The 110789-nt window shown below is 69.7% G+C and carries 112 protein-coding genes and 2 tRNA genes (2 of these 114 cut by a window edge); 55 read left to right on the top strand and 59 right to left on the bottom strand.

Annotation, left to right across the window (positions count from 1 at the left end):
• Together CRO12_RS00850 and CRO12_RS00845 are read right to left on the bottom strand one after the other, a co-directional pair.
• Positions 1-52 carry the 5' portion of a Na/Pi cotransporter family protein gene (locus CRO12_RS00850; RefSeq protein ID WP_097062154.1) on the bottom strand. It extends 941 nt beyond the left edge of the window, so the window shows 52 of its 993 coding nt (coding positions 1-52); its start codon is at positions 50-52; the stop codon falls past the left edge of the window.
• 26 nt (positions 53-78) lie between these two features.
• A complete protein-coding gene (locus tag CRO12_RS00845) occupies positions 79-816 on the bottom strand; it encodes a DUF6683 family protein (RefSeq protein ID WP_144033483.1) in 738 nt (245 codons plus the stop codon).
• 375 nt (positions 817-1191) lie between these two features.
• On the opposite strand from CRO12_RS00845, the gene CRO12_RS00840 reads away from it, so the two are divergent.
• The 3 genes from CRO12_RS00840 (at position 1192) to CRO12_RS00830 (ending at position 2494) form a co-directional block, all read left to right on the top strand.
• Positions 1192-1265 (top strand) — tRNA-Gly (locus tag CRO12_RS00840).
• 148 nt (positions 1266-1413) lie between these two features.
• Positions 1414-1719, top strand: a complete 306-nt coding sequence (locus CRO12_RS00835; RefSeq protein WP_245858094.1) for a PilZ domain-containing protein — start codon at positions 1414-1416, stop codon at positions 1717-1719.
• A gap of 49 nt (positions 1720-1768) precedes the next feature.
• Positions 1769-2494, top strand: a complete 726-nt coding sequence (locus tag CRO12_RS00830) for a metallophosphoesterase family protein (RefSeq protein WP_097062151.1) — start codon at positions 1769-1771, stop codon at positions 2492-2494.
• A 13-nt stretch (positions 2495-2507) separates the two neighbouring features.
• On the opposite strand, the gene CRO12_RS00825 is transcribed toward CRO12_RS00830, so the two are convergent.
• The 5 genes from CRO12_RS00825 to CRO12_RS00805 form a co-directional block, all read right to left on the bottom strand.
• Complete coding sequence (locus tag CRO12_RS00825) at positions 2508-3917, bottom strand: methyl-accepting chemotaxis protein (protein ID WP_097062150.1); 1410 nt, start codon at positions 3915-3917, stop codon at positions 2508-2510.
• A 73-nt stretch (positions 3918-3990) separates the two neighbouring features.
• Positions 3991-4461: a GreA/GreB family elongation factor gene (locus CRO12_RS00820; RefSeq protein WP_097062149.1), complete on the bottom strand. Its 471-nt coding sequence runs from the start codon at positions 4459-4461 to the stop codon at positions 3991-3993.
• Positions 4462-4535: 74 nt separating this feature from the next.
• Positions 4536-5012, bottom strand: coding sequence for a pyridoxamine 5'-phosphate oxidase family protein (locus CRO12_RS00815; protein WP_097062148.1), 477 nt, complete (start codon positions 5010-5012; stop codon positions 4536-4538).
• 91 nt (positions 5013-5103) lie between these two features.
• Complete coding sequence (locus tag CRO12_RS00810; protein WP_097062147.1) at positions 5104-6279, bottom strand: acetyl-CoA C-acyltransferase; 1176 nt, start codon at positions 6277-6279, stop codon at positions 5104-5106.
• 14 nt (positions 6280-6293) lie between these two features.
• Positions 6294-6749, bottom strand: a complete 456-nt coding sequence (locus CRO12_RS00805; protein WP_425442971.1) for a MaoC family dehydratase — start codon at positions 6747-6749, stop codon at positions 6294-6296.
• 133 nt (positions 6750-6882) lie between these two features.
• Between CRO12_RS00805 and putA the strand changes: the two genes are divergently transcribed.
• Positions 6883-9825 (top strand): bifunctional proline dehydrogenase/L-glutamate gamma-semialdehyde dehydrogenase PutA, encoded by a 2943-nt coding sequence (gene putA, locus CRO12_RS00800; protein WP_425442993.1) that lies wholly within the window; start codon positions 6883-6885, stop codon positions 9823-9825.
• A gap of 76 nt (positions 9826-9901) precedes the next feature.
• Positions 9902-10273 (top strand): hypothetical protein, encoded by a 372-nt coding sequence (locus tag CRO12_RS17550; RefSeq protein ID WP_144033482.1) that lies wholly within the window; start codon positions 9902-9904, stop codon positions 10271-10273.
• 24 nt (positions 10274-10297) lie between these two features.
• Here the strand turns inward: CRO12_RS17550 and CRO12_RS00790 are convergent, their stop codons facing one another.
• Positions 10298-11500 carry a mechanosensitive ion channel family protein gene (locus tag CRO12_RS00790; protein WP_245858092.1) on the bottom strand — a complete coding sequence of 401 codons (1203 nt, stop codon included), beginning with the start codon at positions 11498-11500 and terminating at the stop codon, positions 10298-10300.
• Positions 11501-11627: 127 nt separating this feature from the next.
• The gene (locus CRO12_RS00785) at positions 11628-12635 is read right to left on the bottom strand and encodes a DNA topoisomerase IB (RefSeq protein WP_097062143.1); all 1008 of its coding nucleotides are present in this window, start codon (positions 12633-12635) and stop codon (positions 11628-11630) included.
• 111 nt (positions 12636-12746) lie between these two features.
• Here CRO12_RS00785 and CRO12_RS00780 point away from each other — a divergent pair, with 111 nt between their 5' ends.
• Positions 12747-13292, top strand: coding sequence for a type 1 glutamine amidotransferase domain-containing protein (locus CRO12_RS00780; protein ID WP_097062142.1), 546 nt, complete (start codon positions 12747-12749; stop codon positions 13290-13292).
• A gap of 151 nt (positions 13293-13443) precedes the next feature.
• Here CRO12_RS00780 and CRO12_RS00775 read toward each other — a convergent pair whose 3' ends face one another.
• Complete coding sequence (locus CRO12_RS00775; protein ID WP_097062141.1) at positions 13444-14508, bottom strand: acyltransferase family protein; 1065 nt, start codon at positions 14506-14508, stop codon at positions 13444-13446.
• A gap of 89 nt (positions 14509-14597) precedes the next feature.
• On the opposite strand from CRO12_RS00775, the gene CRO12_RS00770 reads away from it, so the two are divergent.
• Positions 14598-15533, top strand: a complete 936-nt coding sequence (locus CRO12_RS00770) for a right-handed parallel beta-helix repeat-containing protein (protein ID WP_218838836.1) — start codon at positions 14598-14600, stop codon at positions 15531-15533.
• 2 nt (positions 15534-15535) lie between these two features.
• Here CRO12_RS00770 and CRO12_RS00765 read toward each other — a convergent pair whose 3' ends face one another.
• The 3 genes from CRO12_RS00765 to CRO12_RS17825 are packed head-to-tail and all read right to left on the bottom strand — an operon-like array spanning position 15536 to position 18758.
• Entirely contained in the window at positions 15536-17257 is a 1722-nt protein-coding gene (locus tag CRO12_RS00765) for an asparagine synthetase B family protein (protein WP_097062140.1), read from the bottom strand.
• A gap of 3 nt (positions 17258-17260) precedes the next feature.
• Positions 17261-18619, bottom strand: a complete 1359-nt coding sequence (locus CRO12_RS00760; protein ID WP_097062139.1) for a putative O-glycosylation ligase, exosortase A system-associated — start codon at positions 18617-18619, stop codon at positions 17261-17263.
• Positions 18612-18758: a hypothetical protein gene (locus CRO12_RS17825; RefSeq protein WP_179640783.1), complete on the bottom strand. Its 147-nt coding sequence runs from the start codon at positions 18756-18758 to the stop codon at positions 18612-18614. The genes CRO12_RS00760 and CRO12_RS17825 overlap by 8 nt, the downstream gene beginning before the upstream one ends.
• A gap of 173 nt (positions 18759-18931) precedes the next feature.
• Between CRO12_RS17825 and CRO12_RS00755 the strand changes: the two genes are divergently transcribed.
• The gene (locus CRO12_RS00755) at positions 18932-19630 is read left to right on the top strand and encodes an SDR family NAD(P)-dependent oxidoreductase (protein ID WP_097062138.1); all 699 of its coding nucleotides are present in this window, start codon (positions 18932-18934) and stop codon (positions 19628-19630) included.
• On the top strand, positions 19620-20645 hold the full coding sequence (locus CRO12_RS00750; RefSeq protein WP_097062137.1) for a 50S ribosomal protein L11 methyltransferase: 1026 nt from the start codon (positions 19620-19622) through the stop codon (positions 20643-20645). The genes CRO12_RS00755 and CRO12_RS00750 overlap by 11 nt, the downstream gene beginning before the upstream one ends.
• Positions 20646-20660: 15 nt before the next feature.
• Here the strand turns inward: CRO12_RS00750 and phhA are convergent, their stop codons facing one another.
• A complete protein-coding gene (phhA, locus tag CRO12_RS00745; RefSeq protein ID WP_097062136.1) occupies positions 20661-21557 on the bottom strand; it encodes a phenylalanine 4-monooxygenase in 897 nt (298 codons plus the stop codon).
• Positions 21558-21582: 25 nt separating this feature from the next.
• Here phhA and CRO12_RS00740 point away from each other — a divergent pair, with 25 nt between their 5' ends.
• Together CRO12_RS00740 and CRO12_RS00735 are read left to right on the top strand one after the other, a co-directional pair.
• Positions 21583-22224 (top strand): TIGR02117 family protein, encoded by a 642-nt coding sequence (locus CRO12_RS00740; RefSeq protein WP_245858090.1) that lies wholly within the window; start codon positions 21583-21585, stop codon positions 22222-22224.
• Complete coding sequence (locus tag CRO12_RS00735) at positions 22212-22919, top strand: alpha/beta fold hydrolase (RefSeq protein ID WP_245858088.1); 708 nt, start codon at positions 22212-22214, stop codon at positions 22917-22919. Before CRO12_RS00740 ends, CRO12_RS00735 begins: the two co-directional genes overlap by 13 nt.
• Here CRO12_RS00735 and CRO12_RS00730 read toward each other — a convergent pair.
• Together CRO12_RS00730 and CRO12_RS00725 are read right to left on the bottom strand one after the other, a co-directional pair.
• The gene (locus CRO12_RS00730) at positions 22892-23170 is read right to left on the bottom strand and encodes a hypothetical protein (protein ID WP_097062135.1); all 279 of its coding nucleotides are present in this window, start codon (positions 23168-23170) and stop codon (positions 22892-22894) included. The two genes, CRO12_RS00735 and CRO12_RS00730, sit on opposite strands and share 28 nt — an antisense overlap.
• A gap of 11 nt (positions 23171-23181) precedes the next feature.
• Positions 23182-24201 (bottom strand): glycerophosphodiester phosphodiesterase, encoded by a 1020-nt coding sequence (locus tag CRO12_RS00725; RefSeq protein WP_097062134.1) that lies wholly within the window; start codon positions 24199-24201, stop codon positions 23182-23184.
• Between the two features lie 71 nt (positions 24202-24272).
• Between CRO12_RS00725 and CRO12_RS00720 the strand changes: the two genes are divergently transcribed.
• The 5 genes from CRO12_RS00720 to CRO12_RS00700 all read left to right on the top strand — a co-directional run bounded on the left by CRO12_RS00720 (position 24273) and on the right by CRO12_RS00700 (position 29604).
• Positions 24273-24773 carry a 2Fe-2S iron-sulfur cluster-binding protein gene (locus CRO12_RS00720; protein WP_097062133.1) on the top strand — a complete coding sequence of 167 codons (501 nt, stop codon included), beginning with the start codon at positions 24273-24275 and terminating at the stop codon, positions 24771-24773.
• Complete coding sequence (locus CRO12_RS00715) at positions 24770-25753, top strand: FAD binding domain-containing protein (protein ID WP_097062132.1); 984 nt, start codon at positions 24770-24772, stop codon at positions 25751-25753. Before CRO12_RS00720 ends, CRO12_RS00715 begins: the two co-directional genes overlap by 4 nt.
• Positions 25750-27978, top strand: a complete 2229-nt coding sequence (locus CRO12_RS00710; protein ID WP_097062131.1) for a xanthine dehydrogenase family protein molybdopterin-binding subunit — start codon at positions 25750-25752, stop codon at positions 27976-27978. The genes CRO12_RS00715 and CRO12_RS00710 overlap by 4 nt, the downstream gene beginning before the upstream one ends.
• A gap of 98 nt (positions 27979-28076) precedes the next feature.
• Entirely contained in the window at positions 28077-29000 is a 924-nt protein-coding gene (locus CRO12_RS00705; protein ID WP_097062130.1) for an XdhC family protein, read from the top strand.
• On the top strand, positions 28987-29604 hold the full coding sequence (locus CRO12_RS00700; protein ID WP_097062129.1) for a nucleotidyltransferase family protein: 618 nt from the start codon (positions 28987-28989) through the stop codon (positions 29602-29604). The genes CRO12_RS00705 and CRO12_RS00700 overlap by 14 nt, the downstream gene beginning before the upstream one ends.
• Here the strand turns inward: CRO12_RS00700 and CRO12_RS00695 are convergent.
• From CRO12_RS00695 to CRO12_RS00680, 4 genes are read right to left on the bottom strand one after another with little or no spacing between them, the layout of a single operon-like run.
• The gene (locus CRO12_RS00695) at positions 29573-30778 is read right to left on the bottom strand and encodes an ABC transporter permease (RefSeq protein WP_097062128.1); all 1206 of its coding nucleotides are present in this window, start codon (positions 30776-30778) and stop codon (positions 29573-29575) included. The genes CRO12_RS00700 and CRO12_RS00695 overlap by 32 nt on opposite strands.
• 47 nt (positions 30779-30825) lie before the next feature.
• Entirely contained in the window at positions 30826-31482 is a 657-nt protein-coding gene (locus CRO12_RS00690) for an ABC transporter ATP-binding protein (protein WP_097063248.1), read from the bottom strand.
• 55 nt (positions 31483-31537) lie between these two features.
• Entirely contained in the window at positions 31538-32935 is a 1398-nt protein-coding gene (locus CRO12_RS00685; RefSeq protein WP_097062127.1) for an efflux RND transporter periplasmic adaptor subunit, read from the bottom strand.
• Positions 32935-34407, bottom strand: coding sequence for an efflux transporter outer membrane subunit (locus CRO12_RS00680; protein ID WP_097062126.1), 1473 nt, complete (start codon positions 34405-34407; stop codon positions 32935-32937). The genes CRO12_RS00685 and CRO12_RS00680 overlap by 1 nt, the downstream gene beginning before the upstream one ends.
• A gap of 140 nt (positions 34408-34547) precedes the next feature.
• Between CRO12_RS00680 and acs the strand changes: the two genes are divergently transcribed.
• On the top strand, positions 34548-36479 hold the full coding sequence (gene acs / locus CRO12_RS00675; protein ID WP_097062125.1) for an acetate--CoA ligase: 1932 nt from the start codon (positions 34548-34550) through the stop codon (positions 36477-36479).
• A gap of 97 nt (positions 36480-36576) precedes the next feature.
• Here the strand turns inward: acs and CRO12_RS00670 are convergent, their stop codons facing one another.
• Both CRO12_RS00670 and CRO12_RS00665 read right to left on the bottom strand, forming a co-directional pair.
• Positions 36577-37347, bottom strand: a complete 771-nt coding sequence (locus tag CRO12_RS00670) for a MipA/OmpV family protein (RefSeq protein ID WP_097062124.1) — start codon at positions 37345-37347, stop codon at positions 36577-36579.
• A complete protein-coding gene (locus CRO12_RS00665) occupies positions 37344-39140 on the bottom strand; it encodes a peptide MFS transporter (RefSeq protein ID WP_097062123.1) in 1797 nt (598 codons plus the stop codon). The genes CRO12_RS00670 and CRO12_RS00665 overlap by 4 nt, the downstream gene beginning before the upstream one ends.
• 120 nt (positions 39141-39260) lie before the next feature.
• Between CRO12_RS00665 and CRO12_RS00660 the strand changes: the two genes are divergently transcribed.
• The 3 genes from CRO12_RS00660 (at position 39261) to CRO12_RS00650 (ending at position 40731) form a co-directional block, all read left to right on the top strand.
• Complete coding sequence (locus CRO12_RS00660; protein WP_097062122.1) at positions 39261-39839, top strand: nitroreductase family protein; 579 nt, start codon at positions 39261-39263, stop codon at positions 39837-39839.
• 30 nt (positions 39840-39869) lie between these two features.
• Positions 39870-40226: a GntR family transcriptional regulator gene (locus CRO12_RS00655; protein ID WP_097062121.1), complete on the top strand. Its 357-nt coding sequence runs from the start codon at positions 39870-39872 to the stop codon at positions 40224-40226.
• Between the two features lie 91 nt (positions 40227-40317).
• Positions 40318-40731, top strand: coding sequence for a hypothetical protein (locus tag CRO12_RS00650; RefSeq protein WP_144033481.1), 414 nt, complete (start codon positions 40318-40320; stop codon positions 40729-40731).
• 1 nt (position 40732) lies between these two features.
• On the opposite strand, the gene CRO12_RS00645 is transcribed toward CRO12_RS00650, so the two are convergent.
• From CRO12_RS00645 to CRO12_RS00630, 4 genes are all read right to left on the bottom strand, one after another.
• Positions 40733-41152, bottom strand: a complete 420-nt coding sequence (locus CRO12_RS00645; RefSeq protein WP_179640781.1) for a hypothetical protein — start codon at positions 41150-41152, stop codon at positions 40733-40735.
• A 61-nt stretch (positions 41153-41213) separates the two neighbouring features.
• Positions 41214-41657, bottom strand: coding sequence for a hypothetical protein (locus tag CRO12_RS00640; protein ID WP_097062118.1), 444 nt, complete (start codon positions 41655-41657; stop codon positions 41214-41216).
• The gene (locus CRO12_RS00635) at positions 41654-43708 is read right to left on the bottom strand and encodes a S9 family peptidase (protein WP_097062117.1); all 2055 of its coding nucleotides are present in this window, start codon (positions 43706-43708) and stop codon (positions 41654-41656) included. The genes CRO12_RS00640 and CRO12_RS00635 overlap by 4 nt, the downstream gene beginning before the upstream one ends.
• A 256-nt stretch (positions 43709-43964) precedes the next feature.
• Positions 43965-45080 (bottom strand): DUF2171 domain-containing protein, encoded by a 1116-nt coding sequence (locus CRO12_RS00630; protein ID WP_245858086.1) that lies wholly within the window; start codon positions 45078-45080, stop codon positions 43965-43967.
• Positions 45081-45314: 234 nt separating this feature from the next.
• Here CRO12_RS00630 and CRO12_RS00625 point away from each other — a divergent pair.
• The 5 genes from CRO12_RS00625 (at position 45315) to CRO12_RS00605 (ending at position 49136) form a co-directional block, all read left to right on the top strand.
• Positions 45315-45390 (top strand) — tRNA-Ala (locus CRO12_RS00625).
• A 138-nt stretch (positions 45391-45528) separates the two neighbouring features.
• A complete protein-coding gene (locus tag CRO12_RS00620) occupies positions 45529-47238 on the top strand; it encodes a DEAD/DEAH box helicase (RefSeq protein ID WP_097062116.1) in 1710 nt (569 codons plus the stop codon).
• A gap of 2 nt (positions 47239-47240) precedes the next feature.
• A complete protein-coding gene (locus tag CRO12_RS00615) occupies positions 47241-47690 on the top strand; it encodes a YaiI/YqxD family protein (protein ID WP_097063246.1) in 450 nt (149 codons plus the stop codon).
• A complete protein-coding gene (locus CRO12_RS00610; protein ID WP_281253360.1) occupies positions 47683-48414 on the top strand; it encodes an NUDIX hydrolase in 732 nt (243 codons plus the stop codon). Before CRO12_RS00615 ends, CRO12_RS00610 begins: the two co-directional genes overlap by 8 nt.
• Positions 48411-49136: an extensin-like domain-containing protein gene (locus CRO12_RS00605; RefSeq protein WP_097062115.1), complete on the top strand. Its 726-nt coding sequence runs from the start codon at positions 48411-48413 to the stop codon at positions 49134-49136. The genes CRO12_RS00610 and CRO12_RS00605 overlap by 4 nt, the downstream gene beginning before the upstream one ends.
• Before the next feature lie 91 nt (positions 49137-49227).
• On the opposite strand, the gene CRO12_RS00600 is transcribed toward CRO12_RS00605, so the two are convergent.
• Positions 49228-49767 carry a hypothetical protein gene (locus CRO12_RS00600; protein ID WP_425442968.1) on the bottom strand — a complete coding sequence of 180 codons (540 nt, stop codon included), beginning with the start codon at positions 49765-49767 and terminating at the stop codon, positions 49228-49230.
• Between the two features lie 356 nt (positions 49768-50123).
• Between CRO12_RS00600 and CRO12_RS00595 the strand changes: the two genes are divergently transcribed.
• Positions 50124-50681 (top strand): CHAP domain-containing protein, encoded by a 558-nt coding sequence (locus CRO12_RS00595; RefSeq protein ID WP_097062113.1) that lies wholly within the window; start codon positions 50124-50126, stop codon positions 50679-50681.
• Between the two features lie 10 nt (positions 50682-50691).
• Here CRO12_RS00595 and msrB read toward each other — a convergent pair whose 3' ends face one another.
• From msrB to CRO12_RS00570, 5 genes are all read right to left on the bottom strand, one after another.
• Complete coding sequence (gene msrB, locus CRO12_RS00590) at positions 50692-51168, bottom strand: peptide-methionine (R)-S-oxide reductase MsrB (protein ID WP_097062112.1); 477 nt, start codon at positions 51166-51168, stop codon at positions 50692-50694.
• A gap of 106 nt (positions 51169-51274) precedes the next feature.
• Positions 51275-52534 (bottom strand): ABC transporter permease, encoded by a 1260-nt coding sequence (locus CRO12_RS00585; RefSeq protein ID WP_097062111.1) that lies wholly within the window; start codon positions 52532-52534, stop codon positions 51275-51277.
• On the bottom strand, positions 52531-53448 hold the full coding sequence (locus CRO12_RS00580) for an ABC transporter ATP-binding protein (protein ID WP_097062110.1): 918 nt from the start codon (positions 53446-53448) through the stop codon (positions 52531-52533). The genes CRO12_RS00585 and CRO12_RS00580 overlap by 4 nt, the downstream gene beginning before the upstream one ends.
• A gap of 64 nt (positions 53449-53512) precedes the next feature.
• Complete coding sequence (locus tag CRO12_RS00575) at positions 53513-53884, bottom strand: hypothetical protein (protein WP_097062109.1); 372 nt, start codon at positions 53882-53884, stop codon at positions 53513-53515.
• Positions 53881-54558: an EI24 domain-containing protein gene (locus CRO12_RS00570; RefSeq protein ID WP_097062108.1), complete on the bottom strand. Its 678-nt coding sequence runs from the start codon at positions 54556-54558 to the stop codon at positions 53881-53883. The genes CRO12_RS00575 and CRO12_RS00570 overlap by 4 nt, the downstream gene beginning before the upstream one ends.
• Before the next feature lie 331 nt (positions 54559-54889).
• Between CRO12_RS00570 and CRO12_RS00565 the strand changes: the two genes are divergently transcribed.
• The 5 genes from CRO12_RS00565 (at position 54890) to CRO12_RS17820 (ending at position 57594) form a co-directional block, all read left to right on the top strand.
• Entirely contained in the window at positions 54890-55885 is a 996-nt protein-coding gene (locus CRO12_RS00565) for an adenosine kinase (protein WP_245858084.1), read from the top strand.
• Between the two features lie 10 nt (positions 55886-55895).
• Complete coding sequence (maiA, locus tag CRO12_RS00560; RefSeq protein ID WP_097062107.1) at positions 55896-56543, top strand: maleylacetoacetate isomerase; 648 nt, start codon at positions 55896-55898, stop codon at positions 56541-56543.
• Between the two features lie 5 nt (positions 56544-56548).
• Positions 56549-56932: a Rieske (2Fe-2S) protein gene (locus CRO12_RS00555; RefSeq protein WP_218838865.1), complete on the top strand. Its 384-nt coding sequence runs from the start codon at positions 56549-56551 to the stop codon at positions 56930-56932.
• 96 nt (positions 56933-57028) lie between these two features.
• A complete protein-coding gene (locus tag CRO12_RS00550) occupies positions 57029-57451 on the top strand; it encodes a hypothetical protein (RefSeq protein WP_097062105.1) in 423 nt (140 codons plus the stop codon).
• Between the two features lie 5 nt (positions 57452-57456).
• Entirely contained in the window at positions 57457-57594 is a 138-nt protein-coding gene (locus CRO12_RS17820) for a hypothetical protein (protein WP_179640779.1), read from the top strand.
• 63 nt (positions 57595-57657) lie between these two features.
• Here the strand turns inward: CRO12_RS17820 and CRO12_RS00545 are convergent, their stop codons facing one another.
• The 6 genes from CRO12_RS00545 to CRO12_RS00520 all read right to left on the bottom strand — a co-directional run bounded on the left by CRO12_RS00545 (position 57658) and on the right by CRO12_RS00520 (position 64449).
• On the bottom strand, positions 57658-59196 hold the full coding sequence (locus CRO12_RS00545; RefSeq protein ID WP_097062104.1) for a TadA family conjugal transfer-associated ATPase: 1539 nt from the start codon (positions 59194-59196) through the stop codon (positions 57658-57660).
• A 250-nt stretch (positions 59197-59446) separates the two neighbouring features.
• On the bottom strand, positions 59447-59701 hold the full coding sequence (locus CRO12_RS00540) for an ATP synthase F1 subunit epsilon (RefSeq protein ID WP_097062103.1): 255 nt from the start codon (positions 59699-59701) through the stop codon (positions 59447-59449).
• Positions 59702-59831: 130 nt separating this feature from the next.
• Positions 59832-61313: a F0F1 ATP synthase subunit beta gene (atpD, locus tag CRO12_RS00535; RefSeq protein ID WP_097062102.1), complete on the bottom strand. Its 1482-nt coding sequence runs from the start codon at positions 61311-61313 to the stop codon at positions 59832-59834.
• Positions 61314-61337: 24 nt separating this feature from the next.
• Positions 61338-62222, bottom strand: a complete 885-nt coding sequence (locus CRO12_RS00530) for a F0F1 ATP synthase subunit gamma (protein ID WP_097062101.1) — start codon at positions 62220-62222, stop codon at positions 61338-61340.
• 142 nt (positions 62223-62364) lie between these two features.
• Entirely contained in the window at positions 62365-63894 is a 1530-nt protein-coding gene (atpA, locus tag CRO12_RS00525; protein WP_097062100.1) for a F0F1 ATP synthase subunit alpha, read from the bottom strand.
• Between the two features lie 3 nt (positions 63895-63897).
• Positions 63898-64449, bottom strand: coding sequence for a F0F1 ATP synthase subunit delta (locus CRO12_RS00520; RefSeq protein ID WP_097062099.1), 552 nt, complete (start codon positions 64447-64449; stop codon positions 63898-63900).
• A gap of 126 nt (positions 64450-64575) precedes the next feature.
• Between CRO12_RS00520 and CRO12_RS00515 the strand changes: the two genes are divergently transcribed.
• From CRO12_RS00515 to CRO12_RS00505, 3 genes are all read left to right on the top strand, one after another.
• Positions 64576-65004, top strand: a complete 429-nt coding sequence (locus CRO12_RS00515; RefSeq protein WP_097062098.1) for a MarR family winged helix-turn-helix transcriptional regulator — start codon at positions 64576-64578, stop codon at positions 65002-65004.
• A 74-nt stretch (positions 65005-65078) separates the two neighbouring features.
• Positions 65079-65456, top strand: coding sequence for a hypothetical protein (locus CRO12_RS00510; RefSeq protein WP_179640778.1), 378 nt, complete (start codon positions 65079-65081; stop codon positions 65454-65456).
• A 150-nt stretch (positions 65457-65606) separates the two neighbouring features.
• Positions 65607-66473, top strand: a complete 867-nt coding sequence (locus CRO12_RS00505; protein WP_097062097.1) for a hypothetical protein — start codon at positions 65607-65609, stop codon at positions 66471-66473.
• 18 nt (positions 66474-66491) lie between these two features.
• On the opposite strand, the gene CRO12_RS00500 is transcribed toward CRO12_RS00505, so the two are convergent.
• Complete coding sequence (locus tag CRO12_RS00500) at positions 66492-67880, bottom strand: DEAD/DEAH box helicase (protein WP_097062096.1); 1389 nt, start codon at positions 67878-67880, stop codon at positions 66492-66494.
• Between the two features lie 258 nt (positions 67881-68138).
• On the opposite strand from CRO12_RS00500, the gene CRO12_RS00495 reads away from it, so the two are divergent.
• Positions 68139-68411, top strand: a complete 273-nt coding sequence (locus CRO12_RS00495; RefSeq protein WP_097062095.1) for a PilZ domain-containing protein — start codon at positions 68139-68141, stop codon at positions 68409-68411.
• A gap of 184 nt (positions 68412-68595) precedes the next feature.
• On the top strand, positions 68596-69627 hold the full coding sequence (gene ada / locus CRO12_RS00490; RefSeq protein ID WP_097062094.1) for a bifunctional DNA-binding transcriptional regulator/O6-methylguanine-DNA methyltransferase Ada: 1032 nt from the start codon (positions 68596-68598) through the stop codon (positions 69625-69627).
• 88 nt (positions 69628-69715) lie between these two features.
• On the opposite strand, the gene CRO12_RS00485 is transcribed toward ada, so the two are convergent.
• Positions 69716-70738: a ferritin-like domain-containing protein gene (locus CRO12_RS00485; protein ID WP_097062093.1), complete on the bottom strand. Its 1023-nt coding sequence runs from the start codon at positions 70736-70738 to the stop codon at positions 69716-69718.
• An 11-nt stretch (positions 70739-70749) separates the two neighbouring features.
• Positions 70750-71715, bottom strand: a complete 966-nt coding sequence (locus tag CRO12_RS00480) for a ferritin-like domain-containing protein (protein ID WP_097062092.1) — start codon at positions 71713-71715, stop codon at positions 70750-70752.
• A gap of 152 nt (positions 71716-71867) precedes the next feature.
• On the opposite strand from CRO12_RS00480, the gene CRO12_RS00475 reads away from it, so the two are divergent.
• The gene (locus CRO12_RS00475) at positions 71868-72683 is read left to right on the top strand and encodes a Crp/Fnr family transcriptional regulator (protein WP_097062091.1); all 816 of its coding nucleotides are present in this window, start codon (positions 71868-71870) and stop codon (positions 72681-72683) included.
• A 2-nt stretch (positions 72684-72685) separates the two neighbouring features.
• On the opposite strand, the gene CRO12_RS00470 is transcribed toward CRO12_RS00475, so the two are convergent.
• Genes CRO12_RS00470 through CRO12_RS00450 form a run of 5 tightly spaced genes read right to left on the bottom strand, consistent with a single transcriptional unit; the run spans position 72686 to position 79782 of the window.
• Positions 72686-73396, bottom strand: coding sequence for an anti-sigma factor (locus CRO12_RS00470; RefSeq protein WP_097062090.1), 711 nt, complete (start codon positions 73394-73396; stop codon positions 72686-72688).
• Positions 73389-73928, bottom strand: a complete 540-nt coding sequence (locus tag CRO12_RS00465; RefSeq protein ID WP_097062089.1) for a sigma-70 family RNA polymerase sigma factor — start codon at positions 73926-73928, stop codon at positions 73389-73391. The genes CRO12_RS00470 and CRO12_RS00465 overlap by 8 nt, the downstream gene beginning before the upstream one ends.
• Before the next feature lie 13 nt (positions 73929-73941).
• The gene (locus CRO12_RS00460; protein ID WP_245858082.1) at positions 73942-77289 is read right to left on the bottom strand and encodes an amidohydrolase family protein; all 3348 of its coding nucleotides are present in this window, start codon (positions 77287-77289) and stop codon (positions 73942-73944) included.
• Between the two features lie 49 nt (positions 77290-77338).
• Positions 77339-77782 carry a lasso peptide biosynthesis B2 protein gene (locus CRO12_RS00455; protein WP_179640776.1) on the bottom strand — a complete coding sequence of 148 codons (444 nt, stop codon included), beginning with the start codon at positions 77780-77782 and terminating at the stop codon, positions 77339-77341.
• Positions 77779-79782, bottom strand: a complete 2004-nt coding sequence (locus tag CRO12_RS00450) for an asparagine synthetase B family protein (RefSeq protein ID WP_179640775.1) — start codon at positions 79780-79782, stop codon at positions 77779-77781. The genes CRO12_RS00455 and CRO12_RS00450 overlap by 4 nt, the downstream gene beginning before the upstream one ends.
• Between CRO12_RS00450 and CRO12_RS00445 the strand changes: the two genes are divergently transcribed.
• The gene (locus tag CRO12_RS00445; protein ID WP_179640773.1) at positions 79781-81487 is read left to right on the top strand and encodes an ATP-binding cassette domain-containing protein; all 1707 of its coding nucleotides are present in this window, start codon (positions 79781-79783) and stop codon (positions 81485-81487) included. The genes CRO12_RS00450 and CRO12_RS00445 overlap by 2 nt on opposite strands.
• Before the next feature lie 22 nt (positions 81488-81509).
• A complete protein-coding gene (locus CRO12_RS00440; protein ID WP_097062085.1) occupies positions 81510-81956 on the top strand; it encodes a MarR family transcriptional regulator in 447 nt (148 codons plus the stop codon).
• 20 nt (positions 81957-81976) lie between these two features.
• On the opposite strand, the gene CRO12_RS00435 is transcribed toward CRO12_RS00440, so the two are convergent.
• Positions 81977-82654 carry a GcrA family cell cycle regulator gene (locus CRO12_RS00435; protein ID WP_097062084.1) on the bottom strand — a complete coding sequence of 226 codons (678 nt, stop codon included), beginning with the start codon at positions 82652-82654 and terminating at the stop codon, positions 81977-81979.
• 59 nt (positions 82655-82713) lie between these two features.
• On the opposite strand from CRO12_RS00435, the gene CRO12_RS00430 reads away from it, so the two are divergent.
• The 6 genes from CRO12_RS00430 to queE all read left to right on the top strand — a co-directional run bounded on the left by CRO12_RS00430 (position 82714) and on the right by queE (position 88621).
• Entirely contained in the window at positions 82714-83565 is an 852-nt protein-coding gene (locus tag CRO12_RS00430) for an ABC transporter permease (protein ID WP_097062083.1), read from the top strand.
• Between the two features lie 198 nt (positions 83566-83763).
• A complete protein-coding gene (locus tag CRO12_RS00425; RefSeq protein ID WP_097062082.1) occupies positions 83764-84960 on the top strand; it encodes an aspartate aminotransferase family protein in 1197 nt (398 codons plus the stop codon).
• A 191-nt stretch (positions 84961-85151) separates the two neighbouring features.
• Positions 85152-86096, top strand: coding sequence for an ornithine carbamoyltransferase (argF, locus tag CRO12_RS00420; protein ID WP_097062081.1), 945 nt, complete (start codon positions 85152-85154; stop codon positions 86094-86096).
• Positions 86097-86234: 138 nt separating this feature from the next.
• Positions 86235-87155, top strand: a complete 921-nt coding sequence (gene hslO / locus CRO12_RS00415; protein WP_097062080.1) for an Hsp33 family molecular chaperone HslO — start codon at positions 86235-86237, stop codon at positions 87153-87155.
• A gap of 147 nt (positions 87156-87302) precedes the next feature.
• Positions 87303-87992 carry a 7-cyano-7-deazaguanine synthase QueC gene (gene queC, locus CRO12_RS00410; RefSeq protein ID WP_097062079.1) on the top strand — a complete coding sequence of 230 codons (690 nt, stop codon included), beginning with the start codon at positions 87303-87305 and terminating at the stop codon, positions 87990-87992.
• Complete coding sequence (gene queE / locus CRO12_RS00405; RefSeq protein WP_097062078.1) at positions 87989-88621, top strand: 7-carboxy-7-deazaguanine synthase; 633 nt, start codon at positions 87989-87991, stop codon at positions 88619-88621. The genes queC and queE overlap by 4 nt, the downstream gene beginning before the upstream one ends.
• A 22-nt stretch (positions 88622-88643) precedes the next feature.
• Here queE and CRO12_RS00400 read toward each other — a convergent pair whose 3' ends face one another.
• From CRO12_RS00400 to lipB, 3 genes are all read right to left on the bottom strand, one after another.
• Positions 88644-89312 carry a hypothetical protein gene (locus tag CRO12_RS00400; protein WP_097062077.1) on the bottom strand — a complete coding sequence of 223 codons (669 nt, stop codon included), beginning with the start codon at positions 89310-89312 and terminating at the stop codon, positions 88644-88646.
• Between the two features lie 203 nt (positions 89313-89515).
• Entirely contained in the window at positions 89516-89782 is a 267-nt protein-coding gene (locus CRO12_RS00395; protein WP_097062076.1) for a hypothetical protein, read from the bottom strand.
• 116 nt (positions 89783-89898) lie between these two features.
• The gene (lipB, locus tag CRO12_RS00390) at positions 89899-90543 is read right to left on the bottom strand and encodes a lipoyl(octanoyl) transferase LipB (RefSeq protein WP_097063241.1); all 645 of its coding nucleotides are present in this window, start codon (positions 90541-90543) and stop codon (positions 89899-89901) included.
• 97 nt (positions 90544-90640) lie between these two features.
• On the opposite strand from lipB, the gene CRO12_RS00385 reads away from it, so the two are divergent.
• Together CRO12_RS00385 and CRO12_RS00380 are read left to right on the top strand one after the other, a co-directional pair.
• Positions 90641-91468 carry a hypothetical protein gene (locus tag CRO12_RS00385; protein ID WP_097062075.1) on the top strand — a complete coding sequence of 276 codons (828 nt, stop codon included), beginning with the start codon at positions 90641-90643 and terminating at the stop codon, positions 91466-91468.
• Positions 91465-92229 carry a hypothetical protein gene (locus CRO12_RS00380; RefSeq protein ID WP_097062074.1) on the top strand — a complete coding sequence of 255 codons (765 nt, stop codon included), beginning with the start codon at positions 91465-91467 and terminating at the stop codon, positions 92227-92229. The genes CRO12_RS00385 and CRO12_RS00380 overlap by 4 nt, the downstream gene beginning before the upstream one ends.
• Here CRO12_RS00380 and CRO12_RS00375 read toward each other — a convergent pair.
• From CRO12_RS00375 to CRO12_RS00365, 3 genes are all read right to left on the bottom strand, one after another.
• On the bottom strand, positions 92199-92792 hold the full coding sequence (locus CRO12_RS00375) for a GNAT family N-acetyltransferase (RefSeq protein ID WP_097062073.1): 594 nt from the start codon (positions 92790-92792) through the stop codon (positions 92199-92201). The two genes, CRO12_RS00380 and CRO12_RS00375, sit on opposite strands and share 31 nt — an antisense overlap.
• A complete protein-coding gene (gene hemF / locus CRO12_RS00370) occupies positions 92783-93625 on the bottom strand; it encodes an oxygen-dependent coproporphyrinogen oxidase (protein WP_097063240.1) in 843 nt (280 codons plus the stop codon). Before hemF ends, CRO12_RS00375 begins: the two co-directional genes overlap by 10 nt.
• Before the next feature lie 177 nt (positions 93626-93802).
• Positions 93803-94273 carry a tRNA (cytidine(34)-2'-O)-methyltransferase gene (locus CRO12_RS00365; RefSeq protein WP_097062072.1) on the bottom strand — a complete coding sequence of 157 codons (471 nt, stop codon included), beginning with the start codon at positions 94271-94273 and terminating at the stop codon, positions 93803-93805.
• Between the two features lie 176 nt (positions 94274-94449).
• On the opposite strand from CRO12_RS00365, the gene petA reads away from it, so the two are divergent.
• From petA to CRO12_RS17815, 4 genes are all read left to right on the top strand, one after another.
• Positions 94450-95034, top strand: a complete 585-nt coding sequence (gene petA / locus CRO12_RS00360; RefSeq protein ID WP_097062071.1) for a ubiquinol-cytochrome c reductase iron-sulfur subunit — start codon at positions 94450-94452, stop codon at positions 95032-95034.
• Between the two features lie 13 nt (positions 95035-95047).
• Positions 95048-96355 carry a cytochrome b gene (locus tag CRO12_RS00355; RefSeq protein WP_097062070.1) on the top strand — a complete coding sequence of 436 codons (1308 nt, stop codon included), beginning with the start codon at positions 95048-95050 and terminating at the stop codon, positions 96353-96355.
• Between the two features lie 13 nt (positions 96356-96368).
• The gene (locus CRO12_RS00350; protein WP_425442967.1) at positions 96369-97247 is read left to right on the top strand and encodes a cytochrome c1; all 879 of its coding nucleotides are present in this window, start codon (positions 96369-96371) and stop codon (positions 97245-97247) included.
• A gap of 121 nt (positions 97248-97368) precedes the next feature.
• The gene (locus CRO12_RS17815; protein WP_179640771.1) at positions 97369-97902 is read left to right on the top strand and encodes a hypothetical protein; all 534 of its coding nucleotides are present in this window, start codon (positions 97369-97371) and stop codon (positions 97900-97902) included.
• A gap of 286 nt (positions 97903-98188) precedes the next feature.
• Here the strand turns inward: CRO12_RS17815 and CRO12_RS00340 are convergent, their stop codons facing one another.
• Positions 98189-100228 (bottom strand): TonB-dependent receptor, encoded by a 2040-nt coding sequence (locus CRO12_RS00340; protein WP_097063238.1) that lies wholly within the window; start codon positions 100226-100228, stop codon positions 98189-98191.
• Positions 100229-100337: 109 nt separating this feature from the next.
• Here CRO12_RS00340 and CRO12_RS00335 point away from each other — a divergent pair, with 109 nt between their 5' ends.
• Positions 100338-102389 (top strand): polysaccharide lyase 6 family protein, encoded by a 2052-nt coding sequence (locus tag CRO12_RS00335; protein ID WP_179640769.1) that lies wholly within the window; start codon positions 100338-100340, stop codon positions 102387-102389.
• Complete coding sequence (locus CRO12_RS00330; RefSeq protein ID WP_097062069.1) at positions 102386-103933, top strand: sodium:solute symporter; 1548 nt, start codon at positions 102386-102388, stop codon at positions 103931-103933. Before CRO12_RS00335 ends, CRO12_RS00330 begins: the two co-directional genes overlap by 4 nt.
• Here the strand turns inward: CRO12_RS00330 and CRO12_RS17810 are convergent.
• Together CRO12_RS17810 and CRO12_RS00320 are read right to left on the bottom strand one after the other, a co-directional pair.
• Entirely contained in the window at positions 103908-106712 is a 2805-nt protein-coding gene (locus CRO12_RS17810; protein ID WP_101750152.1) for a TonB-dependent receptor, read from the bottom strand. The two genes, CRO12_RS00330 and CRO12_RS17810, sit on opposite strands and share 26 nt — an antisense overlap.
• 96 nt (positions 106713-106808) lie before the next feature.
• The gene (locus tag CRO12_RS00320) at positions 106809-107222 is read right to left on the bottom strand and encodes a winged helix-turn-helix domain-containing protein (RefSeq protein WP_097062068.1); all 414 of its coding nucleotides are present in this window, start codon (positions 107220-107222) and stop codon (positions 106809-106811) included.
• 163 nt (positions 107223-107385) lie between these two features.
• Here CRO12_RS00320 and CRO12_RS00315 point away from each other — a divergent pair, with 163 nt between their 5' ends.
• Positions 107386-108474 carry a sensor histidine kinase gene (locus tag CRO12_RS00315; RefSeq protein ID WP_179640767.1) on the top strand — a complete coding sequence of 363 codons (1089 nt, stop codon included), beginning with the start codon at positions 107386-107388 and terminating at the stop codon, positions 108472-108474.
• Positions 108471-109259 carry a LytR/AlgR family response regulator transcription factor gene (locus tag CRO12_RS00310; protein WP_097062066.1) on the top strand — a complete coding sequence of 263 codons (789 nt, stop codon included), beginning with the start codon at positions 108471-108473 and terminating at the stop codon, positions 109257-109259. Before CRO12_RS00315 ends, CRO12_RS00310 begins: the two co-directional genes overlap by 4 nt.
• 90 nt (positions 109260-109349) lie before the next feature.
• Here CRO12_RS00310 and CRO12_RS00305 read toward each other — a convergent pair whose 3' ends face one another.
• The 3 genes in view from CRO12_RS00305 to CRO12_RS00295 are tightly spaced (at most 60 nt apart) and all read right to left on the bottom strand, a layout consistent with a single transcriptional unit that may run on beyond the window.
• On the bottom strand, positions 109350-109604 hold the full coding sequence (locus CRO12_RS00305; protein WP_097062065.1) for a hypothetical protein: 255 nt from the start codon (positions 109602-109604) through the stop codon (positions 109350-109352).
• A 55-nt stretch (positions 109605-109659) separates the two neighbouring features.
• Positions 109660-110613: a type II secretion system F family protein gene (locus tag CRO12_RS00300; protein WP_097063236.1), complete on the bottom strand. Its 954-nt coding sequence runs from the start codon at positions 110611-110613 to the stop codon at positions 109660-109662.
• A gap of 60 nt (positions 110614-110673) precedes the next feature.
• Positions 110674-110789: the final stretch of a type II secretion system F family protein gene (locus CRO12_RS00295; RefSeq protein ID WP_097062064.1), read on the bottom strand. It continues 862 nt past the right edge of the window; 116 of the gene's 978 nt are visible here — the last part of the coding sequence; its start codon lies off the right edge, out of view — the gene reads right to left on this strand; its stop codon occupies positions 110674-110676.

Below are 110789 nucleotides of genomic sequence, written 5' to 3'. Positions count from 1 at the left end.
GGAACAGCGCGAGGCCGCCGAGAAGGCCCATCGCAAATTCGAGCCAGTCCATGCCGTCCTCTCCCGGGCGGCCGAAGCCTACTCGCCGACCGCCCGAAAGCCCGAACTGGTCAGCCTCATCGCCGCGAAATCCAGTCCCATGCCTTGGCCCGCTTGCGCCATCGCCTGACGCAGCTGCGGCTTCATTGCGGGATCGGTCTCGATCTGCTTGGTCGCGGCACCGATCAGCGCGGCCTGCACCAACAGGCTCTCGGCGAACTCCTGCCTCGCCGCCTCGTCCGCATTTGCGAAGGACGGCGTCGCGGCGACTGCGCGGGCCGCCTGCGCGCGGACGGCGGCCATCTGCGCGCGGGTCTGATCGCTGGTGTCGCCCGCCCAGCCCAGCCAGGCATTCACCCACCACACCGAATAGGCATCGGCCACGTCGTCGATCCGAAGCCCGTAGCGCGCGAGATCGGCGCCGATCGACTCGATGAGGTCCCCCGAGGCAGCCGCCTGCTCCAGCGCCGTTGCCCCTTGCGGATCACCGGCGCGCAGCCTGGCCACGAAGCCAGCGAGGTTCGATCTTCGCCGCGCCAGTGAGGGGGTATAGCGCAGCGGCGGGGCGGTTTCCGCTTCTGAAGGCTGCGCCGCTTCTGCCGCGTCCTGCTCGCCGCGCGTGCCGATCGCCGATTGTGTGATGTTGGTCTGGTTGGTGACGAGGCCGCCCATCGCCATGCCGCCGTAGTAGCCGCCGAGATCCTGTGCTGCACCGGTGCCTGCCGTTCCAACGAAGATAATCGCCGCAACCAACCAGGGGAGGGATCTCGCGCGCATGAGCCAACTCCGTTTAGGCAAAGCAGCCACGGCGCTCTGTAGACGAACATGGGAACGGCGGATACCCGATTGACGCCGCTGTCATTCGGCCGCGGAGCCGTTCAGCCGCGGGGAGCCGGAGGCCAACGGAATGCTTTCTCGCCCTCTGGCGTGAACCGCACGTCCAGCGCGGCGATGTAAGTGTCTCAGCGCGCTTCCGTACGAGCGGCGGTGATGGTGCTGAAAACCAGTCGACTTCGCTCCATGCTAGTTTCAGGTCTGTTCCGTGCAGTGCGTGTTGACCGCACGGCTCATCATGTGGCAATCGGTCGCCCGACGGTAGCGCACCCACATGGGAGCTGCTGAGGGTCCCGATCAGCGCCAAGTCGCTGACGTGCGGGTGTAGCTCAATGGTAGAGCAGAAGCTTCCCAAGCTTACGACGAGGGTTCGATTCCCTTCACCCGCTCCACGCCTTCACCTGATAGTCTGCCGCCTGCTGACGTCCAAGAAGGCGTAAGCTCACCTGGCAGCGCCTGCCGCTAACAACCTGCATCCGTTACTTAATCGCTAAGCATCATTCTTCGGAACCGGGCTTGCGGCCGATCGGTTCGGCGTGGATGACAGGGAACGCCATGCAGCTCGACGGGACCCATCACCAGCGCCGCAGCCCGCGGCTGAAGCTGTTCCTGCCGGGCGAGATGATCGTTCGCGGCGCATCGTCGCGGGTCCACCTGCTCAACCTATCTACCGGCGGCGCGCTGGTGCATGCGCCGACGCCCGTTTCGCCGGGCAGCAGCGTCATCATCCACTTCGCGCGTGAGGCCCGGGCGGCGCGGGTCGCGTGGGTGGACGGGCAGCGGGCCGGGCTGTGCTTCACGACGCCGCTGTCGGACGAGGGCGTGCGGCAGGTGGTCGCCGCCTGACGCTCCACCTGCTTGGGTCCGATCCGCGTGCTCGCGCGTTCGCCCGCCCATGATTCGGCTCTTTCACGTAAGCGACGTCCATTTCGGGCGTGAGGACCGCGCCGCGGTTGCCTGGTTCGACGCGGCCGTTCATGCCGAGCGACCGGACGCGATCGTCATGACCGGCGACCTGACGATGCGCGCGCGCTCGGCCGAGTTCGCCGCCGCCACCGCCTGGCTGGAGGCGCTGAAGCGACCGGTGACGGTGGAGGTCGGCAACCACGACCTGCCCGCCTTTAACCTCTTCGCGCGGCTGTTCCGGCCCTATCGGCGCTTCACCCGGCTGGAGGCAGTGATCGAGAAGGAGCTCGACCTGCCCGGCGTCACCATCGTGCCGATGAAGACCACGGCGCGCTTCCAGCTGCGCAACTGGTCCAAGGGTAGCGTCAGCGACCGATCGCTGCGCAAGGCAGTGTCCGGCGTGGAGGCGGCGGACAAGGGCGGGCTGGTCATCGTCGCCTGCCACCATCCGCTGATCGAGGCGGGAACGCAGGCCACCGCGCGCACCCATAACGGCCGCCCCGCGCTCGCGGCGCTCGCCCAGGCCGGGGCCGATGCGGTGCTGTCCGGCCATGTCCATGACCCGTTCGACCGGGTGGTGGAGGAGGGCGGTCGCCCGGTCCGGATGATCGGTGCCGGCACGCTGTCGTCGCGGGTGCGCGAGAGCCGCCCGTCGTTCAACGAGCTGCGGATCGACGGCCGCGACCTGGAGGTGATCGTCCGCACGATGCCGTGAGCGAACCGGGCGCTCAGTCGATAAAGGCGATCTCGAAATTGCCCCAGCGCCGGCCGGCGAACCACAGCGGCACGAACACGCTCTTGACCGCGCGGTAGCGGCCTTGCCCCAGATCCTGGCGATAGGTGACCAGCATGAAGTCGCCGTCGAACGCGACTGCCCTGGCCGTCGCCTCGTCCATGAAGTTGCGCCGGTTGCGGCAGTTCTCGGCATTCCACGCCGGCTCGCCGGGGCGCTGCGGCAGCGACTTCCAGGACAGGTGGGTGGGCAGATAACCGTTCACGTCGGTGATGGCGCAGCCGAGGATCTGGCGCTCGTCACTACGCGCCAGCTGGTCGAGGAGCGGCCGGATGCGGGCGTCGGCGAAGTCGTTGAAGCGAGTGGTCTGCTGGACCGGATCGGTCCTCGGCATGTCCTTGTAATCGGTGTCGAACACGTCGGCCTCGCCGACCGCGCCGGCCGCGAGTCCCTCCTCCACGATTGCCTGCACCTCTTGCATCCCGGCAACTGCGGCGTTGACGAAGCGCGTGTCGTCGATTGTCGCGCCGGAGTGCGCCAGCCGGTCGAGCATGTCGTTCGAGAGCGCCTCCAGCTTCCGAAGCCGCTCATGCGCGCTGATCGACTGGCGCCCGCCCTCCCGCGCCTGCGCGCCGAACAGCCGCAGCGTCTCGCGCACGCGTACCACACTCTCGGAAGTGACCTCGGTCGAGCGCTCGATCCCGTCGGTGATCCGATCGACGCGGGTAACGATGTCGCCGACCTCGGCCACCGTGTGGCTGATCTGCTCGACACCCTTCTGCGCGAGGACGGACTTGCCGACGCCTTCGTCGATCTCGCGCATGACCGTACCGGCCTCGTGGGCGAAGCTCGCCATGGTGCGATTGATCTCGTCGGTCGCCTGGCGGGTTTCCTGCGCCAGCTTCTTCACCTCCGCCGCGACAACGGTGAAGGTGCGTCCCGCGTCGCCTGCGCGCTGCGCCTCGATCGTGGCGTTGAGAGCGAGCAGATTGGTCTTGCGGGCGATGTCGTCGATCGCGCTCGACACGCGCTGAACCTGCTCCATCGCCGCGGCGAAGTCGGTCATTCGGGTGCCCAGCCGGGTGATGAGGTCGGTCAGTGCGGCGAAGTCACCAATCGAGCCGGCGATCTGGGTCAATTCCCGCGCCAGCGTGTCTCGCGCCTGGTCGGACAGCCGGCGCGCTTCCCCGGTCGCCTGCGCGACGGCGCGCTGGTCGGCGTCGAGCGCTGCGGTAACGCCCTCCAGCTCGGTAAGCGCCGCGAGCTGGTGGCCGATCCGCTCCGACACACCCGCGGCATAGCCCGCCGCATCGCTGCACCCGACCGCCAGTTGACCGCAGTGGCGCGCAGCGGCGCGGATCGCGTCGTTGTTCAGCTCACGGGTGATCGGGACGTGGACGGTCATCGAGCGCAGTCTTCCTCTAAGGAGGCGCTCGATGGCTTATCCGAGGTTGGTTAACGCTGCGCTAACTCGCTGGTCAGTCGCGGCGGTCAGCTTCCGTCGCCACGACCTCCAGCGCATCCTCCGCGCCCGCGAAGTCGCGGCGCTCGCCCGGTTCCGCGCCGAGCAGCGCGCGGGCGAGCGGGGCGGAGAAGGCGATCCGCTCGCTAGCCGCATCAGCCTCGTCTCCGCCGACGATCGTCACCACGCGTTCCTCACCGTTGTGGCAGAAGGTCACGCGTGATCCAATCGCGACCATGCGCCCTTCGGGAGCCGGCACGAGCTGGGCCGTCGACTGCCGGGTGCTCCAGTAGCGATGGGCGCGGCGCAGCGCCTTGCGCTCGGCATCGTCGGCCGCCGCGGCCAGCGCGCGCTCCAGTTCGGCAACGCGTGCCTCGATCAAGCGCAATCCGCGCGCCGTCACGAAGTTCGGCCCGCGCGCAATCGGCAGCTCGAACGTCGGCTCCAGATGCTCGTCGTCGCTCTCGCGGCGAAAGGCTACGCTCACGTCACTGTCTCTCCGGAAACGGGGCGCGGCGGGCCGGATGACCCGCTGCGGTAGAATCGCTGATTCAGGTTATCTTACAGCGCTACTTCGGCGTGGCTACCCGCTTCCTGCGGTTTGATCGTCTGACCGGTCAGCATCTTGAACTTGCCGCTAAGCGACGTGTCCGCTTCCCAGATCTCGGCGGTGCCGAGTTCGAAGCGCATCATCTTGAGCGCCGGATCGTTGCGGCCGCCGTCGAACCAAGCCTCCACCTGCTTGTTCCAGTAGCGGTCGATCACCGCGGGGTCGGTCTCCTCGACCAGCGTGCCCGCGATGCAGGCGTAGAGGCGATGTCCCTTGGAAACGAACTGCGCCATCGCCTTGCCGCCTGGGGCGATCCGGTTGTCCTTCTTCGTGTAGAACCAGAACTCGCCGTGCGCGTCGGGATCGAGCTGCGCCATCATCGGCTCGCTATGCTGGCCGTCGCCCTCCAGCCCGACCATCACGTACGGACTGTCGGCCATCGCCGTCCACATGTCCTGCTTGATATCGTCGTCGCTCTTGTTGCCCATCGCGGCACCTCCTGATCTGTGGCTCGGAGGCGTAACGAGACGATGCCGGGATGGTTGCGCGGGACCGCAGTGAGGGGTCCCGCGCGCGGGGTCAGAGGACCTCGAACAGCCCGGCCGCGCCCATGCCGCCGCCGACACACATGGTGACGACCACGTACTTGGCACCGCGGCGCTTGCCCTCGATCAGCGCGTGGCCGGTGCAGCGCGCGCCGGTCATGCCGTACGGGTGACCGATCGAGATCGAGCCGCCGTTGACGTTGAGCAACTCGTACGGAATGCCGAGCTTGTCCGCGCAGTAGAGCACCTGCACCGCGAACGCCTCGTTCAGCTCCCACAGGCCGATGTCGTCCATCTTGAGATTGAAGCGCTCCAGCAGCTTGGGCACGGCGAAGACCGGGCCGATCCCCATCTCGTCAGGCTTGGTGCCGGCGACCGCCATGCCGACGTAGCGGCCGAGCGGGGTGAGGCCGCGCTGCTCCGCCAGCTTCTCCTCCATCAGCACCGAGGCGCTGGCACCGTCCGAGAGCTGGCTCGCGTTGCCCGCGGTGATCGTGCCGTTCGGCAGCACCGGCTGGAGCGCCTCCAGCCCGGCAAGCGTCGTGTCGGCGCGATTGCCCTCGTCCCTGGCGAGGGTGACTTCCTTGGTGGAGACTTCCTTCGTTTCCTTGTTCACGACGTTCATGGTCGCGGTGACGGGCACGATCTCGTCGTCGAACTTGCCCGCGGCCTGCGCGGCGGCGGTGCGCTGCTGAGACTCAAGCGAGTAGGCGTCGGTGCGGTCGCGTCCGATGCCGTATCGCTTGCCGACGACCTCCGCGGTCTGGAGCATCGGCATGTAGATGTCGTCGTGCATCGCCAGCAACTCGGGATCGGGGGCGACGCGCATCTGCGGTGTCTGCACCAGGCTGATGCTCTCGACACCGCCACCGATCACCACGTCCATCTGATCCACCATGATCTGCTTGGCGGCGGTGGCGATCGCCATCAGCCCGGACGCGCACTGGCGATCAAGCGACATGCCCGCGACTGTCGTCGGCAGGCCGGAGCGGAGTGCCACGTTGCGCGCGATGTTGCCGGCCTGCACGCCCTGCTGCAGCGCCGCGCCGAACACCACGTCGTCAACCTGCGCCCCGTCGATCCCGGCGCGCTCCACCGCCGCCTTCACGGCGTGGCTGGCGAGGGTAGGCGAGGGCAGGTTGTTGAACGCACCGCGATACGCCCGGCCGATCGGCGTGCGGGCAGTGGAGACGATAACGGCTGAACGCATGGGATTGGCTCCTCTCAAAGGTAGATCTGGCTGATCCATTCGGAGACGATCGCGGGCTTGTCCTCACCCTCGATCTCGACGGTGAAGTCGGTGACCTGCTGCCACTGGCCGGGACGTTTCTCGACAAGCTCCCGAAGCGCGAAGCGGCCGCGGACGCGTGCGCCCGCACGCACCGGTTGCACGAAGCGCAGGCGGTTGCACCCGGCGTTCACGACCATCCTGATGCCTGCGATCACCGGCTGCGGCGCACGCTGGATGAGCTGCGGCATCAGCGACAGCGTGAGGAAACCGTGCGCGATCGTGCCGCCGAACGGCGTGGCGGCGGCGCGGACCGGATCGACGTGGATGAACTGGTGGTCGCCCGTTACGTCGGCGAAGCGGTCGACCATCTCCTGAGTGACGGCAACCCAGTCGGACACGGTCTCCGTGCCGATCTGGCGACTGCGTTCCTCCATGGTGATCGGCGTCACGGCATTCCCCTCGCCCCCGCTTTGTCGCATAGGGCGGCATTCCTTTGACGGGCGAACGGCGCGCAAGCAAGCCTGCCCCGAACCGAGAACACGAAAACCAATGACTGACGCTACGACTTCCGCCCGTGCCGAAATGAAGCGGCTGCACCGCGCGAGCGAACCGGATGTTCTAAAATCGCTGATTGAGCGGGCGCGGCTCACCCCCGAGTCGCGCGGGCGGGTGGTTGGGCACGCCGCCGGGCTGATCGCCGACCTGCGCGCTGCGCAGACCAAGGGCTGGGTCAACCAGTTCCTGCAGGAATACCGTCTCAACTCCAGCGAGGGCGTCGCGCTGCTAAGCCTGGCGGAGGCGTTCCTGCGCGTGCCGGACCCGGAAACGGCCGACCTGCTGATCGCCGACAAGCTGGGTGACGCCGACTGGAAGAGCCACGCCGGCCGTTCCAACTCGCTGCTGGTCAACTCCGCCACCTGGGGCCTGGTGGTCGGCCGCGCGCTGGTGGGGGACGGCGGCGGCGCGCTGAAGCGGCTGATGAGCCGCGCGGGCGAGCCGTTCGTGCGCCAGGCGGTGGGCGCCGCCATGAAGATGATGGGCGAGGTCTTCGTCATGGGCCGCACCATCGAGGAAGCGTCCCGGCGCATGGAGCGATCGGAGAACCGTGGCTTCACCGCGAGCTTTGACATGCTGGGAGAGGCGGCGCGCACCACTACCGACGCGCGCCGCTACTTCGATGCCTATGCAGGGGCGATCCGGGCGATCGGCGCGAACGCGGCCGCCGGCCACTCGATCTCCGTCAAGCTCTCCGCCCTCCATCCACGCTACGAGGTGACACAGTACGACACGTGCGTGCCCGAGCTGACCGCGATGACGCTGGAGCTCGCGCGGATGGCGGCGGCGGCCGGGATCCCCTTCACCGTCGATGCGGAGGAGAGCGAGCGGCTGGAGATGAGCCTGGACATCATCGGCGCGGTCGCCGCCGATTCCTCGCTCGCCGGCTGGGACGGCTTCGGCATGGCGGTGCAGGCGTACGGCAAGCGCGCGCGACCGGTGATCGCCTGGGCGAACGACCGCGGGCGGCTGATGAACGTCCGGCTGGTCAAGGGCGCCTATTGGGACAGCGAGATCAAACGGACGCAGGTCGAGGGGCTGCCCGACTATCCGCTGTTCACCCGCAAGTCGGCGACGGACGTGTCATACCTGGCGTGCGCCCGCGACATGCTGGACGCGCGGAACATTCGCCCGGCGTTCGCCAGCCACAACGCGCTGACGGTCGCGACCATCCTCGACTGGGCCGGTGCGTCCCGCGACTTCGAGTTCCAGCGCCTGCACGGCATGGGCGAGGGGTTGTACGAGCGGCTGGTGCGGGAGGAAGGCTATCACACCCGCATCTACGCGCCGGTCGGCGGCCACCGCGACCTGCTGGCGTACCTGGTGCGTCGACTACTGGAGAACGGCGCCAACTCCTCCTTCGTCCACCAGCTCGCCGATGAGGGGCTGACCGACGAGGAGCTGCTCGCCGATCCGGTCGAGAAGGTCACCGCGGTCGGTGGCGCGCGGCATCCCTCCATCCCACGCCCACGCGATCTGTTCGGCGCCTGGGCGAACAGCGCCGGCATCGACCTGCAGGACAAGGATACGCTCGCCAGCACGGTGCAGGCGGTGAACGCATCGCCGGTGCCGCTGACCGGGCGCGGGACGCTGGCGCTTGGTGAAAGCGACGTCGCGCCGCTCATCGCGCGCGCGGAGGCGGCGTTCGGCGATTGGAGCCGGACCGACGTCGAGCATCGCGCGCAGGTGCTGGAACGACTCGCCGACCTGCTGGAGGAGCACCGCATCGAGCTGATGGCCTATGCGGTCAAGGAGGCGCACAAGTCCTTCGCCGATGCGGTCGGCGAGGTGCGCGAGGCCGCCGATTTCTGCCGCTACTACGCTCAGCGCGCACGCATCGACCTGCAGACGATAACGCTGCCGGGTCCGACGGGCGAGCGCAACGAGATGCGGCTGACCGGGCGCGGCACATGGGTGACGATCGCGCCGTGGAACTTCCCGCTCGCGATCTTCCTCGGCCAGTGCGCCGCCGCACTGGTGACCGGCAACACGGTGGTCGCGAAGCCCGCGCCGCAGACGCCCGGCATCGCCGCGCGCGCGGTCGGGCTGGGGCATGCGGCGGGCGTTCCGGCCGACGCGCTGATCCTGGCGCCCGGCGGTCCGGAGGTCGGTGCGGCCCTGACCGCCGACACGCGGATCGCGGGCGTCGCGTTCACCGGATCGACCGGCACCGCCAAGCGGATCGCGCGCACCCTGCTGGCGGACGACATGCGGCCGATCGTGCCGCTGATCGCGGAAACCGGCGGGATCAACGCGATGATCGTCGATTCGACCGCGCTGCCGGAGCAGGTCGTCGCCGACGTGCTGACCAGCGCCTATCGCTCGGCCGGGCAGCGCTGCTCGGCGCTGCGTCTGCTGCTGCTGCAGGAGGAGATCGCGGACGGCTTGATCGAGATGCTGGGCGGCGCGATGGACCTGCTGCGCGTCGGCGACGTGCGCGATCCGCGCACCGACGTCGGTCCGGTGATCGACGATGCGGCTTACGAGCGGCTGATGGGCTACCGCGCGAGCGTCGAGGCGCAGTGGATCAAGACGGTCGCGGTGCCGGCGGAGGGTCGGTTCGTGCCGCCGACGCTGATCCGCCTGCGTCACTTGGACGACCTGCGCCAGGAGTGGTTCGGGCCGGTCCTCCACGTCGCGACGTGGCGGGCGGGCGAACTCGCCGAGACGATCGCGCGGGTGAACGCCAAGGGCTTCGGGCTGACCATGGGGCTGCACAGCCGCATCGCGCGCGCCGCCGATGTGGCGGAGGCGGAGGCCGCCGTCGGCAACCTCTACATCAACCGATCGATGATCGGTGCGGTGGTCGGATCGCAGCCGTTCGGCGGCGAGGGGCTGTCGGGCACGGGGCCGAAGGCGGGCGGTCCGCACTACCTGCCGCGCTTCTGCGCCGAGCGGGCGGTGTCGGTGGACACGACCAGCGCCGGCGGCAACGCAACGCTGCTGAGTTTGGACGAAGGGGGTGTTTAGTTAAGCGGCTGAACGTCCGCTTTCGCGCAATAGCAGACCTTCGGTTCCTGTTGTAAGCGGGCTTATGGGAGCCTCATTGAACGTGATCGCGGTTTCGACGGCGTTGCTGTTGGGCTGTGCCCCAAAAACCGAACTTCCCGTTCAAACAAGAGAAGTCGCCATCCCCGGATCGCCGAAAGAAGTAATTTGCCGAATGCAAGTAGCGGCTCGTCGGACGGGAATGAACTTTCACTTCGGTCACAATCAAGCGAACGACGTCATCGCATTTCGGCTGATTAGCGGGAAGTTTGAGGTTGAGGCGATCAACTGGACGGGCAAGGCGAACTATGAGTTTCGCCTGTACGTGGCGTCTAAGAATGGCTCGACCGTCGTGGCGGGCGAAAGGATGCTCACACGCTTGACGGAAGCCCTTTCCGCCGCAGCCCCTACCTGCCGCAATGTCCGCTAACCACCAAAAGCGGACATTGTACTGCTAGCTGTCCTGTAATTTCGCGTCGCCAAGGCCCGCCTGCCGCGCCACCTCATGCACCGGCTGCACCTCCGCGTATGGCATGACGAGGTGCCCGTCGGGCGCAGCCGTGTAGGTGGTCTGCGTGGGATACGGGATCACGATCCCCTCTGCCGCGAAGCGCTCGACAATGCCGATCATGATCGCGTCGCGCGCCTTGTGCGCAGCGGGCCAGTCATCGCCGGGGACGTCGAACCACAGGAAGAAGTCGATCGAGCTCGCCCCGAAGCTCTCGAAGCTCGCGCGCGCGACCGTGGCACCAGCCACCTCGACGATGCCGGTCAGCATGTCCGGCATGGCGCGCAGCTTGTCGGGCGGGGTCTCGTACGCCACGCCGATCACCAGCTTGATGCGGGTGTGTTCCTTGTCGGAGGTGTTCTGGATTTCCTTGTCGAGCAGGTTCTTGTTGGCGATGATCCGCTTCTCGCCGTCGAACGAGCGGATGCGGGTCGACTTCAGCCCGATCTCTTCGATGACGCCGCTCGTCTGGTCGTAGCTGATCTTGTCGCCCTTGCGGAACGGCCGGTCGAAGATGATCGCGAGGGCGGCGAACAGGTCGGCGAAGATACCCTGCGCCGCCAGGCCGATCGCGATGCCGCCGACGCCCAGACCCGCGACTAGGCCGGTCACGTTGACACCCAGATTGTCGAGCACGACGATGAACGCGATCGCGAACAGCGCAAAGGTGACGAGCAGGCGGATGAGCCCGAACGCGCTGCCGAGTGCGGCGTGCTCCGATCCGGCGGTGCGATGCTCAACGAACCCGAGGATCAGCTCGCGCGCCCAGATCGCCGCCTGGAAGACGGCGGCGACCGTGAACAGGAAGACGATGGTGGTCGCGACCGCGGGCGGCGGGACGGCGTAACCGGACACGAGCCGCGCCGCGACCATGACGATGAAGAAACTGTGCGTCCGCGCCGCCGCACGGCCGACGATCCGCCCCCAGCCGCCCAGGAATTGCGGGCGGTCGCACAGCTTCTCCGCGTAGCGCCGCAGCGTCATCAGCCCGATGACGATCACCGCGGCGATGCCGGCCGCGATCAGGATCTGGAGCCAGTGCGCCTGGAGCCACGACACGCTGTCGCGGGTGAGCGCGGTCACATGCGCCGCAATGTCGTCACCGGTGATCAGGCGGGCGGGGGCGGCGGTGTTGGTGGTGTTGCTCAAACAGACTTCCAAACGGCTTTACTCTTGCGTCACCCCGGACTTGATCCGGAGTTCCGCTTCTTTCCAAGACTGGCAGAAAGCGGGACCCCGGCTCAAGGCCGGGGTGACGAAGGGGGGCCGGAAGCGGCTAGGCCGCCAGCGCCTGTGCCCCGCTGCCGCCGTCGAGCCAGGCGAGCAGCCCGCGCTCGTAGCGGGTGAGGTAGGGCAGGCTGCGAGGCAGCTTGACGGCGCGCAGCTGCGCTTGGTCGCCCGTCTTCACCAGCTCGATCAGGCTCGGGTGGACATAGCTCTTGCGCGCGATCGCGGGCGTGTTGCCGAGCGCCGCGACGACCGGCTCGAGCAGCGTCTTGAGCCCGATGTCGTGTTCGGCGCACACGATCGTCTCGAACGCGATCACGCTCGCGCCCCAAGTGCGGAAATGCTTGGCGGTGTAATCGTCCTTCATCGCCGCCTTGATGTACTCGTTGACGTCGCTGGAGGTGACCGGGTGCGTCTCACCCGCCTTGTCGACCCAGCGGAACAGGTGCTGGCCGGGCAGGTCGTTGACGCGTTTGACGAAGCGGCTGAGCGACTTGTCGGTGATGGTCAGCTGGCGCAGCTTGCCCGACTTGGCCTTGAATTGGAGCCGGAGCGTCGATCCCTTCAGCTCGGCGTGGCGCTTTCTGAGCGTGGTCGCGCCGAAGCTCTTGTTGGCCTGGGCGTAGGCCTCGTTGCCGACGCGGACACGCGCGATGTCGAGCAGGCGGACGACAGCGGCGACGGCGCGCGCCCTGCTGAGCCCGGGATGGCGCAGGTCCTTTTCCACCTGCTTGCGCAGGAGCGGCAGCTTGGCGCCGAAGCCGGAGCAGCCCTCGTATTTCGCGGCCTCCTGCGCGGCGCGGAACTCGGTGTGGTAGCGGTACTGCTTGCGCCCCTTCTCGTCCCAGCCGACCGCCTGAATGTGGCCGTTCGGGTCGGGGCAGAACCAGGCGTCGCGGTAGGCAGGAGGCAGGCCGATCGCGTTCAGCCGATCGATCTCGTCGCGTTCGGTAATGCGTTCGCCGGCCGCGTCGAAGTACCCCCATTTGTCCCGGATCTTGCGTCGGGTGATCCCGGGTTCGCTGCCATCCGAATAGACTATGTTCGCCACCGCGATCCTCTCGTCGTCATACCGCTAGCAATGCTCCGCTTATCGATCCGTTCCGGAACGCCCCGCCGACCCCGGGGGTTGTGACCGGCGAACCCCTCACCTTTCGGAGTACCGGCCATGCCCGACCTCAAGGATACGCACGTCCTGATCCTCGCCACCGACGGCTTTGAACAGTCGGAGCTGTTCCAGCCGCGCCAAGCGCTGATTGATGCGGGCGCGCAGGTGACGCTCGCCAGCCTCAAGACCGATCCGATCCAGGGCATGGAAAAGGACGAGAAGGGCGACACGATCACGCCCGACCTGACCGTCGATGAGGTGGCGAGCGCCGACTACGACGCGCTGCTGCTGCCGGGCGGGGTCGCCAACCCCGACACGCTGCGCACCAACGACCGCGCGGTCGAGATCGCGGGCGAGTTCATGGACGACGGGAAGATCGTCGCCGCTATCTGCCACGGGCCGTGGCTGCTGGCGGAGGCGGACGTGGTTGACGGCCGCACGCTGACATCGTGGCCATCGATCCGCACCGACCTTGCCAACGCCGGGGCCGAGGTGGTCGATGAGGAGGTTGTGGTCGACGGCAACCTGATCACCAGCCGCAAGCCCGACGACATCCCCGCCTTCAACCGCGCGATCATCGAGGCGCTGGCAAGCGTCGACGCCTGAGGTCGGCCGTGCTCCCGCCGGCGCGGGAGCACGGCTCTCTCCCGTCCGTCCTGAGTAGCGACTGAGCGTAGGCGAAGGCGCGTATCGAAGGGCTGTCGCGGGCTACAAGCGCGCTTCGATACGAGCCTTCGATACGCTGCTCCGCAGCTACTCAGTCTCTACTCAGCGCGAACGGTTTAAGTGGACGTAGGCGCCACCCGTTCACCAACCGCTGCGCCGGCCGCTCGACCAGATGGTACAGCGCCACCGAGCTCGCCAGCACCGCTAGCAAATAGCTCGCTATCACAGCCGCCGGCACAGCGCGCGGGTTTGTGACGAACGCCAGCTTCCACGCGAACCACAGGAGGTAGTGGGAGAGGTAGGTCGCGTAACTGACCTCCCCGAGATAATGGAGCGGCCGCCACCCGAGCGGGTTGCGGGCATCGCCGGCGAGCGCCAGCCCGAGCAGGAGGGCGGCAAGGGCGGGGGGCACGCGGAGTGGCTCCGGGAGCGGGCTGGTCAGCAGTGCGGCCGCGATGACGGCCATGCCGATCGCCAGCCCGGGCCGATCACGCCATCGCCACCACAGCGCACCAATCGCCCCGCCCGCGCTGAACTCCACCAGGCACCGCACCAGGCCGAGTCTCGGTACATCGGCGCCAAGGCTGGTCGCGCCGGCCGCCGCGAACACGCTGGCGAGCAGCAGGAACAGCGCCCCCACCGCCGCCACGATCACCGCGCTCGGCAGCGTGCGCCAGTCGATCGCGTGCACCAGCAGCGGGAACAGCAGGTAGGCCGCCCACTCCACGCTGATCGACCAGGCCGGGTGATTCCAGCTGAGCGCCGCCGTCCATCCCCAGTTCTGCAGCAGCAGCAGGTGCAAGGGAAACTCTTCGACCGGGAAGGCACGGGGATCGTGCCGGCCGGTCATCGCGAGCCCGGCGACCAGCGCGGCGGCACCCGCCAGGATCACCGCGTGGAGCGGCCAGATGCGCGCGATCCGCTTCTGGAGAAAGGCCGGGACCGCCGCCCAGCCGCCCTCTCGCAATCGCCCGTCCCAGGCGAGCCAGATCACGAAGCCGGACAGCAGAAAGAAGAAGTCGACCGCGAGGTAGCCGTGCGCGATCACCGCTTTCGCCCGGTGTGGCAGCTCGGGCAACGCCAGGCGGATGTGGAACAGCACGACCAACCACGCGGCCACGCCGCGCGCGCCGGTGAGCGAACGGAGCTCCGCCACCTGTCTCACTTCGGGCCGACCTTCGCGGGTGCGGGGGCGGGTCGCGCTCTGATATGAGAAGGGTGCCTCACCTCACAGGATGCCCGCGCATGTACCGCCTCGCCGCCGCCTCGCTTGCCCTGCTCGCCATTGCCAGCCCGGCGAACCCGCAGCGCCGCGCGCCACCGTTCACGGTGGTGGAGACGGGACAGGCGTACGGCCGGCTCGACCAGGCGGTGGCGGCGATCGGCAGCGGGCGGGGGACGATCCGGATCGCGCCCGGGCGGTATCGCGACTGCGCAGTGCAGGAGGCCGGGCGCATCACCTTCGTCGCGGCGGAGGCCGGCACCGCGATCTTCGACCGTGCGGTGTGCGAGGACAAGGCGACGCTGGTGCTGCGCGGTGCCGGCGCGCGGGTCGACGGCCTCGTCTTCATGAACAATCTGGTGAGCGACGGGAATGGTGCTGGCATCCGGATCGAGAAGGGCAATCTGGAGGTCGCGAACGCCATGTTCCTCGACAACCAGTGTGGCATCCTCTCCGCCAGCGATCCGAACGGCGTCATCACCGTCGATCGCTCGACCTTTGCCGGGCTCGGCAAGGACCCGACCGGCGAGGGCGCGCACGGCATCTACATCGGCGACTATGGCACGCTGAAGGTCACCCGCTCGCGCTTCGAGCGCGGCACCGGCGGGCACTACCTCAAGAGCCGCGCACCCCGCGTCGAGATCATCGACAACAGCTTCGACGACAGCCAGGGCAGCCACACCAACTACATGATCGACCTGTCGAACGGTGCAAGCGGCCGGATCGCCGGCAACAGCTTCGTGCAGGGGCCGAACAAGGACAATTACTCGACCATGATCAGCGTCGCGCCGGAGGGGCAGGACAACTCGTCCGCCGGCCTGGTAGTGGAGAACAATCGCGCGTGGCTGGCGCCCGCGTTCAAGCACAGCACCACCTTGGTCGGGAACTGGTCGCACGACCGCGTGACGGTGCGCAACAACCAGCTGCCGCCCCGCATCACGCCGCTCGCCGCGCGCTGAGATCACGCGGCGAGCCTCCCCCCGAGCTGCGCGGCGAGGTACTCCAGGCAGGCGATCCGGCGCAGCAGCCCGGCATCGGTGATGCGATCGACATGGAAGAAGCGGCGCATCGCCGGAAAGTCTAGGTCGATGACGCGGCCGAGGTAGTCGGGTGTCAGCTCGCCGCCGTGCTCGTCGCCCATCGGCCCGAGCCGCCGCTGAATCGCGTAGCTGCGCTGGCGCAGCGCCAGCGGGCGGGCGCGCGACTGCCACTCGCCAAGACGGCGGCGAAGCGTCGGTGCTTGCGCGAAGTGGTGACCATAGGCGGACGGCTGGCGCGCGAGCGCGGGATCGAGCGCGTCGATCAGCATCGCCTCGAACCGGCCGGCGCGCTTCAGCGCCATCGGCAGCGTCAGCGCATCGGCAACGAGGCGGTGGTCGAGGAACGGGACCAGATAGGCGCCCGCCGCTCCCTCCAGCGCGATTTCGCGCCCGAACAGCGCCCGGCAGCGGACGCGCGGGTAGATCTGCTCGATCTCCGTGCGGGTGAGCGGCGTCACATCGCCGGGTCGGTCCAGCGCCGCAGCGATCTTGCCGGCGATCGCGGCGATGAACCGATGCGGCTCGAACAACCCGGTCGCATCGCCGGTCGTGAAGCGCGCAAAGAAGGTGCGCGCGACCGCATCGGCGGTCAGCGGGCGATCGAGCAGGTAGAAGAAGTCGCGGTAGATCTCGCCCGCGCCGCCCGACACCGCCAGCGCCCCGCCCGCGTGGCGGCGATGGTAGGCCGCCAGGTGCCCACCATTGTCGAAGATGTTGCCGAACGTCGGATAGCCGTCGAAGCGGCGGAAGTTCTCCGCGACCTGCGCGGCGAACGCGTCGGGCGCGATCGGCGCCGCTTCCTTGTTGATCCACTCAACGGCGAAGCCGAGTGCCTCGCCCGCCGCACGGGCGATCCGCACATCGTCCAGCCCGGGCGGTCCGTAGACGTACACCTGCGGTCGGCGGCCACTCGCGCGCAGGGCAGCGAGGACCAGCCGGGAATCGAGCCCGCCCGAGAGCGGGCAGTGGATCCGATCATCGAACGCATCGGCGACGCCGCCCACCACGCGCAGCAGCAGGTCGCGCTGGCGTGCCACGCGGTCGGCCAGCGGCTCCTCGCTCGGTCCGGTAGGGAGCGGCCGCGGCTGTCGGTCGACGCTCGCGCCATCGGCTCCCAGCGTGACGATCGAGCCGGGTGAGAGCGTCTTCACCTCGGAGAAGAGCGTGTCGTCGCCGATCGGAACGACGTTGAAGGCAAACTCGTACACCGCCTGCGCGTCGAAGGTGACACGCGGCTGCGCCTCCATCGTTGCGAGCAGCGAGGTCGAGAAGCAGCGTCCGTCCCGGTCATGGTGGAGCGGAAAGGTCGCGAGATAATCGGTGAACAGCGTCGTCCGCCCGGCCCGGTGGACGACGGCGGCGAATTGCCCACCGATCCGGTCCCACTCAAGTGCCGCCATGTCGAGTAGCGCGGCGAGCGCGGGCACGCCGATCCGGTCGTCGACGGTGAGCGTGCCCGCGACCGCCACCCAGTCGGCGCCGCGCCGCAGCAGCGTGTCCGGCCCGCCGTGAACGGGCGCAACATGGAGCAGGCGCCAGCCCGGCACCGCCAGCTCGGTCGGCGCGGCAAATCCCTGCGCGGCGAACCGCGCGCGCGCGGCCGTCACGTCGGTATCCGCGCGGGTGAGGAAGAGGCCGGCCACGCGTCAGGCGGGGAGCGGGCGGGGCGGCGCGCGGAACGGCTTCGCCCCGGCCCGCGCGCGCTGACCCGCTAGGTAGGTGTCGAGCCCGATCTGCGCCCCGACGATCAGGTAGATGAAGGGGTTGAGCGCGATCCCGACGAAGGCGGCACCGAGCAGGTAGATCAGGTGCCCGTGCTGCAGCGCGCTGGCGAGCGGGGCGATCCACGCCTGGTCGCCGTCGGCCTTGCGGTAGCGGCGGCGCAGCACCTCCATCCGGAACAGCCCGCCGAGATGGACGCCGAGCCACAGCAGGAACCCGGGCCAGCCCTGCTCGCCCAGCATCTCGAAATAAGCGCTGTGATAGGCGCGCGCCTTGTCGACCTCCAGTTCGCGGGCGACGGTCGCCTGGCCGTCGGCGCCCTTCTCCACCTTCACCTTGTCGTAGCGAATGTTGTTCTGGAGATAGGCGTCGAACCCGCCGCCGAGCGGATGGTCCTTCACATAGTCCCACGTCCACTGCCACACGGCGAGCCGGGTCGAGGCGGACGCATCGGCCTGGTAAGTCTTGATGGTGCTCATGCGGTCGGTGAAGGTCGACGGCAGGAACGGCACCGCGATCACCGCCAGCAGGGCCGCACCGCCCAGATAGAGGAATCGCCGCCTGGCATCGCGCAGCAGCAGGACGAACAACAGGGCGATGCAGAGCAGCCCCGTCCGCGCCGACGTGCCCACGGGGATCAGCAGGCAGGCGAACAGCAGCGCGTAGCCGAACAGCCGCACCCGCCAGTCGGGCGGGAAGACGGTGCCATGCTTCATCAACCACAGGATCACCGGGATCAGCGCGATCGCCGCCATGGAGATGGTCGAGCCCTCGTACAGCCCGCTGTTGTTGGCGACCATCAGGTTGAGCTGGCCGTAGCCGCCGCCCCCGGTTGCCAGCGTCTTGATCCCGCCGACGATGATGATGGAGGCGGTCGCCAGCACGACGAACAGCAGCAGCGCCTCTATGCGGAGCCGCGTGCGGAGCGTCAGCGGCAGGAAGATCGCGAAGGCGAGCGATTTCCACACCCACTCCCACTTGAACGCGGCCTCGACCGGGAAGTCGGCATTGAGCGTCGTGTACCAGCAGTAGCCGAGCAGCAGGAACAGCAGCCCCTGGCGCGGCGCGATCCGCAGGTCACGCTTGTCGTCGGCGGCAAGCCAGCCGAGGATCGCGAGGCCCGAGGCGATCATGGAGATCGGCACCGCGTTCAGCAGGTAGTAGGTCAGTCGCTGGGGCGAGACGAGGTCGATGTAGACGTACGCCAGCACGAACAGGAACGGGCGCCGGAAGCCGAGCGCGAAGAATAGCCCGAGATAGGCGACGAAGACGAGATCACGCATCGCGCCGCCCCCACTTGCCCCGGCGCGACGCGCCCGCGTCGGGCGCGTCCTCCCGGTCGAGATCGGGGCGGCGCAGCAGCCGCCACGCGGCGAGCAGCATCAGCCCGTGGGTCAGCGCGAGCGAGAAATTGTCGATCATCGGAGACGGGGCTCGGCCATGCTGCCGGTGGCTTAGCGCGCGAGCGTTGAGGCGGCGTTAAGCCTCGCCTAGCGCTTCAGGTCCGTCACCCCAGCGAAAGCTGGGGTCGCTTGCGGTGCGCTCTTCATCTCCCCTCCCTTTCAGGAAGGGGAGCTTTCGCCTATCGCCCATCCATGACCAAGATCCTCGTCACCGGCGCCAGCCGCGGCATCGGTGCCGCCATCATGACCGCGCTGGGATCTGCCGACGTCATGGCGCTCGGCCAGTCCACGCGCGGCGCGCTTGCGGCCGACTTCGCCGATCCGGCGGCCCCGCGCGACCTGTGGGCGCAAGCGCTCGACGTGTTCGACGGCCGGGTCGACGTGCTCGTCAACAACGCGGGCGTGTTCGAGGCGACGCCGCTCGACCTGGACGACGACGCCTGGGTCGCCGGGTGGGAGCGGACGATGCGGGTCAACCTGACCGCGTCCGCCGAGCTCTGCCGCCTGGCCGTGCGCCACTGGCAGGAACGGTGCTCGGGCGGGCGGATCGTCAACGTCGCGAGCCGCGCCGCCTACCGCGGCGATTCGCCCGCGCACTGGCACTACGCCGCGTCCAAGGCGGGGATGGTCGCGATGACCAAGACGATCGCGCGCGGCTATGCGGCGGAGGGTATCCTCGCGTTCGCGGTGTGCCCCGGCTTCACCATGACCGGCATGGCCGAGGAGTATCTGGCGAGCCGCGGCGGCGACAAGCTGCTCGCCGACATCCCGCTCGGCCGGGTCGCGATGCCGGCGGAGGTGGGCGAGATGGTGCGCTGGCTCGCGCTCGACGCGCCTGCGTCGATGACCGGCGCGGTGCTCGACGTGAACGGGGCAAGCTATGTCCGATAGCGATCGTAAGATCGCTGTTAGATTGGCCGGCGAGGCTGCGTTCGCAGCGTCGGCCGACGGCCCGGCGACGGCCGGGTCGGCGGTCGACTCGTGGAAGACCACGTTTCCCTGCACGCGCGCGGAGGCGGAGGCGATCGACGCGGCGAGCGATCTGGCGATCGACGCGGTGCTGATGACGACCGAGCTGGTCGAGGACGACCGCGAGGCGTGGCGGCTCGATGCGTACAGCGAGCACGAGCCCGACGCGGCGATGCTCGCCGCCCTGCGCGCGCTGGTACCGAGTGCCGGCGACGTCGCACCAGTGGTGGAGCCGCTGACGGCCGAGGACTGGGTGACGCTCAGCCAGGAGGGGCTCGAGCCGATCCGCGAAGGGCGCTTCGTGGTCCACACCAGCGCGCACCCGATCGACCCGCCGGCGGGTGGCCGGGCGTTCCTGATCGACGCGGGGCGCGCGTTCGGGACCGGGCATCATGCGACCACCAGCGGGTGTCTCGCAATGATCGACGGCCTGAGCGAGCGCGACTTCGCCAACGTCATCGATCTGGGGACGGGGACCGGGCTGCTCGCCTTTGCCGCGCGCGCGATCTGGCCGACGGCGCGGGTCGCCGCGACCGACATCGACCCGGCGGCGATCGAGGTCACGCGGGAGAACTCGGCGCGGAACGGGATCGCCGGGCTGGACCTGATCGTCGCCGATGGGGCGCTCCACGACGCGATCACCGCGGGAGCGCCCTACGACCTCGTCATTGCCAACATCCTCGCCGGCCCGCTGGTGTCGATGGCACCGGAAGTCGCGTCGATCGCCGCACCGGACGCAACGATCGTGCTCGCGGGCTTGCTGGATACGCAGCGCGGCGAGGTCGTGGCGGCCTTCGAGCGCTGCGGGTGCCGGCTGGAGAAGGTGGACCGGCGCGGCGACTGGACGATCCTGCGGCTCAGCGCCGGGGCGGAGCGGTATGTGCCGACGTCTCCGCCCGATCCGAAGGGGCGGGACGGGTGGGCGCTGGATCTATAGCGCCGTCATCCCCGCCTACGCGGGAATGACGTTCGTGAGTGAACCCGCCGCCTTCCCTCGCGCGTACGCCTGCGTGCCGCGCGTGATCACCCGGTCCTCCGGCAGCAGTGTCTCGACCGGGATCGCCGGCTCCCCGACGATCTCCGCGTAGAGCGGCGCGAAGTCGGTCTCCACCGTCTGGCGGAGCAGGTCGTCGAAGCTGTCGATCACGAAATAGGTCTGCTGGAAATCGTCGATCCGGTAATCGGTCTGCATGACCCGCTTCATGTCCAGCGCAATGCGATTGGGGCTGGGATCGTCGAGCGCGAAGCTGGTCTCCGAAAAGGAGGAGACGATCCCCGCGCCGTAGATGCGCAGCCCCTCCGGCTCGGCCACCAGCCCGAACTCGACCGTGTACCAGTAGAGCCGCGCCAGCTGCTTCAAGGCACCGAGCTCCAGTGCCCGCAGGCCCCCGCGGCCATAGGCGGCGAGATAGTCGGCGAAGACGGGGTCGGCGAGCATCGGCACGTGCCCGAACACGTCGTGAAAGACGTCCGGCTCCTGGAGGTAGTCGAGCTGATCCGGCCTGCGGATGAAGTTGCCGGCGACGAAGCGGCGATTGGCCATGTGGTCGAAGAAGACATCGTCGGGCACCAGTCCCGGCACCGCCACCACGCTCCAGCCGGTCAGGTCGGTGAGGCGGGCGGACAGCTCGGCGAAGTCGGGGATGCCAAGCTTGGACAGCTTCAGCACGTCGAGCCCGCGCAGGAACGCCTCCGACGCGCGGCCGGGGAGCAGTTTCGCCTGGCGCGCGAACAGGGTATCCCAGGTCGCATGCTCCTCGGGCGTGTAGCGTGACCAGTCCTGCGGGATCGTCCAGTCGGCGTTGGCGCCGGCGGGGGGAGCGTCGAGCACGTGGGAGTCGTCGGCCATGCGCCCAAGGTAGCGATCGTTGCCGGTGATACCATCCCCCCTGTGGCGCTGGGCGGTCGCGGCACCGATCGGCGCGCTGTACCTTTACGGCGCGGCGGGGCTGATCGGCGGTGCGATCCCGCGCAACGGCGCCTGGCAGCCGCCCGAACGCGGCGTGCGCGTCTACGTCGAGGACAACGGCATCCACACCGGCATCATCGTGCCTGCCGCCGGGTGGGAGGACCTGATCCGTCCGGCGGACTTCGGCGATCCGCGCTACGCCCGTCACGGCTGGCGCAGCATCGGCTGGGGCGACCGCGACTTCTACATCGGCACGCCGACCTGGTGGGACCTGAACCCGGTGGTTGTGCTGAAGGGCGCGGTGGGAAGCGGCGGCAGCGTGATGCACGTCGATGCGGTGCCCGAGCCGGTGGCGGGCCCTGGCGTGCGCGCGATCACGCTGCGGCCCGACGAATATGCGCGACTGACCGTCTTCATCCGCGCGAGCTTCGCGCCGGGTCCGCCGATCAAGGGCTATGGCAGCTGGGACGCCTTCTACCCCGCAACCGGCCGCTATAGCGCGCTGCGGACTTGCAACGCGTGGACCGGGGAGGCGCTCACGGCGGCGCGAGTGAAGATGGGCGCGTGGACGCCGTTTTCCGCCACCGTCATGTGGTGGCTGCCGTGAAGCCGCCGCCGCTCTCCCTGCTGCTAACCGAGTGGCCGCGCGCGGCGGGCACGGTGGCGCGGCTCGCGCGCGACTGGCGCGGCCTCGCCGACCAGCCGCGTGGCGACGGGCACCGGGTCATGGTGCTGCCCGGCCTGTTCAACTCGGACCGCTCGAATGTGGTACTTCGGCGGCACCTCGACCGGCTCGGCTATCGTGCGTTGGGGTGGGGGCTCGGGCGGAACCTGGGCGCGCGGACGATCGGCGCCGACGCGCGCCGGCTGATCGCGCGGATCGAGGCGGCGGCGGTCGATGGCCCCGTCACGCTGATCGGGGTCAGCCTCGGCGGGATCATGGCGCGGCTGGTCGCGCACCGCCGCCCCGAGCTGGTCCGCGGCGTGATCACGATCAGCTCGCCCTTTGCCGCCTCTCCACGCGCGACCCACGTTTGGCGCGCGTTCGAGTGGGTGACGGGCGAGCGGGTCGACGATCCGGTGATCGCCGCTCGGCTGGCCGAGGTAATGGCGCCGCTGCCGATGCCGGCGACCGCGATCTGGGGTCGCCATGACGGGCTGGTCGCGTCAACCGCCTGCCGCACGGACGCCTGCGACGCGCTGGAGGTGCCAAGCGGGCACCTGGGCGTGCAGCTTCACCCCGCTGTGCTGCGCGGGGTGGGGGAGATCCTCGCTCAGCGGCTCTCGTCGGAAGCGCGATAGCCGTCGTACTCGCCGCAGCCCTCCGGATCGCGACGGCAGCGCTTCTCCCAAGCGCGGCGCTCCTTGCCCTCGCGCGCCTCCGCCTTCCGCATCTTGCGGCCGTAGTTGCGGTCCGCCTCCTCCTGGCTGGTGGTCGCCCAGTCGGCCGCCTGGCCGACCGCGCGGACCGGCAGCGTGACCACGTCGACCGCCGCTTTCGCGAGACAGCCGCCGAGCAGGAAGGGAAGCGGCAGGAGGAGCAGGATACGCATCGAACAGGTCCTCAGCGCGGGCGAAACCGGTCGCGCGCGCGTGCCCCCTCTAACGGAAAGTCGGTGAAGAAGCCATCGACGCCGAGCGCCAGGTGGCGCGCGATCTCCTCCTCGACCCGCCCGTGCCTGCCCGGCTCGGATCCGGTGCGAAGCGAGGGCGGCTGGAACACGTTCTCCGCGCGGAACGTCCAGGGATGCACCTTCAACCCGGCGGCATGGGCGTCGGCGACGAGGGTGGAGGGCGCCGCATCGCCGTCGCGGATCATCGCCTTGGCCGGGCCGATCCCCCAGGCGTAGCGTGCGATCTCCTTCAGCCCCGCAGTTGTCGCCATTGCAGCGTAGCTCGGCGCGGCCCCATCGGCGGGCGCGCCGCCTGCGTCCAGCAGCTGGATCAGGCGGACCTTCGTCATGCCCTTGAGCGCCTGGAGGTTCTTTACCTCGAACGACTGGAGGAAGACCGGCGCGTCGGCCCGGTCCCAGCCCGCCTGCTTGAGCGCGGCGACCAGCGGCGCGTCGGTGCCGAGCCCGATCGCGGCGAAGTAGGTCGGGTGCTTGGTTTCCGGGTAGATGCCGACCCGGCGGCGCTTCGCGAGCGCGATCACCTCCGCGAAGGTCGGGATCTCGTAGCGGCCGTCGTACCTGGTGTTGGAGGAACGGAGTTGCGGCAGGCGCTCCTTCGCGCGCAGCGTCTTCAGCTCGGCGAGCGTGAAGTCCTCGGTGAACCAGCCGGTCACCTCCCGGCCGTCGATCGTCTTGGTGGTGCGCCGCGCGGCGAACTCCGCGTGCTTGGCGACGTCGGTCGTCTCGCCGATCTCGTTCTCGTGGCGCGCGACCAGCGCCCCGTCCTTGGTCGGCACCAGATCGGGCTCGATTACGTCGGCACCCTGATCGATCGCGAGCTCATAGGCCGCGAGCGTATGCTCGGGGCGATAGCCGCTGGCGCCGCGGTGCGCGATGACGATGGGGCGGTCCATCGCCGCTGCTTGCCCGGTCGCAGCTTGGAGCGCCAGGGCCAGGGCGAGCAGAATCATCGGTACGTTCCTAATAAGGATATAGAAGCGCGTCCGCGCGTTAGCCGCCCTGAACAGATGGGGCCAGTACCATGCACTTCCAGATCAACGGACAACACCACGAGGCTGACCCCGACATCCGCACCACCCTACTCGACCTGCTGCGCGAGCACCTGGGCCTGACGGGCAGCAAGAAGGGCTGCGACCACGGCCAGTGCGGCGCCTGCACGGTGCTGGTCAACGGCCGCCGGATCAACAGCTGCCTGGCGCTTGCGGTCATGCACCAGGACGACGAGATCACGACGATCGAGGGGCTGGGCACGCCCGATGAGCTCCACCCGCTCCAGGCCGCGTTCGTCCGCCACGACGGCTACCAGTGCGGTTACTGCACGCCCGGCCAGATCTGCTCGGCCAAGGGCATGATGGACGAGGTGGAGAAGGGCTGGCCGAGCTACGTCACGGCCGAGCTGGACGAGACGGGCGAACTGACCCGGGACGAGGTCAGCGAGCGGATGAGCGGCAACATCTGCCGCTGCGCCGCCTATCCGAACATCGTCGATGCGATCCAGGAAGTCTGGGAGGCACGGGCATGAAGAGCTTCGCCTTTGCGCAGGCCGACACGCCCGAGACCGCGGTCGCGGAGGGCGTCGCCGCCGGGCGTTTCATTGCGGGCGGCACCAACCTGATCGACCTGATGAAGCTGCAGGTCGAGACTCCCGCCAAGCTGGTCGACATCAGCCGGCTCGACCTGTCCGACATCGAGGAGAGCGAGGACGGCGGGCTGCTGATCGGGGCGCTCGTCCCCAACAGCGACCTGGCCGCCGACCCGCGGGTCCGGGAGCGCTATCCGGTGCTGTCGCGCGCACTGCTGGCGGGCGCCTCTGGGCAGCTTCGCAACAAGGCGACGACCGGCGGCAACCTGCTCCAGCGGACCCGCTGCTATTATTTCTACGATGTGGACGCGCGCTGCAACAAGCGGGTGCCCGGCTCGGGCTGCGACGGGCGCGAGGGCTTCAATCGCATCCTGGCGGTGCTCGGCACCTCGGAGGCATGCATCGCGACCCATCCGAGCGACATGGCGGTCGCGATGCGGGCGCTCGATGCGGTGGTGGTGACCCTGGGGCACGACGGCGACCGCCGCCGCATCCCGCTTTCCGACTTCTACCGCCTGCCCGGCGACACTCCGCATCTCGAGACGGTGCTGCGGCCGGGCGAGCTGATCACCCATGTCGCGCTGCCCGCACCGCCGGCGGGTCGGTCGACCTACCGCAAGGTGCGCGATCGCGCCTCCTACGCGTTCGCGCTCGTCTCCGTCGCCGCGACCGTCGCGATCGAGGACGGCCGGATCAGCGCGGCGCAGCTGGCGTTCGGCGGATTGGGCTCGCAGCCGTGGCGCGACCCGGCAGTCGAGGCGGCGCTGGTCGGCCATGCGCCCGGTGACGCCGCCTTCAACGCCGCGGCCGATGCGCTGCTCGCCGAGGCGAAGGGCTTCGGCCACAACGATTTCAAGATCCCGCTCGCCCGCCGCACGCTGATCGCGGTGCTGCGCGAGCTGACGGAGACCGAGGCATGAGCGAGGACACCAACACGCTGACGATGGACAAGCCGGTCGAGCAGAGCCTGCTCGACACGTCCGTCCAGGAACTCATCGGCAAGCCGCTCGACCGGATCGACGGTCCGGCGAAGGTTGCCGGCCGAGCGACCTATGCCGCCGAGTACGGCTTCGACAATCTCGCCTACGGCTTCCTGGTCCGGGCACCGTTCGGCTTCGGCGACGTGGACGGGCTCGACACGGAGGCGGCGCTCGCGCTGCCGGACGTCATCGATGTGGTGAGCGACGTCGAGACCTTTCTGCGCAACTCGCAGCAGGGCGGCGAGACCAAGGCGCCGACGCAGGGCGTCAGCCGCGTCGACTATTTCGGCCAGCCGCTCGCGCTGGTCGTGGCCGAGAGCTACGAGGCAGCACGCGACGCCGCGGCCGCGGTTCGCGTCCGCCACTCGGCAGGCGTCGGGGAGTGGGACTTCGACGGGCGGCTGGACGAGGCGACGACGCCGCCGCCGTCGCAGATCAAGCCCAAGACCGAGCAGGGCGATGTTGAGCAGGGGCTGACCGACGCGGCCTTCACGATCGACGCAACCTACGCGACGCCGAGTCAGAACAGCGCGGCGATGGAGCTGCACGGATCGATCGCGACATGGGACGCGGAGGGCAAGCTAACGCTCTACGGCGCGTTGCAAATGCCGGCGTCCGATCGGCTCCAGCTCGCCGATGCCTTGGGGTTGAAGGCCGATCAGGTGCGGATCGTCGCCAAGTACGTCGGCGGCGGGTTCGGCTCCAAGCTCGGTATCGCGCCGGAGTCCGTCGCCGCGGCGGTCGCGTCCAAGAAGCTTGGCCGTCCGGTCAAGGTGGTCATGACCCGCCATCAGGTGTTCGAGGCGACCGTGCGCCGGTCCAACACGCGCCAGCGCGTCCGGCTGGGCGCGGACGCCAACGGGCGCCTGACCACCGTCTCGCACGAGAACCACGTCAGCAACCTGCCCGATGAGGATTATTTCGAGCCGGTCGGGGTCAGCACCCACTTCCTCTACCCGGGCGAGAACCGCCGGGTGACCCACGAGCAGGTCGTGATGAACTGGACGCTCGCCGGGTCGATGCGGGCGCCGGGCGAGGCGGTCGGCATGTTCGCGATCGAGGGCGCTATGGACGAGCTTGCCGAGCAGATCGGCATCGATCCGGTCGAGCTGCGGCTGCGCAACGAGCCGGAGCAGGACCCGGAGAAGAAGGTCCCCTATTCATCACGCCATCTCAGCCAGTGCCTGCGCGAGGGCGCGGAGCGGTTCGGCTGGTCCGAGCGGTCCGCGACCCCGGCGACACGGCGCGAGGGCGAGTGGTTCGTCGGCATGGGAGTGGCGACCGCGACGCGCACCAACATGCTCCAGAAGTCGTCGGCGCGGATCACGTTGACGCCGAGCGGCACCGCGCTGGTCGAGACGGACATGACCGACATCGGCACCGGCACCTACACGATCCTGGCGCAGATCGCGGGCGAGCTGCTCGGGCTGCCGCTCGACAAGGTGGAGGTGCGGCTCGGCGACACCGATGCGCCGCCGGGCGCTGGGTCCGGTGGATCGTGGGGTGCCGGCTCCAGCGGCACCTCCGTCTACCTCGCCGCCGAGCAGCTCCGCACGCAGCTCGCCAAGGCGATGGACTGCGACGCGGAGGAGCTGACCCTCAAGGATGGTCAGGCGATCGCCCGCAACCACAGCCGGCCGCTCTCGGAGCTGGTCGGGACGGGAATGAGCGCGGTCGGCACGGTCAGGCCAGGCAAGGCCGAGAAGCAGAGCAACCAGGCGTCCTACGGCGCGCACTTCTGCGAGGTCAGGGTGAACGCGACCACCGGAGAGGTCCGCGTATCGCGCTGGCTGTCGACAGTCGCGGCCGGGCGCATCCTGAACGAGAAGACCGCGCGGTCGCAGGTAATCGGCGGCGTCACCTTCGGGATCGGCGCGGCACTGACGGAGGAGCTGGTCCACGACCCGCGCGACGGCCGCATCGTCAACAACGACCTGGCCGAATACCATGTGCCGGTAAACGCCGACATCCCGCCGCTGGAGGTCGTGTTTCTGCCCGAACGCGATCACTGGGCCAACCCGCTCCATGCCAAGGGGCTCGGCGAGCTCGGCATCTCGGGCGCGGGTGCGGCGGTTGCTGCGGCGATCTACAACGCGTGCGGGGTGCGCGTGCGCGACTTCCCGATCACGCTCGACAAGCTGCTGCCGGGGTTGCCGCCGGTGTGACCATATACGTCATCCCGGACCTGTTCCGGGATGACGATCGTATCGGGCGGGCAGCGCAGTCCTTCACGCCGCCACCCGCGCTACCTAGGTTAGCGCCCATGGCTGACAATGACAGCGTGCTCGCCGCGGCGCGGGCCTGGGCAGGGGAGCCGCTCGCGCTCGCGACCGTGGTCTCGACCTGGGGCTCGGCGCCGCGGCCCAAGGGCAGCCACATGCTGGTCCACGCCGATGGGCGGTTCGAGGGATCGGTGTCCGGCGGCTGCGTCGAAACCGACCTCCTCGAGACCGCGGCGCAGGTGATCGCGGGCGCGCCGTTCCAGGTGAAGCGCTACGGCGTCGCGGATGCCGCGGCGTGGGAGGTCGGGCTGCCGTGCGGGGGCGAGATCGCCGTCATGGTGCAGCCGGTGTCCGCCGACGGCTTCGATCCCGAGCTGTTCGATCGCATCGCCGAGGCGCGCGGCGAGGGAAGGGCGCTGACCGTCACCACCGATCTCGCGACCGGGCACAGCGACCTGCGTCCCGCAGAGACGGGCGAGCTGTTCCTCAACCGCTACGACCCGCCGCGCCGCCTGCTGATCGTGGGCGCGGTGCAGATCGCGCAGTCGCTCGCCGGGCTGGCCCGCACGATCGGCATCGAGACGGTCGTGATCGATCCGCGCGCGCGGTTCCTGACCGCCGAGCGCTTCCCCGGCACGGTGCTGGACGATCGCTGGCCGGACGAGGCGATCGCCGCTTATCGCCCCGGTCCGGCGACGGCGGTGGTGACGCTCAGCCACGATACCAAGATCGACGATCCGGCGCTGATCGCGGCGCTCGGCAGCGACGCCGCCTATGTCGGCGCGCTGGGCAGCCGGCGCAGCCACGCCGCACGCCTGGAGCGGCTGGCGGCGGCGGGACTCACGCCGGAGCAGCTGGCCAGGATCGACGGGCCGGTCGGGATCGACATCGGCGCGATCGGCCCGGCGGAGATCGCGCTGTCGATCGCGGCGGCGATGGTGGGAGCGTTTAATGATCTACGCTGAAGATGCGGTGCTGGTGCTGCTCGCGGCCGGGCTCTCCAGCCGCTTTCCGAGCGGCAACAAGCTGGAGGCGGAGTTCCTGGGCAAGCCGGTCGGCCTCCACGTCGCGACTGCGCTTGCGAGCGTGCCGTTCAAGGAGCGGCTGGTCGTGACCGACGGCTGCAAGCTGGTGTTCGACGGATACGACGTGGTCCACAACGACGTGCCGGCGGAAGGAATGGGGCGATCCGTTCGGTTGGGCGTCGCGCGCGCGAAGGAGCTGGGCGCGCGCGCGGTGGTGATCGCGCTCGCCGACATGCCGCGGGTGACCGCGGCGCACGTCTATCGCCTGCTCGACGCGGCGGTCGGCGACGATGCGGTGGTCGCGTCGAGCGACGGAGCGCAGCCCCGCCCGCCCGCCGTTTTCGGCGCGGCCCGCTTCGATTTCCTACTGACGCTCGAGGGGGAGGCGGGTGCGCGCGACCTGGTCCGCGCCGGCAAGCACGTCGTGACCGCGCCCGCCGAGCTGATCGACATCGATACGCCGGAGGATCTCGACCGGCTGATGGAGCTGGTGCGCGACCCCGCGCGCACCATCACTCGTGCCGAAGCGCGTCGATCGGATTGAGCGAGGCCGCGCGCCGCGCGGGGAAGTAGCCGAACACCACCCCGATCAGCCCGGAGATCGCAAAGGCGATGAGGTTGATCTGCGGATCGAACAGATAATCGACCTTGAGCGCGGGCGAGAGGCCGACCACCACCAATTGGGCGATCAGCAGCCCGATTAGCCCGCCGAGCATCGACAGCACGATCGCCTCCACCAGGAATTGCATCAGCACCTCGCGCGCGACTGCCCCGATCGCCAGGCGGATGCCGATCTCACGCGTCCGCTCCGTCACGCTCACCAGCATAATGTTCATGATGCCGATCCCGCCGACCACGAGGCTGATCGCGGCGACCGCCGTGACGACGCCGGTCAGCGCAGTGGTGATCCCGGTCAGCGTGTCGCTGATCTGCTTGGTGTCGAAGATGTTGAAGTCGTCGCTCTTGCCGCCGGTGATGTTGCGGCGCTCACGCAGCAGGTCCTCGATGCTCGCCTGCACGGTGGAGGTCGCGTACGCGCTGTCGACACCGACCAGCATCAGGCGGATGTCGCGGTTGCCGGAGAAGCGGCGCTGGACCGCCTTGATCGGCATGATGACCGTATCGTCCTGGTCGCCGAAGCCGCCTTGCCCGCGGGCGGTGAGCACGCCGATCACGTCGCAGGAGATGCCCGCGATCCGCATCCGCGTGCCGACCGCCTCGCCGCCGCGATAGAGGTTCTGGTAGACGGTGTTGCCGAGGATGCAGACGAGCTTGCCCGCGGCCTCCTCCGTCGGGGTGAAGTAGCGCCCGGACTGGAGCGGCCACGGCTGGACGTCGAGGAAAGAAAGCGTCGTGCCGTTGATCGTCGTCGACCAGTTCGACCCCTCGTAGATCGCGGTGCCGGTTGCCTGCGCCTGCGGGGCGACCGCCTTCACGCCCGCGACCTGGCGCGCGACCGCGTCGACGTCCGACTGCTTGAAGTCGGGCGGGCGCGGACCCCCACCGCCGCGGCCGAAGCCCTGGCCGGGGCGGATCTGGAGCACGTTGGTGCCGAGCGAGGCGACGCTCTGCTGCACGCTGACCGTGGTCGCCTTGCCGAGCGTGACCATAGCAACGACGGCCGCCACACCGATCACGATGCCGAGCGTGGTGAGGAACGAGCGCAGGAGGTGGCGCCGGATCGAGCGGATCGCGAGGATGAAGGTGGTGCCGAGCATCTAGCGGGCTTTCGCCTGCGCGCGCGCGCGGAGTGAGTCGGGCACCATCATGCCTCCACCTTCGCGCCCGACCGGTGCCCCTGATCGATCCGCTCAACCAGCCCGTCCTTGAAGTGGACGATCGTGCGGGCGAACGCCGCCATGTCGGGCTCGTGCGTCACCATTAGCACCGTGATATTCGAGTTGCGGTTGAGATCGGTCAGCAGCTCCATGATCTCCACCGAGCGTTCGGAATCGAGGTTGCCGGTCGGCTCGTCGGCCAGCAGCACGTCGGGATTGGTGACGATCGCGCGGGCGATCGCAACCCGCTGCTGCTGCCCGCCCGACAGTTCGGCGGGTGTGTGGTCCCACCAGTTGGCGAGGCCGACCTTGTCGAGTGCGGCCATGCCGAGGTCGCGGCGCGCCTTGCGGTCCTCACCCCGGTAGAGCAGCGGCAGCTCGACATTCTCGAGCGCGGTGGTGCGCGCGAGCAGGTTGAAGCCCTGGAACACGAAGCCGAGATAACGCCGCCGGACCAGCGCGCGCTGGTCGCGCGAGAGCAGCTCGATATGCTGCCCGCGGAAGGTGAAGCTGCCGCCCGAGGGCACGTCGAGGCAGCCGAGGATGTTCATCGTGGTCGACTTGCCCGATCCCGACGGGCCCATCACCGCGACGAAATCGCCCTCCGCGATGTCGAGGTCGACGCCCTTCAGCGCCTGGAACATCGTCGCGCCCGCGCCGTACACCTTGGTGACGCCGCGGAGCGAGATGATGGGCGGCCTACCGGCCACGCTGGCCGCCACCGCTGCCACCGCCACCGCCCTTGCGCTGGCCGCCGGCCGCGCCGCCACCGCCCGCGCCGTCGCTGGAGAGCTGACCGGTGATCACCTGCATGTTGGGTTTCAGGTCGCCGCCGGTCACCTCCGTCATGCTGCCGTCGCTGTTGCCGGTGACCACGGTGATCGCCCGCGGCGTGCCGTCGGCGTTCTTGACGTAGACGGTCTGGCGCGCGCCGCGGCCGGCGGTCACCTGCCGCTCGGTGTTGCCGCCGCGCCGCCGGGGCGGGCCGAACTGGAGCGGGCCGCCGGTGCCCTGCTGCGCGTTCGCCGCCTGCGGGCGGAAGCGGAGCGCGGCGTTGGGTACCATCAGCACATTCTTTCGCTCCGACGTGACGATGTCGGCTGTGGCGGTCATGCCGGGGCGCAGCTGGAGCGTCGGGTTGGCAACCGACAGGTCGGCGGCGTAGCTGACCACCTGCGCCGTGGTGGTCGCGCTCGTGCTCGTCGAGCTGGCGCTCGCCGACGCGACCGTCTGGTTGGAGCCGAGGTCGACGCGGGTGATCGCGGCGGGGAAGGTGCGCCCCGGAAAGGCGTCGACGGTGAAGGTCGCGCGCTGGCCGACCTTAACCTCTCCGACGTCCGCCTCGTCGATCGAAACCTCCAGCTTCATCTGGCTGAGGTCCTCCGCGATCACGAACAGTGTCGGCGTGTTGAAGGAGGCGGCGACGGTCTGGCCGGGATCGACCTGCCGCGCGAGCACCACGCCCGCCACCGGCGAGACGATGATCGCCCGCGCGCGCTGGGTCTGCGACTGGGCGAGCTGCGCGCGCGCGGCGGCGACGTTCGCCTGCGCCGCGCGCAGCGTCGCGGTCGCGCGCTGGGCATTGGCGCGCCCGGTCTGGAGCTCGGTATCGGACGGTACGCGCCCGCCCGACAGGCGCCGCACCTCCTCCAGCCGGCGGAGCTGCGCCTGCGCTTCGGCGACGGTCGCCTGCGCCTGCGCGACCTGCGCGTTCTGTGCGTTCACCTGCGCTTGGTTGGCGCGGATCTGGTCGTCGATCTGCTCCGGATCGATCAGCGCCAGCGGCTGGCCGGCGGTGACGCGGTCGTTGACGTCGACCACAACGCGAGTGACCAGGCCCGACAGCTGCGAACCGACCGTGACCTGGTTGGTCGGCGCGAGCTTGCCCGTCGCGGACACCGTCACGGTCAGGTCGCCGCGGCGCACCGGCGCGGTCGAATACTCGGGCGCCGCCTCGCCGGCGAAGCAGCTGCGCAACAGCAGCGCGAGCAGCACTACGCCGACGAGGACCGCCGCCCACTTGCCCCATCGCCGCCAGCGCGAGCGCGGCTTCGCACCTAAAAACTCGTCCAGTTCGGCAGGGGGTTTGGCGGCCATCATCGATCCTGCGACGTGGAGGAAGGGGAAGGAGCGGTCGGGACGGTGCTGCTGTCCCATCCGCCGCCGAGCGCGAGATAGAGTTGGACCAGCGCGGTCGACTGGTCGGCCTGCGCCTGGACCAGCCCGTTGCGGGCCGAGAGCAGCCCCGCCTCCGCCTGGGTCAGCGTCGTGAAGTCGGTGAGCCCCGTGCGGTACTGGCTGCGCGACAGGAGCGCGGTCGTTTCCGCCGCCTGGAGCGCGACCGCGAACTCGCGCGCGCGATCCTGCGCGGTGCGGTACGCGACCAGCGCGTTCTCCACATCCTCCAGCGCGAGGAGCACGGTGCCCTTGTAGGCGGCGAACGCGGCGTCGGTGGCGGCGCGGGCTGAGCGCACCTGCGAGCGCGCCCGCCCGCCGTCGAAGATCAGCTGCGTCAGTCCGGCAAAGACGCCGCCGATGATCGTGTCGAACAGGTCCGAGATCGCGGTCGCGTTCGCGCCGACATTGCCGCTGATCGCGAGCGCGGGATAGAGCTGCGCCTGCGCGATGCCGATCTGCGCGGTCGCGGCCGCCAGGCTCCGCTCGGCGGCGAGCACGTCCGGCCGCTGGCGCAGCACCTCCGCCGGAATGCCGACGCCGGCGAGCGGCGCGCCGGCGGGGATCGCCTGCGCCGCCGTCATCTCCGCCTTCAGCGCACCCGGTGCCTGACCGGTCAGCACGCCCAGGCGCGACACGGCGGCATTGTAGTTCGCCTCGATCGTCGGGACGGTTGCGGCGGTCTGCGCGCGCTGCAACCGCGCCTGTTCCTGGTCGAGCGAGGAGACCAGCCCGGCCTGGACGCGGAATCCCGCGATCTCCAGATTATCGTCCTGAAGCGCCAGGCTGGCGCGCGCATTGCCGAGCTGCGCCTGGGCGAGGCGGGCGAGCAGGTAGTTGCGCGCGATCTCCCCCTGGCTGGAGAGGATGACGGACGCGAGGTCGTAGCCCGACGCCTCGTACTGCGCGCGGCTTGATTCCACCGTGCGACGGATTTCGCCGAACAGGCCGACCTGGTAGCTGACGTCCGCGCCGATCTGGAAGCTGCTGCTGTTACCGCGCGCGATGTTGGTGACGGTGCCGTCTGGCAGCACGATCGTGCTGGTCCCGCCGATCACGTTGAAGTTGCGCGAGTAGCCGCCGGAGCCGCTGATGTTCGGCAGCAACTGCGCGCGCGACTGCACCAGCCCCTCGCGCGCCTGGCGCAGCCGGGCGACCGCCTGCGCGACGTCGAGGTTGGTATCGGCGGCGCTCGCGACCAGCCGCTGGAGCAGCGGATCGTTGAACCGCGTCCACCACTGCGTCAGGTTCTCGCGCGCCGCCGGGTTCGCCGTGACCGACCAGGCTGCCGGAACGCCCAGCTGCTCGGGCGTGCTCGGGCGATAGTCCGGACCGACCGTGCACCCGGCCAACAGGGACGCGCCGGTGAGCAGCGAGAGGAAGCGACGAGGCATGGCGCGTAGATGTGCCGGGCACATGGCCCCCCGTCCACCCGAAATGTGTCGCTGTGTGTCGCAGTGGCGAGGCGATCGTTCAGACTTGCCTTGCCGCCCGCCGCTACGCCAAAGCCCCCGCACCGTTGTGGGAGAGCAGCATGGCCGACACCTACCCCGTTCCCGCCGTCTGGGCAGAGGGCGCGCGTGTGGATGTCGGCGGGCGGGCGGCGCTTTCCGCGCAGGCCGAGGCCGACCCCACCGGCTTCTGGCTGAAGCAGGCGCGGCGGCTCGACTGGATCGTGCCACCGACGGTCGCGGACGAGAGCTCGTTCGAGGAGGCGGACTTCGACATCCGCTGGTTCGCCGACGGGCAACTGAACGTCGCCGCCAACTGCATCGACCGGCACTTGAGCGACCGGGGCGACGCGGTTGCGCTGATCTGGGAGCCCGATGATCCCGCCGAGGAAGCGCGTCGCTACACTTTCCGCGCGTTGCACCAGGAGGTCAACCGCTTCGCCAACGTGCTGAAGGCGGAAGGGGTGGGGAAGGGCGACCGCGTCACGATCTACCTGCCGATGATCCCGGAGGCGGCGTTCGCGGTGCTCGCCTGCGCGCGGATCGGCGCGATCCACTCGGTGGTGTTCGGCGGCTTCTCCCCCGACGCGCTCGCCGGGCGGATCACCGATTGCGACAGCCGGCTAGTCGTTACCGCCGACGAGGGGCGACGCGGCGGCAAGCGGATCCCGCTCAAGGCCAACGTCGATGCCGCCGCCGAACGTGTGCCGGGCCTCACCCGCGTGATCGTGGTGCGGGCAACCGGCGCCGAGGTGCCGATGGCGGAGCGCGACCGCTGGTACCACGAGCTCGCCGCCGACGTGTCAGCCGACTGCCCGGCCGAGCCGATGGCGGCTGAGGACCCGCTCTTTATCCTCTACACCTCCGGGTCGACCGGCAAGCCGAAGGGCGTGCTCCACACCAGCGGCGGCTATCTGCTGTGGGCGAGCCTGACGCACGAGTGGTGCTTCGACTACCGGCCCGGCGAGGTCTGGTGGTGCGCGGCCGACATCGGCTGGGTGACCGGGCACAGCTACATCCTCTACGGGCCGCTCGCGAACGGGGCCACGACCCTGATGTTCGAAGGGCTGCCGACCTGGCCCGACGCGAGCCGCATCTGGCAGGTGGTCGATCGCCACCAGGTGACGACGCTCTTCACCGCGCCGACCGCCTTGCGCGCGCTGATGAAGGAGGGCGACGCGTTCGTCACCGCAACCGACCGGTCGAGCCTGAAGCTGCTGGGTACCGTCGGCGAGCCGATCAACCCGGAGGCGTGGCGCTGGTACCATGACGTGGTCGGGGCGGGGCGCTGCCCGATCATCGATACCTGGTGGCAGACGGAGACGGGCGGCGCGATGATCGCGCCGATGCCGGGTGCGACCGCGCTCAAGCCGGGCTCGGCCACGCTGCCGCTGCCCGGTGTCGCCCCGGCGCTGGTCGATGAGAAGGGAACGGTGCTGGAAGGCGCGGCGGAGGGGAACCTCCTCATCACCCGGTCCTGGCCCGGGCAGATGCGGACGGTCTGGGGCGACCAAGATCGCTTCTTCCAGACCTATTTCACGACCTATCGGGGCAGCTACTTTACCGGGGACGGCTGCCGCCGTGACGCGGACGGCTATTACTGGATCACCGGCCGGGTCGACGACGTGATCAACGTGTCCGGGCACCGGATGGGCACGGCGGAGGTCGAGTCCGCGCTGGTGCTCCACCCCAAGGTCGCCGAGGCAGCGGTGGTCGGCATGCCGCACGTGGTGAAGGGGCAGGGCATCTACGCCTATGTCACGCTGAACGCCGGCGTGGCGGCTGATGATGCGCTCCGTTCCGAGCTGGTGCAGTGGGTCCGGCGCGAAATCGGGGCGATCGCGGCCCCCGACGCGCTCCAGTTCGCGCCAGGCCTGCCCAAGACCCGATCGGGCAAGATCATGCGCCGCATCCTCCGCAAGATCGCCGAGGGAGACGTTTCGAGCCTGGGCGACACCTCGACGCTCGCCGATCCCGCGGTGGTCGACGATCTGGTGGCGAACCGGGTAGGGTAAGTCGCGGAACCGTTATTCCAGCGAAAGCTGAGATCGCTGTCCGAAAGGACGGAGCTTGCGGCGAGAGACCCCAGCGTTCGCTGGGGTGACGGCCTTTCTACAACCCTCGTCCGAAGGTGTAGCTCAGCCCGACGCCGCCCGACCATTGGCTGCGGCTGCCAAACCGATCCACGACCGGCGAGTCCGCGGCGTCGCCGAGCAGTCGGTCGTACTTGGCGAAGCCGAACACGCCCCACCGCGCCGACAGCTGCCGGCTGGCGCTTCCCGTCGCCCCCGCCATCAGGAACGCGCCGTCCGGGCGGTAGGCGGGCACGCCGGTCGCCGCCGCCTCGCGCGCGTTCACGCCGAAGTAGGTGCGGTGGTACTTGCCGCTGCCGACGGTCAGGCGCGGGCCGACCGAGAACAGCCAGCGATTGCCGTCGCGCGCGATGTAGTCGGCACCGACCATCCCGATCGTCGCGCCGTGCCCATTGACGCCGTGGCGCGCCTCCACGCTCAGGCGGAACTGCTCGGCCACCGTCCAGCGCGCAAATCCGCCGAGTTCGACGGTGAAGCCGACCCGGTCGAGCCCGCCGGCATCGCGCGAGCGCCGCCGTCCCTCGAACCCGAGCGCGGGACCGATCGTCAGCGTGTCCGTACTGATCAGCGCGATGCTGGTGCTCTCGTCCGGCGCCTCGAAACGGTACGGATCGTCGCCGCGCGTGCGGGCGAGATCGAAGTAGGGCCGCACGCTGTAGCTGTCCGCGCCCGGAAACCGCGGCTGGACCTGCGGTCCGATCGTCACCCGCGTGCGCCGCGGCGCCTCTTCCTGCGCGTGGGCGATCGCGGGCGCGCAGAAGGCAGCGGCGAGGAGGACGGTGCGTATCATTGGACTCCGTGCATCCACTTCTTGAGGAGCGGCGAGATCAGGATGAGCACCACGCCGATGCCGGCCGCGATCAGGCCGATCGTCCAGAACACGCCGTTGTAGGTATCCAGGCTGACCTTCAGGTTGGTGACCTGCCCGCCGACCGTCTCCACGCTCGCGACCTGCGCGACGACACCCGCCACGTACTGCGCAACCGAGATCGACAGGAACCAAAGGCCCATCATCAGCCCGACGATGCGCGCGATGGAGAGCTTGGTGATCATCGACAGGCCAACGGGCGAGATGCACAACTCCGCCAAGCTGTGGATCAGGTAGAGCCCGGCAAGCCACCAGATCGCGACCTTGAAGTCCGGTCCCGCGAATTGCCCACCCCAGACGAGGAACAGGAAGCCCAGCCCGACCCCGATCAGCGCGATGCCGAACTTGACCGGAATCGTCGGCTCGCGCCCGCGCTCGGCGAGCTTGGTCCACAGGATCGCCATGATCGGCGCGAAGATCACGATGAACAGGGCGTTAAACACCTGGGTCTGCGCGGCCGGCATCTGGTAGCCGAGGATATTCAGGTCCGTGTTGCGGTCGGCGAACAGCGTAAGGCTCGATCCCGCCTGCTCGAACAGCGTCCAGAACACGGTGTTGAATACGATCAGCACCATGGCGGCGACCATCATCTGGAACTCGCGGCGGTCGCCCGCGACGAACGACCAGATCAGGATCCCGGGCACGGAGAGCAGGAAGGTGCCAAAAAGCAGCTTACCCATGAGCGGCAGCGCGGCGACATAGCCGATGATGCCCGATCCCGCCGCGGCTTCGCTCGCGTTCATCAGGTTGACGAACAGCAGGTAGAACAGCGGAATGCCGATCGTCGCGGCGGCATAGATGCCGAGCGCGCGGTCGCCGCCGGTGCGGACCGGCGGCTCGCCGTACCCGGACAGGCGCCCGCCATCGAACTGGATCAGCGTCCAGGAGAACAGCATGCCGAGCGCCGCGAGCCCGAAGCCCGCCCACCAGCCGACCGCAACCGCGAGCAGCGGACAGAAGAACTGGCTGAGCAGCGAGCCGAGGTTGATGCCCATGTAGAAGATCGTGAAGCCGCTGTCGCGCCGCCGGTCGCCGGTCGCGTACAGCTCCCCCACCATGGTCGATATGTTGGGCTTGAAGAAGCCGTTGCCGACGCTGACCATCGACAGCGCGATCAGCATGACGGTGACGTAGAACGGGCTGCGCTGCCCATCGGAGGCGAAGCCGCCCTTGGCGATCGACCGCTCGACCGCACCATCCGCGCCCAGCAGCGACACCGACCCATCGTCATTGCCCTTGATCGCAAGACGGCTGGTGCCGTCGACCACGTAGCGCGTCTCCGCGCCGCTTGCCGCGTCACGCTCGATCGCGACTTCGTAGCGCTGGCCGTCGATCGTCGCGTACGGCGTCGCGGTCTGACCGCCGAAGCACAGGGTGAAGTAACCGGCGGCCATCAGCACCGCGCCGAACTTCACCGCGCGCTTGGAGCCGAGATACTGGTCGGCCAGGTAGCCGCCAATCAGCGGGGTGAGGTACACCAGCGCCGTGTACCCGCCGTACAGCCCCGCCGCGGCGCGATCGCCGAACAGGAAATGCTGGGTGAGGTACAGCATGAGCAGCGCGCGCATGCCGTAGTAGCCGAACCGCTCCCACATCTCGGTCGAGAACAACCGCGCGAGCTGGCGCGGGTGGCCGAACCAGGTCCGCTCGTCGGCCGGGTTGACGTGGCTGATGTCGCCTTCGATCGGGTTGGCCTCGGCTGGGCTGTCGACCATGGATACTCCCTGAACTGTGGTCGCCCGTCTGCGGCGGGCGCTCAATCGGTCGAACGTAGCGGACAGGGGCGGGCTGTAAAGCGTGGCGCGGCGGGTGGAGCGCGGCTAGACGCGTCACCCATGTTCAATGACACATCCTCAGCGCTCTCGCTGCTCGCCACCCGCCGCTCGGGCAAGCCGCGCGACATGGTGGCGCCGGGTCCGAGCGATCCTGAGCTTCACGCGATGCTTGCGATCGCCGCGCGGGTGCCCGACCATGGCAAGCTCGCGCCATGGCGTTTCGTGATCGTCGGTGCTGACCAGCGTGGGGCCTTGGCGGACATTCTCACCGCGGCCTACCGGACGAGCAAGCCGGACGTGTCCGACCCCGAGCTGGAGACGGTGGTCCAGTTCGCGCACCAGGCGCCGACCCTCGTGGTCGTGCTCTCCAGCCCGCAGGTGCCGAGCAAGATCCCGCTCTGGGAGCAGGAACTATCGGCCGGCGCCGCCTGCCTGCAACTGCTGAACGCCGCGACCGCGCACGGCTATGTCGGCGGGTGGCTCACTGGCTGGGCCAGCTACGACGAGCGGGTCCGCGATGCGTTTGGCACGGCGGCGGAAAAGATCGCCGGATTTGTCTTCATCGGCTCACCTGGAAGACCGCTCGAGGAGCGGCCCCGGCCCGACCTCGCTCAGGTCGTCAGCCGCTGGCAGGTTTGACGCGGCGGCGAAACACTGTATTATGGCAGCATGGCAGCCTATGATCACGACGACAGCCCGGTGTATCTGAAGCTCCGCGCCGGGATCGCCGCGGCCATCCTCCGCGGCGAGTACCGCGCGGGCGATCAACTGCCCTCCGTCCGCGCCTATGCGGCCGAGCAGGGCGCCAACCCGCTGACCGTCGCCAAGGCATACCAGAGCTTCCAGGACGACGGCTATGTCGAGGTCCGTCGCGGTGTGGGCATGTTCGTGCTGCCAGGCGCCGTGGAGGCGCTGCGGGCCTCCGAGCGTGAGCGCTTCCTGACGGGCACCTGGCCGCGCGTGAAGGAGCATATCGCGCTGCTCGGGCTCGACGCCGGCGAACTGCTGGAGCGCGAAACGGCCTGACGATTGTCGATCGCGTGCTTCCGCTTCGGTCTGGAGGGCTATTATCACTATGTCGCTGCGCTGCTTTTTGCCCGCCTGGATCGCGGCATGGGTGACCGCGATCTTCCTGCCTAGCGCACTCATCGCCCTGCTGGGCTTTGCGCCGGCGGCTCTGTCGAACGGGAACTTGCTGGCGCGCGTCTGGCAGGTCGCCGACGATGTCGGTCCGGCCGTCAAGCTGATGATGGGCGCGCTGTTGCTCGGCGGATTCCTGATCCTCGTCAGGTGGGGACAGCCGGTACGCCGCATGCGACATGTCGTGAGCGCCGCCATTGGCATCACCGCCGTGGCGGCGACCGTGACGGTGATCCCGGCGGGCCTGTCACGTGGCTTCGGCATCGCGCTGACCGGCGTGCGGTTCGAGCCGACCTTGACGGCGCTCTATCTGCTGGCGGGCGCGATCGCCGGGCTGACCTTTGCGATTACGCTGGACCGGTGCGCGGCGTCCACGTTTCGCTCTGCCTAGGTCACGGGAGCGGTTGCAGCACCGCGCCGCGATTGTTCGCGTCCCGAACCGCGTCAGCGATGAACCGGCCGATCTGCTGCCGATCAGCTGGAGTGTGCTCGAACGCGTCCGCGAGCTCCTGCAGCTTGCGCCGACGCTCAATCGCGGCATTTTCCACAACAAAGCGCTCAACCAGCGTATCGAGCCGCGCGCGGTCGGGGGTCGACCGGGCCAGTTCCCGCCCGATCTCCAACTCCACGGCGGAGATCTTGTCGAGCTCGTCGTTGCGAGCTCGCTTCAACGATTGGCGGGCCCACAGCTCGGTCCCGGCCGGCGACAGGCCGAGCAGCCGGGATATGCTCCGGGCAGCATCGAGTTGCTGCGACTGCGTCATCTGCGACGCCGCCGGAACGCCGAGCAGAAGCGTCGCGGCGCCCAGCATGTAACAATACCGCATCGGCATGTCCTTCTCTCAATAGTGACGTGGCGCATGCAGGCGGCACTTATCTGGCTCGAGTGCAGCCCTTGCCCGTCTTCGCGCAGAACGCCTTCATGACCTCACCCTTGTAGTCGTAGCCGTCCAGCACCTTGGCGGCACCCACCAACGCCGGCACGTCGGCGGCGCGGCGCGCGCGGGCGGCGGCGCTGTCCTCCCACGCGATGATCGCGCGCATCTGATCCGGGGTGAGTGCGGCGGCGTAGCTCGGGGCGAGCGCCGCGATCAGGCGCGTGCGCGCCGCCGCCATTACCTCGCTGCCGGTAGCGCGCAGCGTCTCCTGCTCGGCGGCGGTGAGGGTCGGATGCTCCTTCGCCAAGTCGCCGACTTCCTTGCCGGCGATCAGCGGCAGTAACTGCGCAAGCGTGCTGCTCTCGGCAACGCGCTGCGCCAGTGCCGCCGTGTCGGGCGCGGGCGCCGCCGCCTGGATCGCCAACGCGAGCAGGATCATTTCGCGACCCCCAGTTGCCACAGCACGAACGCCATCTCTTCCGCCGCTTCCTTCAGGCTCTCCCAACGCCCGGACTTGCCGCCGTGGCCGGCGCCCATGTTGGTCTTGAGCAGCAGCAGGTTATCGTCGGTCTTGGTCGCGCGCAGCTTGGCCGCCCACTTGGCGGGCTCCCAATAGGTCACGCGCGGATCGTTGAGCCCGCCCGAGATGAACAGCGGCGGGTAATCCTGTGACCTGACGTTGTCGTAGGGCGAGTAGCCGCGGATCAGCTCGAACGCCGCCTTGTCCTCGATCGGATTGCCCCACTCCGGCCACTCGCCCGGCGTGAGCGGCAGAGTGGCGTCGAGCATGGTGTTGAGCACGTCGACGAACGGCACGTCGGCGATTACCGCGCCCCACAGGTGCGGGTCCGAGTTGACCACCGCGCCCATCAGCTCGCCACCCGCCGAGCCGCCCGCGATCGCGATGCCGCCCGCGTGGGTGAAGCCGCGCTCGATCAGTCCCTTCGCCACATCGACAAAGTCGTTGAAGGTGTTGGTGCGCTTGGCGAGCTTGCCGTCGTGGTACCATTGCTGGCCCAGGTCGTCGCCACCGCGGATGTGCGCGATCGCGAACGCCATGCCGCGGTCGAGGAAAGACATGCGGCTGGTGGAAAAGCCCGGCGGAATGGCATGGCCGTATGCGCCATAGGCGTAGAGGTAGAGCTTGCCCGAGCCGTCGGTCGGGTAGCCGACGGGGTAGACGATCGAGCAGGGCACCTCCACGCCGTCGCGCGCGGTGATCCTCAGCCGCTCGGTACGGTATTTGGCCGGATCGTAGCCCGACGGGATCGTCTGAACCTTCAGCGTGGTGAGCGCGCCGTCCGCCAGCGCATAGTCGTAGACGGTGCCGGGCGTGACCATCGACTGGTAGCTGAGCCGCAGCGTGTCCACGGCGTACTCGGGATTGTCGCCGAGGTCGGCGACGTAGCTTGCCTCCGGGAAGGAGATGCGGCGCGGTGCGCGGCCATCGTACCAGTGGATCTCGATCTGATCGAGCCCGTCCTCGCGCCCCTCCACCACGAAGAAGTCGGCGAAGGTGGTAACGCCGGTCATGTAGAAGTGCGGGGAGGGCGCGATCCGCTCGGTCCACTCGCCCGGGCGCTCGACCGGCGCGGTGACCAGCCGCCACATCGGGTCGGTGTCGTTGGTGTGGATGAAGAGCGTGCCGTCGTGCTCGTCGACGTCGTACTCGCGGCCCACCTGCCGGGGTACGACCAGGATCGGCTCGGCGAGTGGATCGGCGGCGGGGAGCAGGCGCACCTCGCTGGTCACATGGTCGCCGGTCGCGATCACCAGCCAAGCGCGCGAGCTCGTCTCGCCGACGGCGACGCGGTAGCCCTCGTCCGCCTCGTGGTAGAGCTCTACGTCCGTCGCGGGATCGCTGCCCAGCTTGTGGTAGCGCGCATTGTCGGTGCGCCACTGGTCGTTGGCGAGGCCGTAGAGGAAGCCTGCGTCATCGGCGGTCCAGACGATGTCGGAGAGGATGCCCGGAATAACGTCCGGCAGCAGCGCGCCGCTGTTCAGGTCCTTGACCCGGAGCTCGAACCGCTCGGAGCCATTGTCATCGATCGCGTAGGCAAGGTAGCGGCCATTATTGCTGACGGCGAAGCCACCCAGCCGGAAATACTCTTTGCCAGCGGCGAGCGCAGGTTCGTCGAGGATCAGCTGGGCGGCGCCACCCGCGACCGGCCGCCGCCACCAGCGGCGGTACTCGCCCCCGGTCTCGTGATCGGTCCAGTAGAGCCAGTCGCCGTCCTTCTGCGGCACGGTCGCGTCGTCTTCCTTGATGCGGCCGCGCATCTCCGTGAACAGCGTGTCGGCGAGCGGCTTCAGCGGCGCCATCACCTCCTCGAAATAGGCGTTCTCGGCCTTCAAATAGTCGAGGATCTCGGGATCGGTGACCTTCGGATAGCCGGGGTCGCGCAGCCAGGCGTACGGGTCCTCGAGCGTGATGCCGTGCCAGGTCTGGGTGGAGGCGCGAACAGGAGCGATGGGGGGCGTCGTGGTCATAAGGGTGCTGTAGGGGCGGCGAGGCAAGGGGGGAAGAGTGGTCCAACGACAGGCGGGAGGGACGTCAGCAGGCCCGGCAAACCGCCGTGACCCCGGCGCAGGCCGGGGTCCAGCCCTCCTCGAGAGGGATCGTGTAGAGCTCGGTCGCGCCAGGTCATTCCGGGACCTGGCCAGCGCCGGGGTGACGTAAAGAAAAGCGGCCCGGACGTTCCCGTCCGGGCCGCGCGCATTACCGATTAACCGGTGCGCTCCGGCGTCAGTAGGTGCCCGAGAAGCTGCGGTTGAGGTTGGTCGACCCGCCGTCCTTGTCGTCCGACTTGTCGCCCTCGCCGAACAGCGCGCCCGAGCGCTCCTCGTCGCGCCACTGCTTCTTCGCCTCGTCGGCGGTCTTGCTGATCGTCACCTTGTCATCGACCGACTGGAGCCAGCTCGACGGGATCGAGTGGTGCCGGCCACCGGCGTCGGCGTCGTTCTTGGTCAGGATGATGCGGTCACCCCGCACCTTGTCGACGGTGCCGACGTGCTGCCCGTCGGAACCGACCACTTCCATGTGCTCGTTCACGCTGGAGAGCGACGTCCGCTGCGTCTGGCGGTTGGAGCGCCAGGTGCCGAACTCGTTCTCGAACTTCTTGGCGTTCTCCTGGCGGTACTCGTGATAGTCGCGGTCGAGCTGGTCGATCTGCGTGCGGCGCCACGAGTGGTAGTCCTCGTCGCGGCCGTAGCCGGTTGTATTGCCGCGCTGCGACCCGCCCAGCCGCTCGTCATAGCGCTGATCCATGTCGCGGCGGCGCTCCGCGTCCTCGTCGCCGAACCACGAGCGGACCTCATCGCCCGCACGATCGAAGAAGCCGCGATCCTGGTAGCTGTAGCCCTGCGGCTGGCCGCCGTAGCTGCGCTGCTGGCTGCGGTCGCTGCCCCAGTCGCGGGTGCGGTTCTGGCCGTAGCTGCCGCCATAGCCACCCTGGCCGCCGGCACCGTAGCTCTGGCGATCGTTGCCGTAATTGTTCTGGCCGTAGCCGCCGCGGTCGTCGCCATAGTTGCGGCTGCCGTAGTTGCCCTGGTCACGCTGGCCATAGCTGTTCTGGCCGTAGCCGCCCTGACCGAAACCGCCCTGGCCATAGCCGCCGCGATCATTGTCGCCCTGGCCGCTGCGCCCGCCGTAATAGTCGCGGTTGCCGCCCTGCTGGCTGCGCTCGCCGTAGCCGGTGCCGCCGCCGCGATAGTTGCGGTCGTCACGCCCGCCCATCTGGCCGCTCGCCTGATAGTCGCGCGCGCTGGAATAGGTGTAGTCGCGTCCCGATCCATAGTCGCGGCCGTAGTCGCCGGCGTCACGGCCATAGTCGTTCGAGTAGCTGTCGCGATCGTTTGCCACTGTCATCCTCCTGACATTTACGCGGGGTGCCTGACGGACCTTCACGGCGCCGGCGCCTCAGCGGTTCAAATGCTGACGAAGGTTAAGGTTCCTCGCCCCGATCGCGCGGCTGCGGCGAGCCGAGCGGCACGGGCGACGCGTCAAAAAGCGGCGGCGGGGCGTTGCATCGCCCGAGCAATCTGATAGGGGAGCGGCCCCGGCGCGGTCCTTGCGACCAAGCCGGTTCGGGAGTGCGGGGCTGTAGCTCAGATGGGAGAGCGCTGCAATCGCACTGCAGAGGTCAGGGGTTCGATTCCCCTCAGCTCCACCACCGCCTCCCGCGCATCACTGACCCACCCGACTACCGACATGGGGCGCTGAACACGAAGCCGCTGCGCGCGACGCAAGCCGGCCGTGAGAGGGGAGCGCGCTTGCTCGCTGGCCGGTCACACCCCATTTGCGAGCACACATGCCTTTTTCACACCTGTCTCCCTTGTTCGCCGAGGCGCTCGGCGCGCGCGGCTATACCGCCCTCACCCCCGTCCAGGCAGCCGTCACCACCGACGAGGCCGCCGGCCGCGACCTGATCGTTTCCGCCCAGACCGGCTCCGGCAAGACCGTTGCCTTCGGTCTGGCGATCGGCGGCGACCTGCTGGAGGGCGACCGCCTGCCCGGCGCCGGCGCGCCGCTGGCGCTCGTTATCGCCCCGACCCGCGAGCTGGCGCTGCAGGTCAGCCGCGAGCTCGGCTGGCTCTACGCCGCGGCGGGCGCGCGGATCGCGACCTGTGTCGGCGGGATGGACGCGTCCAAGGAGCGCCGCGCGCTGAACGCCGGCGCCCACATCGTCGTCGGGACGCCGGGCCGCCTGCGCGACCATGAGGAGCGCGGGGCGCTCGATCTCAGCCACGTCCGGGCGGCCGTCCTCGACGAGGCGGACGAGATGCTCGACATGGGCTTCCGCGAGGACCTCGAGGCGCTGCTCGACGCGACGCCGAGCGAGCGCCGCACACTCCTCTTCTCCGCCACCATGCCAAAGCCGATCGTGGCGCTCGCCCGCAAGTACCAGCGCGACGCGCTTCGCATCGAGACCGCCAGCGAAGCGCGCGGGCACGGCGACATCACCTATCAGGCGATGGCGGTCGCACCGTCGGACATCGAGCACGCGGTCATCAACCTGCTTCGCTTCCACGAGGCGGAGACCGCGATCCTGTTCTGCGCTACCCGCGACAACGTGCGTCACCTGCACGCCAGCCTGGTGGAGCGCGGCTTCTCCGCGGTCGCGCTGTCGGGCGAGCACAGCCAGAACGAACGCAACCACGCGCTGCAGGCGCTCCGCGACCGGCGCGCCCGCGTCTGCGTCGCGACCGACGTTGCGGCGCGCGGCATCGACCTGCCGACGCTCTCCCTGGTCGTTCACGTCGAGCTGCCGCGCGACGCGGAGGCACTCCAGCACCGCTCCGGCCGGACGGGGCGTGCGGGCAAGAAGGGAACGGCGGTGCTGATCGTTCCATACCCGCGCCGCCGTCGGACGGAGATGATGCTGCGCGGCGCGCGCATCAACGCCGAGTGGATCGACGTGCCGTCGCCCGAGGACATTCGCGCGCAGGATCGCGAGCGGTTGCTGGGTGCGCTGCTCGCGCCGGTCGAGGTCGACGACGAGGACAAGGCGCTGGCCGAGCGGCTGCTCGCCGAGCGGTCGGCGGAGGAGATCGCGGCGCTGCTGGTCCGCGCGCACCGCGCCGCGTTGCCCGAACCCGAGGAGCTGATCGAGCGCGGCCCGGCGCCCGAGCGGGTCCATCGTCCGGGGTTCGACGACACCGTGTGGTTCCGGATGGAGCTAGGGCGGCGCCAGAATGCCGATCCGCGCTGGATCCTGCCGCTGATCTGCCGCCGCGCGCACATCACCAAGACGGAGGTGGGCGCGATCCGGATCGGGCACAGCGACACCTTCTTCCAGGTGCCGCGCGCGATCGCCGACCGGGTCGCCGATCAGGTGCGCCGGACGATGAGCGAGGACGACGACGCCGTGATCGTGCCGGCGCCGCAGGGCCCACCGCCGCAGGGCGGGCAGGGCGGCGGCCGCGGTGCGCCGCGGGGACCGAACCGGCCGATGCAGCAGCGTGCGCCCGGCGGCTACAAGGCGCGGCCGGCCGGCCCCAGGGCACCGCGCCGGCCGTGAGCCTGCGCATCCTCGTCGACGCGGACGCCTGTCCGGTGAAGGACGAGGTGTACCGCGTGGCGTGGCGGACGGTGGTGCCGGTGACGCTGGTCAGCAATGCGCCGTTTCGCGTGCCCGATCATCCGCTGATCGAGCGGGTGGTCGTGTCCGACGGGTTCGACGCGGCCGACGACTGGATCGCGGAACGCGCGGACGCCGCGAGCATCGTCGTCACCGCCGATATCCTGCTCGCCGATCGCTGCCTGAAGGCGGGCGCTACCGTGCTGGCGCCGACCGGTAAGCCGTTCACGACCGCGTCGATCGGCGGCGCGGTCGCGACGCGCGCGATCATGGCCGACCTGCGCGCGGGTCTCGGCGAGGGGATCGGCGGGCCGAAGCCGTTCGCCAAGGAAGATCGCTCACGCTTCCTCTCCGCGCTCGATGCGGCGATCGTGCGGCTGAAGCGTGTCTGACGAGAGCCCGATCCCCGCCGCCACGGTGATCGTGATGCGCGAGGGGGCGGGCGCGCCCGAACTGCTGATGCTGGAGCGGTCGCGCGCGATGCGGTTCGCGGGCGGCGCGCTGGTGTTCCCGGGCGGGCGGATCGACGCCGGCGACCAGGCACTCGGCGGCCACGACGAGTCAGCGGCGCGGATCGCCGCGACGCGCGAGGCGATCGAGGAAGCGGGGATCGCGCCGGCGGTCGTGCCGGCACCCACCGCGGTTCGGATCGCGGCAATGCGGGAACAACTGCACGGCGGGGCGACGATCGGCGCCGTGCTGAAGGACGAGGGGATCGATCTCGACCAGCTGGTGCCGTTCGCCCGCTGGCTCCCGCTCGGGCTGCACGCCCGCGTGTTCGACACGCGCTTTTATCTCACCCGCTGGGACGACCGCGCGCCGGAGCCGTCGGTCGACGGCACGGAGAACAGCCGGCTGTTCTGGACCACGGCGGCCGAGGTGCTGGCCGACGCGGCGGCGGGGCGCGCGTCGCTGATCTTCCCGACCCGGCGGACGCTTGAGCGGTTGGCACGATATCGCAGCTTCAACGAAGCGGTCGCCGACGCGCGCGCGCACCCGATTCGCACAGTGACGCCGTGGGTCGAGGCGCGGAACGGCGTCGACCACCTCTGCATCCCCGACGATCTCGGCTATCCGGTCACCGCCGAGCCGTTGGCGAGCGTGCGGCGCGCATGAGGGCGATCCGCCGCCTGCTCGGCACGGCGACGCTGGTCGCGGTCCTGCTCGCGATCGCCTTCGCGCTCTATGCCTTTGCCAAGTCGCGACCGCAGGACCTGCCGTGGACTCCGCTTGACCTCGCCGAGCCGCCAGGCATGTTCACGGCCGGCAAGCTCGCCGACCTGGGCGACGATTTCCCCGCCTGCCGCGCGCTGCTCGACAAGGCGGGCATCGCGTACCAGGCGCTGGCCTCCGTCACTGCCGGGCAGTGCGGCTACGACGATGCGGTGCGGCTACCGGCAGAAGGCGCGCGCCGGATCGGCTTCGCGCCGCGCGGCGTCGGGATGGCGTGCCCGGTCGCCGCCGCCCTCGCCATGTGGGAGTGGAACGTGCTCCAGCCCGCCGCCGAGCGTCACTTCGGCAGCCGCGTGCGCACGATCGAGCACTTCGGCAGCTACTCCTGCCGACGCATGTACGGGCGATCGGCGGGCGACTGGAGCGAGCATGCCCGCGCCAATGCGCTGGACGTCGCGGGCTTCGTGCTGGCGAACGGCACGCGCGTGTCGGTGGTGCGCGACTGGTCGGGGGCGGGCGCCAAGCCCGCCTTCCTGCGCGAGGTGCGCGACGGCGCGTGCCACCTGTTCGCGACCGTGCTGTCGCCCGACTACAACGCCGCGCACCGCGACCACTTTCACCTAGACCAGGCGAACCGCGCCGCCGGCTGGCGTGCGTGTCGGTGATGCCACGTCGTCAGACAGTACGACTGCGCCGCCCTGCTGCCCGACGTGGCGAGTCGGCGGTTTGCTCGCGCAAACCGCACGCCGCCCGCTCCTAATTCGGCAGCGCCAGGTCGCTCACCTTCTCCACCCAATAGGGGAAGAAGGCGGGCTTGCGTGACGACCAGCCGCTGGCGGTGGCCGCCGCCTCGCTGATCGACTGGAGCAGCTTGCGGCGCAGGTCCGGGTGCAGCGTCGGCAGCGCCGCCGCCGCGCAGAAGGCGGCGGGCAGCCACGGCCGCACCTCCGCACCGATCAGCCGCTCGTAGAGGAAGCGATAGGCGGAGAAGGTCGGCAGCCGTCCCTGACCCAGGTCGAAGGCGGAGACGGTGATCAGCGGCGCCATGAACGGCTCCACCGTATCGAGCGAGCTGTCGTCCGGCACCGTCGCGCGCAGGTCGGGCAGGCGATCGTACATCCGGGCCTGGGCGCGGATTGAGGCTGCCTCCACCACGTCGCGCGACCAGCGCAGCAGCGCATCCTCGCGGTCCAGCCCGATGTCGAGCGAGCGACGGATGTAGCGCTGCGTCGCCGCGCTGAATGTCGCGAATTCCTTCATCTCGGCCAGCGTCATCGCGCCCTCTGCCGGTTTCATGCGTGAAGCCATGTTCCCACCCCACCCGATGTTGCGACCGGAACATGCGCCCGAATGGTTAACCCACCCCTTAACCGCTCGTCGTCCGGCATTCAGCAAGGGAGCATGGATACCGCTGCACCGCAACAAAGGTTGCGACGAACCGAGTCATGAAAGTGAAACAGCGAGTCGCCGCCACCTTTTGGAAACTTCCCCGATAAGGTGAGTGGCTGGCGCGGCGAGCCGTTTGCGGGTTTGAAACCGTCCACGTTTCACCGGAAAACCGACGCATCTCGCCGCCGCGTGCTTCGCTTTCGCGAGGGACGCGGTAACCACACCTCATCGAGTTTTCAGCGGGACCGGGGGGTCTTCCTCAGATGATGGTACGTGGTTTGGCGGCGCTTGCCGCATTGGCGTCGTGCACCCTGGCGGCAGCGCCGGCGACTGCCCGCTTCTGGCAGTGCGCCCCCTACGCCCGGGAGATCAGCGGCGTGAACATCCACGGCAATGCGCACACCTGGTGGGGCCAGGCGGCCGGCAAGTACGCCCGCGGCTCGGCGCCGAAGAAGGGCGCGGTGATGTCCTTTGCCGCGTCGGGGCGGATGCGGCTCGGTCATGTCGCGATGGTCTCGCGCGTGGTGAGCGAGCGCGAGGTGCTGCTGACCCACGCCAACTGGTCGCGGCGCGGCGGGATCGAGCGCGACGTGCGCGCGGTCGACGTGTCGGACGCCGGCGACTGGAGCCGGGTCAAGGTCTGGTACGCCGGAAACGGCGGGCTCGGCACCTCCACCTACCCGGTGAACGGCTTCATCTACGCCGACGGCGCGCCGGAGCGTGACGTCGCGCCGCTGCCGAACGTTACCATGGCGGCGGTGTCGCCCGCGCCGATCGTCGCGGCGCAGCGCGCGGCGAGCTTCACTCTCGAACTCGAGTAGACGCCAGCGCTCAGCCGAAGCTGCGCGGCGCGAACGTCATCGCCACGCCGTTCATGCAGTAACGCTTGCCGGTCGGCTTCGGCCCGTCGTCGAAGACGTGGCCCAGGTGCCCGCCGCAGCGCCGGCAGTGCACCTCCGTCCGCGCCATCCCGAGCGTCCGGTCGGTCCGGGTCGCGACCGCATTCGGCAGCGGCGCCCAAAAGCTCGGCCAACCCGTTCCGCTCTCGAACTTCGTGCGGGAGGTGAACAGCGGCAGCTTACACCCGGCACAGGCGAACACGCCCGAGCGCTTCTCGCCGTTGAGCGGGCTGGAGTAGGGCCGCTCCGTGTCCTCGTGGCGCAGCACCTGGTACGCCGCCGGCGTTAGCCGCTTGCGCCACTCCGCATCGGGAAGCGTGACCTCGTACCTGGCGTCGGCGGAACGGGGCAGGAGAACACCCGCGGTGCCGAGCACGGCGGAGGCGAGCAGGGTGCGGCGATCGGTCATGTGCGGAATATAGTACGCCTCTCCCGTCATCCCAGTGCAAGCTGGGAGCTCGCGCCGCAGGGGTACGCTTGATAGCGAAATACCCCAGCGTCCGCCGGGGTGACGATCAGGCCGGCAGGTGCGACCCGGCCTCAAGCGTCTTCGCCGTCCGTCCACGCTTCCAAAACGCCGGGCTGCCCGACTGGAGCACGCCGCGCCGGAACAGCCGCGCGCCGAGCCAAATCGTCGCCGCAACCCACAGCGCCTGCCAGCCGAGCGCCAGCAAATGCGGCCAGATCTCCGGCTTGTTGGCTGCACGCGCCGCCATCGCGAAGGGGGAGGAGAAGGGAAAGATCTCGGCGAAACGGGTCAGGCCCGAGTCCGGGTTCGTCGCCGCCGCCTGGCTCAGCCCGAACATCGCGACCTGGAAGATCGTGATTGGAAGCGACAACATCTGGATCTCGCGCGGAGTCGATGCCTGCGCGCCGATCCCTAGGAACACCGAACCGAGCAGCAGATAGGCCATGGTGAAATAACCGAAGAACAGCAGCGCGAATAACGGCCCCACCGCCGGCCCCACTTCCGCGAAGGCGCGTGCGAAGTTGCCCGGGAGCAGCTGGCCGACGTTGACCACGATCGTGCCCCAGAAGGCGACGAACAGGATGGCGACTCCGAACATGCCGAGCAGCTTGCCTAGGAACACGCTCTCCAGCGGCACCGCGGCGGCGAGCACCTCTATCACCTTGTTCGACCGCTCCTCCGCCATGGTGCCGACCGCCTGTCCGGCAAGCATCAGGGTCAGGATAAACAGGCCGAACACCGCGAAAAACGCCGCCTGGTTCGATCCGCGCTGGGACGTGCGCCCGGCCGCGGCGCTATACGCCTGCTTGGTTGCGACCGACAGGCGGGTCTCGCCACCGAGGCGCTGGGACCGCAGCGCCTCCTCGGCGAGCCGCGCGAGATAGTCGGCGTGGCGGACGCTGACGGGCACATGGAGCACGGTCGGACGGCTCAGCGGACCATAGAGCACCGCCGTCGGGTCCGTGTCCTTGGCGTCAAACGCCCGACGCGCCTGTGCCGCCTCGTCGCCGCCCGGCGACTGGATGACGAGCGCCGGCGGCCCTTCGCGGCGGCGGTAGAGCCCGCGCAGATTGCGGTCCGCGGCGATCAGCGCGCGGGCATCGGCGGGGCTCGCGATCGCGACGATCCGCGACTTGTCGGCGGAGCTCGACGCCATGGTCGCCGCCCCGATCCCGCCGACCGCGCCGAACGACAGCATGATGAGTGGCGCGAGCAGGAAGATGAGGAAGGTGGGCGTGAACACGGTTGCGATGAAGTCGCGTCGCGCCACGGTGAGGGTCTGGCGGACCAGCTTGTTGCGGATCATGCCGCCGCCTCCAGCGCGTCACGACCGACGATGCGGACAAAGGCGTCGTGGAGCCGCGCGGGCTCGATCGACAGGCCCGATATGCCGTATCCGGCGTCGATCAGCTTCACCAGCACCCCCTCGATCCCTTCCGGCGGCAGGGTGAATACCCACCCCTGGCCTTCCTCCTGCGCGTCGGCGGGCAGCAGCGCGCGGATGCCCGCGTCCGGATGATGCGGCATGTAGCGTGCGCGGATCGGCAGAGTGGCGCGCGCCTCGTCCACCGTGCCCTCGAACCGCACCTTGCCGCCGGCGATGATGGTCAACCGGTCGCACAGCCGCTCGGCATTCGCCATGACGTGAGTGGAGAAGAGTATGGTCGCGCCGCGCGCGCGCTGCGCCAGGATCATCGCCTCCAGCCGCTCCTGGTTGACGGGATCGAGGCCGGAGAAGGGCTCGTCGAGCACCAGCAGTTCGGGATCGTGGACGACCGAGCCGAGCAGCTGGACGAGCTGCGCCATGCCCTTGGACAGCTTCTTGATCTTGCTGTCGGCGGCGTGGCCCAGGTTCGCGTCCTCCAGCAGCAGCCGCGCGCGCTTGCGCCCCGTGCCCCAGTCCAGCCCGCGCAGCGCGCCCATGAAGGCGATTGCCTCGAACGCCTTCATGCCCGGGTACAGCCCGCGCTCCTCCGGCAGGTAGCCGACCCGGTCGCTCGCCTCGCGCGGATGCGCGGCGTCGAGCAGCGTCCGCTCGCCCTCGTCCGGCTCGATGATGCCGAGCAGCATGCGCAGCGTCGTGGTCTTGCCCGCGCCGTTGGGGCCGAGCACGCCGTAGATGGTGCCGGGCGGCACCGCCACGTCGACGCCGTCGACCACGTTGCGATCACCGAACCGCTTCACCAGCCCGCTGGCCCGGACCGCCCACTCAGAACCCAACGCGTTGCCCCCGTCCTCGTCGCCCCGCCATCGGTCGTAGCGCCCGGCGGCGCGAGCACAAGCGCTACTTGCCGCCCTCCCGCCGGCTGAGCGCCGCGACGCAGCTCGCCCGGTCGATCGCACTGCCGTCGCGCTGGCGAGCGTCGACGTGGGTGACGACGGGTTCGCCGGTGCCGCGGGCGTAGAGATAGGCGTCGAGCACGCAGATGCGGCTGCCGAACTGCAGCTTGCGCGAAGCGCCCTCCGTCACCTCCGCGTCGGCCGCGCCGAACAGCGTCGTCAGCCCCCGCGCGGTCTGGCCCATCACCCGCTCCAGCCCGAGCGTGGAGTAGGTCCGGGGCGGCGGGGGCCCGCGATACGGCGTCGCGGGCGGCGCCTCCGCCGCGACGCAGGCGCCGAGCAGGGCGAGGAGCGGAAGCGCGTAGGGGGCCTTCATGGGGCAAGTCTCCGATGGAACAGGTGGGTCGCCATCGCCGCCGCGACGATCGGCGCGAGCAGGTTGACGATCGGCACGAGGAGCAGCGCGGTGCCGGCCGCGCCGAGCAGCAGCCGCGGCAGGCGGGTCGCGCGGCGGAACGACGGCAAGCCGCGTTGATCGATGTGTCGCGCCGCGATCATGTCGCCGAGATCGCGGCCGAGCAGCAGCGCGTTCACCGCGAAGAAGCCGATCGGCGTGCCGACGCCGGTCGCGAGCAGCAGCACGTAGAGCGGCAGTGCGGCAAGGTTGATCGCGACCGTTCGTCCCGCGGCGCCGAGCCCCATCGCGATCGATCGGCCGAGCGGCACGGGGCGTGCGCGGGCGAGCGCGTCCGGGTAGTGGCGCGCCTCGACGGCGGCGACCACGTCGTCGGCGAACACGCCGACCGCGAAGATCGCGATCGCCCGAAAGATCAGCCAACCGAGCAGCACGCCGCCCAGCAGCGCGGCCACGCCCGCGAGCCCCGACCAGCTCTCCCACCCCGCCCAGCGCGCCGCCTCCACCGCACCCCACCACAGCGCGGCGCCGAACGTCCCGAGCAGCACCAGCGTCAGCACGAGCGACTTGGCGAGCACTGCCAGGGTGCGCCGATCGCCGAGTTGCGCGAGCGAGAGAAGAAAGGCGGGGAGCACGGGGGTGGCTGTAGTGCGCTGGGTAAGAGATGCGAAGGGTCCAAACCCCCCATTCGTCCTGAGTAGCGACTGAGCAATGGCGCGTATCGCAGGACTGTTCCGCGTAAGCCAGGTGCTTCGATAAGCGTCAGGTGGAGGATGCCCCGCACCCTTCAGGATCGTCCGGGTGACGATCCGGCCTGACACTCCCTTAATACGCTGCGTGCCGCAGCTACTCGGTCTCTACTCAGCACGGACGGAGTTCGGTGTGCTGCGTCGGGGTGTGAGCAGTCGCATTGCCCTCCGCGTCGCCACCCCCTACGGCGAGCGCCAGTCAGTTCAGGAGAAGTGCGTGACCACCAGCTACGACGTTGTCGCGATCGGCAACGCCATCGTCGATATCCTCGCCCCCGCCGACGACGCCTTCATCGTCGCCGAGGGCATGAACAAGGGCTCGATGCAGCTGGTGTTCTCGCCGGAGGAGGCCGACGCGCTCTACGCCAAGATGGGGCCGGGGCAGGAGGTGAGCGGCGGATCCGCCGCCAACACCGTCGCCGGGATCGCGGCGCTCGGGGGCACCTGCGGGTTCATCGGCCAGGTCGCCGACGACCAGCTCGGCCAGGTCTTCGCGCACGACATCAAGGCGGCGGGCGTCGACTTCACGACGGCCGCGCGGAGCGGCGATCCGGCGACCGCCCGCTGCCTGATCTTCGTGACGCCCGACGGGCAGCGGACCATGAACACCTTCCTCGGCGCGTCGCAGTTCCTGCCGGCCGCAGCACTCGACCGCGACATGATCCGCGCCTGCAAGATCCTCTATCTCGAGGGTTATCTGTGGGATCCGGAGGAGCCGCGCGCGGCGATGCGCGAGGCGATCGACCTGGCGCGCCAGTCCGGCAAGATCGTCGCCTTCACCCTATCCGACGTGTTCTGCATTGCGCGGCACGGCGACGATTTTCGCCAGCTCCTCGCCGACCGGCTGATCAACATCCTTTTCGCGAACGAGGCGGAGCTGTGCGCGCTCGCCCGGACCGATGATCTGGAGGCCGCGATCGAGCAGGTGGCGCCGCAGGTCAACGTGCTTGTGGTGACGCGCGGCGAGCACGGCGCTTATGCGATCACCGGCAAGGTCCGCTTCGGCGTGCACGCGCAGCCGGTCGCGTCGGTCGTCGACACGACGGGCGCAGGGGACCTGTTCGCCGCCGGCGTGCTCCATGGCATCGCCGCCGGCAAGGCGCTCGATGCCTGCTTGGTGCAGGGCGCGATCTGCGCGGCGGAGGTGATCAGCCACGTCGGCGCGCGGCCGCAGGCAGACCTGAAGGCGCTGGTCGCGGCCAAGCTCGGCTGAGCGGCAGCGCGTGAGCCAGCCCGTCCTTCACGGTTACTGGCGCTCCAGCACCGCCTACCGGGTGCGGATCGCGCTCGCGCTGAAGGGCGTCGCCTACACGCAGGTGTCGCACGACCTGCGCCGGGACGAGCAGGGCGCGGCCGATTACCTGGCGCTCGCGCCGCAGGGGCTGGTGCCCGCGCTGGAGGCGGATGGGCAGGTTCTGACCCAGAGCCCCGCGATCATCGAGTGGGTCGAGGAGCGCTGGCCGGCGCCGCCGCTGCTCCCCGCCGATCGAGCCGCGCGCGCCCGCGTGCGGGCGATGGCGGCGCTGATCGCGTGCGACATCCACCCGCTCAATAACCTGCGGGTGCTTCGCGCGCTGCGCCATGATTTCGCGGCCGATCAGGCGACGGTGGACGCCTGGGCGGCGCGATGGATCGCGCTCGGGTTCGCCGCGCTGGAGCAGCATGTCGCAGCGGTCGGCGGCGCCTTCGCCCACGGCGACGCACCGGGGCTGGTCGACTGCTATCTCGTGCCGCAGGTCTATTCCGCGCGGCGCTTCAACGTCGACCTCGCGCCGTACCCACGCCTGATGGCGGCGCACAATGCAGCGGCGGCGCTGCCGGCGGTCCAGGCGGCGCATCCCGACCGGCAGCCCGACGCCGATCCGGCGTGACCGGGATCGAGCGGCTCTTCGCGACTCCGCCCGGCGTACGGCTCGGTCCGCTCGACCAGATTCCCGACGGCACCGCCCGCAACTACGTCCTGCAGCTGCGCGCCGGTCGCTTCCACGGCTTCGTCGTGCGGCAGGGCGGCGTGGTCACCGGCTACGTCGATCGCTGCCCGCACGCCGGCGTTCCGCTCGCGGCCCGGCTCGACGACTATCTCTCGCCCGACGGCACGCTGATCGTGTGCAGCTGGCACGGCGCGGTGTTCCGGATCGCGGACGGGCTGTGCCTGGGCGGGCCGTGCACGGGCGCGTCGCTGACGCCGTGGCCGGTCACGGTCGCCGAGGGTGAAATCATCACTTGCACAAAAATAACGGCCGGTACAGAAAGCGGTTGACGGTTCGGGGCGCCCTTTCTATACCCATCAGTATAGAAGTGAGCGGCAGCGGTAAGGGACAGCTGGTCCACCGCTTGGCAGAAGGGAGCCGGAACCATGGCCTATCTGAACTTCAGCGAAGCAGCGGCGGGCAGCCCGGCAGGCGACGCGGCCGAGCCGCGCCGGACGACCGGCTTCTCGGCCCTGGAATGGTCGGTGATCATGCTGGCCGAGCGAGACAAGCTGTCGTCGCTGCGCGCGCCCGGTGCCCTCTCGGTCGCGATGGGTGCGGTTTTCGGCGGGCGCAGCCACAATCCGCGCCTCGCCGATCCGCAGCTGGAGGCGCTCCGCCGCATGGCGGTGATCTCCTGGCATTATGGATATGTGGTGCCCGGCGACGCGGTAAAGGCGTTTCTGGACGCGGGCTTCACGCAGGAGCAGTATGAGCTGCTGGTCGACAGCATCGGCGTGCGGCGCCGCGCGGTGACAGAGCGGCGCTTTCGCCGGGGCCTGGCGGCCAAGCTGGCGCGGGCGGCCTGAACGTCGTGCGCTGGGTGAGCGGCGGGTTGCCCGCCTCGGTTGCGCCGCGGCTCTTGTCGGCGATGCGTGATGCCGACCGCGCGCGCAAGGCGGAGCGCCTTACGTCCAAGGACGAAGCGTCGGTCGAGACCGTCGACGCGTGAGCCCAGGATAACGAAAGGTACCGGCTTCGGCTCTGGGCTCCCGCACGCGCGGGAGCACTTAGCTTATAGACACGCCTCCAGCAGCGCCTGGTCGAACCCGAACTGTCGCGCCTTGTCGAGCGTGTACGGACGCAGGCCCATCGAGCGGTACTCGCCGATGATCTTGCCGTCGGCCGACTCGTCCAGATACTCGAACTTGAACAGCTCCTGCGTGACGATCACCGGGCCTTCCATGCCGATGACCTCCGTCACGTTGGTCACGCGGCGGCTGCCATCGCGCAGGCGCTTGACCTGGACGATCAGGTCGACCGAGTCCGCGATCTGACGGCTGATCGCCTCCTTCGGAATCTTGATGTCGCCCATCATGACCATGTTCTCCATACGCCCCAGGCACTCGCGCGGGGAGTTGGAGTGGAGCGTGCACATCGACCCGTCGTGGCCGGTGTTCATGGCCGACAGCAGGTCGAAGCACTCGCTACCGCGGATCTCGCCCAGGATGATCCGGTCGGGGCGCATACGCAGCGCGTTCTTGACCAGGTCGCGAATCGTGATCTCGCCCTGACCCTCCAGATTCGGCGGACGAGTTTCGAGCGGCAGCCAGTGCGGCTGCTGGAGGCGAAGCTCGGCCGCGTCCTCGATCGTCAGCACGCGCTCGCCCGGGTCGATCATCTTCGACAGGGCGTTCAGCATCGTCGTCTTGCCCGAGCCGGTACCGCCCGAGATGACGATGTTGAACCGGCTGGCACCCGCGATCTTGAGCGCGGTCGCCATCTTGGGCGACATAGACCCGAACCCCGCCATCATGTCGAGCGTGATCGGCTTGTCTGAGAATTTGCGGATCGAGATCGCCGTGCCCTTGAGGCTGAGCGGCGGGACGATCACGTTGACGCGGCTGCCGTCCTTCAGGCGCGCGTCGGCGAGCGGGGTGGTCTGGTCGACGCGGCGGCCGACCGAGTTGCAGATGCGCTGCGCGATCTGGAACAGATGCTCCTCGTCGCGGAACTGGATGGCGGCGAGCTCAAGCCGGCCCTTGCGCTCGATAAAGGTCTGCTCGGGGCCGTTGACCATGATGTCGGAGATCGCCGGGTCGGAGAGCAGCTCTTCGAGCGGTCCTAGGCCGAGCAGCTCGTCGACCAGCACCTTTTCCAGCGCGAACTGTTCGCGGCGGTTGAGCGTCAGCTTCAGCTCGGCGAGCACCTCGCCGATGATCGGGCGGAACTCCTCGGCCAGCTCGTCCTTGCTGAGGGTCGCGGCGGCTTCGGGATCGACGCGCTCCAGCAGGCGCGGCAGCACCTGCTCCTTGATGCGGTGGATCGAGCTCTCGAAGCCCTCGACGCGGCTGGAGCCCGACTCGGCGGACGCGGCCTGACGCTCGGCGAGCCGGGTCATCGCGTCGCTGCTGGCGGCGGTCGGCTCGAGCGGCGCTGACGCGTCGCTCTCCGCCATGCCGGGGAGGGCACCGGGATGGAGCGGCGGGAACTGCTCGCCGCCTTCGGGCCCGTCGGCGCGCGCCGGCCCACCCTGCATCGGCCGGGCCACGCCGAATGCCGGCCGTGCGCCGGGCGTGCCGCTCAATCCATTACGTCGACCGAAAGCGCTCATCCCGCCCCTCGCTTGCGCGGGACCGACCCGCACCAAAGTGGCACAGGAACTAGGGGCTAAGGCTTTAGAATTGCCTAACCACGGTGAGTAGGGTTGTGACTAATTCATCCAATTGTCCTGAGTAGCCGCTGAGCTTGTCGAAGCGGCGTATCGAAGGACAGCCAAGTCACGTGCCCTTCGATACGCGCCTTCGCCGGGGCTCAGTAGCTACTCAGGACGAACGGCTGGCGAGTAGATACGCGCGAGCACCTCAGCCCGTGACCGCCTCCGCCAGCACAACCAGCCCGACGCCGTTCACCTCGGCGAAGCCGCCCTCGATGCGGATTGTCTCGGGCGTCGAGCCCTGCGTGCGGTAGATCGCAAGCTCGCCGTCGCGGATCGTCGACATCAGCGGCGCATGATTCTCCAGCACGCCGAAGTCGCCCTCCGTGCCGGGCACCACGACCATGTAGACGTCCTCGGAGCGGACCAGGCGTTCAGGCGTCACGAGTTCGAAATGCAGCATTGGATTACCTTCTCCCTCTCCCCTGTAGGGAGAGGGTCGGGGAGAGGGGCAGTCATTGGGAGGGAGGGACGCTCACGACACGGCCCCTCTCTCAACCCTCTCACCCACAGGAGCGAGGGTTCAAGGTCAGTTACGCTTCTTCGGCCAGCTTCTGCGCCTTGGCGACGGCCTCTTCGATGCCGCCGACCATGTAGAAGGCGCTCTCCGGCAGATGGTCGTACTCGCCGTCGACCACCGCCTTGAACGACTTCACCGTGTCCTCGATCTGGACGAACTTGCCGCTGATGCCGGTGAAGACCTCGGCGACGTGGAACGGCTGGCTGAGGAAGCGCTGGATCTTGCGGGCGCGGGTGACGGTCACCTTGTCCTCTTCGGACAGCTCGTCCATGCCGAGGATGGCGATGATGTCCTGCAGCGCCTTGTACTTCTGCAGCGTCTCCTGAACGCGGCGCGCCGTCTCGTAATGCTCCTGGCCGACGATCGCCGGGGTGAGCACGCGCGAGGTCGAATCGAGCGGATCCACTGCCGGGTAGATGCCCAGCTCCGAGATCGCGCGGTTGAGCACGGTCGTCGCGTCGAGGTGGGCGAACGAGGTCGCCGGCGCCGGGTCGGTCAGATCGTCCGCGGGCACGTACACGGCCTGCACCGAGGTGATCGACCCCTTGTTGGTGGAGGTGATGCGCTCCTGCAGCGCGCCCATGTCGGTCGACAACGTCGGCTGGTAGCCCACGGCCGACGGAATACGGCCGAGCAGCGCCGACACCTCTGCGCCCGCCTGGGTGAAGCGGAAGATGTTGTCGACGAAGAAGAGCACGTCCTGCCCCTCCTGGTCGCGGAAATACTCGGCCATGGTCAGGCCCGACAACGCGACGCGGGCGCGCGCCCCCGGCGGCTCGTTCATCTGGCCGAACACCAGCGCGACCTTCGACCCCTCGCTTGTCGGGTTGCCGTCCGCATCCTTGGCGATGACGTTCGCGTCGAGGAACTCGTGGTAGAGGTCGTTGCCCTCGCGGGTACGCTCGCCCACGCCCGCGAACACCGACGTGCCGCCGTGGCCCTTGGCGATGTTGTTGATCAGCTCCTGGATCAGCACGGTCTTGCCGACGCCGGCGCCGCCGAACAGTCCGATCTTGCCGCCCTTCGCGTACGGCGCGAGCAGGTCAATCACCTTGATGCCGGTGACCAGGATCGCGCTCTCGGTCGACTGGTCGACGAAGGCGGGGGCGGCGGCGTGGATCGGCGCGCTCGCCTCCGCGTCGATCGGACCGCGCTCGTCGATCGGCTCGCCGATCACGTTCATGATGCGGCCGAGCGTCTTGGGACCGACCGGCACGCGGATTTGCGAACCCGTGTCCTTGACGGTCTGGCCGCGGGTCAGGCCGTCGGTCGCGTCCATAGCGATAGTGCGGACGGTGTTCTCGCCCAGGTGCTGCGCGACCTCCAGCACCAGGCGGGTGCCGTTGTTGTCGGTCTCAAGCGCGGACAGGATCGCCGGCAGGTTGCCGTCGAACGCCACGTCGACGACCGCGCCGATGATCTGGCTGATCCGGCCCACGTTGTTGCTGGTGCCCGTGTCCTGCGTCGGGCGAATGTCTTCGGCGAGCGTTGCCATATGTGCTTCCTTGCCTGTCGTAACTTAGAGCGCTTCGGCGCCCGAGATGATCTCCACCAGCTCGGTCGTGATCGCGGCCTGGCGGGTGCGGTTGTATTCGATGGTCAGCCGGTTGATGAGGTCGCCGGCGTTGCGGGTCGCATTGTCCATCGCGGTCATCTTGCTGCCCTGCTCGGACGCGGCATTCTCCCGCATCGCGCGGAACAGCTGGATCGCGATGTTGCGCGGCAGCAGCTCGGCCAGGATCGACTCCTCGTCGGGCTCGTACTCGACCGCGGCCATGCCTGAATCCGCAGACGGCGTTGCCGAGACCTTGACCTGCACCGGGATGATCTGCTGCTCGGTCGGCTCCTGCGCCAGCACCGACTTGAAGGTCGAGAAGAACAGGTGCGCGACGTCGAACTCGCCGTTCAAGTAGCGGCGGATCAGGTCGTCGGCGTAACCGCGCGCGTCGGCAAAGGTCAGCTTGCCGAGGTCGCCGGGCTCGATCCCGTGCGCCATGCGGTCGCGGTAGATGCGGGCGAGCGCCGCGCGCCCCTTGCGACCGATGGTGTAGAACTTGACCGTCTTGCCCTGCGCGATGAGCTCATCGGCGCGGCGGCGGGCCAGGCGGGCGATGTTGGTGTTGAACGCGCCGGCGAGGCCGCGATCGCTGGTCGCGACCACGAACAGGTGGACGTCCTGCTTGCCCGTCCCGGCGAGCAGCGGGGACGAGCCTTCGCCGATCTGGACCTTGCCGGCGAGGCTCGCCACCACGCGCTCCAGCGTCTGCGCATAGGGGCGCCCGGCCTCCGCCGCCTCCTGCGCGCGGCGCAGCTTGGCGGCGGCGACCATCTTCATCGCCTTGGTGATCTTCTGCGTCGACTTCACCGAGCCGATGCGAAGCTTGAGGGCCTTTAAGCTTGCCATCTCGTCTCTTTCTGCCGTCATCCCGGCGGAGGCCGGGATCCAGGGTCACGGGCGGTGCCGCTCCTGGCTCTGGACCCCGGTCTTGGGCCCCGTCAAAGTACTACTTTGACGGGAAAGCCCTGTCGCCGGGGTGACGAGGTGATTACGCAAACGTCTTCGCGAAGCTCTCCAGCGCGGCCTTGAGCTTCGACTTGGTGTCGTCGCCCAGGTCCTTGCTGTCGCGGATCGCGGCCAGCACGCCGCTCTCGTTCGCACGCATGTGGGCGAGCAGCGCCGCCTCGTAGCGGGTCACGTCGGCGGTCGGCACGGTGTCGAGGAAGCCCTGCGTGCCCGCAAAGATCGACACCACCTGCTCCTCGAACGGCAGCGGTGAGAACTGCGGCTGCTTCAGGAGCTCCGTCAGGCGCGCGCCGCGATTGAGCAGCTTCTGGGTGGAAGCATCGAGGTCCGAGCCAAACTGCGCAAACGCCGCCATCTCGCGATACTGCGCGAGCTCAAGCTTGATCGATCCGGCGACCTTCTTCATCGCCTTGGTCTGCGCGGCGGAGCCGACGCGGCTGACCGACAGGCCGACGTTGATCGCCGGGCGGATGCCCGCGAAAAACAGGTCGGTCTCCAGGAAGATCTGGCCGTCGGTGATCGAGATCACGTTGGTCGGAATGTAGGCCGACACGTCGCCCGCCTGAGTCTCGATGATCGGCAGCGCGGTGAGCGATCCGCCACCGTTCGCGTCCGACATCTTGGCGGCGCGCTCCAGCAGGCGGCTGTGGAGATAGAACACGTCGCCCGGATAAGCCTCGCGGCCCGGCGGGCGGCGCAGCAGCAGCGACATCTGGCGGTAGGCGACGGCCTGCTTCGACAGGTCGTCGAATACGATCAGCGCGTGCATGCCGTTGTCGCGGAAATACTCGCCCATCGCGGCACCGGTGTAGGGCGCCAGGAACTGCATCGGCGCGGGCTCGGACGCGGTGGCGGCGACGACGATGGAATACTCCATTGCGCCGTTCTCCTCCAGCGTGCGGACGAGCTGCGCGACCGTGGAGCGCTTCTGGCCGACCGCGACATAGACGCAGTAGAGCTTCTTCTTCTCGTCGGTGCCCGCGTTCGCCGCCTTCTGGTTGATGAAGGTGTCGATCGCGACGGCCGACTTGCCGGTCTGGCGGTCGCCGATGATCAGCTCGCGCTGTCCGCGGCCGACGGGAACGAGCGCGTCGATCGCCTTCAGGCCCGACTGCATCGGCTCCGAGACCGACTGGCGCGGGATGATGCCCGGCGCCTTCACCTCGACGCGGCTGCGCTGGTCGCTGACGATCGGACCCTTGCCGTCGATCGGGTTGCCGAGGCCGTCGACCACGCGGCCGAGCAGGCCCTTGCCGACCGGCACGTCGACGATGGTCCCGGTGCGCTTCACCGTGTCGCCCTCGCGAATCTCGGCGTCCGAGCCGAAGATCACGACGCCGACGTTGTCGGCCTCCAGGTTGAGCGCCATGCCCTGCACGCCGTTGGCGAACTCGACCATCTCGCCCGCCTGGACGTTGTCGAGCCCGTGGATGCGTGCGATGCCGTCACCGACGGAGAGCACCTGGCCGGTCTCGCTGACCTCTGCCTCGGTACCGAAGTTGGCGATCTGATCCCGAATGACGCGGGAGATTTCGGCGGCGCGGATATCCATTCGTCAGCCCTTCATGGCATGTGCGAGAGTGTTGAGGCGGGTGCGGATCGAACTGTCGATCATCTGACTGCCGATCCGGACGACCAGTCCGCCGAGCAGCGAAGGGTCGACCGACAGGTCGACCGCGACCTCGCGACCGACGCGCTGGCGCAGCGCCTGCTTAAGGTTGTCGACCTGATCGTCGGTGAGCGGGTGGGCGGAGGTGACCTCTGCCGTGGTCTCGCCGCGGTGCTGCGCGGCGAGCGTGCGATAGGCGCGGATCACGGCGCCGAGCTCACGCAGGCGGCGGTTCTCGGCGAGCACGCCGAGGAAGCTGGTGGTGGTCGGGTCCAGCCCGAGCGACTGCGCCACCGCGGCGACAGCGCGGGCAGCGTCGGCGCGCGCCAGGACCGGGCTGGCGGTCAGCGCGCGGAACTCGGCCGACTCGGCGAGTGCCTGGCGGACGCGGGCCAGGCTCTGCTCGACCTGGTCGATCGTCTTCGCGTCGCGCGCCAGTTCGAACAACGCGGTGGCGTAGCGGCCGCTGAGGCTTGCCTGAATACCGGCGCTTTCCACGAACGCGTGCTTCCTTGTTCCGGACCAGTGGGTGCGACCCGCAAGAGGAGGAGGCCGCGGGCGGCTCCATCGGGGTCGCCGCGCGCCTAGCAGGGCTCACCGCTGGATGCAACCGATCAGCGCCTAATGGTTGACGTAGCAACCATCCCGGTCTTTGAACAGCCTGTGTTGAACCTGATCGAGCAGTTGCGGGCGATCGTCCGCGTGAGCGACGCGCGTGTTTCCGCCGCAATCGCCGCAGAGCGCGTGAGCGTCGCCGAGTGGCGGCTCCTCTCAGCCCTGCACGCGGCAGGTGCTGTTCCGCCAAGCATGCTCGCCGAGACGCTCGGACTGACCCGCGGCGGCACTACCCGCCTGATCGACCGGTTGCGCGCACGCCGACTGGTGGTTCGCGCGGGCGCTGGGGGCACTGATCGGCGCTACCAGACGATTGCGCTGACGGGTGCAGGGGCGGTGCTGGTCAGGCACCTCGCGGCGGGTGCCGCCGCCGCCGCCGCACTGACCGACAGCGAGCATGCCATCCTCTGTGCCTCGCTCGACTCTAACGCAGGTTAGTCCGATCTAACCGGAGCGATCGGCGGGACCCCTCGTTCTCCGCCGGGCACTCGCCCATTTGGAGGATCAGCAACATGGCCGTGAAGTTTGCCGCAACACTGAACGCGATCAATCGCGGGCTGGACGAGACCAAGCCGGCGAAGGGTGCCGACCTGATCGAGGACTGGGAGGCCGCGCTCGCCGACCTGGATGTCACCGGTGCAAAGGGCATCCTTCGCGACCTTCAGTCGCTCCGCAAGCAGCTCGAGAAGGGCGAGCCCGACGCCGACCGCGTCCACGCGCTGCTCCACCGGCTGGGCGAGGCGACCGTGAAGATCGCCGATCGCGCCGACAAGAACGGCGACAAGGTCAAGTCGCTGGGCGAGGCACTGGTCGAGGCGGGCGACGAGCAGGGCGACGAGGAAGAGGACACGTCAGCTGCCGCCGAGCCGAAGCGCGCCCGCAAGAAGTGATGCTTGCGGCGGCGACCGGGCTCGGGTCCGGTCGCCGCTTGCGCCGTGCGGACGGAGCGGCCACGATCGGTGCCGGAGGCGCGAATGGGTTTGTTCAGCTGGTTGCGCGGACAGCGCACACCTAAGGGTAGGGACCAGCTAGCAGCCGCGTTGCCACCCGCGTCCGCCGTCACCGAGGCACCACCGCTCCGCGTCGTCGAGACGAGGAAGCGCCGCTTTTCGCTCCACTCAGACGACCTGTTCGACCTAACGCGCACCGCGGTCCTCCACGACTTGTTCGCCCTGCCGCCCGAGCGACGCGACGACGACTGGCACCGCCGCTTCTTCGATGCGGCGTGGCATGGCTCGGCCGAGCTGCCCGCGCCGACCGCCTTCACGGGACCGGACGGCTTTCCCTACCTTCGCTTCGACCTGCCGCGCGGCGGCGCGTTCGAGGCGCAGTCGATCGGCAATCTCGCGCGCAGCCTGGTGGATAACGCGACCGGCGCGGCGATCTTCGCCTCGCCCGACGATCCGGCCGACGCGCCGCAGTTCGTGTTCTCGATGGGTCGGCTCGACGCGATGCTGCGCTTCGACGATCCGGCGGGCGACCCGGTCGATGCGGACGCGGGCGCGCGCCCGGTCGATGAGGCGGTCTACGCGGTCGACCAGCGCAACGGCCATCAGGCGCTGACTGTCCGCGCCAGCCATCAGGTCATGATTGGCGCACCGTCGAGCGAATACCTGCCGCCCGCCACCGCGCGCGCGCTGTATCGCCACCTGGTACAGGGGTGGGGGATTGCCGAGCCGCGCGTGGCGGTGATGGTCGATCCGGCGCTCCGGCCGTCGCGCAGCCTGATCGTCAATCGCCGCCGCGACGGCTTCGGTGCCGGGCAGGACCCGGACGGCGCCGCGCGTATGTTGCTATGGTACATGATGCCGACGCAGACGATCATGCTGCTGCCGGACACGATCACCGAGCAGCAGCTGGTGCCGCTCTCCGGCTATCTGGGGGAGGGGGCGCCGGCCAACGACTGAGCCGGACGCCGCCCCCGATCAGCGTCCGCGACCGCCGCCGCCGCCGGCGCGACGCTGGCCGCCGCCACTGCCGCCGCCGCCACCGGCAGGCTTTGCGCTGAAGCGCTTCTTGGCCGGAAAGAACCGCCGCGGCTCGCCGTCGCTGCTGCCGCCGCCACTACGGCCGCCGCGGCCACCGCCACCGCCCTGCATCGCGCGGCCGGCGCGGCCGTTCTGCTCATCGCGGCTGACCGGCACGGGCTTGCGCGCCTTCACCAGCTTGGCCGCTTCCTCCAGGAAGTTGTCGGGCAGGCCGCGCACCGCGATCTTCTGCCGGGTCAGCTTCTCAATGTCGCGGAGGTACGGCCGCTCGTCCTCGGCACAGAAGCTGATCGCGATCCCGTCCGCGCCGGCTCGCGCGGTGCGACCGATGCGGTGGACATACTGCTCCGGCACGTTGGGCAGCTCGAAATTGAAGACGTGGCTCACCCCCGACACGTCGATGCCACGCGCGGCGATGTCGGTCGCGACCAGGATCGGCACCTCGCCCGAGCGGAACGCGGCGAGCGCCCGCTCACGCTGCGGCTGCGACTTGTTGCCGTGGATTGCGTTCGCGGCGACATCGTTGGCGGCGAGCAGCTTCACCACGCGGTCGGCGCCGTGCTTGGTGCGGGTGAACACCAGCGCTCGGTCGATCTTGAGCTGCTGCAGCGCCATGGTGAGCAGCGCCTGCTTCTCCGTCTGGTTGACGTGGATCACCTGCTGCTCGACCCGCTCCGCCGTGGTGGCGACCGGGGTCACCTTCACCTCGACCGGATCCTTGATGAACTGGCTCGACAGCTCGCGGATCGCCGACGGCATGGTGGCCGAGAAGAACAGCGACTGGCGCTGGTGCGGCAGGATCTTCACCACCCGCTTGAGCGCGTGAATGAAGCCCAGGTCCATCATCTGGTCGGCCTCGTCGAGGACGAAGATCTCGACCGCGCTGAGGGACAGGTGCCCCTCGTCGATCAGGTCGAGCAGGCGACCGGGTGTTGCCACCAGGATGTCGCACCCCTTCGACAGATCGACCTTGTTCTTGTGGACGGAGGTGCCGCCGAACACGGTGACGACGGAGAGCTTGGCGAACTTGGAATAGCCGCGCGCATTGTCGGCGATCTGCGCCGCGAGCTCCCGCGTCGGCGCGAGCACGAGCATTCGGCACTGCCGCGGCAGCGCGCGCTTGCCGGAGGCGACCAAGTGGTCGATCGAGGGGAGGGTGAAGGCGGCGGTCTTGCCGGTGCCGGTCTGGGCGATGCCGAGCAGGTCGCGGCCCTCCAGCAGAGCGGGGATCGCCTGCGCTTGGATCGGGGTCGGCGTCTCATAGCCCTTGGCGGCGAGGGCGTCGATGACGGGCTTCGACAGCCCGAGGTCGGTGAACTTGGTCATGTGATGATGGACTCGTGGATGGGAGTCGGCGCGCGCTCAACCCACAGCGGGGGCGCGATACGACGGGGCCAAAGACTGGCGACCCGCGTGACAGGGGAAGCTTGGGTGGAGCAAGGTCCGGGCCGGGGCGGCTGTCGCCGTCCGATCACGCAGCCGTGTTGAGGGCCTTGCTGCGGCGCTACATGCCTGCTGCACTGCGGGAAGTCAAGGCGGCGCGTCGTAACGCCGCCTTTACCAAGGTTGCGGTAACCAGCATGCATGTCCGCCGCCGCCAACCTCCGCCGCGAGTCTCGCCACCCCACCAACCGCAAGGCGAGTGCGCGCATCGCGCTTGGGATCGACCTGCTCGACCTGTCGCTGAACGGCGCGCGGGCGCGGGTGTCGATTCCGCTGCCGACCGGTACGCTGGTCAAGCTTGGGCTCGGCCAGGGCGGTGCCGATCGCCACGCCCGGGTCGTCTGGACAGAGGACGGGGTGACCGGATTCGAGTTCCTGGCCCCGATCGACGCCAAGGAACTGCCCGGTAGCTAAACGCATCCCGTTCGTGCTGAGTAGAGACTGAGCGTAGGCGAAGGCTCGTATCGAAGCACCGGCCCTTCGATACGCCGCTTCGACTTCGATCAGCGGCTACTCAGGGCGAACGGGTGAGTGGTTAAACAGCTTTGAGCGCAAACACCGGGACGCTCGCCGGCCGGGGCGCTAGTATGCGGTCGCCATGACCGAGATCGACGAGACGGCGGCCTGGACCGCCTTTGACCGCCGTGACCGCGCGGCGGATGGCCGCGTGATCGTGGCGGTGACCACCACCGGCATCTACTGCAAGCCGAGCTGCCCTGCGCGGCGCCCGCGACGCGAGCACGTGCGCTTCTTCGCGGACGTGGCGGCCGCGCAGGCCGCCGGGTTTCGGGCGTGCCGACGCTGCCTGCCCGACGAGGTCGGCCGTGAGCGGGTCGCGGTCGCGGCGGCGATCGCTGCGCTGGAGGCGGCGGAGGAGCGCATCCCGCTCGATCAACTCGCGGCGCAGGTCGGCTATGCACCGCATCACTTCCACCGCCTGTTCAAGCGCGCGACCGGGATCACGCCGGCCGCCTATGTCCGCGCGCTCCAGGCACACCGCACGGCGGCGGCGCTGGGGAGCGAGCCCACCGTGACGGCTGCGATCTACGAAGGCGGCTACGGCGCGCCGTCGCGCTTCTACGAGCGCGCGGCCGACCGGCTCGGGATGACGCCCTCGGCCTGGCGGCGCGGCGGCGCGGGCGTGACCATCCGCTGGACGGTCGCTCCGACCAGCCTCGGCCCGCTGCTGGTCGCCGCAACCGACAAGGGACTGTGCCGCGTGTCGTTCGACGAGGATGCGGCGGCACTTGCCGCTCGCTTCCCGCACGCGACGATCGAGGTGGGCGGCGAAGCGCTCGCGGCGCTCGCCGAGCGGGTCGTCGCCGAGGTCGAGCAGCCGGGGCGGCATACCGACCTGCCGCTCGACGTGCAGGGGACCGCTTTTCAGGAGGCGGTCTGGGCGGCGTTGCGCGCGATCCCGCCGGGTGAGACGCGCAGCTACGCGCAACTCGCCGCCGCTGTCGGTCGGCCGGAGGCCGTACGCGCCGCCGGCACCGCTTGCGGCGCGAACCAGGTGGCGGTGGTGATCCCTTGCCACCGTGTTCAGCGCGGCGACGGATCGATGGGCGGCTACGCCTACGGGGTCGAGCGCAAGCGCGCGCTGAGGCGGCTCGAGGGCGTCATCGATTAAGCGCGACTGGCGCGGATCGGGGGCTGAGCAAAACGAAGGGGCGGTCGACCATAGTCAACCGCCCCCTTTCTCATGCCAGTGATGACGATCAGGCGCCGCTGGTGCGGAGCGTGCCGTTGGCGCCGGCCGGGAAGAACCCGCCGGACGTCACCGCCCCGGCATTGAGGTAGACGATGTTGAGCACCTGACCCGGCGTGCGGCGGAAGATGATGCCGCTCGCGTCGGTCGGCACGAGGTTTGCGGTGATCGCCGCTCCCGTGCCGCTGGCGCGGATGCCCTGATCGATGTCCGACGAGCCGTCCAGGCTGTCGCGCGCGTTGGAGATCGCCTCCGTGGCGTCGATCAGCGATCCGGTCGTCAGACCTTTACGGTACAGCACCGTGCGGATCAGCCCGGCGTGATAGGCCTCTGCCGCGTGGATGCCGGCAGCCGCCTCGATCACCGCGGGCGTGTTGATGAACTGGATCGCGCCCTTGTACGCAGTAGGGCCGACATCCTCGAACAGGAAGGCGGCAAGCAGGAAGTTCTCGTCGTTGGCGAACGGGTCGAACGTTGCGCCGGCACCGATCAGCCCGGCCGCACGAGCGGCGTTGGAGAAGGCGCTGGTGGCGGTGACGCCCAGATCGATCGCGGGCTGGGCAACCCGCGCCGCGCCGAGCGCGTTGCGGATGAAGTTGACGTGCTCACGCTCGTCGATCGCGATCTCGCGGGCGATGGCGGCGACCTGCGGGTCGGTGAAATTGACCTGACGGCCGCCGGTCACGGCACCCTGCGTGCCAAGCCCGGTCAACTGGTCGTTCGGGAGGCCGGCGCCGGTCGCCGCGAACGAGTAGAACTGCGCCTCCAGGTATTCGAGGTTGAGCGCGAAGTTGAGCACGTCCGCCTCGCTCGGCCCGGCGGTCGTCGGGCTGGCCGTCGGCGTCGGGGTGGGCGTGGGGGTCGGCGTCGGGGTGGGTGCCGGCGTCACGTCGTCATCGTCGTCGCAGGCGGCGAGCAGGCCCGCACCGGCGACAAGCGCGCTGACGGTTCCTGCGCGACGCAGGAAGGCTCGCCGATGCGTGCGACGTTCGTCGCAGGCGGCGAGGATGGCGGAGATGTTCTCTTGATCCATGGTGGCTCCCCTTACGCCTGAGCGGTGCTGGTGCGGATGGTGCCGTTGACGCCGGCCGGGAAGAACCCGCCGAGCGTGACGGCGGCGCGGTTCAGATACACGATGTTGAGCACCTGACCGGTCGTGCGGCTGAACGCGATGCCGTTGGGATTGAGCGGCGCGATGTTGGCGACGTTGCCGATCGGACGGACGCCCTGATCGAGGTCCGTCGACCCATCGAGGCTGTCGCGCGCATTGCTGATCGCCTCCGTCGCGTCGATCAGCGCCGGGGTCGCGATCCCCTTCTGGTAGAGCGTGCCGCGCACGATCGCCGCGTGGTACGCCTCAACGGCCAAGATGCCGGCCGCTGCCTCCAGAAAGGTCTTGTTGGTGATGAGCGGGGCGGCGCCCTTGTACGCCGTCACGCCAACATCCTCGAAGATATAGGCCCCGAGCAGGAAGTTCTCGTCGGTCGAATATGGGTTGAACGTCGCACCCGCGCCGATCAGCCCGGCCGCCCGCGCGGCGTTGGAGAAGGCGCTGGTCGGCGTCGCGGAAATGTCGATCGCCGGCTGCGCCACCGCTGCCGTGGCCAGCGCACTGCGAAGGAACACGACGTGGGCGAGCTCGTCGTTCGCGATCTCGCGGGCATAGGCGCGCACCGCCGGATCGGTGAACGGGACGGCACCGGCGTTGGTCGCGACCACCGCGCCCTGCGTGCCCGTGCCGGTCAGGTTGGCCGCCGGAAGCCCGGTGCCATAGGAGGCATAATAGTAGAACTGCGCTTCCAGATACTCGAGGTTCAGCGCGAAGTTGAGCACGTCGTTGTCGGTCGGCGCGGTCTGCGCCTCCAGCGCGGTGATGCCACCCCCCATCGCGATCGCCGCACCACCGGCGAACATGGTTGCGGCGCCCACGGTCTTGAAGAAATCACGGCGTTCTTCCCGCCGCTTCACGCGCGCATCCAGCGCGTCGATTACTTGGGTCTCGTCAACCATGGTAGCCGCCTCCCGACATATTGATGGTGATGGCTGAACCCCGGCTGGCAGTCGTATGTTCCTGCTTATAAAATCTGCGTGCGATGCCGGACCGATGCATCCGCGACGGCTTGTCTGTCGGATAATGAAGACGGACAGGCGGTAGTGACGACATGGCTTCGACACAGACAAGTAGTTTTGCAGCGCAGCAGAACCTACTGCTGAACTCGCTTCAACCTGACGACCTGCGGCGGTTGCTGCAGTTCCTCGAACCTGTTGCGGTGCGCAGCGGGGCGCGGATCGGCGCATCCGTCTCCGCGCCGATGCACGTCTACTTCCCGACGACGCTCGTCGCATCGGTCGCGGCGTTGGTGGAAGGCGGCGATCCGGTCGAGGTCGGGCTGGTCGGGCGCGAAGGCATGCTCGGCTGGCCGGTCCTGCTCGGTGGCCACCACGCGCCGCACTGCGGCCTTGCGCAACTGAGCGGGGGCGAGGCGCTCGCCATGCCCGCGGCGACCCTGATCGACCTGTGCGCGGAGCACCGGACGCTCCACACCGCGCTGCTCCGCTTCGTCCAGGCCTTTACCGTCCAGCTCGGGCGGACGGTGGTCGCCAACCTGCGCGACGGGCTGGAGCGGCGATTGTCGCGCTGGCTGCTGATGCTCCACGACCGGATCGACGGCGACACGCTGCCGATCACCCATGTCGAGCTCGCCAACACGCTGCACGTGCGCCGCGCAAGCGTAACCGACACGCTGCACGTGCTGGAGGGCAACGGCGTGCTCCGCTGCACCCGCGGGCAGGTGTACGTGCGTGACCGCGCCCAGCTTCAGGTGGCAGCGGGCGAGAGCTACGGCCCGGCCGAGCGCAGCTACTCCGGCCTGATCGCGCCTTTCGGCAAGAGCGACCGCGCCGACCCGACGATGCAGGGCTGGGGCGGCTCGCGCGGCAGCGTCGACGGGGCGGGCGCCGGCCTCCTGCGCCTCTAGCGCTAGACGATCGTCAGCCGGGCCGTTCCCATCACCGCGCCGGTCGGTGCGGCGTGGGACGGCGCGTCCGGCCGCTCCATCGTCACCGCAATGATCGCGCCGTCGGTCAACGCCGGGCGCAGCGCCTGCGGCAGGCTGTGCTCGCTCGCACCGTTCAGCCGCACCATGCCGAGCGAGCGCGGCGCGGCATCGCCGACGATCACCCACAGCTCGGGCGCGTGCTCGCCGCTCGGCAGGTTGGCGGTCCGGACGCGCAGACGTCCGCTGCTCGCGTCGTAGAGCGCACTCACGATCGGCAGCCCCTCGGCAGTCGGCACCTGCGCCAGCATCGGTGTGGGTGCGGGGACGGTTGCAACCGGGGGAGGTGGTGCAACAGGCTGGTGCCGCGCGACCAGGAGCACAGCCAGCGAGGCTGCGACCGCGGTCGACAGCGCGGTCGCGATCCGCCAGCGCCTGATCGTGGCGGGCGCGGCAGCAGCATCGGGCAGCGAGCGCTCGATCCCGGTCCACAACTGCTCCGGCGCGGCCGCCGGTTCGATCCGGAGCAGCAGCGGCGCCAGGCGCAGCTGCCAGTCCTCGACCGCCCGCGCGAACGCCGGCTCCGCGACGACGCGTCGCAGCGCGGCCGCGCGCTCGTCCCCGCGCAGCACGCCGAGTGCGAGCTCGCCCGCGAGCAGGTCGTCTTCGGAAGGGTCACCGGCGAAATCAGTCACCGTCCAGGCACTTTCTCAAGGCGGCGAGCCCGCGGCGGATGCGACTCTTCATCGTTCCCGCCGGCAACTCCGCGGCGCGCGCAAGTTCATCATAGCTATATCCGTCGTAGAAGGCCGAACGGATGAACTGTCCCTGAGCATCGTCGAGCCGCGCGAGACACTCGTTGAGCGCATACAGCTCCTCGATCTCCGTCGCGGCGGTGTCCGCCTCCGGCAGCGCTGCGGCGGCGGCGATGCCCTGCGCCAGCCGCCCGTCGACGCGCCGGCCATCGATTGCCACGCCGCGCGCGATCAGCGCGAGCCAGGTCATCGCACTCGCGCGGGCCGGATCGAAGCGGTCGGCGCGGCGCCACACCCGCAGAAACGTCTCCTGCAGCGCGTCCTCCGCCGCGTCACGCGACCCGGCAAGGCGCAGGCAGATGCCGAACAGCCGCGCCGAGGTTGCGTCGTAGACGCGGCGCAGCGCCGCACGGTCGCCCTGGCCGACTCGCGCGATTAGTTCGTTCAGATCATCGCGGGCGGCGGCGGTCACGGGGCGGGCTCGCTCATTGCTCCCACCAATACGGCAGGCGCCTGGCGGTTCCCGTATCGACCTCGTTCATGGTCGCGGCATCGTAAAGCCGTCCGCCGAGCATCACGCGTGAAACCTTGTCCGAGTTGCGGATGTCGGCGGTCGGGTCGGCGTCGAGCACGACCAAGTCGGCGAGCTTGCCGACCTCCAGGCTGCCGATGTCGCGCGCCATGCCGAGCGACTGCGCCGCGGCGATCGTACCGGCCCGAAGCGCCTCGACCGGCGTCATCCCGCCGCGCACGAACGACCACAGCTCGAAGTGCGATCCGATTCCGGCCTGCTGCCCGTGCGCGCCGATCGACACCTTCACGCCGCGCTTCGCGAGCTTGTTGGCCTCCCGCGCATTGTCGTCGTCGACGAAATCCTCCTCCGGCGCCTTGGTGACGCGGACCAGCTTGGCCTGGAGCCGGTCGGGCGGCGTGTGGCGGAGCAGCGGGTGCTTCCACACGTCGATCGCCTGGTCCCAGTACGGCTCGCCGGCGAGTCCGCCGTAGCTGACCACCAGCGTTGGCGTGTAGTTGGTCTGGCTCTGGCTGAAGAAGCTCAGGACATCCTCGTAGAAGACGTCGAGGGGCACATTGTGCTCCAGCGTCGAATTGCCGTCGGCGATCAGCGTCATGTCCATCCCGAACAGCGATCCGCCCTCCGCCACCACCTGCATGTTCTCGCGGCGCGAGGCCTCCACCACCTGCTGGCGCTGGTCGCGGCGCGGCTGGTTGTAGTTCTTGACCGAGTGGCCGCCCTGCGCCTTCAGACGGCGGACGTGGGCGAGCGCGTCGTCGATGCTGTCGATCTGCGCGTACACGCCCGCGGCCTTGGCGCCGTAGACGATCTCGCCGGTCGAGAAGATGCGGGGTGCAAGCAGCGTGCCCGCGCGCTGGCGCTCGGCCGCGACGAAGATCTCGCTCGCCTGGGATGACGGGTCGTGGATGGTTGTGGTGCCCATCGCCAGGTTCTGCACCGCCGACCAGTTCTGCTGCGGCACGACCTCGTCGTCACCCTGCGGCCCGTGCGCGTGCGCGTCGATCAGCCCGGGGATGATCGTCTTGCCGCCCATGTCGATCGTGCGGGCGCCGGCCGGGATCGCCGTGGTGCCGCGCGGCCCGACCGCAGCGATGCGGTCGCCGTCGATCACGACGACGCCGTCGTCGATGATCCCGCCCGCGTCGTTCGCCATGGTGACGACGCGCGCGCCGGTCAGCGCTACCGTGCCGCGATGCTTCGCCGCGGTGACCGGCATCGACAGCGACACGCCGCTGGTCGGCGGCACGAACTTGGGCGCGCTCTCGTCTGCTGGCGCGGTCCGGAACAGTGCGGCGCTGTCGGCGGTGTAGAGCGTGGGGCCAAGGCTCCAGTGCAGGCGCTTGCCGTCGTTCGACCAGCCGATGTACTCCGCGCCGCCCGCGCTCGCGCGGGTGACCGGTAGTGCCTTCGCGTCCATGTCGGCCGGCGCCTCCTGCACACCCGGCATCAACGGCGTGACATAGGCGGCGTAGTTCTGGCGAAAGGCGAGGTACTCGCCGTCTGGCGAGACGATGTAGTCGCTGACCAGTTCACCTGCGGCATGGACCCGCTTCTGCCCGCCCGACAGGTCGGTCGAGACGAGCTGGCGCTTGCCGGCTGCGGAGGCGACGGTGAAGATCCGGTCGTTGTCGGCGCCGAACTGCGGGTTGGCGCCGCTGCGTGAGACGAGGCTCGGCGTGCCGCCGGTCACGGCCACACGGTAGATGCCGGGGTTCTCGCTGTACGCCGGCGCGGTCACGCTGCCGCCCTCGCGCTTCTCGAACACGAGGGTGCGTCCGTCGGGCGAGAAGCGGGGACGGGCATAATGGCCGGGCTGCGTCGTGACGTCGCGCGCCGCGCCGCCGCCCGCCGCCACCGTACGGATGCGGCCGAGCTCAGCGTCGGTCCAGCTGACGAAGGCGATGGTGCGGCCGTCGCGCGACCAGGCCGGGAACAGCTCCAGCTCGTCGCCGCTCCCGCCGGTCAGTCGCCGCGCATTGCCGCCGGCGGTCGGCTTAACCCACAGCTTGCCGAGCGTCTCGAACACCACGCGGCTGCCGTCGGGCGACACGCTGGCGAAACGCGGCATCTTTGTCTCGAACGTCGCCGGTGCGACCGCGATCTGCGGGTGCGGCGCGGCTGTGACGCCGCGTGTGTCATTGACGCGGAACGGGATCACCGCCGCGCCCGTGCCGCCCGCGCCCACGCGGCGGATCTTCCCGCCCGCCCAGAACACGACGGAGCGACTGTCGGGGGTCCAGGCCATGTTGGGGTAGACGCCCGTCACCGCCCAGGTCTCCTGCACGTCCTGGTCGAGCGCGTCGTAGATCTTGCGCTCGACGCCGGACGAGAGGTCCTTAACGTACAGCTTGGACCGCGTCCGCTCGCGCCGCACGAAGGCGATCAGCTTGCCGTCTGGCGAGGGGGTCGGCCGCACCGATCCGCCCGCGCCCGACACGATGGTCGTCACCTCACCCGTCGCGATGTCGTAGCGTTCGATGTTGAACAGGTCGGTGTTCGAGTTCTGCGCGTACTCGAAGATCGGGCCGGGCGTGATGTTGCGCGTGTAGTAGATGCCCTTGCCGTCGGGTGCGTAGACCGGCTCGCCAAGCTCCTTCTGCAGCGCCTCGCTCGCGCGCTTGACCAGTTGAACGCCCGCGCCGCCCGATACGTGGTAGAGCCACACCTCGCCGGTGCCGAGCGAGCGGCCGGTGGTGAAGTGCTTCTTGGCGGCGATGAAGCGGCCGTCGGGGCTCCAGGTCGGCTGATTGAGGAGGCGGAAGTTCTCCTTCGTCACCTGACGCTTGTCGTTGCCGTCGGCGTTCATCACCCAGATGTTGTCGCCGCCGCCGCGGTCGGAGGTGAAGGCGAGGCGGCGGCCGTCCGGCGACCAGCGCGGGTGAACCTCCCAGGCGAGCCCCTCGGCGATCCGCGTCGGCGTGCCGCCCGCGATCGGCATGGTGTAGATGTCGCCGAGCAGCGTGAAGGCAAGGATGCGGCCGTCCGGCGACACGTCCAGGTCCATCCAGCTGCCCTCGTCGACATTGATCGGCACCTGGCGGATGACGACGCCCGGCGGCGCGTTGACGTCCCACTTGGCGGGCTTGGGCGTAGGCGTGGCGAGCGGAGTCGGCTGCGCAGCCGGGGTAGCCGTCGCGACCGGCGTCGCGGGCGGAGTGGGGGTGGGCAGCGGATCGATCGCCCGGTCCTCCGGCGCCCTGGTCTGCTCGACCGGGCGGTCGCCGCGGGGCGGGACCTGCGCTGCCGCCGCGCCTAGGATGAACAGGCTGGCAAGGACGCTGGCGACGCTGTGCTTCACGATATAATTCCCCCGTTTCGCGTACCGTAGAACAGGTTGGCGGCGGCCGTCACCTGCCGCGTGCAGGGCCGAGCTGCGCGACCTCATGAAAATCCGCGGCCTGTGCGCCCCCGACCACATCCTCTCCGCGCCAGGTGACCCAGACATGCGCAGCCAGCGCCTCGCCCTCGCGCGCGACGCCGTAGTGGAGGGTCGTGGCGATCCCGCGCCGGCGCAGCATCGCCTGCGCGGCCACGCCCTGCTCGATGCAAACGGCGCGGAACCGTGCCCGCCGGGCGGCCGCTGCGACCGCCCAGCGGACCAGCGCGACCGTGGCGGCCGCATCCCCCTGCTCGTGGGCAGCGGGCCGCCGCTGCGCCACCGCGGCCAAGCGGCGGAACGGTCGGAACCGCACCAGCGCCGACGCCCAGATCAGCGTTGCGAACGCTTCCGCCACCGCCCGCCGCTCCGCGCCGGAGCGGGCCCGCCACCTGTCCAGCACCGATCGCCTCACGCGTTGCCGCCCTCCAGCCGGCGCAGGAAGCGCCCGGCGGCGAGCGCGCGGGTGACGGCGAGTACCTCGGTCGCGCGAGAGTCCTCGGGACCGCGCCAGTCGGCCAGCAGGCGCTCCGCGCGATCGAGGTCGATCCATCCCGGTACCGCCCGGCTGGCGCGCAGCCGCGCGAGCTCCGCCTTCAGCGCCGGCAGCGCCTGATCGACGCCGTGCGCCCAGTCGGCCGCCTGCAGTCCCTTGCGCGTCTCTCCCGCGACATGGGGCGGCAGCAGGTCTGCGGCCACTCCCCGGGCGATCGCGCGCGGCATGCCGCCGTGGCGGAACTCGGCTTCCGGGATGCTGAGGCACAGCTCCAGCAGCCGGCGATCCGCAGTCGGGTCGCGCACCTCCACGCCGTAGAGCCGGCGCGTGCCGCGGGCGAACTCGCCCTGCACGTTCATTCGCCGCACCACCGCGAGCCGCAGCCCGCGGCCATCGCGTGGGTTGAGCGCGCGCAGGTCGCTGTCCCGGTCCAGATCGTCCGCGCTGCGTCCCAGCCGCGCCGCGAACGACGGGTCGATCAGAGAGGCGTCGCCGAACCGCCACCCGCCATGGCCTAGGCGCCATCGCAGCCGGCGGCTGAGGCGCGGCGGCAGCACCGCGTCGGTCAGGGACCCCGCCACCCACCGCCACGAATGGCCCAGCCGGTGCTTCTCGGCCAGCGCATGGCCGACCGCCTGGTCGATCCGCCCGCGCCCGACCGCCTCCGCCGCGGCCAGCGCGCCGTCCCAACTGAAGCTCATGTTGCCCATGCCGCCGGTCAGCAGGACGCCGATCCCGCGGTCGCGCGCCGCGCGGTCGATCGCGCTCACCCAAACACTGTTCGACAGATTGAACAGCGGCACGTCCTGCGCCGCCTCACGCTGCTCGACCACGTCGAACAGGGGTTGGTCGTCGTTGGCGATTCGAACATGGTCGATGTTGGGGTGGAGCGCGGCAACCGCCGCGGCGTGCGGCCACTCGTCGCCGAAGCGGCCGCGCACGTCCGCGACGGCGCGCGCGGGGGCGGCGGTGAAGGCGGTTAGCCGGCGTCCGCCGGCGGCAAGCGCCCGCGCGGCGAGCGCGGTGACCGCACCGCTGTCGAGCCCGCCGGACAGCTGCGATCCGACCGTGCGGTCGGCGGGCAGGCGGCAGCGCACCGCCTCGTCCAGCGCGGTGCGGACCGCCTCCACATAGTCGTCGTGGTGCCGCAGCCGCAGCAGCGGCAGCCGCTCGGGCTGCCACCAGCGCTCCAGCGTCAGCGTACCGTCCGTCCACACCGCGCGCGCGCCGGGCGCGACGCGGTGGATCCCCTTGTAGAAGCTGTGATCGGCCGCGGCGCTGGAATAGGCCAGCCAGTCGAGGACCTTCGCCTCGTCGATCTCGCGCTCGATCGCCGGATCGGCTAGGAGCGCACGGGCGTCAGTCGCGAAGCGGACGGTATCGGCATCGGCGTGCACCGCCAGCGGATGGTAGCCGCCGGGATCGGTCGCCAGCAGCAGCCGGCGGTCCGCGCCGTCCCAGATCGCCAGGCTCCAGTCGCCGACCACGTGCTGGACCAGTTCGACCCCCCAGCGATCATAGGCGGCGAGCAGCAGCGCCGCATCGTCGCGCGGCGCGTCGGTGAGCCCCAAGGCCGCTCGCAGTGAACCGCGTTCGTGGAGCTCGCCCGAGAGCAGCGCGACCCGCCCACCGGGCCCCGTCGCCAGACCGGCGCCGTCCGCCGCCGCCAGCCGGACACCCTCGCCGCTCCAGCGCCGGGCCGCACGCGGATTGCCGATCGTCACGGCGCGCAGCACGCGATCGAGGTCGAGCGGCGCGTGCCGGTCCAGCGAGGCAATGCCGCAGAGGCTCATGGCAGGGGCGGGCACATCGGGAGCGCTTCCATCGCGCAGGTCCGCGGCGGCGTGCAAGCGCGGATCGCACCGGGGCGGTGCGATGACGCTCGACGCCCGCCCGCCGTCCGCTAGGGTCGACGCCATGAAAGACGGCAGCATGACCAGCCTCGCGGCGCTCGCGCGGTTCGCCCGCGCGCTGCTGGCGTCGGCCGGTCCGCGGGCCCGGACGGCGGCGGCGCTGGTCGCTGCCGGGGCGGTGCTGGAGGGGGTGGGGCTCGTCGTCCTGGTCCCGATCCTCGCGCTAATCGTCTCCGGCGGAAACGAGGCGGTGCGCGCAGCCCTCGCGGGGGTCGGGCTGTCCAGCCAGTCGGGGCAGCTCGCCCTGCTGCTAGCCGCCTTCGTGGCGCTGATGGCCCTCCGCTCGCTGGTGCTCCACGCCCGCGACGTCACCCTTGCCGACCTCCAGGCTCGCTTCGTGGAGGATCTGCGCATCCGGGCGATCGACACGCTGGCGGCGGCGCGCTGGAGCGACCTCGCCCGGCTCCAGCACGCCCGGCTCACCAGCCTGCTCGCCGCCGACATGCAGCGGGTGGCGGCGAGCGCGCAGTATCTGGTGCAGGGCACGGTTGCGGCGCTAATGCTGCTGGTCCAGGCGGCGATCGCGCTGTGGCTGGCGCCGGTGCTCGCCGGCGGGGTCCTGCTCCTGATGGCGGCGGCGGGCGTGCTGCTGCTCGCGCGGGCCGGGCGCACCCGGGACTTGGGCGGGCGTCTGGTCGCGGCCAATCTGTCGCTGATGCAGGGCGCCGGCTCGCTGCTCGGCGGGCTGAAGGCGGCGCTGGCGGAAGGAGACACCGATCGCTTTACGCAGAGCTTCGCCGCCGCGCAGCGGGGCATCCGCGATCATCAGGTCGCGTTCGCGCGCGCGAGCAGCGCGTCGCGGACCGGCTTCGCCTTCGCCGCCGCGGCCGCGGCCGCGCTCGTCATCGCGGCGGCGGTGCTGCTCGCCGTTCCCGCCCCGGCGCTGCTGACGCTGGTCGTGGTGCTCGCCCGCATGAACCCGCCGGCGCAGGTGATCCAGGCCTCGCTCCAGAACCTGTTTTTCGGTCTGCCTAGCTTCGAGAGCGTGCGCGCGCTCGGCGACGATCTGCCGACCGCCGAGACCGAAAGCGCCCCGGTCCGCACGCCGCCTGCCGGACCGATCGTGCTCGATCACGTTTCCTTCGCCCATCCGGGATCGGCCGGGCTCCGCGCGCTGTCGGTGACCCTGGCGCCCGGCGCGATCGTCGGGATCGTCGGCGCGTCGGGGGCGGGCAAGACGACGCTCGTCGATCTGATCGCCGGACTGCTGTTGCCGCAGTCGGGCGTCATCACCGTCGGCGGCGTACAACTGACGGGCGGAGCCCGCGCCGGCTGGCGCAGCCAGATCGGCTATGTGCCGCAGGACGGCTATTTGTTCCACGGCACGGTGCGCGACAATCTAGCGGCGGCGGGGTGCCCACCCGACGTGCTCGCCGATGCGCTCGCGACGACGGGCGCGGACGCGGTGGTCGCCGCGCTGCCGGCCGGGCTCGACACCCTCGTCGGCGATCGCGGCAGCCGCCTGTCGGGAGGCGAGCGTCAGCGCCTCGCGATCACGCGCGCGCTGCTGCGCCGACCGCGGCTGCTGATCCTGGACGAGGCGACCAACGCCATTGACGTGGCGGGCGAGGCGGCGGTGCTGGACGCGCTTGCCGCGCTTGTTCCCCGCCCGACCATCCTGATCGTCGCGCACCGCCGCGAGAGCCTTTCGCGCTGCGACCAGATGCTCGCACTAGCGGACGGGAGCGTAACGAGTTACATACCAAGCTAGTGAATCTGCCAGGGAGGGGACGGTGGAGCGAATCACGGCAAAGGAGGTCCGGCCCGAGCTGGAGTTCGTGCGCGAGTGCGTGCTGCTCGGCCGCCGCTGGCGATCGATGGCGGATGAGCGGCTGAAGGCGAAGGGCCTGACGCTCGCCCGCGGCACGGTCCTCTACTGGCTGGCGGAGGCGAACGGCCCCATCACCCAGAGCCGGCTGGCAGAGCTGATCGGGATCGAGGGGCCGACGCTGGTCCGCCTGCTGCACGCGCTTGAGGCGCAGGGCCTCGTCGAGCGCGTCCCCTTCGAAGGGGATCGCCGTGCCAAGGGCTTGCGCCTGACGGAGGCCGCGGCGCCGTTCCTCGACATGATCGACTCGGTCACCGACGCGATGTGCGACGAGTATCTCGGCCGACTGGAGAAGCGGCGCCTGTCGAGCGCGACCCGGCTGGTGCGGGAAGCGCACGACGGGCTACGCTGAGCCGATCGCGCGACTGACCCTTAGCGGACCCGCGGCCCGCCGTAGGGCAGCGGCGGCGGCGGCCGGCGGTCGCGGCGCGGCATCTGCGCCTGATAGGCGTGGCCGCAGTGCGCGACGCAGTAGGGGAAGCCCGGATTGACCTTGTCACCGCAGAAGTGGAAGTCGGGCTCGCCCGGGTGACCGAGCGGCCACTTGCAGATGCGGTCGTTGAGGTCGAGGAGCGAGGTCTTGCCCGCGATCGCCTCGCTTGGCTTGGCCGGCACCAGCCGACGCGGCGGGGCTGGGGTGCTCGGCGGCGCCTGCTCGCCTGGGTTCTGGCGCACGAACCCGCCCGGCCCGACGGACCGCAGGACCGGCTGGGCCGCGAGCGGCGCGGACTGCGGATCGGCCTCGCCGCGCGCCGCAACGGCCGGCTGCGGCGCCGGTGATGTCGCCGCGGGCGCCTCATACTCGTCATCGAACGGCGCTGCCGCCGCCGGGGAAACAGCGGGAACGGAGGCCGGGGTCGGCGTCGCCGCGACCGCGTCGGGCTCGTTCGGCTTCACCGGCGACGGGCGCGCCTGCAGGCCCAGGCGGTGCGCCTTGCCGATCACGGCGTTGCGGCTGACGCCGCCCAGCGCCTCGGCGATCTGGCTGGCGGTCTGGCCCGCTTCCCACATCGTCTTCAGCGTGTCGATCCGCTCGTCGGTCCAGCTCATCTGTTTTGCGTCACTCTCTTGCTTGCGGCCGGGTGCCCGGTCGATTACGCCGCGCGGCGATGCTCGACCAGCCCTCCCACGGCGCCGATACCCGGTTGCCCGCCCCTGGTGTGCCCACCATCCGCAACGTCAACTGGGGCGGCCTGAAGACGCTCTATGTGAAGGAGGTGCGCCGCTTCTTCAAGGTGCAGTTGCAGACGATCTGGGCGCCGGCGATCCAGACGCTGCTGTTCCTGGTCGTGTTCACGGTCGCGATGGGCGGGCGCAGCGCGGTCGCGGTCGGCGGCATAACCGTCGCTTTCGCCGACTTCATTGCGCCCGGGCTGATCGTGATGGGCATGCTCCAGAACGCGTTCGCCAACGCGAGCTTCTCGCTCCTGGTCGGCAAGATCCAGGGCACCATCGTCGACTATCTGATGCCGCCGCTCTCCACCGCGGAGCTGCTGGCGGCGCTGGTCGGCGGCGCGGTGACCCGCGCGGCGTGCGTCGGCGCGGCGGTGTGGCTCGCGATGGCGCTCTGGCCGGGCGTCCATGTGACGCCGCTCCACCCGCTCGCGATCCTGTGGTTCGGGCTGGCGGGCTCCGCCTTCCTCGCCTTCCTGGGCGTGCTCACCTCCGTCTGGGCGGAAAAGTTCGACCATGCCGCCGCGGTAACAAACTTCGTGGTCGGCCCGCTCGCGCTGCTGTCGGGCACCTTCTACTCGGTCGATCGCCTCGCCCCCGCCTTCCAGGCGGTGAGCCACGCCAATCCGTTCTTCTACATCATATCCGGCTTCCGCTACGGCTTCCTGGGCGTGAGCGACGGCTACGTTTCGATCGGCGCGAGCGCCGCGATCATCGGCGCCATCGATGTCGTGATGGGGATCGCCTGCTACGCGCTGCTGCGCTCAGGCTGGAAGCTCAAGAACTGACCTTCGTCATGCCAGCGCAGGCTGGCACCCATGTCTGTGTCGAGGGTGAGCAACCGCCCGGCGATCACCAACAGACATGGAACCCAGCCTGCGCTGGGGTGACGGTGGTGTTGCACGTGACCCTGCACCCTCGTAAAGCAGACCCCGGCGGTCCCCAGCGGCCGCCTTTTTTCGTTTAGTCTCGAAGGAGAAGGTCCGGTGGCGATTACCCCGCTCATGCCCGTCTATCCCCGGTGCGGGGTGCGGCCGGTGCGAGGCGAGGGCTGCTACCTGATCGGCGAGCAGGGCGAGCGCTACCTAGACTTCGCCGCCGGGATCGCGGTCAACGCGCTCGGCCACGGCCACCCGCACCTCGTGCAGGCGATCGCCGATCAGGCGGCGACGCTGATGCACGTCTCCAACCTCTACGGCAGCCCACAGGGTGAGGCGCTGGCGCAGCGGATCATCGGCAATTGCTTTGCCGACACCGTGTTCTTCACCAACTCCGGCGTCGAGGCGATCGAGTGCGCGATCAAGACCGCGCGTCGCTACCACCACGTCAACGGCAATCCCGAGCGCCACAAGCTCATCACCTTTCAGAACGCATTCCACGGCCGCTCGCTGGGCGCGATCAGCGCGACCGACCAGGCGAAGATGCGCGACGGTTTCGAGCCGCTGCTCCCCGGCTTCGCCTATGCTCCGTTCAACGATCTGGATGCCGCGCTCGCGCTGATCGACGGCGAGACCGCGGGCTTCCTGGTCGAGACGGTGCAGGGTGAGGGCGGGATGACCGCGGGCACGCCCGAGTTCATCCGCGGGCTGCGCCAGGCGTGCGACGACCACGGCCTGCTGCTGATCCTCGACGAGATCCAGTGCGGCTACGGCCGGACCGGGCGCTTCTTCGCCTATGAACACTACGGCATCACGCCGGACATCATGACGGTCGCCAAGGGAATCGGGGCGGGCTTTCCGCTTGGCGCGTGCCTCGCGACCGAGGAGGCGGCCAAGGGCATGGTCGCGGGGACCCACGGCTCCACCTATGGCGGCAACCCGCTGGCGATGGCGGCGGGGCAGGCCGTGCTCGACGTGATGCTGGAGGTCGGCTTTTTCGAGCGCGTCGCGCAGAAGGGCGAGCGGCTGCGCAGCGCGTTCGAGCAGCTGATCCCCAACCACGATCACCTGTTCGAGGAGATCCGGGGCAAGGGCCTGATGCTGGGCATCAAGATGAAGGAGCCGGCGGTCAGCCGCGACTTCGTCGCCCACTTGCGCGACAATCACGGGTTGCTGACGGTCGCTGCGGGGGAGAATGTGTTCCGCGTCCTCCCGCCGCTGGTAATCGAGGACGAGCACATCGACGAGTGCATCGAGAAGCTGAGCGCGGGTGCGCGCAGCTTCGCGGTGCCGATGGATGACTAACCAACGCAAAAGCCCGTTCGCCCTGAGTAGGGGTTGAGCAGAGCCGAAGACCCGTATCGAAGGGGCGGTCCTTCGATACAGTGTCAGGTGAAGGATGCGCCCGCATCCTTCAGGACCGTCCGGGGGACGATCCGACCTGACACTCTTCGACAAGCTCAGCGGCTACTCAGGACAAACGGTGGAGTGTCGACATGACCATCCGCCACTTCCTGTCCCTGTCTGATGCGGGCGCCGACGGCGTCGCCGCGATTCTGGCCGACGCGCTCGATCGCAAGCGCGCGCGGGGCACCATGCCGAAGGGTGCGCCCGATCCAGACGCCCCGCTCTCGGGTCATGTGCTCGCGACCGTGTTCGAGAAGTCGTCGACCCGCACCCGCGTGTCGTTCGACATGGCCATGCGCCAGCTCGGCGGGTCGGCGCTGGTGCTCGACAGCGGCACCACCCAGCTCGGCCGCGGTGAGACGGTCGCGGACACCGCGCGCGTGCTGTCCGGCTTCTGCGACGCCATCATGGTCCGCACCGACGATCATGCCAAGGCGGAGGAAATGGCGGCGTACGCGAGCGTGCCCGTCATCAACGGCCTGACCGACGACAGCCATCCCTGCCAGATCGTCGCCGACCTGCTGACGGTGCTGGAGGAAGGGAAGGCGCTGCCCGGCCTCAAGTGGGCGTGGCTCGGCGACGGCAACAACGTGCTGCACTCGATCGTGGAGGCGGCGGGGCTGTTCGGCTTCTCCGTCGCGGTCGGCTGTCCGGAGGGCTATGATCCGGCGGCACGCTGGATCGATGCCGCCAACGCGGCGCTCACCGGCACCAACGCGCGCGTTGCGATCGAGCGCGATCCGGTGCGCGCGGTCGAGGGCGCGGACGTGGTCGTCACCGACACCTGGATTTCGATGGGCCAGGCGCACGCTGAGGCGAAGCTCGCCGCGATGATGCCGTACCAGGTGACGGAGGCGCTGATGGCGCGCGCCGACCGGCAAGCCATCTTCCTCCACTGCCTGCCGGCGCACCGCGAGGAGGAGGTAGTGACGAGTGTCATCGACGGCGCGCGGTCGCGGATCTGGCGCGAGGCGGAGAACCGGCTGCACGCGCAGAAATCGATCCTGCGCTGGTGCTTCGGCCAGATCGGTTGAACGGGGTGCCGCGACCACCCACGTTGCGCACTCACCGAGATACTCCCGTTCGCCCTGAGCCTGTCGAAGGGCGTGTCATGCGCGAGCCCGCCGGGCACGCGCCTCGACCAGCCCAGCGCGAACGGTTTGGAGCCTGACATGAGCGACACGACCGTCCTTCCCGATCTCGACCGCGCGGTTGCGTTCACCATACCGGCGCAGCACGCGCGGGGCCGCATGGCGCGGCTCGGGCCGGTGCTCGACGCGATCCTCGCCGCGCACAACTACCCCGCTGCCATCGAGCGGCTGCTCGCCGAATCGCTGACCCTCACCGCGCTGCTCGGCACGCTGCTGAAGGACGCGGCGGGACAGCTGACGCTGCAGGCGCAGACCCGCGGCGGGATCGTGTCGCTGATGGTCTGCGACTATCAGGATGGCGCGCTGCGCGGCTACGTCCAGTTCGATGCCGAGCGGCTTGGCGAGGTCGGCGATAACCCGTCGCTCTACGCGCTGTTCGGCCAGGGGCACCTCGCCATCACCTTCGACCAGGCGACATCGGGCGAGCGCTACCAGGGGATCGTGCCGCTCGACGGTGACTCGGTCGCCGCCGCCGCCGAGAGCTACTTCCTGCAATCCGAACAGATCCCCAGCCTGATCCGGCTGGCGCTCGGCAAGGGGCCGGACGGCCGGCACGTCGCCGGCGGCTTGTTCCTCCAGCACCTGCCGGAGGGCGAGGAGGGTCGCGAGCGGCTCCACGTCCGCCTGGACCATCCGGAGTGGGAGCGGGTCGCGGCACTCGGGGGCACGATGGGCGGCGACGAGCTCGCCGATCCCATGCTGTCGCTCGAGACGCTGGTATGGCGCCTGTTCAACGAGGAGAGCGAGGTGCGGCTGCTCGCCGAGACGCGCTTGGGGAAGGGCTGCCGCTGCGACGGCACCTATATCGCGCAGGTGCTCGCCAAGTTTCCGCTCGCCGAGCGGCTGGAGATGGCGGACGAGAACGGCGTCATCACCGTCGACTGCGCCTTCTGCTCGACCAAGTTTCCGGTTGTCGCGTCGGAAATCGCCGACGCGGCTTAACCCGCCGGTAACCATCGCGCGTTAGACGGTGAGCGTGCATCTGGCACATTTCTCCCTAGCTGACTGACACTCGGGCCGCTCTTCGCGGGCGGCCCCTTCTTTTATCGCGTTGCAGCAGCGCGCGTGCAGGCGTAGCGGTTCCGGTCCATGAATCCGGAACATACCGCCGCTGTCGTGCTCGTCTCGGGCGGGCTGGACTCGATGGTGTCCGCCGCCCGCGCGAAGGAGGACGGTCATCGCCTCTTCGCGCTCTCGATTGACTACAACCAGCGTCACCGGCTGGAGCTCGCCGCCGCGCGTCGCATCGCCCAGCACTTGGGCGCCGAGCGGCACGTCGTCCTGCCGCTCGACCTTTCCGCCTTCGGCGGGTCGGCGCTAACCGCCGACATCGCGGTGCCCAAGACGGGGGTCGAGCCGGGCATCCCCGTCACCTACGTGCCGGCGCGCAACACCATCTTCCTCAGCCTGGCGCTCGGCTGGGCCGAGGCGGCGGGGGCGCGCGACCTGTACATCGGCGTCAACGCGCTCGATTATTCGGGCTACCCCGACTGCCGCCCGGAGTTCATCGCCGCGTTCGAGGGGCTGGCGGAGCTCGCCACCAAGGCGGGCGTGGAGGGCGCTCCGTTCCGCATCCGCGCGCCGCTCCAGCATTTGACCAAGGCGGAGATCGTGACGGAAGCGGCTCGCCTGGGCCTGGACGCGGGCATGAGCTGGTCTTGCTACGATCCCGCGCCCGGCGGCGTCCACTGCGGCCTGTGCGACAGCTGCCGGCTGCGCGCCAAGGGGTTCGAGGACGCGGGCCTGCCCGATCCGACCGTCTACGCCGTCCGCCCGTGAGCTACGCGGTCAAGGAACTGTTCCTGACGCTGCAGGGCGAGGGGGCGAACGCAGGGCGCCGGGCGGTGTTCGTCCGCTTCGCCGGCTGCAATCTTTGGTCGGGGCGGGAAGCGGACCGCGCCACGGCAGTGTGCCGGTTCTGCGACACCGACTTCGTCGGCACCGACGGCGCGGGCGGCGGCCGGTTCGCCGATGCCTCGGCGCTGGTCGCGGCGGTAGTTGCGGCCTGGGGCGAGGACCGCGAACACCGCTTCGTCGTGCTGACCGGGGGCGAGCCGATGCTGCAGGTTGACGACGCGCTGGTCGACGCACTTCACGCCGCGGGCTTCCGGATCGCGATCGAGAGCAACGGTACGCTGCCGGCGCATCCGGGCATAGACTGGGTGTGCATCAGTCCCAAGGCCGGCAGCACCGTGGTCCAGCGCGCCGGCGACGAACTGAAGCTGATCTGGCCGCAAGCGGGGATCGACCCGGTCGCGCTGGAGGACTGGGCCTTCACCCACCACCTGCTTCAGCCGATGGACGACGTGCGCGGGCAGGCCAACGTCGCGGCGGCGATCGACCTCGTCATGGCACGGCCGCGCTGGACGCTCACGCTCCAGACGCACAAGCTGCTCGGGCTGCGCTAGCGCGTTGCCTCGAGCGTGCGGCTCAGCCCCAGAGCTGCGGGCCGCACTTCTTCGGCTGCCACTCGCCCTTGCGCCAGCAGCGATCGTCGAGCGCGGGGAGCCGTGTGGCGGGCACGTTGACGAACCACGGGAAGCGCTGCTCGCCCGCGAGCACCAGGCTGTTGCGCAGCTCCTGCATCCGCTCGCTCGCGAGCGTGCCGAAGCTGCCGCGCGGTGCGAAGATCGCCAGGTGCGCGATCTCCGACGCCGTCTGGCAGAAGGTCAGCTGCGCACCGACCGTCGAGAAGCTGGAGTAGACGCGCGTGCCATACTGGTCCAGTGCGGTCTGACCGGCCTTCTTGGTCTTGGCGGTGCGCTCGAAATACTTGCCGAGCGTGGCATAGGCGGCGTTCAGCTCGGTGCCGTGATCGCCCAGGATCTTGTTGTAGTTGTAGAGCGACAGCAGCGTCGGCTTGAACTGGCATTGCAGCGCGGCGACGTTCAATCCCGCGCGCAGGTTCCACACCAGCGCGGCGCGAAGCTCCTCGGGCGTCGCGCCGGGCAGCGGCTGCGCGACGATGCCGGGTTCCGCACCCGTCACGGGCGCGCCGGTCAGCTTCGGCGGCTGGAAGAAGAACTGCGCGGCCGCGGGGCGGGGAAGGGCCGCGGCACCGGCCAGGGCGAGAGTGACGAGGGTACGCGACGGCTTCATGGATGACCTCTTTCGCGCGGGGTTGTTAACCATCCGCGTAAGCAGCGGCACGATTACGGTTTTTGCGAGTCCGCCCCAAGCGAAATCTGCCAGCAGCCCGGCATCTGCGCCGAACCGTACGGGCGGCCGCGGAATCGAAAGGGGCCGCCCGACCTGGTGTCGGACGGCCCCCGTCTGGAACCGTGTGCCCGGTTCCGGCGCGATTACATCGCGTTGGTCGCCATGGTGTCGTTCGACATCATCATGTTGGCGTCCATGCTATTCGCCATCATCGCGTCGTTGCCCATCGCGCCGTCAACGGCGGTCATGTTGTCGGTCATCGTGCCGTCCATGGTGGCGTCGGTGACGTTCAGGTCGGTGACGACCGTGTTCTCGGTGGTGTTCTCCGTCGAGCCGCCGCACGCGGACACGAGCAGCGCCGCACCGGCGATCATCGAGGCGGTCAGGCCCTTGGCAAAGATAGAACGCATCTGGAAGCTCCCTAGAATAAGGCGATTGGGGCTTGGCTGGATGCCTTGTTAATACCCAAATCGTGGGGGACATTAGTCGAGACCTGCGGCGCCCTCAAGCCATGAATTGGCGGAGCTTAGCGCAGGTCAGCCAGAAACCGCGGCAGGCAGGCGCGCAGGGCGGCATCAAGACGCGCGGTGTCGGCCGCCTTGCCGAGCGCCGCGGCGCTGGTCACGCCGTAGTCGGCGATCCCGCAGGGCACGATCCCGCCGAAGTGCGACAGGTCGGGCGACAGGTTGACGGAGAAGCCGTGCATGGTGACCCAGCGCTTCACCCGCACCCCGATCGCCCCGATCTTCGCCTCGCCGCGCACCGGATCCTTCGTCCATATGCCGATCCGCCCCTCAGCGCGGAACGCCACGATGTCCAGTTCCGCCAGCGCTGCGATCACCCATCCCTCCAGCGCGTGGACGAAGCACCGCACGTCGCGCCCGCGGGTCGCCAGGTCGAGCACGAGATAGCCGACGCGCTGCCCGGGGCCGTGATAAGTGTAGCGGCCGCCGCGTCCGGTGGCGTGCACAGGTAAGCGCGGCGCGATCAGCTCGGCCGGATCGGCGCTGGTGCCCGCGGTGTAGAGGGGCGGGTGCTCTAGCAGCCAGATCAGCTCGGGCGCAGCCCCGGCCTGCACCGCCGCCAGCCGCGCCTCCATCTCGGCAAGTGCGGCCGGGTAGTCGGTCAGCCCCGGCGATACCCGCCACTCGATCCCGTTGATCAGTTCCACGCCGGCGCAGATGCGGACGCGCGCGAGCGTTGGCAAGGTGAAGCGGCTTCGTCTAACGCGGGGAGCAACGACCACGGGAGCGAAGGGGACGCGGGCGATGGTGAAGATGGGCTATGTGTGGGACCGGACCACCGAGTTCCTGGGCGAGCACGGCGGCACGATCCTGCCGCTCGCGCTGCTGGCGATCTTCGTACCCTCGCTCATCTCGGCCGTCGTGACCCCGCTGCAGGAGGAGGCGACCGGCGTGAACCAGCTGTTGTACGCCTTGATCAGTCTTGGCGCTGCCGTCCTGTCGCTGTGGGGGCAGCTCGCGGTCACAGCGGTGGCGATCGATCCTGCCGCCGCGCGGGCCGCGCCGCGGGTCGCCTCCGCGCGGCTGCTACCGGCGATCGGCGTGTACCTGATCGTGATGCTGATCGCGCTCGCAGGGCTGCTGCCGATCGTGGCGCTGGTCGGCGCGGCGAACATTGACGTTGTGGCGATGCGTGCCGGGCAGATGCCGACGATCACGCCCGCGACCGGCGGCGCGATCGCACTCTACGCCCTCGTGTACCTCGTCGCGCTGCTATTCCTGGTCGCGCGGCTGCTTCCCGTGAGTGCGGTGATCGTCAGCGAGCGACGCGGCATCGGTGCGATCGGGACGGCCTTCCGGCTCACTCGCGGGCTGACCTGGCGACTGTTCGGGACGCTGCTCCTCTACGGCGTGGTCACCCTTGTCGTCACGATGGCGGTCACCGGCGTGTTCGGCGGGCTGCTCGGCGTGTTCCTCGGCAACACCGGGCCGCTCGGCGTCACCAGCCTCGTCACCGCGGTTGCGAGCGCGGTCGTGTCCACCGCACTGACGGTGGTGGCGCTGGTCTTCGCCGCCAAGCTCTACGTCGCGCTCCAGCGCGGGCGGGGCGAGCCGGAGCTGCCGCTGCCGTGAGCATTCACCCCGCCGCGCCGTTCCGCCGCGCGCTGGAGCTGTGGCGCGGCGATCGCGCGCTGCTGCTGCCGGTCGCCGGGCTGTTCATGTTCGTGCCCCAGTGGGCGGTGCTGATGCTGGTGCCCGACATGCCGCGCGCGGTGCCACCCGACGCCGACGACGCGGCCTTGCGAGCGTGGACGGAGGCGGTGGTCACCTGGGCGGGTCAGCACGGCCCCTGGTACCTGCTTGCCCCCGCGCTCGCGCTGGCGGGCTCGCTCGCGATCATGGCGCTGTACCTGGATCCGGCGCGGCCGAGCCTCGGCGGTGCGCTTCGGCGCGCCGCACTGCTGTTCCTGCGCTACCTGCTCGCCTCGATCCTGGTCGCGCTGCCGGCGGGGGCGCTGCTGATGCCCGCGCTCGCCTCGCCGCTGCTGCTGGTGGCGGTGCTCGCGCCCATCTTCTACCTGTTCGGGCGGACGATGCTGGCGGGGCCGGTGATCGTGGCGGAGGCGCCGGTCGGCGCGGTCGCCGCGGTCGCGCGGAGCTGGCGGCTGACGACCGGCCACGGCTGGGTGCTCGCGGCCTGCTACGGCGCGATCATGCTCGGCGCGCAGATGGTCGGCGGGCTGTTCCTTCAGCTGGGGGAGGCGGGCGGTGCCAATCCGGTGATCCGCGCGCTGACCGACGGGCTGGCGGCGGCGGCGACTGCGACCGCCGCGCTGACGCTCGTGCTGGTGGAGGTCGCGCTCTACCGCCGGCTGGCGAGCAGCGGCACGTGAGGCGCGGCGTCCACGCTCAGCGTTCCGGTGAGCCGCGGATCGGGAAAGGTCTCTACCGTCCGCTTGTACGGCACGAAGCCTGACGCACGATAGAAACCGAGCGCGCGCGGGTGATCGAGCGTGCAGGTGTGGACCCAGACGCGCGTGATCCCCGCCGCCCAGAGCTGCTGAAGCGCGAGCGCCATCAGCCAGCGCCCATGCCCTTGCCCTGTCAGCTCGGGCACCAGCCCGAAATAGCCGAGCAGGCCGGTGCCCGGCTGGCGAAAGTCGAGCTCGACCATACCGACCTCGATCCCGCGCGCGTCGACGGCGGCGAACACCTGCACCGCGGGATCGTGGATGATTGCGGCGAGTGCCTGGTCGTCCATCACCAGCCGGGAAAACCACAGCCACGGCTCGCCCACGCGGCGGAACAGCGTCCGGTACGCGGCGAGCGTCGGGGCGGGCCAGCGCTGGAGTCGCAGCGGGGAGGGGGGCAGCGGCCGGTGCGGCGGCGGCTCCGTCATCTCCAGGCTGGTGACGACCGTCGCGACCTCGCCGGCGGCGACCGGGATCAGGCCCATGTCGCGCGCGGCGGCAGGCTCATCAGGATCGCGTCGATGTTCCCGCCGGTCTTGAGGCCGAACAGCGTGCCGCGGTCATGAACCAGGTTGAACTCGGCGTAGCGCCCGCGCCAGGCGAGCATCGCTTCCTCGTCGGCAGGCGTGAACGGCGCGTCCATACGGCGCCTGACGATCGCGGGATAGCTGTCGAGGAACGCGCGGCCGACATCCTGCGTGAAGCGGAGGTTGGTCGCGAAGTCGCCCTCCAGATGGTCGTAGAAGATGCCGCCGACCCCGCGGTGGACACCGCGGTGGGGAATGTAGAAATACTCGTCCGCCCACTTGCTGAAGCGCGGATAGTACGAAGGGTCGTGCGCGTCGCAGGCGCTGCGCAGGCGGGCGTGGAACTCGGCGGTATCCTGCGCGATCGGCAGCGGCGGGTTGAGGTCGGCGCCCCCGCCGAACCAGCGCTTGGTGGTGACCAGGAACCGCGTGTTCATGTGGACGGCTGGCACGTGCGGGTTCGCCATATGCGCAACCAGGCTGATCCCGGTCGCGAAGAAGTGCGGGTTGTCGCCCGCGCCGTGGATTGATTTCGCGAACTCGCCCTCGAACGTGCCGCCGACCGTGGAGACGTTGACCCCCACCTTCTCGAACACGCGACCCTTCAGGACCCCGCGCACGCCCCCGCCGCCGGGCTCGCCGGACGGATCGACCCGGTCCCACGGCGTGTAGGCAAAGACCGCGTCCGATCCCGCCTCGCGCTCGATCGCCTCGAACTCCGCGCAGATCAGGTCGCGAAGCTGCTCGAACCAGGTCCGGGCGGCGAGCTGTTCGGGGTCGAGCGGTGGCATGGCGGCGGCCTTTAGCCGCGGCGGGACGGCCAAGTCGATGGGCAGGTGCAAACCCCTTCGCCATCCCGCACCCGTTCATGCTGAGTAGCGACTGAGCGCAGGCGAAGGCGCGTATCGAAGTACGTTGGATCGCGGAACCTGTCCCGCAATGCATCTTTCCGACGGGTTAGGCGCCACTCAGGACGAACGGTCGAGAGCGGCACTCGGCCACCCGCCCGTCTGTCTGAGCGCCTCCGCCAGCACGATGGCGACCGACACACCGAGGTTGAGCGAGCGCACCGCCGGCGCCATCGGGATAACGACGCGGGCGTCGGCGCGGGCGTGGACGGCGTCCGGCACGCCCGCGCCCTCCTGACCGAACAGCAGCACGTCGCCGTCCGCAAACGCGAACTCATGCAGCGGGGTCGCGCCGCGGGTCGTCAGCAGCACCAGCCGCCCGTTGACCTGTGCGGCGAAGGCGTCCCAGTCACGATGGCGTGCGACGGCGACATGGTCGATATAGTCCATGCCCGCCCGCGCGACGCGCCGGTCGTCCCACCGGAATCCCATCGGCTCGATCAAGTCGACCGCGGTCGCCAGGCACGCGGCGGTGCGCAGCACCGCGCCGACGTTGCCCGCGATCTCCGGCTGGTACAGGGCGATGCGCATCAAGTGCGCCCCTTAGCGGGCGCAAATAGCAGTTGGCAAAGCGCGCGCGCGGCGTTTATCAGGCCGGCCAGCCACCGGCGTCCGCCCGGGGGTTCGCGGCGGCTGTCCGGCGCGAAATGGGTCAGGCGCAGCGTATCCGCGCCGCTGAACTATCGAAGAGTGCAAGGGCTTAGTGCATGGCAACGCTTGATGACGCCGTTCCCCCGGGTGCCGACCCGCAGCCCTATCACGAGCAGGTCGCCGATCCGCGCCGCCGTGATTACCTGCAGATCGGTGCGGTCGCCTTTGCCGGCGTGGGCGCGGGCGTGATCGCGCTGCCCCTGATCAACTCGATGAGCCCGTCGGCCGACGTGCTGGCCGCCTCCACCACCGAGATCGACATTTCCGCGATCCAGCCGGGGCAGGCGATCAAGACCAGCTTCCGCAAGCAGCCGCTGTTCGTCCGCAACCTGACGCCGGCCGAGATCGCGTCGGCGGACGGGGTCGCCGCCTCCTCGCTGCGCGATCCGCAGTCGCTCGACGAGCGGACCAAGCCCGGCAAAAAGAACTGGCTGATCACCTTGGGCGTCTGCACCCACCTCGGCTGCGTGCCGCTCGGCGCCGGCGAGGGCGAGAACAAGGGGCCGTTCGGGGGCTATTTCTGCCCATGCCACGGCTCCGCCTACGACACCGCCGGCCGCATCCGGCAGGGCCCGGCGCCGACCAACCTGGCCGTCCCCGATTACGTCTTCACCTCCGACACCGTCGTCACGGTCGGATAAGGGAAAACCGGTTATGAGCTTCCCCTGGGCCAAGCACTATGAGCCGAAGCACCCGCTGATGAAGTGGGTGGACGATCGGCTGCCGCTCCCGCGCTTCGTCTACAATGCGGTGGGTGCGGGCTATCCGGTCCCGCGCAACCTCAACTATTTCTGGAACTTCGGCGTGCTCGCGGGCGCGTCGCTGATGATCCAGATCGTGACCGGTATCGTGCTGGCAATGCATTATTCGACCGACGCGAACACCGCGTTTCTCTCGGTCGAGGGCATCATGCGCGACGTCAACGCCGGCTGGTTCCTGCGCTATGCGCACGCGAACGGCGCGTCGATGTTCCTCGCGGTGGTCTACATCCACATCGGCCGCGGGCTCTACTACGGATCGTACAAGCCGCCGCGCGAGATGGTGTGGCTGCTGGGCGTCGTCATCTTCCTGCTGATCATGGCGACCGCGTTCATGGGCTACGTGCTCCCGTGGGGGCAGATGAGCTTCTGGGGCGCGCAGGTGATCACCGGCTTCTTCTCGGCATTGCCGCTGGTCGGTGAGTCGATCCGCGTCTGGCTGCTCGGCGGCTATGCGCCGGATGCGGCGGCGCTCAACCGCTTCTTCTCGCTCCACTACCTCATGCCGTTCGTAATCGCGGGCGTGATCATCCTCCACATCTGGGCGCTGCACATTCCGGGCTCGAACAACCCGACCGGCGTTGAGGTGAAGGACGAGCAGGACACGGTGCCGTTCCACCCCTACTACACGGCCAAGGACGGCTTCGGCCTCGGCGTGTTCCTGCTGATCTTCGCGGGCTTCATCTTCTTCCAGCCGAACCTGCTCGGTCACCCGGACAACTACATCCCGGCCAACCCGCTCTCGACGCCCGCGCACATCGTGCCGGAATGGTACTTCCTGCCGTTCTACGCCATCCTCAAGTCGTTCACGATCGACTTCATCATGCCGGCGAAGCTGTGGGGCGTGCTCGCGATGTTCGGGTCGATCCTGCTGCTGTTCTTCCTGCCGTGGCTCGACACCTCGCCGGTGCGCTCGGCCAACTACCGGCCGGTCTACCGCTGGTTCCTGGTCGCGCTGCTCGTCGACGTGCTGGTGCTCGGCTATGTCGGCGGCGCGGAGCCGCGGGCGGGCGTGATCCTGCTCGGCCAGCTCGCCTCGGCCTATTACTTCCTCCACTTCCTCGTGATTTTGCCGATCGTCTCGGCGATGGAGCGGCCGCGCCCGCTGCCGAACTCGATCACGGAGGCGGTGCTCCACAAGGAGGGCGGCACCAGCCCCGCCCAGACCGCGATGCACGGCGGCGCGCTCGCGCCCGCCGAATAAGGGTTACGCAACGATGCTGAGTTTCCTGGGCGTTCGTCCCATTGCGTTCGCGGCGGGCCTGGCCTTCGCGCTCATGGCCCTGATCGGCGGCTTCTCCACCATTGGCGCGATGGTGAGTGAGCCGGAGAAGCCAACCGCGGAGCACGAGTTCCACCTCGCCCCGCGCGAAGCGGACTTCTCGTTCAACGGCGTGACCGGCACCTTTGACGAGCGCCAGATGCAGCGCGGCTTCCAGGTGTTCAAGGAAGTCTGCTCGGCCTGCCACTCGCTGAAGCTCGTCGCGTTCCGCGACCTGCAGGGGATCGGCTACAGCGAGGCCGAGGTGAAGGCGATCGCGAGCCAGTGGGCGATCGAGACCCCGGCGCCGAACCCGGAGACGGGCGAGCTCGCGACGCGCAAGAACTTGCCGTCCGATCGCTTCCCCGCGCCCTTCGCGAACGAGATCGCGGCACGCGCGGCTAACAACAACGCTGTCCCGCCCGACCTGTCGCTGATGGCCAAGGCGCGCCACCACGGGCCTGAGTACATCTACTCGCTGCTGACCGGCTACCGAAACCAGGTCGGCTTCAAGAACAAGGACGGGCAGGAGCTGCTGCGCGAGTTCCCGGAGGCGAAGACGCCGGCGGGGCTGCACTTCAACCCATATTTCCCGACGCTCAATCTCGCCATGACCCCGCCGCTCACCAGCAACGGCCAGGTCCAGTACACCGACGGTACCGCGCCGACGGTGGACAACATGGCAAGGGACGTGGCCGCGTTCCTCACCTGGACTGCCGAGCCCAAGCTCCAGGTCCGCCACCAGGCCGGCTGGGCGGCGGCGATCTTCCTGCTGATCTTCTGCGGGCTCGCCTGGGGCGCGTACCAGAACGTCTGGCGGGGCGTGAAGCACTAGGCGTCCGCGGGCGGGTCAGCCCGCTTCAGTACCGATCATGGCCGAAGGGCGGCGCCGCGGAACACGGCGTCGCTCTTCGTCGTTCAACCGGGCAGTAACCGCGTATCCCGGGAGTATCGCCATGTCGCGTCTTCGCACCCTTGCCCTCACCATCGCCGCCGGGCTCGGCCTCGCCGCCTGCACCGACGGATACGGCTATTCGGGCGTGAACGTCGGCTACGGCGCCGGCTACGGCGGCTACTACGACGACGGGTTCGGCTATGGTGGCGGCTACGCGGCCTACGGATCGCCCTACTGGGGCTGGAACAACGGGTTTTATTATCCGGGCACCGGCTACTATGTGTACGACAGCTACCGCCGGCCCTATCGCTGGAACGACCGCCAACGCGCCTATTGGGAGGGCCGTCGCAACAGCTGGCGTGGTGACCGTCGCGAGCTCCGCGACAACTGGCGCGACTATCGCCAGGATCGGCGACAGGACAACCAGGCGTACAGGCAGGATCGCCGCGTCGATCGTCAGGCGTACCGCTCGGGGCAGGTGACCCGCGACCAGTTCCGCGCCGAGCGCCGCGACGATCGCCGCACTTACAACCGCGAGTATCGCCAGGACCGCCGAGAACTCCGCCGCGACAACCGCCGCGTCCGCCGCAACTGACGGCGGTCGCGTCTCGGTAGTGCCACCCCGGCGCAGGCGGGGGATCAGGCTGGACGGTCGCGGTGTGCACCACCACTCGTTATCGTCTCTGGAGCCCGGCCTTAGCTGGGGTGAAAGGTCACGCGGGTTGAGCGCGCTAAACCTCGCGTCGCACGCTCACTCAAGCGCCTCCGCTACGCCAATTCACCGCCACCCCGGCGCAGGCCGGGGTACAGGTCCGTCGGTGGTAGCGTGCACCGCCAGCCGCCATCGGTCCGCAACTCACTCCTGCCGATGCCCGGACGCCCTACAACCCGTACCGCAGCCCCACCCACAGCGTCCGCGGCGTCGCGCGCTCGATCACGCCGCTGTTGCTCACCCCGGCCTCCACCCGCTCGTCCAAGAGGTTCTCCGCCCGCGCCTCCAGCCCCACGCCGCGCCCGAGCGGGACGGCTAGCACGCCATCCAGCGTCGTCGCGGGTGCGAGAGGGCGCAGGTTCTGGTCGTCCTCATACTGCCGCGCGACGTGGCGCACCGTCGCCGACGCGCCCCAGCCGCCGCGCCGCCACCCGAGCGTCCCCGACAGCTGATCGAGCGGCGTCTGCGCGGGCCGCAGCCCGTCGAGCGCGACGGCCGCGCCGGACGCCTCCACTCGCGGATCGACGTGGCTCCACGACGCGCGCGCATGGACGGGACCGGCACGCCAGGTAGCATCGACCTCGACCCCGGTCGAGCGGATCGCGTCGAGGTTCTGCCGCACCCGGTACGCGCCGCCCGCCGCGACGAAGCCGACGCCGGGAAAGGTGCCGGGTCCGCTACCCGCGGTCACGTTCGCGATCGCACCCGCCAGTCGGTTCCAGAACACCGACGCGGTCAGCGACAGTCGTGCTGTCGGGGTCAGCGTGACGCCGGCGTCGACGCCCGTCAGCCGCTCGGGCGCGAGCGCGGAGTTGGCGGCGGTCGCATCGGTCCCGACCCGGAATGGCCGGTAGAGCTCGTTGAGCGTCGGCAGCCGCCAGCCGCGGTAGGCGGCGGCGCGCAGGACCGCGACGTCGCCGATCCGGTACGCGGCTCCTGCGCGGCCGGTCGCCTCGGTGCCCGATCGGTCGGCGGCACGCTGATCGGTGAGCGGCGCGCCGCCGGCCAGCGCGTACTCGGTCAGCGCGCCATCGGTGATCCGCCAGGCATCGATCCGCCCGCCGAGCGTAAGCGTGAGCGCGCCCGCCGCGACGCTGCCGTCGGCGAACAGGCCCGTCGTCCGGCTCTCGCCGCCGGCCTCGCGCCGCCGCGTCGGCAAGCCGCCGACGTAGGTGAACAGCTCCTGCGTGCGCCCGCTCACCGCGCGGACGTCGGCACCGAGCCGCAGGTCGACGCCCGCACCGAGCGGCGGCACCACCTCGACCCGCGCGCCGACGCCGGTCGCCGGCGTATTGTACTGATCGAGCGTCTGGGTGGCCGTCGCGCGGTTCGCCGCCACGCTCGCGAATTGCGAGGCGAAGCCGCGCGTCTGGAGGTAGGCGAGCGCCGACCAGCCCCAGCGTCCGCGCCCAACCAGCCGCACGCTCGCGTCCGCGCCTTCGCTCCGGATCGCGCTAAAGGGGGTGCCGCGCGCGCGGCTGTCGGTGAAGCCGCTGACGTTCGCCTGCAGCTCGGTCGCGCCGCCGAGGCTGAGAACGCCGCGCACCGCAGCGGACGCGCTCTCATAGGGGGCGGGGCGGTCGGCTGCACCGCGCTGCGCCGCGATCGTCGGCACAAACCCGTCGCCGCGGGCGTAGGCACCCGACAGCGTCGCGAACCCGCCGCTTGCCCTGAGCGTCGCGGACGCACTCGCGTCGACCGCGTCGCGGCTGCCGTACGCCACGCGGCCGAGCAGCGGCGCGAGATCGGCGGGACCGGCACTCTCCAACTCTACCGTCCCCGCGAGCGCGCCCGGGCCAAAATAGCCGCTGCCCCCGCCGCGGGTGACGCGGATCTGCCCCAGCCGATCGGTCGCGTAGGCCGGGAACGGCACCCAGCCGCCGAACGGGTCGGTCTGCGGCACGCCGTCGAGCACCAGCAGCGCGCGGCTCGACGCGTTGCCGCCGATCCCGCGCAGGCTGATCCCCTGGCTGGTCGGGTTGGCACTGCGCGAGTCGGAGCGGCGGAACTGCTGCAGCCCGGCGACGTCGGCGAGCACGTTCTCCAGCCGGTTGGCGGCGTTCTCGGCGATCCGCGCGCGGTCGATCGTGATCACGTCGACGGCGATGTCGCCTGGCCGCTCGTCGAGGCCGCGTCCGGTGACGACGATCTCCTCTTGCGCGGCGGCGGGCGAGGCGACGAGGGCGGCGGTGAGGAGAAGAGGGCGCATGATGCTCCGGCAGGATTGGTCACCAAGCGCGAACGGCGCGGGCAAGTTCCGCGGGTGGCGCAGGAACAACGCTATGGGAAGCGCGGGCGGACTGGCGTACGCCTCGCGGATGACTGCTTCGGTTCGCCTGGCATTGCTTCTGATCGGCATGGGCTCTGCGCTTCCTGCGGCAGCGGAGGTGCTGCGCGTGTCCGATCCCGCGGCGCTCACCGAGACGGCACGGCGCGCCGCGCCCGGCGACACCGTGGTGCTCGCGAGCGGTACGCTGCGCGACGTGCAGATGGTCATCGACGTCCGCGGCACGGCCGAGCGCCCGATCACCATTGCGGCCGAGACGCCTGGCGGCGTGATCGTCAGCGGCCGGTCGAGCCTGCTGATCACGGGCGCGCACCTCGTCGTATCAGGCCTGGTGTTCCGCGACGGCCACGCGCCGGGGCAGGCGGTGATCGAAACCGCGCCGGGGTCGGAGGACGTGCGCCTGCGCGAGATCGTCATCGACGCCTTCAACCCGCCCGACCGGCGCACGCCCAGTGCCTGGGTGTGGCTGCGCGGCCGGAATCATCAGGTCGAGCGGGGCTGGTTCGCGGGCAAGGGCAATGCCGGCCCGACGATCGAGGCCTCTGGGCAGCACCGGATCGAGGCAAGCTACTTCGGTCCGCGCGAGCCGCTCGGCGCGATCGGCGGAGAGGCAATCCGGGTATCGGGCAGCGTCGACATCGCCGGCAACCTGTTCGACCGCCAAGACGCGGGCGTCGCGATCGTCAACCTGGCAGGTGGGGGCAGCTTTCGCGGCAACACCATCCGGCGCAGCGCCGGGCAGGTCGTGCTGCGCGGCCGCTATCGCGCCGAGCGAAATGTCGTCCGCGGCGACGGCAAGGCCGATACCGGCGGGCTACTCGCCACCGGCGCAAACGTCACGATCCGCGACAACTATGTCGATCGGGTCGCCGGCGACGCGATCGCGGTGGCGGGCGACGGCGCGGGCGCGACGATCGAGAACAATTCGGTGATCGACTCCGCGCGCCTCAGCGTGGACGGGGGTAGCGCGACGCTGACGCGCAACCTGCTCCGCAACACCGTCGATCCGATCCGGGTGTCGGGCGGGCGCGCCACCTTCACCGGCAACGTATCGAGCTTCGATCCTCCCGCGGTAGCCGCAGCCGGGATGCGCCGCGACAAGCATGACTTCACCGCTACCCCCGCCGGGTTGCTCCACCTCGCGACCGCGCCCGGCGTCGGCGCGCCGCTGGATCTCGCGCCGGTCGCGGCAAGTGCCGCTGGCCCCGCCTGGTATGCCAAGCCTACGGAGCAGCGGACCTTTGCTTTCGCCGTCGCGGACACGATCGTTCCGGCTGGCGGCCTCACCGCGGCGGTCGCGGCGGCTGCGCCCTCGGCAGTGCTGGTGCTGCGGGGCGGCGACCACCTGCTCGCTGCGCCGCTGGTGATCGATCGCCCGCTGACGATCCGCGGCCGGGACGGCGCCCGCCTGCGCTTCCGTGGCGCAACCGCCTTCCAGCTCGCGCGCGGGGGCAGTCTCCGGCTGGAGAGCGTCGCCGTGTCGGGCAGCGCCGCGCCGCGGCGGGCGGGTAACGCGGTGGTGCGCGCGCCGCTCACGCCGACGACCGCCAACTACACGGTGGTGCTCGACCACGTGACCTTCTCAGAGCTGGACCGCGGCGCGGGCTTCGACGTGATTGCGACCACGCCCGGCACGCTCGCCACCCGCATCGACCTGCGCGGGGTCGCCGCGCGCGACGTCTCGGGCGCGCTCGTCTCGGCGCCCGCAACCGATGGGCGCTACGCCGCGCAGTTCGTCCGGATCACCGACGCGGCGCTCGACGCCGTGCGGACGATCGTCACCGTTGCAGGCGGAGCGCCGGGCAGCGGCCACGGCCCCGTTGTCGAGGTGACCGACACGGCGGTGACCGGCGGCGGCGCGCAGGCGCTTCGACTGACCGATGTTGCCCGCGCGACGATCAGCGGCAACCGCTTCCGCCGCGCGGGCGCGGTCGAGGTGTCGGCGCGCGCACCGTCCGCCATCCGCTGCAACCTCTTGCCCAGCACTGCCGCGCCCCGGGCCGGGGCAAACGTCACGCTTGAACCCGACCCGCAGGCACCACGCTGCATCGCCGAACGACTGGCGCGCGGGGAGGATCGTTGAACCCCGGCTTCGCCGCGCTCGATTGGGTTGTGGTCGGGCTCTACCTCGCGCTGCTGGTCGGCGGCGGCTGGGCCTTCTCGCGCGCGGGATCGCGCGACGCCCACGACTATTTCCTTGCTGGGCGCAGCGTGCCGGCCTGGCTCGCAGCGGTCTCGGTGCTCTCGGCGACGCAGTCGGCTGCGACCTTTCTCGGCGGGCCGGACTATTCCTACCGGCTCGACTTCACCTATCTGGGCGGCGTCGCGAGCGCGATTGCGGCGGCGGTGTTCGTCGCGCGCGTGCTGATCCCGCGCTTCTACGCGGTGCAGGCGACCACCGTCTACGAGCTGCTCGCCCGCCGCTACGACGCGCGCGCGATGCGCTGGGCGGGCGGCATGTTCCTGATCGGCCGCGTGCTTGCGGGCGGCGCGCGCGTCTACCTCGCGGCGATCGCGATCGCGATGGTCATGTTCGAAAGCGTCGATGCGAGCGGCATCATCGTCGCCGCCGGCTTCGTGATGCTGGCCGGGTTCCTCTTCACCTTCATCGGCGGCCTGCGCGCGGTGCTGTGGAACGACCTCATCCAGTTCGTGATCTACGTCGGCGCGGCGGTCGCGGTACTGGTCTATCTGCGCTGGCAGATCCCGGCCGACAACGCAGCGCTGTGGCGGGCGCTCACCGCGCCGCCGACGGGCCCCAGCAAGCTGCGCCTGTTCGACCTGTCCGCCGACCTCACCAACAGCTTCTCGATCCTGGCGGTGTGCACCGGACTGTTCCTGCTGAATGTCGGCAACGCCGGGCTGGACCAGGACACGACGCAACGGCTGCTTGCCTCGCCCGACGCGAAGACCGGCGCGCGCGGGCTGATCCTGTCGCAGGTCGCGAGCGTCCCGCTGATCGCGCTGTTCATGGGCATCGGCGCGCTGCTCTACGTCTTCTACCAGCGCCCCGACGTGATGGGCGTGGCGAACGACGCGCGCGCGAGCTTCGCGGGCGAGAAGGTGTCGATCTTCGTCCACTACATCCTGACGGAGGTGCCGCCGGGCCTGCGCGGACTGGTGACGATCGGAGTCACCGCAGCGGCGGTCGCGACAACCAACTCGGCGCTCAATGCCATGTCCTCGGTGCTGATTACCGACTTCTACCGGCCCTGGCGGGAGCGGCACGGCGCCGCGCCGGAGCGACACTTCGTCATCGCCGGCCGCTGGGGCATGGCGGTCGTCGGCGTGCTGATGTTCGCAATGGCGGTGCTGTCCTTCTACTGGCAGCGCTACACCGACATGCCGCTGCTCGAATTCGCGCTCCAGGTGATGGTCTTCGCTTATGCCGGGCTGCTCGGCGTCTACTTCGTCGCGGTGTTCACGACGCGGGGCACGACCGCTTCGGTGATCGCCGGGCTGCTTGCCGGCTTCGGCGTGGTGCTCGCGCTGCAACCCTTCACCTTCGGTCCCGTGCTCGCCCCCGGCCTTGCCTTTCCGTTTCAGCTCTGTCTTGGCACGCTCGTCGCCGCGCTGGTCTGCGCTGCGCCGAGCGGGCGCGTCAGAACAGCAGCTTCCGGATGCTGAGCGTCACCGTCCGACCGATCGGATCGAGCAGGTCGGGCTGGTAGTTGAGCGGGGTCGCGCCGGTCGGGTCACGCACCTCCAGCCGATCGTTGAACAGGTTGCGCACCGCCAGCGTCACCCGCGTGCCGCGCAGCCACGGGTGGTCGCGCGTCACCTTCATCAGCGGGTTGAAGTCGACGAAACTGCGCAGCGTCACCGTTGTCAGCGGGGAGAAGTTGAGCGTGGTCGGCGCGGCGGTCGTCCCGCCCTGCACGCTCGTACCGACCTGGTAGTTGCCCGAGACGCGCAGGCCGTAGCCGCCCTTGGTCACGCCGGCGTTGAACTCGATCTGGTGTTCCGGCCGGCCGCCGCGCGCGTCGGTTGCGTCGCCGTTCAGCAGGTCGAGCTCGGGCAGGCCCGCGCGGATCAGCACCGTGTCCTCCAGCCGCCAGGTATGGAACACCGACACCTGCAGCCGCGCCGCGCCGAAGCCGCCGCCGCCGCGCCCTCCGCCGAACCCGCCGCGCCCGCCTCCGCCGCCGAAGCCGCCGCGCCCACCGAACCGTCCGCCTTCGCCACGCGGCGCGCCGTCCGGCCGAACCACCGTCGGCGTCGCGCTGCTGTCACCCGGGGCCGGGGCGGCACCGTCCCGCTCGCGCCGCCGCGCCTCGGCCCTCGCCCGGAACTCGGCGATCACCGCCGGCGAGGGGGTAGGGGCGGCGCCGATCTGCTTGGAGAAGTTGAAGCCGGTACGCAGCTGGCGCTGCTCGCTGCGCGCAAAATTGACCGGTCGATTGTCGAACCGGATCAGTCGCCCGCTGGTGTCGCGCTGGAACCGCTCGGGGAAGGCCAGCTGCAACGCGGCGGTCGGCGCGGGAAGGAATGACACCGGATTGTCGATCCGGGTCGCGGTGTACTCGACCGTCGCGTTGAAGGGCGTATCGCGGAATGGCTGGAGGTTGAGCGTGAGCGAGGTCACCTTGCGGTCGCTCGCCAGCAGCGCCGGGTTGCCGCCCTCCACCAGCGTCGCATCCACGCTCTGGCCGGTCACGAAGTCGAAGATGCGGGCGTCGGGCGTGATCACTTGCGGGTTGTTGAGCTGCGCGGCGGTCGGCGCATCCTCCTCTGTTGTCCGCGTCGCCAGGAACGTCACCTGCGTTATCGGCGACCAGTTGAGGCCGTACGTCTTCGTTTCCTGCGCGCCGTAGTCGGACGTCCGGTCGATCGCATAAGCGCCGTTCACCGAAAGATTGCCGAGCCACGGCAGCACGTCGGCGCGGCGGCTGGTCAGCGGCACGTCGATCCGCACCTGGCCGCTGCCGATCCGGCGGTCGGTGTCGCCGGGCGTCATCACCCCGCTGCGAACGGTGCGCGAGGTAATGCTGTTCACCTCGAACCCGGTCCGGACGCTCGCGTTGACGCGGCCCGCGGGCAGGCGGAACAGCGGGCCGTTCACGTTGGTGGAGAAGTTCGCGACGTCGCTCACCGAGCGTGCATAGTCGCGGCGGAACTCGCCGAGAAGCCCGGGGCCGAAGCTCGCGAACGGGTTCACCGACGGGTCTCCCGCGGTGATCGCGCCGGCCAGCCCGGTTAGCTCCAGGGTCTGGTCGGTCAGCGTCCGGGTCCAGGTCCGGTCGTAGTTGCCGATGATTGACCAGCGCCACTCGCCCCAGTCGCCGTTGAAGTTCACTCCGACATGCGCGACGTTCCCGTCGACCGAGCGCCCGCGCGCACCCGCCTCCACCAGGTAGCGGTTGAGCACGACGGGGGTCGTGAAGGGCGAGAAGGGGTTGCCGGCCGGCACCGTCAGCGCGGCGCTGGCGAGCCCGAGCTCGGACGCGCTCGCGGTCGATTCGAAGCTCACGTTGAGCGAAGCAATCACGCCGCCGAGGATCGGCTGGCTGTAGGTTGCGTTGGTAGACAGCGTCCGGCTGGCGGGAGAGAGCGTCCGGTACGCGCCGAAGTCGCTCGCGTTCACCGGCCCCAGGAAGCCGGCAAGCGACGGCCGCCCGGTCACCGCCTCCGGCACCCCGGCGACGGCGAGCGGCCGCGCGGCAAGCGCGCTCAGCGCCGGATCGATCTCGCCCGCGGTACCGAACGGCGTGACGTTCCCCCCGATCGCGAACGGTCGGGTCGGCTGGGTCGGCAGCAGGTCGCGGTCATCCTCGTACACCGGCGTCTGGCCCTGGTACTCCAGGTTGACGCTCAGCCGCCGATCGCGCGCAATGCGGACCAGATTGGCTTCGGCCTGGCCGGTGTAGCGGTCACCGTCGGTCGCCCCGCCGCCCGACAGCTCGGCGGTGATCGCGTTGAAGCGGCGGCGCAGCACGATGTTCACCACCCGCTGGTCGGCGCGGTAGCCGAGCTGCTGCGCGGCCTCCGGCGGCAGGATTTCCGTCCGCTCGATCGCTTCGGTCGGCAGGTCGCGGATCTCGCGAAAGCCGGAAATGCGACGGCCGTTCAGCAGCACCACCGGCTGCCCGCCCTCGCGCCCGCGCCCGCCGCCGGTCTGGGGTGCCAATTCGGTCAAGAGCTCGGCGATCGAGCTGACGCCGTAGGATCGGATATCGGCCGGGCGCAGCACCTGCTCGGGCTGCACGTCGCCGGGCACGGAGCCGCGCTCGCGCTGCCCCACCACCTCGATCACCTCTCCCTCGTCGCCTTCGCCCTCGGCGATGGCACCTGCGGCCGCCTCCTCGGTCTCGGCCGGCACGGGCTGGGCGGGCACCGCATCCTGCGCGCGCGCGGCGGGCATGAGCGGCAGGGCGGTCGAGGCGAGCAGCCACAGGCCGATACGCATAACAGGCAGATCCTTTGGTCGGGCAAACAGGCGTGCGAACGCCGCTACCGGCTATTTGTCGCAAGAGTCTGGCAAGCGGCGGCTGAACCGCCGATGTCAGGCGTTGAGCGTGCTCGCGTCCGCCGAGCCGCCGATCCAGAAGGCGGCACAGCCCTGATGGTCCGCCTCCGTGCGGAACCGCGCGCCGCGACCGCGCAGCGTCTCGATCGGATCGGCGGCGCCGACCGCGGCGAACTTGCGGCGGATGCGGTGGATCAGCACATCGCGGCTCTCCGGGCAGCAGCTGTGCTCGATCAGCAGCGCATCGATTTCGTCCCAGCGCAGCCGACTGCGGCGGACAAGTGCGCACAGCAGCATCGCCTCGATCGGGGAAAGGCCGACCGGCACCCCGTTCCAGTGGACGGCGCAGGGCTGCAGCGTCACCGTCACCGCGCCGCGCTTGATCAGCGGCCGGCGCGCCGGTGCGGGCGGCGGAGTTTTGAAGGTCGACCGGGTCGAACGCTGAAGCATGGCGGCGAGCCTAGCGCCCGCTTATCCGGGGTGCGGGGGCGATGTCGCAAACCGCGCGCGCCGTGCCGCTGGTGCGCTAGGCGTGCCACCAACCGCATGGCCAGGCGGCCGAACGGCGCGCGCGCGCTTGGCAGCGGGCGGGTCCCGGCCCTATCGGTCGGCGGTGGCAATCGGAACGGTGCAGCAGGCGGGGCAGGAGGAGCGGGTCGCGCGCGGGATCGCGGCGGCGACGGTGCTGCTGTTCTGGCTCGCGCAATTCTCGCTGCTCACCACCCAGCGCTTCGTGTTCGGGGCGGGTGACGACTGGAGCTACCTGCCGCCGCGGCTGCTGGTCACCGGTGTCGGCATCGCGCTGTCGTTCGCGATCCTCGCCTTTCACGCCCGCACCGGCGGCTCGCTGACGCGGCGGCTACTGCTCGCGGTCGCCGCGGCGCTCGTCGGGGCGGTGCTCCACAGCCTCGCCAACTTCGCGATCTTTCACCTGTTCCTCCCCGAACAGAACGGCGCGGCGGCGACGCTTTCCGCCTATCTGCTGGCGGTGTTCCAGTGGTTCTGGACCTATTCGGCGATGTCTGGCCTGCTCCTCGCGATCGTCTACTCGGCGGAGGTGCGCGCGTTCGAGCGGCGGGCGGCACAGGCGCAGCGCGACGCGCACGCCGCCCACCTGCGCGCGCTCCGCTACCAGTTGAACCCGCACTTCATGTTCAACACGCTCAATTCGATCGCTTCCCTGATCGCTGCCCGGCGCGTCGAACCGGCGGAGCGCATGGTGGAGAACCTGTCCGACTTCCTTCGCGCCGGACTCGCCACCGACCCGAACGAGGACATCCCGCTCGCCCGCGAAATCGAGTTGCAGTCGCTCTACCTGGCGATCGAGGCGGTGCGCTTCCCCAACCGGCTGGTCGTCGCCATCGACATGCCGGACGCGGTCCGCGGCGCGCTGGTGCCGAGCCTCATCACCCAGCCCTTGGTCGAGAACGCCGTCCGCCACGCGGTTGCGAGTTCGACGGCACCGGTCACGCTCACGATCGCCGCGGCGACGGCGGGCGACCGGCTGCGCCTGACGGTCAGCGACCGCGGCAGCAACGGGCGCGCGCGCGGGCCGGTCGTGCCGGGTACAGGCGTCGGCCTGCGCAACGTGGCGGAGCGGCTGGCTGCCCGCTACGGTGAGGATTGCGGTTTCACCGCAGGCCCGCATGCGGCGGGCGGCTTCGCCGTTTCCTTCGCGATCCCGCTGGAGCGACTGGCATGACCCGCTTCCTGATCTGCGATGACGAGCCGCTGGCGGTCGAGCGGCTCCGGGACCTGGTCGGCCGGGTGACCGGCGCGGAGGTGGTCGGAACCGCGACCGACGGGCGGGCGGCGCTGGAGGCCGTCGCAGCGCTGCGCCCGGACGCCGTCCTGCTCGACATTGAGATGCCGGCGCTGGACGGCTTCGACGTCGTGGAGGCGTTGGCCAAGGAGGCTGCGCATGCGCCGTTGATCGTCTTCGTCACCGCCTATCCGCAGTTTGCCGCGCACGCCTTTGACACCGGCGCCATCGACTTCCTGACTAAGCCCGTGCGGCTCGCCCGGCTCGACACCGCGGTGGAGCGGGTCCGCCGCGCGATCGCCGAGCGGGAGAATGCGGTGCGCCTCGCCGACCTCGCCCGCCAGGTCGAACAGTTGCGGGCCGAGCGGCGCGGCGATGCGCCGCCGTCCGGGGCGGCGCACCTGTGGGTGCAGCGTCGCGGCGAGAACGTCCGCATCGATCTCGGCGAAGTCGACCGGGTTCAGTCGGAGGGCGAGTACGTCCGCATCTATCACGGCGACGCGTCCTACCTGCACCGCGAGCCGATCAGCAGCCTGATCGATCGCTTCGACCCCCAGCGCTTCGTCCGCATCCACCGCTCGCACATCGTCAACCGCGATCGCGTGGCATCGATCCGGCGGCGCCCCGCGGGCGGCTACACGATCGTCACCGGTGCGGGAGAGCTGCTCCCGGTCGGCCGGAACTACCGCGCAGTGGTGAGAACGCTGGTCGGCAAGGACGAGTAGCCGTCATCTCACCGAAAGCTGGGATCTTCAGCCGCAAGCGCAACGCACGACTGGCCACCACCGCCACCCTTCGCCGAGATCACGCCCGCCTCACATCTCCCGCGCCGGCCGCACCCCCGTGACGGCCGGAGCTACCGGCGCCGTGCGCGTCACCCGTTCGCGGTCGACCTCCGCCGCCTTGACCCGCGCCTCCGCGTCACGGCGGTAGGCGGCGTGCTCGGCTTCCAGCTCGCGTAGCCGCGCCCGTTCGCGCGCGCCGCGTCCGCCGCTCGCCCGGCCGAACAGCCAGCCGGCGACGAGGCACAGCGCCAGCACCGCGAATTGGGTCGGAGTGGTGAAGATCATCGCGGCCGTACTCCCTGTTACGGGACATCAACAACCGCGCCGCGTCTGCCGTTCCCTACTTGCCCGACAGCAGCGCGTCGTTGATCGAGCAGGCCGCCGGCCCGAGAATGACGATGAACAGCACCGGGAGGATGAACAGGATCAGCGGCACCGTCATGATCGCAGGCAAGCGCGCGGCCTTCTCCTCGGCGCGCATCATGCGCTCGTTGCGGAACTCGGCCGACAGGACCCGGAGCGCGGAGGCGAGCGGCGTGCCGTACTTCTCCGTCTGAACCATGGTGGTGGTCACGCCCTTGATCGCGTCGAGGTCGGTACGGAACGCCAGATTCTCGAACGCCTGTCGACGGTCGGCGAGGAAGCCCAGCTCGATCGCGGTCAGCGAGAACTCGTCGCCGAGCTCCGGATAGGCACGGCCGAGCTCCTTGGCCACGCGGTGGAACGCGGCATCGACGGTCAGGCCCGCCTCCGCGCAGATGACCAGCAGGTCGAGCGCGTCGGGAAGCCCCTTGCGGATCGCCGCCGAGCGCTTGGCGATCTTGTTCTTTAGGTACAGGTCGGGCGCCTTGTAGCTCATGATGAACGTGCCGGCGACCAAGCCATAGGCCTTTAGCGGGCTCCAGTCCGCGAACTGGTCGGTGCCGTAGACGAGGTACAGCATCGGCCCGCCGAACACGATCGGCATGACGAGCCGGCCGAAGATGACCGCGACCGCCCATTCCTTTGAACGGATGCCGGCCTGGAGCAGCTTCTGCTGCGCGGCCTTGACCTGCGAATCCTGCAACACCTGAAGTGAGGACAGCACCGTGCGGATCCGGTCGGCAGCCTCGTTCTTCTGGACAAGCTTGGCGCGGCGCTTGCTGGTCGACGCGGTGATGCCGGCCTTCAGCTGCTCGCGGCGATCGTTGAGGGCTTTCACCCGCTTGATCATCGGGTCGCGCACCGACGTCGCAGTGTAGATCGCGAACATGACCGCCATCGCCGCGATGCCGGACAGCATCGTCGCGACCATGAGGACGTCGACGCCGAGGAGGGTGGGGCCGTTGGGGGAGGTCACGGGGCCTTGCGCTCCTCAGATCTCGAAGTTTATCATTTGGCGCATGATGAACGCGCCGATGCTGAGCCAGATGATGCCGCCCAGCCCGGCGACGATTAGACGCTGGTCGATGAAGAAGGCGCCGATGTAAT

Source organism: Sphingomonas guangdongensis, assembly GCF_900199185.1.
Taxonomy (GTDB): Bacteria; Pseudomonadota; Alphaproteobacteria; order Sphingomonadales; family Sphingomonadaceae; genus Sphingomonas; species Sphingomonas guangdongensis.
This window is presented reverse-complemented; position numbering and strand designations above follow the sequence as displayed.

Bases quoted from the DNA above. Each gene is read 5' to 3' on its own strand.
- CRO12_RS00720 (WP_097062133.1), top strand. From the start codon at position 24,273: ATGCACTTCCAGATCAACGGACAACACCACGAGGCTGACCCCGACATC.
- ada (WP_097062094.1), top strand. From the start codon at position 68,596: ATGACCGAGATCGACGAGACGGCGGCCTGGACCGCCTTTGACCGCCGT.
- CRO12_RS00725 (WP_097062134.1), bottom strand. From the start codon at position 24,201: ATGATTCTGCTCGCCCTGGCCCTGGCGCTCCAAGCTGCGACCGGGCAA.
- CRO12_RS00845 (WP_144033483.1), bottom strand. From the start codon at position 816: ATGCGCGCGAGATCCCTCCCCTGGTTGGTTGCGGCGATTATCTTCGTT.
- CRO12_RS00530 (WP_097062101.1), bottom strand. From the start codon at position 62,222: ATGGCAAGCTTAAAGGCCCTCAAGCTTCGCATCGGCTCGGTGAAGTCG.
- hslO (WP_097062080.1), top strand. From the start codon at position 86,235: ATGAGCGACACGACCGTCCTTCCCGATCTCGACCGCGCGGTTGCGTTC.
- CRO12_RS00620 (WP_097062116.1), top strand. From the start codon at position 45,529: ATGCCTTTTTCACACCTGTCTCCCTTGTTCGCCGAGGCGCTCGGCGCG.
- CRO12_RS00375 (WP_097062073.1), bottom strand. From the start codon at position 92,792: ATGGGCCTGATCCCGGTCGCCGCCGGCGAGGTCGCGACGGTCGTCACC.
- atpA (WP_097062100.1), bottom strand. From the start codon at position 63,894: ATGGATATCCGCGCCGCCGAAATCTCCCGCGTCATTCGGGATCAGATC.
- CRO12_RS00305 (WP_097062065.1), bottom strand. From the start codon at position 109,604: ATGATCTTCACCACTCCGACCCAATTCGCGGTGCTGGCGCTGTGCCTC.
- CRO12_RS00445 (WP_179640773.1), top strand. From the start codon at position 79,781: ATGAAAGACGGCAGCATGACCAGCCTCGCGGCGCTCGCGCGGTTCGCC.
- CRO12_RS00705 (WP_097062130.1), top strand. From the start codon at position 28,077: ATGGCTGACAATGACAGCGTGCTCGCCGCGGCGCGGGCCTGGGCAGGG.
- CRO12_RS00510 (WP_179640778.1), top strand. From the start codon at position 65,079: ATGGCCGTGAAGTTTGCCGCAACACTGAACGCGATCAATCGCGGGCTG.
- CRO12_RS17810 (WP_101750152.1), bottom strand. From the start codon at position 106,712: ATGCGTATCGGCCTGTGGCTGCTCGCCTCGACCGCCCTGCCGCTCATG.
- CRO12_RS00700 (WP_097062129.1), top strand. From the start codon at position 28,987: ATGATCTACGCTGAAGATGCGGTGCTGGTGCTGCTCGCGGCCGGGCTC.
- CRO12_RS00485 (WP_097062093.1), bottom strand. From the start codon at position 70,738: ATGGATCAAGAGAACATCTCCGCCATCCTCGCCGCCTGCGACGAACGT.
- CRO12_RS17825 (WP_179640783.1), bottom strand. From the start codon at position 18,758: ATGATCGACAATTTCTCGCTCGCGCTGACCCACGGGCTGATGCTGCTC.
- CRO12_RS00670 (WP_097062124.1), bottom strand. From the start codon at position 37,347: ATGATACGCACCGTCCTCCTCGCCGCTGCCTTCTGCGCGCCCGCGATC.
- CRO12_RS00815 (WP_097062148.1), bottom strand. From the start codon at position 5,012: ATGGGCAACAAGAGCGACGACGATATCAAGCAGGACATGTGGACGGCG.
- CRO12_RS00340 (WP_097063238.1), bottom strand. From the start codon at position 100,228: ATGCGCCCTCTTCTCCTCACCGCCGCCCTCGTCGCCTCGCCCGCCGCC.
- CRO12_RS17815 (WP_179640771.1), top strand. From the start codon at position 97,369: ATGTCGCGTCTTCGCACCCTTGCCCTCACCATCGCCGCCGGGCTCGGC.
- acs (WP_097062125.1), top strand. From the start codon at position 34,548: ATGGCCGACACCTACCCCGTTCCCGCCGTCTGGGCAGAGGGCGCGCGT.
- CRO12_RS00395 (WP_097062076.1), bottom strand. From the start codon at position 89,782: ATGCGTTCTATCTTTGCCAAGGGCCTGACCGCCTCGATGATCGCCGGT.
- CRO12_RS00600 (WP_425442968.1), bottom strand. From the start codon at position 49,767: ATGAAACCGGCAGAGGGCGCGATGACGCTGGCCGAGATGAAGGAATTC.
- CRO12_RS00320 (WP_097062068.1), bottom strand. From the start codon at position 107,222: ATGCTTCAGCGTTCGACCCGGTCGACCTTCAAAACTCCGCCGCCCGCA.
- hemF (WP_097063240.1), bottom strand. From the start codon at position 93,625: ATGCCACCGCTCGACCCCGAACAGCTCGCCGCCCGGACCTGGTTCGAG.
- CRO12_RS00400 (WP_097062077.1), bottom strand. From the start codon at position 89,312: ATGAAGCCGTCGCGTACCCTCGTCACTCTCGCCCTGGCCGGTGCCGCG.
- CRO12_RS00825 (WP_097062150.1), bottom strand. From the start codon at position 3,917: ATGACCGTCCACGTCCCGATCACCCGTGAGCTGAACAACGACGCGATC.
- CRO12_RS00730 (WP_097062135.1), bottom strand. From the start codon at position 23,170: ATGCGTATCCTGCTCCTCCTGCCGCTTCCCTTCCTGCTCGGCGGCTGT.
- CRO12_RS00575 (WP_097062109.1), bottom strand. From the start codon at position 53,884: ATGAAGGCCCCCTACGCGCTTCCGCTCCTCGCCCTGCTCGGCGCCTGC.
- CRO12_RS00645 (WP_179640781.1), bottom strand. From the start codon at position 41,152: ATGCTGGGCGCCGCGACGCTTCTGCTCGGCGTTCCGGCGGCGTCGCAG.
- CRO12_RS00715 (WP_097062132.1), top strand. From the start codon at position 24,770: ATGAAGAGCTTCGCCTTTGCGCAGGCCGACACGCCCGAGACCGCGGTC.
- CRO12_RS00710 (WP_097062131.1), top strand. From the start codon at position 25,750: ATGAGCGAGGACACCAACACGCTGACGATGGACAAGCCGGTCGAGCAG.
- CRO12_RS00475 (WP_097062091.1), top strand. From the start codon at position 71,868: ATGGCTTCGACACAGACAAGTAGTTTTGCAGCGCAGCAGAACCTACTG.
- CRO12_RS00540 (WP_097062103.1), bottom strand. From the start codon at position 59,701: ATGCTGCATTTCGAACTCGTGACGCCTGAACGCCTGGTCCGCTCCGAG.
- CRO12_RS00480 (WP_097062092.1), bottom strand. From the start codon at position 71,715: ATGGTTGACGAGACCCAAGTAATCGACGCGCTGGATGCGCGCGTGAAG.
- CRO12_RS00545 (WP_097062104.1), bottom strand. From the start codon at position 59,196: ATGAGCGCTTTCGGTCGACGTAATGGATTGAGCGGCACGCCCGGCGCA.
- atpD (WP_097062102.1), bottom strand. From the start codon at position 61,313: ATGGCAACGCTCGCCGAAGACATTCGCCCGACGCAGGACACGGGCACC.
- CRO12_RS00365 (WP_097062072.1), bottom strand. From the start codon at position 94,273: ATGCGCATCGCCCTGTACCAGCCGGAGATCGCGGGCAACGTCGGCGCG.
- CRO12_RS00755 (WP_097062138.1), top strand. From the start codon at position 18,932: ATGACCAAGATCCTCGTCACCGGCGCCAGCCGCGGCATCGGTGCCGCC.
- CRO12_RS00595 (WP_097062113.1), top strand. From the start codon at position 50,124: ATGATGGTACGTGGTTTGGCGGCGCTTGCCGCATTGGCGTCGTGCACC.
- CRO12_RS00435 (WP_097062084.1), bottom strand. From the start codon at position 82,654: ATGAGCTGGACCGACGAGCGGATCGACACGCTGAAGACGATGTGGGAA.
- CRO12_RS00770 (WP_218838836.1), top strand. From the start codon at position 14,598: ATGTACCGCCTCGCCGCCGCCTCGCTTGCCCTGCTCGCCATTGCCAGC.
- CRO12_RS00685 (WP_097062127.1), bottom strand. From the start codon at position 32,935: ATGGCCGCCAAACCCCCTGCCGAACTGGACGAGTTTTTAGGTGCGAAG.
- phhA (WP_097062136.1), bottom strand. From the start codon at position 21,557: ATGGCCGACGACTCCCACGTGCTCGACGCTCCCCCCGCCGGCGCCAAC.
- CRO12_RS00550 (WP_097062105.1), top strand. From the start codon at position 57,029: ATGGCCTATCTGAACTTCAGCGAAGCAGCGGCGGGCAGCCCGGCAGGC.
- CRO12_RS00450 (WP_179640775.1), bottom strand. From the start codon at position 79,782: ATGGCGTCGACCCTAGCGGACGGCGGGCGGGCGTCGAGCGTCATCGCA.
- argF (WP_097062081.1), top strand. From the start codon at position 85,152: ATGACCATCCGCCACTTCCTGTCCCTGTCTGATGCGGGCGCCGACGGC.
- CRO12_RS00350 (WP_425442967.1), top strand. From the start codon at position 96,369: ATGCTGAGTTTCCTGGGCGTTCGTCCCATTGCGTTCGCGGCGGGCCTG.
- CRO12_RS00310 (WP_097062066.1), top strand. From the start codon at position 108,471: ATGACCCGCTTCCTGATCTGCGATGACGAGCCGCTGGCGGTCGAGCGG.
- CRO12_RS00655 (WP_097062121.1), top strand. From the start codon at position 39,870: ATGGCAGCCTATGATCACGACGACAGCCCGGTGTATCTGAAGCTCCGC.
- CRO12_RS00515 (WP_097062098.1), top strand. From the start codon at position 64,576: ATGGTTGACGTAGCAACCATCCCGGTCTTTGAACAGCCTGTGTTGAAC.
- CRO12_RS00640 (WP_097062118.1), bottom strand. From the start codon at position 41,657: ATGATCCTGCTCGCGTTGGCGATCCAGGCGGCGGCGCCCGCGCCCGAC.
- CRO12_RS00585 (WP_097062111.1), bottom strand. From the start codon at position 52,534: ATGATCCGCAACAAGCTGGTCCGCCAGACCCTCACCGTGGCGCGACGC.
- CRO12_RS00665 (WP_097062123.1), bottom strand. From the start codon at position 39,140: ATGGTCGACAGCCCAGCCGAGGCCAACCCGATCGAAGGCGACATCAGC.
- putA (WP_425442993.1), top strand. From the start codon at position 6,883: ATGAAGCGGCTGCACCGCGCGAGCGAACCGGATGTTCTAAAATCGCTG.
- CRO12_RS00680 (WP_097062126.1), bottom strand. From the start codon at position 34,407: ATGCCTCGTCGCTTCCTCTCGCTGCTCACCGGCGCGTCCCTGTTGGCC.
- CRO12_RS00695 (WP_097062128.1), bottom strand. From the start codon at position 30,778: ATGCTCGGCACCACCTTCATCCTCGCGATCCGCTCGATCCGGCGCCAC.
- CRO12_RS00300 (WP_097063236.1), bottom strand. From the start codon at position 110,613: ATGGTCGCGACGATGCTGTCCGGCATCGCGGCGATGGCGGTCATGTTC.
- queC (WP_097062079.1), top strand. From the start codon at position 87,303: ATGAATCCGGAACATACCGCCGCTGTCGTGCTCGTCTCGGGCGGGCTG.
- CRO12_RS00635 (WP_097062117.1), bottom strand. From the start codon at position 43,708: ATGACCACGACGCCCCCCATCGCTCCTGTTCGCGCCTCCACCCAGACC.
- CRO12_RS00835 (WP_245858094.1), top strand. From the start codon at position 1,414: ATGACAGGGAACGCCATGCAGCTCGACGGGACCCATCACCAGCGCCGC.
- CRO12_RS00335 (WP_179640769.1), top strand. From the start codon at position 100,338: ATGACTGCTTCGGTTCGCCTGGCATTGCTTCTGATCGGCATGGGCTCT.
- CRO12_RS00780 (WP_097062142.1), top strand. From the start codon at position 12,747: ATGCCCGACCTCAAGGATACGCACGTCCTGATCCTCGCCACCGACGGC.
- CRO12_RS00385 (WP_097062075.1), top strand. From the start codon at position 90,641: ATGGTGAAGATGGGCTATGTGTGGGACCGGACCACCGAGTTCCTGGGC.
- petA (WP_097062071.1), top strand. From the start codon at position 94,450: ATGGCAACGCTTGATGACGCCGTTCCCCCGGGTGCCGACCCGCAGCCC.
- CRO12_RS00495 (WP_097062095.1), top strand. From the start codon at position 68,139: ATGTCCGCCGCCGCCAACCTCCGCCGCGAGTCTCGCCACCCCACCAAC.
- CRO12_RS00500 (WP_097062096.1), bottom strand. From the start codon at position 67,880: ATGACCAAGTTCACCGACCTCGGGCTGTCGAAGCCCGTCATCGACGCC.
- CRO12_RS00430 (WP_097062083.1), top strand. From the start codon at position 82,714: ATGCTCGACCAGCCCTCCCACGGCGCCGATACCCGGTTGCCCGCCCCT.
- msrB (WP_097062112.1), bottom strand. From the start codon at position 51,168: ATGACCGATCGCCGCACCCTGCTCGCCTCCGCCGTGCTCGGCACCGCG.
- CRO12_RS00750 (WP_097062137.1), top strand. From the start codon at position 19,620: ATGTCCGATAGCGATCGTAAGATCGCTGTTAGATTGGCCGGCGAGGCT.
- CRO12_RS00660 (WP_097062122.1), top strand. From the start codon at position 39,261: ATGTTCAATGACACATCCTCAGCGCTCTCGCTGCTCGCCACCCGCCGC.
- CRO12_RS00760 (WP_097062139.1), bottom strand. From the start codon at position 18,619: ATGCGTGATCTCGTCTTCGTCGCCTATCTCGGGCTATTCTTCGCGCTC.
- CRO12_RS00355 (WP_097062070.1), top strand. From the start codon at position 95,048: ATGAGCTTCCCCTGGGCCAAGCACTATGAGCCGAAGCACCCGCTGATG.
- CRO12_RS00690 (WP_097063248.1), bottom strand. From the start codon at position 31,482: ATGTTCCAGGCGCTGAAGGGCGTCGACCTCGACATCGCGGAGGGCGAT.
- CRO12_RS00605 (WP_097062115.1), top strand. From the start codon at position 48,411: ATGAGGGCGATCCGCCGCCTGCTCGGCACGGCGACGCTGGTCGCGGTC.
- CRO12_RS00810 (WP_097062147.1), bottom strand. From the start codon at position 6,279: ATGCGTTCAGCCGTTATCGTCTCCACTGCCCGCACGCCGATCGGCCGG.
- CRO12_RS00830 (WP_097062151.1), top strand. From the start codon at position 1,769: ATGATTCGGCTCTTTCACGTAAGCGACGTCCATTTCGGGCGTGAGGAC.